Origin of the sequence: Hydrogenimonas urashimensis (assembly GCF_016593255.1) — a bacterium.
Taxonomy (GTDB): domain Bacteria; phylum Campylobacterota; class Campylobacteria; order Campylobacterales; family Hydrogenimonadaceae; genus Hydrogenimonas; species Hydrogenimonas urashimensis.
In genome coordinates, this window is sequence record NZ_AP023212.1 from 1,900,001 (window position 1) to 2,015,343 (window position 115,343).

A 115,343-nucleotide genomic window follows, 5' to 3' on the forward strand; every position below is an offset into this window, starting at 1 on the left:
GTTTCTTTTTAAATGACACTTTCTTAAAAAACATCTGCTTATCCGCAATCAGAAATAAAATCCACTACTTCTGCAAATATACGCTTTTATAATTTAATTCCCGGTACAATTTACTATTATTACGTGGAGTGCTTATGGGACAGATTATAGAAAAAATCAGAAATGAGATCAAAAAAGTTGTTGTTGGGCAGGACAAAATGATCGACGGCCTTTTGATCGGTTTGGCATGTGACGGGCATATTTTGTTGGAGGGTGTACCGGGGTTGGCAAAAACGACGACGGTCAATGCCCTATCCAAGGCTTTGGGACTTAAGTTCAAACGGGTGCAGTTCACACCGGACCTTTTGCCAAGTGACATTATCGGGGCAGAGATATACGATCCCAAGAACAACAGTTTCAAAATAAAACAGGGACCGGTCTTTACAAATCTCCTGTTGGCGGATGAAATCAACCGGGCTCCGGCGAAAGTGCAATCGGCACTGCTGGAGGTGATGCAGGAGAGACAGGTAACGATTGGTGAAGAGAGTTTCAAGATCGATCTTCCTTTTCTGGTTATGGCGACGCAAAACCCTGTGGAGCAGGAGGGCGCCTACAACCTTCCCGAAGCTCAGCTTGACCGTTTCATGATGAAACTGGTGATCGGCTACAATACGCCGGAGGAGGAGTTGGAGATTGCCAGACGGGTGGCGAACGATGCATTGGGCCAGATCGAAGAGGTGGCTTCGAAAGAGGATATTTTCAGAATCAAAGAGGAAGTGAAGAAGATCCACATTGACGAAGAGGTGGAAAAGTATATTGTCGATTTGATATTCGCGACCCGGGAACCGGAAAAGTACAATCTCGAATCGATCGAAAAATGGATTATGTATGGAGCGAGTCCCCGGGCATCGATCGACCTTTACAAAGCGAGCCGTGCCCAGGCTTATCTGCGGGGGAAAGATTTTGTCTCTCCGGTCGATATCGCCTATGTTGCCAAAGATATTCTGCGCCATCGCATTATTCTCAGCTATGAAGCGGAGGCGGAAGAGATAAGCAGCGATCTGGTGATCGACAAAGTGCTTGAAACCGTTGCGATTCCCTAAAGGTTTTCGGTGAACAAACGGCTCAAAACCCTTTTGATAAAAACAAAGCGCCAGGTTTTTTCCGAAATGATCGGGAACAACCCTTCTCTTTTTCATGGGGAGGGGTACGACTTCAGTGAGCTTCGCGAGTATCAGGTCGGCGACGATATTCGTAAAATCGACTGGACTATCACGGCGAAGCTTCAAAAACCCTACGTCAAACTCTTTCATGAAGAGAGAGAACTCCACATTGTGGCAGCCTGTATGATGGGGGGCAGTCTCTTTTTCGGAACCCATAGGATCAAGCAGGAAGTGGTGGCAGAAGTAGCGGCGATACTGGGTTACTCTGCAATCAAAAATTCGGATCTGTTTACCGGGGCGATCGTATCGCAGTCGGGAGAGATGGTCGAGAGGGCTACGAAACGGATATTCGGCGTCAATCGGTTTGTAGAGTCAATCGATGGCATGAAGGTTCTCGGGCAGAGCACCGATTACGTGAAAGGGCCTCGTCGGCTTTTCAAGCGTATCAAGCGGCGGAGTGTTCTTTTTCTGATCGGGGATTTTCTATCCGCCGTGGATTTGGGGCTTTTGAGCAAACGGCACGAAGTGATCGCCGTCATTGTCCGGGACCGTTTCGAGGAGCATCCCAAGCCTCTCGGGCAGGTGCATCTGGTCGATCCGGAGACGGGAGCGACACTGCAGACCCACTTCGGTGAAAAGAGTGTGGACCGTTACCGTGCCCAGATTCTCGCCAGTGACAAAGCGCTCTATCACCATTTGCATAAACATCGTATCCGGTTCGTCAAAATCTATACCGACGAGGATCCTTTCGGCAAACTCGTCCGACTTTTCGGAGGTCGGATGTGAATCCCAAAGATTTGCCTATTCACGATATAAAGCCTTTACTGCCCATTCCCGATATTTCGATTTATCTTTTTGGCGGGTTGGTGATTGTCGGGCTTTTGGTGCTTGCAACCGTACTCTTTTTCGCATGGCGGTGGTGGCAAAACCACAGAAGGATCGATCCCAGGATCGGTTGGTTGGAGCAGTTGGATCGAATCGATTACACCGATCCCAAAAAGGCGGCATATATAATGACAAAATATGGACGCCTTCTTGCCGAAGACAAGCGGCGCAAGGAGATTTTGGAGCAGTTGATTCCCCGTCTTGAACGATACAAATACAAAAAAACGGTACCGCCTCTGGATGAGGAGACGAAACGGTTCATGAAACTCTTTATCGAGATGTCGCACGATGCACTTTGAGCATTCATGGGTCTTTCTTTTCATTCCGCTTTTTCTCTTTTGTGAACGCAAATGCCCGTTGCGGCTGGAGCTTCTCTTCTTTCCCCACATCGGGCGCATCACGAAAAGTCTCCGAAGCGCCTCTTTGATGCAGGCGTTCAAATGGATGGCGTGGGGCGGCACAATTCTTGCCCTCGCATCGCCTGTGACGACAAAGGAATTCCATCCCTCCCATGCGATGGGACGGGACATGGTTCTTGTGATTGATGCGAGCCGTTCGATGGACGAGCCTTTTTCGATTGTGCAAAAAGAGAACAAGTTCGAAACGGTAAAGCGGGTGGTGAAAAGCTTCATCGAACAACGTAAAAACGACAGGCTCGGGTTGATTATATTTGGTGAGTATGCCTACGTGGCTTCGCCAGTCACTTTCGATCATGGTGTTCTCTCGGCGATGATTCCCTATCTGGAAGTGGGAATGGCAGGGGAGCGTACGGCAATCTACGATGCCATCGCCATGGCGGCGAAACTGCTGAAACACTCCGAAGCGAAAAGCAAAGTGGCCATCTTGCTGACCGATGGCAGGAATACCGCCGGGAGAATTCCTCTGCAGGTGGCCGAAAAGATGCTGCAGCAATACCATATCAAACTCTACACGATCGGTGTGGGAGGTATGCGCGAATACGATCCGGCGATTCTCAAGGCATTGGCGAAAAGCACGGGTGGAACTTTCTTTTCGGCATCCGATCCGAAAATGCTCGAAGAGGTGTATAGAAAAATCGATACTCTGGAACCTTCCAAAGTGGAAAAAGAACCGGTCGTCGAGACTACCTACCTCTACAGCTATCCCCTTTTCGTGGCGGCCATGTCCCTTCTTGCCTATCTTTTTTTGCTCAATCGCGGCGAGGTGGCCCGAGGATGAAGTTTCTCTTTCCCGAATTTATCTATCTGATGCTTGTGCCCGCCGGGATTCTTTTTTATCTGATTTCGACCAACAAAGATGTGGTGGAGCGCATCTTCGATGAAAAGACGCTGCAGAGGCTGCGAATCAGCGGGGATTCGCTAGGGCGTGCCGGACACAATACGCTGATGTTTTTTGCCTTTTTCATGATGACGCTGGCATTGGCGCGACCCGTCATAGACCAGGGAAAAGAGCGGGTGGAAGGCCATGGCATCGATCTGGTGATCGCACTTGATCTCTCACAGTCGATGCGGGCAGCCGATTTCTATCCGAACCGGTTTCTTTTCGCAAGGCAGAAACTGGAGGATGTTCTGCCGAGAATGCCTGCCGGACGCATTGGAATCGTCGGGTTTACATCCGCCTCCTTCATTATCACGCCTCTAACGAGCGATCGTGACACAGTGCGGTTTCTTTTGAAAAGAGTCTCGCCGGATTCTGTGACGGTACAGGGAACGGACCTCTCCGCCGCATTGAAAGGGGCGGCCAGGCTTTTGCAAAAAAGGCCGAACAAAACGGTGCTGCTGGTGACCGACGGAGGGGACGAAGAAGATATATCGACGCTCGTGAAGATTGCAAAAGAGAATGGGATGCGTGTGATGGTGTGGATGATGGCGTCGCGGCAGGGGGCACCTGTTCCGGTTGATGGTAACGGCTCTGTCATGAAACGAAATGGAGAAATTGTCATCAGTCGTGCCAACGTGGATCTTGCGCGGCTTGCGGAATCGACCGGGGGGATTTATGTGGAAGCGACGCTTTCGCAGGAGGATGAAAAGCGCGTGGGAGCCTTTCTGCAACGGTTGAGCCGGGAAGGGGAAACCTATGAAAAAACGGTGGAGAAACGCATTGAGCTCTTTTACTATCCTCTGGCACTCGCACTGCTGGGGCTTCCCTTCGCCTTCTACTCCATCGGAACAGGACGCGGGACCTTCGCATTGTTGCTTCTGGTACCGCTGATGACTTTTTCGCAGAAGATGGAAGCGGGTGTACTCGATTTTATGCTGATCGACAAAGGGGAAAAAGCGTATTGGGAGGGTGACTTCAAAAAAAGTACGAAAGCGTTTGAAGAGCTTGTCATGCATACTCCCAAAAGTGAAATCTGGTTTGATCTTGGAAACAGCTACTACCGAAGCGGCAGATACAAAATGGCGTGCAGCGCCTACGAGAAGGTCGTCACACCCGACATGAAGGTGGAGCAGGCCAAACTCTACAATCTGGGCAACTGCTACGTTAAGCTTGGAGAACTTCAAAAAGCGGCTGAGCTCTACCGCAAAGCGCTCGCCCTGGGAGAGGATGCCGATGCGCGATACAATCTGGAAATGGTGATGAAGGCCCTCAAAGAGATGAAAAGGAAAAAATCGGGATCGAACGCGAAGAGTCGTAAAAAAGGCAGAGAGAAGAACAAGCGCTCCTCTTCCGCGTCCGTTTCACAGGATGGGGGGAAACGTGGCGCAAAGAGCTCTAAACGGAGCGATCAGCGGAAACTGAGCCTCGCAGAGGAAAAAAAGTGGATGCGTCTGATAGAGAAACAGCCGATGAAACCGAAACTCTATCCGTTGATACCGCCACGGAAGGGAACCGAAATTGAACCCTGGTAGAATTTTTCTTTTGCTGCTGCTGTTTTTGCCCCTGATGGGAAAGGTGGTAATCAGTGTGGACGAGAATCCGGTGATAGCGGGCGAATCGGTGGAAGTCATGATTGAGGCGGAGGGGGAGAATGTTCGTTTTCCGGAGATCCAAAAAATTGGAAACGATAGAGTCGTTTCCGAAGGCATGCAGCGGCTAGAACGCCTGGAAGGGAACCGTACGGTCGTCAAATGGGTGAAAGTGTTGGCCTTCACTCCCCAAAAGAGCGTGACAATCCCTCCCCTGGAAGTGGAAGTGGACGGCCGAATCGAAAAGACGCAGCCCCTGAGGGTGCGGGTGAAGCCGAAAAGCAAAAGCGACGTCGACAATTTCATCATCGAGCTTATGGCAGACCGCAACGCCTCCTATGTGGGGGAGACTGTCGATGTGACGGTGCGGTTCAGGGAGAAGCGCGATGTTCCGGTCATGAATGTCGATTTCGTTCCCATCCAATACGAAAACTTCTGGGTCAAGCGGGTTGGAAAGGAGCGGCGCTATGCGCAAGGCAACTATCTCGTCCATGAAATTCACTATCTCTTCTTTCCCCAAAAAGTGGGAGATTTGACCATCGGCCCGGCGGAAGTGAAAGTGGCGATGACCAAAAAAATGCGGGACGCTTTCGGCTTCATCGTCCGCCGTCCTCAATGGATAACGGTAAGAAGCCGCTCTTTGACACTTCATGTAGAACCTCTGCCGGAGGGAGTGACGCTCGTGGGCAGGTTCAGAATAAAGGCGGAAGTCTCCACGACGCAGACGAAAAAAGGGAGACCCGTGGAACTGACAGTACGTGTGGATGCCGAGGGAAATATCGAAGATTTCGAGATGCCCAGACTTCAAATCGACGGAGTGACGGTTTACGAAGAGGAGCCGAAAATCGAACAGAAGTACCGTTACGGCTCTTACAGCGGTTCATGGGAAAAAAAGTATATTCTGATCGGGGAAAAATCCTTTACCATTCCTCCTTTCGAGATAGACTATTTCGATCCGAAAACCGAGGAAATCAGAACCGCAAAAACGAAACCGATTTCGATTGAGGTGGCCGGCAGCGTGGAAAAAGAGCGGGCAAAACGTCCGAAAAAAAGTTCGGTTTTCTCAAGAGAGGAAAAGAGAATGCAATGGATCTATATGACCTGGATCGTCGCGTTTTTGCTTGGTATGGGAGTGATGTATCTGTGGATGGATTCAAAAAGAAAACGCGGAGGAACGTACCCGGGAAGCAGAGTGCAGACAGATAGCGATTCCCGGATGCTCCAGCGGCTGATGCCATATATTTCCGAATCGAAAGAGGCGGCACAGATGGCGGAAAATCTCTATGCGTCCATGTTCGAAGGCCAGTCGGTGAAAATCGACAGGCGGGAGTTCGCGAAGCTGATGGAACGACTAAAAAAAGCAAGAAACAGGAAACAGGCAGACGGTTGATGTCTGTTTTTGAAAGGATGTTTGAGAGGCCTGTGAAAGTATGTTGACCGAAGATTGACGACTAAAGAATGTCGTGCAGCCGGTTGGCCTCCTCCATCCATCGGCGAAGATGTTCCCATTTTTCACCATTGATAAGAGCGCGGCAGACGCGCAGCTCCTCTTCAAAATGGTCCATCGCTTCCAGCAGATTGTCGCGGTTCTGTTTGAAAATCTCTTCCCACATGATGGGTGAACTCTTTGCAAGCCTGCTCATGTCCCGGAAACCGCCCGCTGCGAGAATCAGAATGTTGTTAGCATCCTCCTGCGCCATGACGGCATTGGCGAGGGCGTAACTGATGGCATGGGGAAGATGGCTGATATAGGCGGCATGACGGTCATGTTCGTGCGCATCCATCGTGACGATTTTCATGCCGATTGCTTCAAAGAGCGCTTTGGCTGTCTCCTGCTGAAGGGTACCGCTTTTATCGATGTCGCACAATACGACAATCTTATCCCTGTAAAGATTGGCAACGGCGGCGGATGGCCCGAACTTTTCCGTCCCTGTCATCGGATGGGCAGGAACGACATTTTTCCTGATTTCCGCCGGAATATTCTCGACGATTTTGGCTTTGGTACTTCCGAGATCGACAATGGTACAGCGCGGAGAGACATCGGTCATCTTCTTTAAAGATGCAATGATCCCCTCCACGGGAATTGCCAGAAAGATCACATCGCTGCGTTTGAGCTCCTCCCAGGAGACGATCGCATCAACAAGGCGGAGTCTGAGCGCTTCGTTGCAATGATCGGGATTGTGATCGAATCCGATCACCTTTTCCACCTGGGGAACGCTTCTGAGGGCCAATCCGAGTGATCCGCCCATAAGCCCCAGTCCGACGATTCCGACAACCATGAATTCTCTCCCATCTGTGACAAAGTCCGAAATTGTATCACAATACAAAATAAACGGCGTTTAATCGAAATGATGATAGACTTTAAGCCTTTTATACAAAAATTCGCATACAGACGCCCGACAATGAGGAAATAAATGAAACGTATTTTGTCTGCCATCTTGATGACGGCGGTTTTTGCAAGTGCCCAGCAGATCAAAGAGATTCGCTTTGATGGGTTGTTGCATCTTTCTGACGATATCGCTCAGGAGATAACGGGCATCCATCCCGGCGAAACGATCGATATCGAGAAAGTGGACGAGGCGATAAAAAAACTTTTCGCCCAAGGTTATTTCAAAGATATCTGGGTTACGGAAGAGCACGGGATACTGACTTTTCATTTCAGGGAAAAACCGGTCATCTCTCAAATCCTATTCAGCGGATACGGAGAGAACAAGCGAGACGAGCTGCTTTCTACGATTGGGCTGCACAAAGGGGATATCTACGATGAAGCCAAGATCGAAAAAGCGGAAGCACTGATCCGAAGCACCATTGAAGGGGAGGGCTTCTTCGACACGGTGGTGGAGACGGAAGTGACACCTCTTGAGACGGGAAGCGTCAAGGTGGAGTTCAAGATCAACAAAGGTGAGAACATCATCATCAAAAAACTCAATCTATGCGGTGCCGAACACCTTGAAAAAGAGGAGATCGAAAGTGTCATGGCAAACCGTGAACATGACTTTATGGGTTGGATGTGGGGATTTAATGACGGTAAGGTAAAGATCGACCAGCTCAAATACGAAGTGCCCAGGATTCGTGATCTCTATATGCGCCACGGATATCTCGACGCCAAAGTGGAAGATCCGCTTCTGCGGGTCGACTTCGATCAGTATTCGGCGATTCTAGACTTCAAAATCGAGGAGGGGGAGGTCTATAAAGTCAAAGATGTGCAGATTGACCTGGCCAAACCGGTGATTGATCCGGTCATTCTCAAGGATACATTGAAAGTGGAACCGGGAGATACTTTCAACATCGACGATCTGCGTCACGATATGGAGCGTATCAAGGAGTCCATTGCCAACATGGGATACGCCTACGTCCGTGTCATACCGGATTTCTCGAAGGACGAGAAGGATCATACAACGATCGTCAAGTACAAAATTTTCCCGGGAGAGAAAGTCCATATCAGAGATGTTGTTATTTCCGGCAATACGCGTACCCTCGATCGTGTCGTTCGCCGCGAAATTTTCCTGGCGCCCGGCGATCTCTACAATCTCACCGATTTGAAAGATTCAAAATCCGCTCTGATGCGGACCGGCTATTTCGAAAATGTGGTAATTGACGAACGCCGCGTCAGTGAAAACGAGATGGATCTGGTGGTCAATGTCAAGGAGGCACAGACCGGGAATATCATGGTCGGCGGTGGTTACAGCAGTTATGACGGTATTATCTTCAATGCTTCTGTCAATGACAGGAATGTATTCGGCAGCGGTTTGGCTGTCGGGCTCAGCACCGACCTTTCCCGACATCGCAACAACTTCAACTTCAATATTACCAATCCGAGAATATGGGACAGCGATTACAGCGCCGGGTTCAACATCTATCACAATGAATTCGAAAGTTACGACTATACGGAAAAAAGGTTCGGAGGTTCTGTGACTTTGGGGAGGCAGATTGCACGTTACTGGCATGCATCGGTTATGTACCAGTACTATTCCACAGAACTATCTGACATCGACCCGGATTTTCCCGACTACGATTTCTATGCCAACAACGATTTTGTAACGAGTGCCGGTACACTAAGTCTTCGTTTTAACAATACCGACGACTATTACCTGCCACGTCATGGCATGATTTTCGGCATGAGTTCGCAGTTTGCCGGTCTCGGTGGAGATGCCGAGTACAACAAAAACTATCTGACTTTTTCCATCTTCCAGGGAATGGAGGATTATATCAACTACGATTTGATTCTGCGTTACAAAGCCCGCGTCGGATTTTTCGGAAATGACAACAAACTCCCCATCAGTGCAAAATTCTATATGGGCGGAGTGCGAACAGTGCGCGGATATGAATCGGGTTCAATCTGTGACGAAATCAACGGATACAGGACAGGAGGCAAATATACTTTCTCCAATTCCGTGGAAGCGAGTGTCCCGCTTGTCCAAGCGGCCAAAATGCGGCTCGCCTTCTTTCTTGATTACGGGATGATCGGTGATGAGAACTTTGATGATTACAAAAGAGCGGGAACCGGTGCGGTCATCGAGTGGTTCTCGCCGATGGGGCCCATCAGCCTGATTTTCGCCTATCCTCTGATGAGGGAGGATGGAGACAAAATCTCCAATTTCGAATTTACAATGGGACAGCAGTTCTGACGGACGTATAAAACGACCTGTTGCCGAAGAGTAAAAAGAGAGGTGGGGCCTATTTTCTTCTGTGCAACTGCACCGCGATAGGAGCCGGTTTTTCCAACACTTTGATTCGTTCACCGGCCAGATGGTTTTCGAAGGGAGTGGCGATTTTGAGGACTTCGTTTTCATATACGCACGTGACGGTGCCCAGTGTGCGATTTTGATGAATTGCCTGGGCCAGCGAGACGATGTAACTGAGCCAGAAGAGGGTCTGTGCGTCGGGCAAGAGCTTCCGGTAGGGTTTCGTGAAACTTTCTTTGGGAAGGCGCCGTTTGTTGAAACGGATGAGAGTGGCGATGAGGATCATCTCTTCGTGTGTGAATCCGTAATCCAGGTTGTTCAAGATAAAGTAGGCGCTATGCCTGTGGTAGTTGTAGAAGTTGAGACGAATGCCGATTTGGGAGAGTTTTGCCGCAATCTGCAGATGCCGGCGCAACGAATCGGGCAGACGGTATGGCTTTTTGAGGGTATCGAAGAGGATACCCGCTGTCGAAGCGATTTGCGCAGAAAGTTTCCTATCGGTGCAGAAGCGATCCTGAAGACTTCGGACACTGGGATTGAAATTGGCCGGGAAAAGGTGATTGCTGTTGCGCAGCAGGTCACTTAGAAAGAGTCCTTCCCGAACGCCGACCCCGCTGGTGACAACCTCCTTGGCGCCGATATGCTCCAGAACTCTCAAGAAGATGAGTGCACCGGGACGGATTGTGTCGATCCGGTCTTTTTTGATGCCGTATTTTGAGAGTTTCATTACAGAGGCGTGTGCCACTTTGTCGATGAATTTTCTCTCTTCCGAGAGATCGAAGATGAAGGCGTGGACCAGGTCCACCGCATGGTGGTTTCGCTGCATGATCGCTTTGGCGATGGCGCGGATGGTTCCCCCGATGCCTACGGCGCTTCTGGCGTAAAAGGATGGGGGGAGTGCCTCCAGGGCTTCGTCGATAAAGGCAACCGCCTCTTTGATGGGGGCTTTCTTGTCGAAAAAGAGCTCTTTGAGACGAACGGTACCAAGTTTGAGAGAGCAGGTTTCGACAATTTTACGGTTGCGAATGAGCGCCAGGTCGGTGGAACCGCCGCCGATATCGATGGTTATACCGTCGGTGACCGGCAGCAGGTTGACTGCCGCGATGCCGCCGAGCCATGCTTCCCTTTCGCCCTCGATCACTTTGATCCTTAGACCCAGTTCCTTTTCGACCGACTTGACGAATTTTCTTCCATTGGGCGCGTCACGGACGGCAGAGGTTGCGACACAGAGGATTTTTCGGGTTTTGTAACTCTTGGCTATGGAGAGGAATTCTTGCAGAGCCGCTTTGGCTCGGGCCATGGCGGGAGGCTGGAGCTCACCGCTCTTTTCGTAGGCTCCTTCGCTGATTCGGACCCGGCTTCGGGTCTCGTTGAGAAGATGGAAGCCGAAACGGCTGGTCCTCTCGAATACCACCATCCGGGCGGAGTTGGAGCCTATGTCGATGATGGCGGTACGTTTGGCCATGGTTTACGGATTTATTGTTCTTTCTGCAGATGTTCGAATTTGAACTTGAGCTCTTCGACACTCTCGACGTTGTCGGGGTCGGGGACGATACAATCAACCGGGCATACAGCGATACAGGCCGGCTCGTCGTAGTGTCCAACGCACTCGGTACACCGGTCCGGATCAATGATGTAGATGGGATCCCCCTCTTCGATTGCACCGTTGGGGCATTCGTCGCGACATGCGTCGCACGCTATACATTCATCGGTAATCATCAATGCCATGTAAAACCTTCCTGAAGGGGCTGTTATTATGCCCCGAAATTAATTTCCGAGATTTATAACCTATGTAACCTTACCTAGGCCTTAAATAAAAAATATAAGTTCTCATTCGGAAGAGTGCCATTTTCGGGAGAGGGAAAGAGAGTGCTATTTTCCCGGCAATCCGGGAAAAATTCTTAACCGGCAGGAAGTTCGCATTGGGGCGTAGTCGAAAAGACAAGAGTGGCTACTGTCCCCGTCTTTCCGTCGGTTCTGTTTTTAAGGGAAATTTTGGCCCCCATGGCATCGGCGGCCGATTTTGCCAGAAAGAGACCCAGACCGGCCCCCGGTGCGTTGCCGACACGTTTGAACGGGGCGAAGAGATCGACACTTTCGTCGATTCCGGGACCTTCGTCGATCACTTCGAGCCGAATCTTGTTCTCTCCTTCCATCCGTGTACGAAGGAGGATCGATTTTCCTTTGGGAGTGAACTTGAGCGCGTTTTGCAGAAAGTTCTGAAGAATCTGGTTGAGCAGGGTCGTCTGGATGCAGCCCACAAGCCTTTCGGGCTGGAGATCGAGTTTGAGCTTTTTGTCTTCCGCATTGGCCAAAAGGACGAAATCTTCGCCTTTGCGCCGTATGAAATCGATCATGTCCACTGTCTGGGGGAGCTCGAAATGGGCACCCTCCTGCCGGCCTATTTCAAGAATGGAGGTGATCATCTGATTCATCTCCTGGATCGTTTTGTTGGCAAGCTGCAGCGCTTCGATATATTTTTCGGGTTCCCGCTTCTTGATGAGGGTGACATCGTTTTTGAGTTTCATGACATTCAGGGGTGTTTTGAGTTCGTGTGCCGCGCCGATAAAGAGCTCTTTTTGATATTTGACGAAGGTTTGGATACGGTTGATTAGCCGGTTGATCGATTCACCGAGGGGAACGAACTCCTCGGGCAGCACTTTCGTATCGATCGTTGTTAGGAAATTTTCGTTGAGAGTGGAGAGTTTCCTGGTCAATCGGGTGATCGGCATCAGCAGCATCGCCGAGAGGCCGAAGGCGTAGAGCACGATAAGGATGAGACTGATCAGGTTGATGATGACAATGGAACGCAGGATCTTTTTGAGCATGCTCCGGACATTGGTGATCTCTTTGCTCACCAGCAGGTAGGTTTGCGCTTTGAAGTTGTACGGATAGATCAGGTCGATGTAGTATTTGCCATGCTCTTTGCGTTCGCGCCACTCAAGAGAGCTGTAGAAGTGATGGGGTGCCGGGATCACCTTTGCCGTGATCTGCAGGGCGTTTTTCAGATTCTTCGCATCGATTTTCTCTCCCTCGGCATAGTCGGGGAAGGTTTGGACGATATAGCGGGCCTGTTTGACGAGCTGCTGGGAGAGTTCGTCGTAGATGGACTGTTTTATATAGGCATAGAGCATTGTCGAAAAGATGATAAGAAGAATCGAAGATGCGATGATAAGCTGTGTGAGAAACTGGTTGCGGATACTGCGGTTTCTGGCCATCATCAGCCTTTTTGTTTTGTATTGTAACGTAAATTCAACGAGGTTTTTGGCATATTAGGTTGACATTTCAGTGTCATGCCATTTCGATATTCAATCGGGTGCATGGCCCATGCTCTGAAAATCTCTCCCGGATTTCCGATTGTCCGGCACTCCGTTGGCAAAACGCAAGCTTTCAAAGACGCTTGGAACTCGATTGAATCATAAAGGTGGAGTATGTGATTGGAATACGCGGCGGCAAGACCGCGCATCGTGGAAAGGGGTGTTACTCTTCGTTGTTTTTCTGCGGATAGCAGAAGCGGTAACCGCGGCGTCGTACCGTTTCGATGGTTTGAATGCCGAGGGGTTTGTCCATCTTCTGACGGATCTGGTTGATTGCCACTTCAATGACGTTGGGAGTGACCAGCTCGGGCTCTTCCCAGATGGCATCGAGAAGCTGCTCTTTGGAGACGATTTCGTCGCGGTGGCGTGCCAGATGGGTCAGTACTTCGAAAGGCTTGCCTTTGAGTTCGATCTCCTTGCCCTTGTAGACGACCTTCTCCTCCTGGGGATTGATGCTCAGATCGTCGATTTCGATGACGTTGCTGCCTCCGAATCGCAGTCGTGCCTTGATGCGTGCAATAAGAATGTCAAAATCGAAAGGCTTTTTGATATAGTCGTCGGCTCCCGCCTCGAGCGCTTCGATTTCACTCTCTTTGTCATCGCGGGCGGAGAGGATGATGACAGCGGTTTTCGGATTGTTCGTCTTGGCTTTTTGGATCAGTTCCAGACCGTTGCCGTCGGGAAGCATCCAGTCTGCAAGAATGAGATCGTAGTTGCGGATATCGAGATAGTAATCGCCGTCTTTGAAATTTTCTGCCGAATCCGTCTGGTAGTTGAATTCGTTGAGCCCTTCGGAGAGGGTTTTGTTGACCGTGGTTTCATCTTCTACAATCAGTATACGCATAGGTTGCAATCCTTGGGTATGAAATTTAAGCGGGATTATAGCATATTTTTAGATTGTTTTAAACTATTTTTCAAAAATTTTTAAAGAAAGCTGCGAAAATCTTCGACGCAGACGCGACAGTTGGGAAGGATATCGGGTTTGCAGATTGTAATTTTTATTGTTTCGATTTTTGGAAAATTTTTTTTCAAAGTGGAAAAAAGTGTCTCCAGCGCCTCTTCAATCAGATGAAAAGCACCCTCTTGCATCACCTTTTCGATGTGCTTCGCCACCTTCGCGTAATCGATAAAACTCTCCGGTGTATAGGAGTAGTCTATCGTCGCATCCACCAGAATGCGCTGGGGCGTTGTCCGTTCATGGGCCAGGATGCCCAGGACCGCTTCGAAAGAGAGCGATTCGATCCGGATTCTCATGCGACCCGTTTCTCCTCGCCGCGTATCAGGCGGACAATGTTGGGAATATGTTTGTAGACGACGATGATCGCGATGATCCAGATTGGCGCGTGGGAGTGGATGTTCGGTACATCCGGATAGAGGATGTAGCTGGCGATGATAAAAGTGACAAGAGCCCCCAGGGAGGCGAGGGAGGAGATGCGGACGGTTTTCCCAAGCAGAAACCAGACCACCAGGGCGATCGCCGTGACCATCGGCATCATGAAGGCGAGAACACCGACACCGGTGGCGATGCCTTTGCCCCCTTCGAACATGAGATAGGGACTGAAGCAGTGGCCGGCGACGGCGAGAACCGCGATGGCCCAAAGAGTGGCATCGGGCATGCCTGCCACTTTGGCGACAAGCAGAACGAGAACACCTTTGAGCGCATCGAGCACCACTGTGGCGATGGCTAGTTTCCTGGCCAGTTTCGGATCGCGCTCCTTGACGACGCGCAGCACGTTCGTGGCACCGATGCTCTGGCTGCCGGCACTTTTGATATCGACACCCGCGAAAAGTTTCGCGAGAATGAGACCGAAAGGGATGCCGCCGATCAGATAAGCGGCAAGATAGAAAATGATATTGGGATTGGTCAAAAATTCCATGCGTATCGACTCTTTATGGTAAAATTATCGCCAATTATATGAAAATTATCGTTAGTTCGCTATTAAGGATCTTTTTTGGAACAACAGAAACTGAAAGAGAATATACAGAAACTGAAAGAGAAGTTGCCGGTTACCATCGTCGCCCACTACTATCAGCGCGACGAAGTGTTCGAACTGGCCGACATCACCGGCGACAGCCTGGAGCTGGCACGCCGCTGCAAAGCCGACGACAACGAGTGGGTGCTTTTCTGCGGCGTGGGGTTCATGGGCCAGAGCGTCAAGGTGATCGCCCCCGAAAAGCGGGTCGCCATGCCCAAGATCGCCTGTTGCGCCATGGCGCGGATGATCGACCAGAAGTGTTACGACGATTCGGTCCGGTTTCTGGAGGAACACGGCATCAAAGAGACGGATGTGCTGCCTATCACCTACATCAACTCCAGCGCCGAAGTCAAGGCGAGCGTGGGCAAGATGGGCGGGATGGTCTGCACCAGCTCCAACGCCTACAAGATTATCGAGCAAGGACTTGAGAGTGGCAAGAAGATCCTCTTCGTCCCCGACCGCTGCCTGGGACAGAACGTGGCCAACATGATGGGGCTTAGATCCTGCGTCATCGGTGATGGCACCGACCCCAACGAAGCCGACATCATCTGCTACAACGGTTTTTGCTCGGTGCACCAGCTCTTCACCGTCGACGACGTGCGCTTCTACCGAAAGAAGTATCCGGGCATCAAGATCGCCGTCCACCCCGAATGCGACCCTTCCGTGGTGGCCGAGAGCGATTTCTGCGGCTCCACGAGCCAGCTCATCAAGTATGTAGGCGAGCTGCCCGAAGAGCAGAAGGTGGCGGTGGGAACCGAATACAACCTGGTGCACCGCATGCGGGAGAAAAACACGTATGTCCTCTCTTCCACAAAGCCCGAGTGCCCCACGATGAACGAAACGACCCTGGAGGATGTCTACACGACCCTCAAAGCGATCGAAAAAGGGGCGGTGCCCACCGAAATCGACGTCGATCCCGAAACCCGTGAGTGGGCCAAAGTGGCGCTGGAGAGGATGCTGGCGCTATGATCATCCAGGAGTTCGTCAAGGAGGTGCTCCTCGAAGATATCGGCCGGGGGGATCTTTTCGGCCGGGTGGCGCCCCGCAAAGAGGCGACGGCGCAGATCATTGCCAAGAGTGAGGGGATCGTCGCGGGACAGCCCTACCTGGAGGCGCTGGCGGAGTTTTGCAACCTGCGGCTCTACTGGTTCAGGCGGGACGGCGAGCCTTTCGAAAAAGGGGAGGTGCTGCTCAAGATCGAAGGGGACGCCGCGGACCTGTTGGCGGCGGAGCGCACCCTGCTTAACATGCTGCTGCACGCCAGCTCCATCGCCACCCAGGTTCGGCCCTACGTCAAGGCGCTGGAGGGGACCGGCGTGCTTCTTCTGGATACGCGCAAAACCCGCCCCATGCTGCGCAATTTCGAAAAGTACGCCGTGCGGGTCGGGGGCGCCGTCAACCACCGGATGGGGCTTGATGATGCGTTGATGCTCAAAGATACCCATTTGAGCCTCATTGACGATCTGGAGGCTTTCATCGACAAAGCGCGGAAAAAGATTCCCTTCACGACCAAGATCGAGATCGAGTGCGAAACGGTGGAGATGGCCGCCAAGGCGATGGATGTGGGCGCCGATATCGTCATGTGCGACAACATGGCCCCCGAACAGATTCGTCAGGTGGTGCTCTACCGCAACGAGAACTACCCCGGCGTGCTGCTGGAAGCCAGTGGCAACGTGACGATCGAGAATATCCGCCAAATCGCCGAAACCGGCGTGGACGCCATCAGCTCCGGCGCCATCATCCACCAGTCGCACTGGATCGACCTTTCGATGAAGATCGTGACATGAAAAAAGAGGGAAGTAAAAAGTGGGAAGTGGGAAGCTGATATGAAAAGCGTCTCCCTCACCACTCTTCATTTACTACTCACTACCAACTACCCGCTACCCAACAATGGCTGACGATTTAGAGAAGACCGAAGAACCGACCCCCAAGAAGATCGAGGAGGCCAAGAAAGAGGGGAATGTTCCCAAAAGCATGGATACCTCGGGCTTCGTCACGCTCCTGGTCGCAGTGGTCGCTTTCGCGGCACTGACCGGCTGGATTTTCGATCGGCTCGAGACACTCTATCGGTATTATGTCAATTTTGTCGGAGTCGAGCTTACGCCCAGAGTGCTGGTTGATATCACGATCTATTCGGTGATCCAGATTTTTGTGATGGTTTTGCCCCTTGCGCTGCCGGTGGCGATCGCGGGGATGCTGGGCGCCTGGGCGCAGTTTGGTTTCATTTTCACGACCAAGCCGCTGGTGCCCGATCTGACGAAGATCGATCCCATCAAGGGAGCCAAGAACCTCTTCTCCCTGAAGAAACTGATCGAAGGATTCAAAATAACCGTCAAGGTCGCCGCGGTTTTCGCGGTTGCCTTCAGTGTCTTTCTAGGATTCATCAAAGAACTCGTTTCGGTTTCGCGGGCACCGCTTCCGGAGCAGATTACGTGGCTTTCCGAGAGGGCGATCATCCTGGCGGCCGTCATGCTTGTCCTGCTGCTCGTCCTGGCGCTTGTCGATCTTCTTTTTGTGAGGTACAACTATTTCAAAGGGCTTCGCATGTCCAAACAGGAGATCAAAGACGAGATGAAGCAGATGGAGGGAAATCCCGAAATCAAGGCGAAAATCCGGCAGATTCAAATGGAGATGGCGAGGCGGAGAATGCTGGCGGAGGTTCCGAGTGCTGATGTGGTCATCACCAACCCCACCCATTACGCCGTGGCCCTGCAGTACCGTCAGGAAGAGGGACACGCACCGAAAGTGGTGGCCAAGGGGGCCGACCTGATCGCCCTGAGAATCAAAGAAATCGCAAGAGAGCACCATATTCAGATTGTCGAAAACCCGCCCCTGGCCCGGGAACTTTACCGAAGCGTCGAAATAGACGAGGAGATTCCGGAGCGGTTCTATCAGGCGGTGGCCGAAGTATTGGCATTCGTTTACAGATCCAAAAGCGCTATGTGAGGTTGGTTTCGATAAAATCGCGCCATGGAATACAAACGAGCGAAAAGGGCGGTGGAAAAGGCGCGCCATATCACCATCGTCGGTCATCTCAATCCCGATGCCGACGCCATAGGTACAGCCCTGGGGCTCTGGTGGATCGTGAAGGGACTTGGCAAGCGTGCCGATGTGGTGTTTGCCAGCCGGCCGCTTCCGCAGCTTCTTTCGTTTCTGCCCGGTTTCGGAAAGATCAGGCATGCGCTCCATCCCGGAAGCGATCTGATCGTCAGTGTCGACTGCGGCAGTTTCGACCGCCTCGGTATCGAACGGCCGGAAGGGAGCTTGCTTGTGAATATCGACCATCACAAGAGCAATACGGCCTATGGCGATCTGAACCTGGTCGAGCCCCATTATGTATGCGCCGCCGAAGTGGCTTTCAGACTGGCCGCGACAGCGGGATGGGATATTCCGAAAAACAGCGCATCGAATTTCTACACCGCCTTGATCAGCGATACCGGTTTTTTCGGGTACGAAGGGGTCGACGAGCGTGTATTCGATTTTGCCAAGACGCTTTTGCGGCTGGGCGCCTCACCCGAATGGTCGGCGCGCATGCTTCGAGAAAATCAGCCCCTGTGCAAAATGCGCCTGCTTCCGATGGTTTTGGAGACGCTGACACTCTATATGGACGGCCGTGTCGCGGGACTGCATGTGACACGCGGGATGCTCGAAAAGAGTGGGGCGACCGTCAACGAAACGGACGATATGGTCAACTATGCCCGAGCCTTGGCGACGGTGGAGATCGGTTTCTTGGTCCGTGAAGAGGAAGATGGCGGGCTGAAAGTTTCCCTGCGCTCCAAAACCACGTCGGATGTAAGCCGCATCGCCGTGGCTTTCGGAGGGGGCGGCCACAAGCATGCCGCGGGCTTTACCCTTTACGGGGTGGAACATGATGTGCTTGTCGAAAAACTATTGAAGATGATAAAAGAGGAGAAGTTTGTATGAGACGGAAAAAGAGCGGTTTTGGCATAACCCTTTTGCTTGTCGTGTTTCTGGCAATAATCGGGGGTGTGATCTATCTGGCCAACTCTCCGATGTTTGAACGCAATCGTCCGCGGATCGAGGTGCCGGATACACTCTACTGGAACCTGAAAAAGCCGATTGCCGTCAAGCTGCAAGACGATACGGGAATACGCAGCTACAAGGTGACACTCAGTGATGGGAAAAACAGTTTCGTCGTCGCCCAGGAGAGACTCGAAACGCCGAAAAAGGCGGTCGATCTTGCGGTGACACTGCCCAGGGCGGGATGGAACCGTCGGACGACGTCGGCCACGATGATCGTGGAAACGACCGATATCAGCAACTGGAACATGCTCAAAGGCAACAGCGCATCCAAAAAGGTGGCGATTACGATCGATGCGGTCCGGCCTTCCGCCTATGTGCTGGCCAATTCCTACAAGATCACCCAGGGCGGAAGCGCGCTGGTGGTCTTCAGCGCCACCGATGCGAACCTGAAAGATGTGGCCATCCATACCAGTTTCGGAAAAGTATTCAAGCCCGAACCTTTCTACAAGGAGGGATTTTACGCGGCACTGATCGCATGGCCCGTGACGGAGAAGAAATTCCGTGCCTGGGTGGAAGCGACCGATCTTGCGGACAACGTCACCAAGGCCCATATACCGCTTTATGTCGAAAGGTATCGCTACCGGCGGTCCAATATCAAACTCAAAGACCGTTTCCTCAACGGAAAAATCGCCGATCTCGCCAGCCAGTTCGACGAAACGGCGAATGTGTCCGACCCGCTGGAACGCTTTCGGATCATCAACGAAGATATCCGTAAGAAAAACGAGGATCTCATCCACAAACTGAGCTCCAAAATATCCGATAGGTTGATCCGCCGATGGAGCATCAAACCCTTTTATCCTCTCAAAAACGGCAAAAAGGTGGCCAGTTTCGGCGATCACCGCTTCTATTATTACAACGGCAGGCGGGTGAGCGAATCGTATCATCTGGGGCTCGATCTCGCCAGTGTCAAGATGGCCGATGTCCTGGCCTCCAATCCGGGACGTGTTGTCTTCGCGGGCTATAACGGCATCTACGGCAATATGCCCCTGATCGACCACGGCCTGGGTCTTTTTACCCTCTACGGCCACTGCTCTACGCTTTCCGTTGCCGAAGGGGATGTCGTGAACAGAAAAGAGGTAATCGCCAAGACCGGAAAAACGGGACTGGCTCTGGGGGATCATCTCCATTTCGGCGTGGTGATTCAGGGGGTCGAGGTGAGGCCGGTGGAGTGGATGGATGCGCACTGGATCAAAGACAATATCACGACCGTTTTCAATACGGCGCGAAAGATGATTGATCGCCGGACGCATTGATCCATCTTGGTGAACGGATGTCAACGAGTTTTCAGATTTTATCAAGGTTGTGGTATTATTGAGAATTTGAAGAGCAATTCGGAACAGTTGAAAGCAAGCTGAATGATAGGACGGCGAAGGTCCGGCCGATCGAATGGGACCGAGTAGGATAGGATTATGATAAAACAGCGAACGATAGCCAAAGCGGTGAAGAGTGTCGGAATCGGGCTTCACAAAGGAAAGCCCGTGCATCTGGTGCTCGAACCGCTGGAGGCGGACAGCGGCATTGTGTTTTACAGGAAAGATGCCGGCGTGACCATTCCCCTGCTTCCGAAGTATGTGGTGGATACGCAGATGGCGACGGTGATCGGAAGAGAGGGTGTCAACATCTCCACGATCGAACATTTTCTCTCGGCACTCTACGCTTATGGCATCGACAATATGCGCGTCGTGCTCGACGACGGGGAGATGCCGATCATGGACGGCAGTGCCGCGAGTTTCTGCATGATGCTTGATGAAGCGGGTATCCGTGAACAGAACGCTGGCAAGAGGATCATTCGGATCAAGAAAGAGGTGCGTGTCGAGGCGGGTGAGAAATATGTGGCCCTCAAGCCCTCCGAAACGGCGGATTTCGACTTCAGGATCCGTTTCGACCATCCGGTCATCGGGGAGCAACATCGCGATTTTGTTTTCAGCAAAAGCGGATTCATCCAGGAGATCGCGCGGGCGAGAACTTTCGGGTTCCTCAAGGAGGTCCAGTACCTGCGAAGCAAAAATCTGGCTCTGGGGGGCAGTCTGGAAAATGCCATCGTTCTGGACGATACCAAAGTGCTCAATCCCGAGGGGCTTCGGTTCGAAGACGAATTCGTCCGTCACAAAATCCTCGATGCGATGGGGGATATGAAACTGCTTGGGCATCCGATTCTCGGAAAGTACGAAGCCTTTGCGGGGAGCCACGAACTGAACCACAAGCTGACACTGGCTCTGCTGGCCGATGCGAGCGCGTATGAAGTGGTGACGTTGCAGGTCAAAGAGAGTGTGGCCTTTGCCCAGAGTTTCGCATGAAGTGAAACCTTCCGCCGAACTGCTGGTGGTGGGGGTCGCTTCGCCGATACTCGTAGGTATCTACGAAAACAAAAAGCTGAGAGAAAGTTTCCGTAGCGAAGAGAAGATGTCAAAAGCGCTGCCGCCCATTCTCCACGATGTGCGCTACCGGTACGACCTTGAGGCACTCTATTACACAAAAGGCCCCGGAAGTTTCATGGCGATCAAGGTGGCTTATGTCATGCTCCAAACTTTCTCTACAGCCCTGAATATCCCCCTCTACGCCACGGACGCTTTCGCCTTCAACGACAACGCGCCGATCAAAGCGATCGGGACCAGTTGTTTTGTCAAAAAAGGGGGCGCCATCGTCATAGAGAAAGGGTGCCCAAAAACGGACAGCCGGTTCGTTTTGCCCGCCAGACTTGAGAGCGAAATGTTTTCGGACGAAACGGATCCGCTCTATATCCTGCCGGCGGTTTGACCGGAATCCGTCTCTAAGCAAAATTGCTATAAAATACCCCATTTCAATACCGATGCCTCGAGGAGATTTATTTGACAATCAGTGTGCCCGCCACCAGTGCCAATCTCGGACCAGGTTTCGACACGCTGGGACTCTCGTTGGCTCTTCGGAACAAGGTCCATATCCAGCCTTCCAGTTTTTTCAGTGTCTCCATCAAGGGTGAAGGGGCCAATAACCCCCGATTGAAGGGAAACAATCTCTTTATCAATATTTTCAACGACCACTATCGCCACCTCACCGGAAAGCAGGGAGTGTTCCGGTTCAAATTCTATAACAGAATACCGCTATCCAGGGGGCTGGGAAGCTCTTCTGCAGTGATCGTCAGCGCCATCGCATCGGCCTACAGTGCGGCGGGTGTCAATATCACAAAACGAAAACTCCTGAACCTGGCGCTCCATTACGAACACCATCCCGACAACATCACTCCCGCGGTGATGGGTGGATTCAATGTGGCGGTGGTGGAGAACAGGCGGGTCTACAGCCAGAAAAAAAGGATTCCCAACTATCTCAAAGCGGTTCTCGTCATTCCCGACAAGCCGATTTCGACCGCCCACTCCCGCACCACGCTTCCGCGAAGCTACCGGAAGGAGGATGCCATCTACAACCTGAGCCATGCTTCGCTGCTGACAGCCTGTTTTTTCAACGAGTCATGGGAGATGCTGCGCATCGCGGCACGGGACCGTTTTCACCAGATGGCACGGATGAAAAATCTGCCGGAGCTGTTCGAAGTGCAGAAAATCGCCATCGAACACAACGCTCTGATGAGCACGCTCTCCGGTAGCGGCTCCACCTTTTTCAACATGGTTTACAAAGAGGATGCGGAAGCGCTGCTTAAAAAATTCAAAGAGCGTTTCCCCACTTTCCGCAGTGCCGTCTGCGAATTCGATAACGACGGCGTTATCTTCGGCTAATTCGACAGGTTTCGGCCCAAAAAGCGGAAAAATCAGAATTATTTTGGTATAATTGCACGATTATGTCCGATCCGGTTAGAATGTGCATTCACTGCCGCGGCCGCTTCTTGCAGGCGCATCTTATACGGCTTCAGTGTCAAAACAATCAGATACGACCATTTCAGGGGTATGGAAGAAGCTTCTACCTATGCCACTCGTGTATCGATGACAAAAAGCTTGCCAAACGGCTCGCGAAGCATTGCGGGAACAAAGCCTATCTGACGGGAGATCCGGGCGAATATATCAGGGAGCTTCTGCATAACAGCAGCAGTACCGAAATTAAGGAGATGAGAACGAATGGATAAAGTACGCATCCATGAAATAGCAGCAGAGCTGGGAATCAAAAGCAAAGAAGTTGTGGAGATGGCCAAGGAGATGGGACTGGACGTCAAAGCACCTTCAAGCAGTGTCTCTCCGGAAGATGCGCAAAACCTTATGAGTTTTGTCATGACCGGAACGCTTCCCGCTTCAGCCGCCCCCAAGAAATCTCCGACATCCGAAAAAGAAGAGGTGAAGGCCAAGAAGCCAGAAAAGGCGGAAGCGAAAGCCGAAACTCCCGAAGAGGCGAAAAAACCGGAAAAGACCCCAGAAAAAAAACCCGCCGAAGAGGCCGAAGCGAAAACGGCCAAAAAGAAAAAGGCTGCAGAAGCGAAGCCGGCCGAAGCGATAAAAAAGACAGAAGAAAAAGAAGAGACAGCCCTTGCAGGCCAGGCGGTATCCGAAGAGGCCACGAAAAAAGAAACGGCGCCGACAGGCGAGAAGGAGTCGCTCGCCCAGGCATCCGTCAAGCGCCGCCGTGGAATATTCATTGTCAAGAAGAAGCGTCCGAAAGCGGAGCCGGTCACGGTCACGCCGACGATCAAAAAGAGCGAAATCGCCCAGGAGAACCGCATTATCGCCGCCGTTGACGAAACGGTTGCGGCGAAGAAGGCGAAAAAGAAGGCGAAAAAGGCGGCCCCCGCGCCTTCGGCGAAAGAGAGCGGTGTCAAACTCAATCTTCTTGAAGACAGGGATATCGGTGGCATCACAGTCGACTATACGACCGAAGAGGTGGTGCTTCCCGATTTCAGCGAAGAGCTTCGAAGCATGGAAGAACCGAAATCTCCGACGACACTCAAACCGGAACAGCCCCGGCCCAAACAGCCCGTCGGACGACGCGGACCGCAAAGCAGAGGAAAACGCAGCGTGAGCAGAACAACACCCAAAAAACGTCATCGACGAACGGAAAAAACGGAAACGGTACCGCAAATCGTCAAAATCCCCGAAGATTGCCGGGTCTACGAGTTCGCCGAAAAGGTGGGCAAGACGGCAGGGGATGTCATCAAAGTCCTCTTTTCGCTCGGCAAGATGGTAACCAAAAACGATTTCCTCGAAAAGGATGAGATCGAGATTCTCGCCGACGAGTTCGGTGTTCAGGTTGAAACAATCAATCCTCTCGACGAACTCGATTATGTCGCGGCCTACGACGCCGTCGAAGACGAATATCTTGAAGAGCGTCCGCCGGTCATCACGATCATGGGCCATGTCGATCACGGTAAAACGTCACTTCTGGACAAAATCCGCGAAACGAAAGTGGCCGAGAAAGAGGCGGGGGGCATTACCCAGCATGTGGGAGCCTACCAGGTCGAGAAAGACGGCAAGAAAATCACCTTCATCGACACACCGGGCCACGAGGCTTTTACCGAAATGCGAGCCCGCGGCGCCCAGGCGACCGATATCGTCATTATCGTCGTGGCGGCGGACGACGGAGTGAAACCCCAGACGATCGAGGCCCTCAACCACGCCAAGGCGGCGGACGTGCCGATTGTCATCGCGATCAACAAGATCGACAAGCCCGACGCCAATCCCGATATGGTCAAATCGCAGCTTGCGGAACTGGGCTATATGCCGGTCGACTGGGGCGGGGAGTATGAATTTGTGGAGGTATCCGCCAAAACGGGCCAGGGTATCGAAGACTTGCTGGATACGATACTGCTGCAGGCGGAAATCATGGAACTCAAGGCCAACCCCAAGCGCCTCGCCAAGGCGGTGGTGATCGAAAGCTCCCTCGAGAAGGGAAGGGGACCCGTCGCGACGGTCATCGTCAAAAACGGCACACTGCACGTGGGCGATCATGTTATCTGTGGGCGGACGTTCGGACGCGTCCGAACCATTCTGGATGATATGGGAAAACAGGTCAAAGAGCTTGGACCGAGCGACCCTGGTGTCGTCGTGGGTCTCAACGAGGTGCCCGATGCCGGAGAGATCATGGTCGCGATGGAGAGTGACAGACAGGTTCGCGAACTCGCCCAGAAACGTGCCGAGTACCTGCGCCAGAAAGAGCTCAGCAAATCGACCAAAGTTTCTCTGGACGAACTGAGTGCCCTGATCGCCGAGGGGCAGATCAAATCGCTTCCGGTGATCGTCAAGGCCGATGTGCAGGGATCTCTCGAAGCGATCAAGGGCAGCTTGGAGAAACTCAAGAACGAAGAGGTCAAAATCGATATCATCCACAGCGGGGTGGGCGGCATTACCGAAAGCGACGTGACGCTTGCCAATGCCGACCAGAACGCCGTGATTCTCGGTTTCAACGTCCGTCCGACGGCCGCCATCAAGAACAAGGCGAAACAGCTGGGGGTGGAGATAAGGACCTACTCGATCATCTACGACCTGATCGACGACGTCAAAGCGCTGCTCAGCGGCCTTATGAGCCCCGTCATCAGCGAAGAGGGAATCGGCCAGGCGGAAGTGCGCGAAACATTCAGTGTCGCCAAAGTGGGCACCATCGCCGGCTGTATCGTCACCGACGGTGTCATCCGCAGAAACGCCAAGGCGCGACTAATCCGCGACGGCGTGGTCATCTACGATACCCGCATCAGCTCGCTCAAGCGCTTCAAGGACGACGCGAAAGAGGTTGGCAAAGGGTACGAGTGCGGCCTGATGCTGGAGAATTTCAACGATATCAAAGTGGGTGACGTCATCCGAAGCCTATGAAGAGAAAGAGGAAAAAGCGACCCTATGACGCCCGAAGAGATCAAACGCAAACGCGCCGATTCGATTTTGCGCGAACTGATTCCCGAAGCGCTCTCACAGCTGGGTGACGAACGTCTGCGCGGGTTGACCGTGACCGAAGTGGTCTGCAGCCGCGGGCGCAGCGATGCCGATGTCTATCTCGACCCGACGGGATTGGACGAGAGTGAGCAGCGGGCGATTTTGAAACAGCTCAAAAAAGTGACACGGGGCCTGGAAGCCTACTGTCTCAAAGCAGAGGGGTGGTTCAAATCTCCGAAGTTCCATTTCAAGTTCGACAAGGAACTTGACCGGGTCAAGCGGATGGACGAACTCTTCGCGCAGATCGAGAAAGAGTTGAAATCATGAATGTCCGCGACGAGGTGAAAAAGGTCGTCGAAGCTCACGGCGCCAAACTCTACGACACGGAGATAGTGAATGAGGACGGCCATACGGTCTATCGTGTCTATATTTTGAAAGAGGGAGGCGTCGATCTTGATCTGTGCGCCGATATCAGCCGCGATCTCTCTCCGCTGCTCGATGTCTACCCTCCTGTCAGCGGCCAATATTATCTCGAAGTGAGCTCTCCGGGGGTCGAACGGACCCTAACAAAGCCGGAACACTTCGAAAAGTCGATCGGAGAAAACGTCTATTTGAAACTGAGTTCCGGCGACAAAGTGAAAGGGAAGCTGCTGGGGCTTGATGACGGAGAGGTGATTTTGGAAACAGAGCATGGCAAAGAGCGGTTTGCTTTGAGCGAAATCCGCAAAGCGCGCACCTACTATGAGTGGTAGAAGAGTCGATAGCTGTCGCAACGGGGCTTCCCACCCTTTTTGTGATGGTTGAATAGTGCGGCGGACTGTTTTTTCGGGGTGGTGAGTGGACGATCGTTTTTTTATGTCGCTTGCACTTCACGAGGCATGGAAGTATCAGCTGCTGACCTATCCCAACCCCGCTGTCGGTGCTGTCATAACGGATGGGCACGGTGCACTGCTAGCTGTCGCGGCCCACAGGGAAGCGGGCAAAGCGCATGCGGAGATCCTCGCGATCCGGGATGCCTACGGGCGTCTGACGGGTGATCGTGACCTTGCAGTGTGCGACGATGCCCTCGTTCTTCATGATGAACTCTCCAAACGTGCCGAAACTCTTTTCCGCGATGCCACACTATATGTTACGCTCGAACCCTGCAGCCACACCGGCAGGACACCGGCCTGTGCCGGCCTGATCGAACGTCTCGGTTTCAGGCGGGTCATTATCGGTGCGATGGATCCCAACCCCGAAGCGGCGGGAGGTGCGAAACGGCTGCAGAAGGCGGGCATCGATGTGGCCACGGGCGTGGAGAAAGAGGCGTGCGAAGCACTGCTGGAGCCGTTCGTGAAATGGCAGCGGGGCCGGTTCGTTTTTTTCAAACTGGCCCAGAGTCTCAACGGTGTGATCGACGGCGGAACCATCAGTTCGGAAGCTTCCCGCCGGTGGGTCCATGCCGTGCGCACGAAGATCGATCGGCTGGTTATCGGCGGCGGTACCGTCCGCATCGACAGGCCCATTCTCGACAGCCGTCTGGTCAAAGGCAAAGCCCCCGACGTGGCGATATTCACACGCCATCCTCAAAGCATAGACAGGACGATCCCTCTTTTCGACGTACCTGGCCGGCAGGTTTCATTTGGTAAGACCCTCCCTGAAAAAGGACTTGTCATGATCGAAGGGGGTCCCGGTGCCTTCGCCGCACTGAGAGATGAGATTGACTGGATGGTGCTGTTCATCGCCCCTTTCGTCAAAGAGGGGATGGGGTATAATGCCACCAGAGATTTTTGGCTGCTCCATCAGCGCCGAAGTGGAGATGACGCAATGCTTTGGCTCAAATCAAGGGATCAATGACCAACGACTTACGAGCAATAACGAGGTACTATGGAAACCAACGAAAAACAGGAAAAACAGGAAAAAATCGTCTCGATGTTCGACGAAATCGCGTCGACCTACGATGTCACCAATCGTATTCTCAGCATGGGAATCGACAAGTCGTGGCGCAAAAAGGCGTGCGACAAAACACTGCAGCTGCTTGAGCGTCACGAAGATTTGACGGTAGTGGATGTGGCGTGCGGCACCGGTGACATGCTGCAGTGGTGGCAAGACCGTGCCGAAGCGGCCGATGCAACGATTTCCGGTTTTATTGGCGTCGATCCGTCGGAGGGAATGCTGGAGGTTGCCAGAAAGAAGGTCGACTACGCCGATTTCATCGTGGCCAAGGCGCAGGAGATGCCCCTTGAAGAGAATACGGCCGATATTCTCTCCATCAGTTACGGTATCCGCAATGTCGTCGACCGTCAGGAGGCGATCGACGAGTTCTACCGCGTTCTCAAACCGGGCGGTATGGTGGTCATCCTTGAGTTCACGAAGCGGGAAGATCGCGGAGTGAAGGGGAAGATCGTCGATTTTTACATGCACAACATTCTTCCGACCCTGGGGGGACTGGTGAGCCGCAACTATGCCGCCTACAGGTATCTGCCCGACTCGATCGAAGGGTTTCTGACCACCGACATGCTCAAAAACGAGCTGGAGACCGCAGGCTTCACGATGCAGTACACCCAGGCCTTTTCCATGGGCATCTCGACACTTCTCATCGCCAAAAAATAGACGCGGTTCCATGCAGACGCTGACGGTATCGGAGATCAACGAACAGATCAAATCGCTGCTTGAATCGACATTCCTTCAGATACGGGTCGAGGGGGAGATCTCCCGTGTCACTTACCACAGCAGCGGCCATATCTATTTCACGATCAAGGACGCGAAGAGCGCGCTTTCATGCGTCATGTTCCGTTCCAACGCCCGGCATCTACGTTTTCGCCTCGAAGAGGGAGCACACGTAGTGCTGGGGGGATCCATTACGGTCTATGTGCCGCGCGGCAATTACCAAATGATGGTTCAGACGGCGGAACCCTACGGTGCCGGAGCTCTTTCGGTTGCCTTCGAGCAGCTCAAAAAACGTTTGGAAGAGGAGGGTCTTTTCGCCGTCGAGAGGAAAAAGCCGATTCCTAGAATCATCCGTCATATCGCCATCGTCACCTCCAAAACAGGCGCGGCGATCCAGGATATGATCCGGGTCGCAAAGAAGCGGTGGCCTCTGGTCAAAATCACGCTTGTCGATACACTGGTACAAGGGGGCGAAGCGGCCGAAGAGATCGCCCGCCACATCGCCTATGCCGATCGGCTCGGTGCGGACGTCATCGTCGTCGGTCGCGGCGGCGGAAGCCTGGAGGATCTTTGGGCCTTCAACGAAGAGGTTGTAGCGCGGGCCATCGCCGCCTGCGATACACCGGTCGTCTCGGCTGTCGGTCACGAGGTCGATACGCTGATATCCGATTTCGTGGCCGATATGCGCGCACCCACACCCAGCGCCGCGATGGAGCAGATTCTTCCCGATCGTACCGAAGTTTTGATGGCTCTTGACGAGATGATGGACAGAATGGGTGGAAGGATGCATCAGATTCTATCGCTCAAGAAGCAGCTTCTAACCCATATGCAGAGCCGGTTGGAGCAGTATGCGATCGGACGAAAAATCGAATTGCAGCTTGAGACGATACGCGAACTGAAGAACCGGATGCGGCAGCAGATGGCGCATCTTCTCGCACGGAAAAGGGATGAGGTGGTGCCGCTTGCCGTTCAGTTGCGGATGACGCAGCAGCATCTGCTTCAAAGCAGAGAGCAGCAGCTTCGCGCGCTGGAGGCACAGATGGCCGCACTCGATCCGCGTTCGAAGTTGCGCCCGGGATTTGTGCAGCTCGTCAAGGAAGATCGCGCCGTCACGCTTGAAAAACTCAAACCGAAAGATCGGGTGCGGCTTGAAGACGGTCGGCATGTTGCAGAGGCGACGATCGATTCGGTGCGTCCTGTTTCGTAACATTTCGCCCAAAATCTGTCGGAACTTCGACCGTTTCCTTTCGGAGGCCATCCTGTAACCAACTTTATGCTATAGTGTTGCATCCGTTTTATAAAATTTTTTGAATTTTTGAACGGAAGAGTTTTTTATTTGGAGAAGTAGAATGAATATCTACGTTGGCAACCTGTCTTACAGAATGGACGATGGTGAACTGAGAGAAGTTTTTGCACAGTATGGTGAAGTAAGCAGCGCGCGTATTATCAACGACAGAGAGACCGGCCGTTCCAAGGGTTTCGGTTTTGTCGAAATGCCTGACGACAATGCCGCCAATGAAGCGATCGAAGCCCTCAACGGCAAAGAGGTGGGCGGGCGCAACCTTCGCGTCAACGAAGCGCGACCCCGTGAACCCCGACAGCCCCGGAGTGACTTCAACCGATTTTAATCTTCAGGAAGCGGCCGGGCCGCTTCCTTTTTTTCCTCTTTTTTTCCACCCTCTTTTCATTTTTCCATGGGATTGGGTACAATGGTTCCCAAATGCCACAGGAGACTTATACGATGAAAAAAACCCGAATTCTGCTCTGCCTCTCAATCATGGCGAGCACGCTGCTTGTTGCTGCCACACCTGTTCCGCACGGGACGGCACTTCCTTCCAAGGTCCTCAAAACCCAAAGCGAAACGATCACGATGGAGGTGGAATCGGTGGATTATCCCGGCGGCACCGTCACTCTTCGCGGCCGCGGCTTCGAGCGTCGGACGATCCACGTGAACAAGAATCTGCACAACCTGCGCAAGATAGGACCGGGCGATTGGCTGATCATTACGACCCATGAAGAGGCTGTGGTAACGACGGCTACAGGCGGTGAGCCCTACACGGTGGAGTCGGAAGATATCGTAGCGGGCCCCAAGAGCAAAAAGCCTACACTCCGTTCGGTGGAGAGGACGATCCTGCAGGCGAAAATCGTCTCCATCGATCAGGCCCATCGTACCATGACGGTCGAAGGCCCAACCGGCAGGCGAAGAACGGTTCGCGTCAAAGAGGATGTGAAACATTTCGAGAATCTCAAACCGGGCGATACGGTCAAAGTCTCCATCACCCGGATAACCGATATCAAAGTCCGGCCGATGCAGTGATCAGCGAATAACCCATCCCCTCAATTGCGCGGCAAAGGTTCGGGCGGTCTGCTCGGTCAGGTTTTCGATGTACTCCTCCCACTTGCTTTTCTTTCTCCATCGGGCCTCTTTCACGCCGGCGAGGGTTTTTGTCACCTTTTTCGCATCTTCGACGGAACCGATCTGATCGATCAGACCGACACGCCGTGCCTTTTCGGCGATGAAGATTTTCGCATCGGCGAAGGTTTCGGGATGGTTGGGATCAAGATGTCTCGCCTTGGCCACATCGTTGACGAACATACGGTAGATGTCGAGGACGTGGGTTTCGATCTCTTTGCGCTCTTCGGGGGTCCACTCCCTGAAGGGAGTGCCCGCCTCTTTGTATCGTCCCGCTTTGACCACCTGGGGTTTGATGCCGATTTTGTCGATGAGCCCCTTGATATTCATCCCCTCCATGATTACGCCGATCGATCCGATGGTTGCGGCGGGATTGGCGACGATTCGGGTGGCCCATATCGAGGCGTAGTAGCTTCCGCTGGCCATGGTTCCCGCCGCATAGGCTACGATCGGTTTTTTCTCTCTGAGCCGCTTGATCGCGAGCGAGATCTCCACAGACGGTGCCACGGCACCCCCGGGAGAATCGACAAGAAAGAGGACCCCTTTGATATCTTCGTCGTCCGCGAGCGATTCGATCTCCCTGACGATCTTTTCGGTATTCATGATGGGACCGTAAAGACCGACGGTGGCGAGGTTGGGCGGTTTGACCGATTCGGTACTCGCCGGAGCAAGAATCAGCAGAAGGATCAGGATGAAAAGAAGCGACTTGAAATATTTCTGGATAAAATCAAGTGTCGCGGTGATGGGCAGAAAAAGCTTTTTGAAAAAATCAGACATGCTGTGTTCCTTGAATATAGAGTCGATCGATCTTTTCCGTATGCAGAACAAGCTGCGTTGCGACGGATTTTTCGTTATCCGGCGCATCGGGAAGCGAAACGGTGACAAGATCGGCGAAACAGCCGGGTTTGAGCCGTCCTACGGGCAGGTCCAGCGCGTCGGCGGCCCGTGAGGTGACGGCCCTGAGAAGATCGGCGGCGAAGAGGTTGAGAGGTGCCTGATGATGGAGCATGAGTGCCGCACGCATCTCGTCCCAGAGGCTCAGTGAACGGTTCGAACTCAATCCGTCGGTGCCCAGCAGCCACAGGATTTTCCTTTTTTTCACCCCCTCGATCGGCAGCCGACCGCATCCTAGCAGGCGGTTGGAGCGTGGGCAGTGGGTAATGGCATGGCCTGCTGAGGCAATGAGGTCAAACTCTCTCTCCCCGGCCTGCACGGCGTGCGTCAAAAGGGTTTTGCGTCCCTCCAGCAGATTCAGGAACGCTTCGGGGTGACAAAGAGGTGTGCTCTGTCCCAGATAACTTTCGAAAAAATACTTGAAGGGACCTCTGCCTTCCTGCAGCCACTCCTTCTCCGCAGGCGATTCCAGAAAATGGGCCGACAGCGGTTTTTGCGGGGTTTCGTGCAGAATCTTTTTTATCAGAACCGGATGTACCGAATAGGGGGCATGTAGGGCGACAGCCGGAATGAAACGGTCCGATGCCGCTTTTTCGCTCTCTTCGAGGCGCTGCATAAAATCGCTGTAGAGCGCATCGACGGCTGCCGGCTGGGACCCGATCGCTTCGTTGAAGAAGATGACCCGCTGGGGAGCCGCCCTGCAGGCGGTCAGCTCTTTTCCGTAACTGCTGACGGCTCCGAATGTCGTCGTGCCGGTCTCAAGCATCTCCTGGATCTGACGCCTGTAGCAAGCGGCGTGGCACGCGTCGATCAGTTCGTCCCGGTGGGCGATGACGCTTTGAAGCCATGTCATGAAGTCACCGTACTTCAGGTGGGTGGTGTTGGCGCCAAACTCGAGATGAACATGGGGATTGATCAGGCCGGGAAGCAGGACGCTTTTGTCGTCGAGGCGGAGTATTTCGGCATCGGGGTAGCGCGTTTCGAGGATTTCGAATGTCCCGATCTCCGCGATCTTTTCATCAAATGCAACCGCTGTGTCACGCTGTATGTTTTCACCATCAAAGAGCCATTTCGCAGCAATGATTTTCATAGCGGATCCATTTTTAGTGAAGATTATGGCAAAACAAGATAAAATCTTCCATTAAAATCCAAACTTGAAGGAAAAGATATGAAAATCATGGTGATTCAGGGACCGAACCTCAACATGCTCGGCGTCAGGGAGCAGAATATCTACGGCCCGATGAAACTGGAGCAGATTCATGAGCAGATGCGGGCATTCGCCCAGCAAAACGGCCTGGAGATCGAGTTTTTCCAGAGCAACCTCGAGGGAGAGATCGTCGACAAAATTCAGGAGTGCCTTGGAGATGCCGACGGGATCATCATCAATCCGGCAGCCTATACCCACACCTCCATCGCAATCCGTGACGCCCTGGCGGCCGTGGCGCTACCCGCCGTCGAAGTCCATATAACAAACATCTACACCCGTGAAGAGTTCAGGCACAAAAGTCTCATCGCGCCGGTGTGCGCCGGACAGATCAGCGGATTCGGCCCTTTCGGCTACCATCTTGCGATGGTGGCGATGACGCAGATTCTGAATGAAATCAAAGCGATGAAAGAGATGCAAAAACAGCAGCAGCAAAAGGCGTAATGTCGGCGATGAAAAATCGGGAAACGGAAATAGAGACAGAAAGAAAACAGACGCTTTTGCGTTCCGACGCGCTTGCGGCCACAGGATTATATATTCCATGACGAACTACATTCTGCGGGATGAAAACGCGATCTACTACGAATGCGGATACAGTAACGACAATGCGCTCTATCTTCATCTTGGCAGCGAAGCCTGGCTCATCACCGACAGCCGCTATACGGTGGAGGCGAAGGAGCAGGTGCGCGGCGCCGCCGTCGTGGAGACGGCCGATCTGCTGAAAGCGGCCAGGCAGCTGCTCAGAAGCCGCGGTGTAAAGCGGCTCGTTTTCGATCCCAAGGAGTGGAGCGTCCAGGCGATAGGGATGCTCGAAAGAAAACTTCCCCATCTGCATCTGTCGCCCCATCCCGATTTTTCGCATCTGAAACGTATGATAAAGAGCGAAGAGGAGATTGCCCTTCTAAAAAGAGCGGCAGAGCTGGGGCGGGAAGGGTTCGAAACCTTCGCCGCTTATCTCAACCTGCCCGGATCGCAGAGAAGTGAAAAACGGCTCCATTTCGAGATGAAGGCCGCCATGAGTCATTACGGCGAATACGATCTGAGTTTCGATCCGATCGTGGCGATCAATGCCAATGCCGCCAAACCCCACGCCCTGCCGACCGATGTCGTGATCAGGGAGGGGGATCTTCTACTGGTGGATGCCGGGCTCAAATACAGGCGCTACTGTTCTGATAGGACCCGAACCGCCTTCGTGAAGGAAGGATTCGATTTCGGCGATGAACAGAAATTCTCCTCCCCGACCATCCAGAAGGCGTACGATCTGGTTCGCAAGGCGCATGACACAGCTATCCGAAAGGCACGAAGCGGGATGACGGGTGCCCAGATCGACCGCTTGGCGCGTGAAGTGATCGAAAAAGGGGGGATGGGAAAATATTTCGTCCACTCGACGGGCCACGGGGTGGGTCTGGATATCCATGAAATGCCCTATATTTCGGCACGCGGAAAAACGATTGTGGAGGATGGAATGGTGTTTACGATCGAGCCGGGCCTCTACTTTCCCGGGAAATTCGGCATACGGATCGAAGATATGGTCGTGATGCGCAACGGCAGGGCGGAAATTCTGTGATTTTGCCGCTGAAGGAGGGAATGTCGCTGATGCGATCGAAGCGGTTTCCCTCCCGCTTCCCTTCCGTCGGCTTTGCCCACCGGGCACTGATTGGAATCGGGGGGAACCTGGGGGATGTCCGCCGGCGGTTCGACAAGGTGGTGGATTATCTTCGTCACGGGCGCCTGGTCAGGGTTTTGCAAACCTCTTTCATTCTGAAAAACCCTCCTTTCGGCTACAGGGAACAGCCCGACTTCTACAACGCCGTGCTCGAAGTGGAGACGGAACTTTCGCCCCATGGACTGCTGCGCTATCTGCTTTGGGTCGAAAAACGGTTCGGGAGGAAAAGAAGTTTCAAAAACGCCCCCAGGACGCTCGATTTGGATATAATATTTTATGATGGAATCAATCTGGAAACGAAGCGGCTGCAACTGCCCCATCCCCATTTTCATGAGCGAGAATCGGTGATGATTCCCCTGATGTTTCTGAAGGAAGTGCGAGTATGAAATTGATGACCTTTACGGCCCCTACGCCCGCCCAGGCCCTCAAAGCGGCACAAAAAGAGTGCGGAGAGGATGCCCTTGTCGTCAGTACCAAACAGATCAGAAAAAAAAGCCTGACGCAGCCGGCACTCTACGAGGTGGTGGTGGCGATCGAGGATGTTCCGAAAAAGGATCTGTCAAAAAAGAGCAAACCTGCCAAAAGAACCGTTGAAAAAAGCGGGGGCAAGGCGATGGAGAACCCCGAAGAAGTGCTCGTCAATATTTCGGAGGCGGCGCGGCAAATTTCACAAATCGCCAATGTTACAAGGCCGGAGGCAAACCGAAAAGCGAAATTCGAGGTCAAAGAGGAACCGCTCAGCACCGCCGATACCAAAAAGGAGATGGAGGAGCTCAAAGCGATCAAAGGCGAACTTCTCAAGCTCGCCGACAAGGTCAAGCTGATCCAGAATATGGTTTGGGAAGAAAAGAAACCGCTTTCGGGCGCCATTCCCCCGGAGTTCGCCGAAATCTACCGCATCGCCAAAACGAGCGGGATGGATGGAATGCATCTGGACGAGATCATGCGTCTGACGCTGGAGCATATGCCGCTGCAGATGCGCACATCGTCCGACACGGTCCGGCGTTATTTCCGGACCCTCCTGCGAAAAATGGTACCGATCCGACTGGAGCAGGACCTGGTCCCGCCCCAGAAAAAGATCATGATGCTGGTGGGACCCACAGGTGTGGGAAAAACGACGACACTGGCGAAACTGGCGGCCCGGTACGCCTACTTGATGGAGAAGAAGTACAAAGTGGGCATCATCACCCTCGACACCTACCGTATCGGGGCGGTGGAGCAGCTGATGCAGTATGCGAAAATGATGCGCATCGGGATCGAAGCGGTTGTCGATCCGCCGGAGTTTCTCACGGCGCTTCAGACCCTTCAGCACATGGATATCATCCTGATCGACACAGTCGGAAGCAGCCAGTACGACAAGGAGAAGATCGACAAGCTGCAGCAGTTCCTCGCCTCCAACAATGACGTGGGAATCGATGTGAATCTGGTGCTTGGCGCACCGACGAAGCTGGAGGATCTGCGCACGATCTACCGGAACTTCTCTCCTCTTGGCATCGATACATTGATCTTCACGAAACTGGACGAGACGAGCGGATTCGGCAATATCTTCTCCCTCGTGTACGAGACGGAAAAACCGGTCAGCTATCTTTCTGTGGGTCAGGAAGTGCCCGATGACCTGATGTGTGCCGACAGCGACTATCTTGTGGAGTGCCTGATGGAGGGCGAAGCGAAAAAGGGTGAAGCATGAGTACCCAGGCAAAAGGGCTTCAGGCGCTGGTGGATACGAGGCAGCCTTCCGGCGGTTCGACACAGGTTGTCGCGATTACGAGCGGCAAGGGCGGTGTGGGCAAAAGCACGCTGAGTGCCAACATTGCCTACGTATTGGCGAAGCGTGGCTACAAGGTGGGTATCATGGATGCCGATATCGGCCTCGCGAATCTCGATGTGATGTTCAACGTGCGGGCGGAGAAGAATATTCTTCACGTCCTAAAGGGGGAAGCCACGTTCGAAGAGATTATCGTGCCGTTGGAGGAGAATCTCTGGCTCATTCCCGGAGAGAGCGGTGACGAGATTCTCAAATTTTCCGATGCGACGATCGTGAGTCGTTTCATCGACGAGGCACAGATGCTGGAGAATCTCGATTTTCTGATTATCGATACCGGTGCGGGCATCGGGGATACGATCCAGATGTTCATCGAAGCGGCCGACGATGTCGTCGTCGTGACCGTACCCGACCCTGCCGCCATCACCGACGCCTACGCGATGGTCAAAGTGGTCAGCAAGATCAGACGCCGGATCAAGATGGTTGTCAATCAGGTGAAAAACGTCAAAGAGGGAGAGAAGATTTTCGATACGATCCAGAAGGTCGCCGCCGGCAATATCGGGGATGAACTCGAGCTCGAACTGCTCGGGACGGTCCGCAGCGACGCCTACGTGGCCCGCAGTGTCAAACAGCGGGTACTGGTCTGCAAAGAGCTTGCCAATATCGGGCCGGCAGGGGATATAGAAGCCGTAGCCATGCATCTTGGCGACAAAAAGGAACAAAAAATGCTTGAAGGCCAGAAAGCGAGCGGTATCGGAACCTTTTTCAGGAGACTGCTGGGACAATTTTAAGGATTTGAACAGGGACGATGTTTCTTCCGGGAGCGGTCCGTGTTTGGTATAATTTCGAGGATTATGAATGCGAGAAGAGAATTTCATCGCTTTTTGGCTGGTATTCGGTTTTTTTATCGGATTGATGGTCGGTTTTTTTACCCAAAACGATCCGTTCGACATCCTTTCGCTTGTCATGCTGGTAACACTTTTTTTCTACCTGATGGCCCATATCAGCGTCGCACTCTATATCCGGTTCATGGAATTCGGAAAAGTACATTTCGAGAAAGAGGCTTATGAAAAGAAACTTGACTATTTCTACAACCAGCTTCTGCAGCGGGAAGCGGAATTTGACCCGAGCCACGGTTATTTTGCCAAAGACGAACATCGTATGACGAAAGCAAGAAAAGAGGGCAGAAAAGCATGAGGGTGAAAGGATACGACGACCAGATTCGCCATTATCAAGACGAACTCGCGGTGCAGTATCTTCCCGCTGTCAAGGCGATGGCATACCGCCTGAAAGAGCGGTTGCCGCGATCGATCGAATTCGACGATCTGGTCAGCATCGGTGCAGAGGAGCTGATCAAACTGGCACGCCGATACGACAAGAACCAGAACGACTCTTTCTGGGGATACGGAAAAACACGGGTGTACGGGGCGATGCTCGACTATCTACGCTCACTTGACATCGTCAGCCGGGCCAACCGCAAGCTGATCAAAATGATCGATGAAATCATTTCGCAGTACATGGACGAGCACGGCGTGGAGCCGGAAAATAGCTACATCGCCGCCATTTTGAACGAAGACGAACAGAAAATCAAGGAGGCGCGGCGGGTGGCGGCCATCTACAATGTCCTCCCCCTCGATGATCAGCTCGAGAGCGAACAGAAGGATACTTTCTCCCGGATTGAACAGGAGGAGCTGATCGAAAAGATCATGGAAGTACTCGAAACGATGCCCAAACGGGATCAGATGATCATGCAGATGTACTATTTCGAGGAGCTGACCTACAAAGAGATTTCGGAGATTCTCGATATCACGCCATCGAGAATTTCCCAGGTACACAAACGGGTCATAACCAAAATCAGAGAGAGTATAGGATAGCGCCATGGCGGATATTCTCAGCCAGGAAGAGATCGACGCCCTGCTTGAAGCGGTCGAGGACGAAGGGGCACCCGAAGCGCTTGAAAACGAAGAGGAGGTCTTCGACCAGCGGCAGATCACCCTCTACGATTTCAAGCGGCCCAACCGTGTCAGCAAAGAGCAACTCCGGGCATTCCGGGGTATCCATGACAAGATGGCACGCTCCCTGGCATCCCACATCTCTTCGGTGATGCGGTCAATCGTTGAAATCCAGCTCCATTCGGTAGATCAGATGACATACGGCGAATTCCTGATGAGCCTGCCCAGCCCTACCAGCTTCAACGTCTTTTCGATGAAACCGCTTGATGGCAGCGGCATTCTCGAGATCAACCCCTCCATCGCCTTTCCGATGGTTGACCGTCTGCTGGGAGGGACGGGAGAACCCTACGAAACGACACGGGAATTCACCGATATAGAGCTCAACCTGATGGATTCGATTCTTCGCATTATCATGGGAACCCTCAAGGAGGCATGGGCGCCCGTCATCGAGATTTTTCCCAATGTCGAGTCGAAGGAGTCGAGCCCCAACGTCATACAGATCGTCGCCCAGAACGAGATCGTCGTGATGGTAGTGATGGAGATCGTCATCGGCCACTCCAGCGGGATGATGAATATCTGCTATCCGGTTATCACCCTGGAATCGATTCTGAACAAACTGGGGAGCCGAGATTTCATGCTCACCGAAACGAATGCCAAAAAGAGTCGCAACAAGGAACTCAAAGCGCTTGTGGGGGGAGCACGGGTCAATGTCCACGCCTATCTCGGTGATGCGGAATTGAGCCTCAGAGAGCTTTTGAGCCTCAAGAAAGGCGACATCATACGCCTCGACAGGCCCGCCGATGACACGGCGGTCATCAATGCCGACGGGAAGGACCGGTTCATTGGAAAAATCGGGCTGCGGCGTTTCAGAAAGTCTCTGGAGGTGACGGAACTCATCATCGATGAAAAGGATGAGGTCAAGGAGATTCTGCAGGAGATAGAGCACGAGCGGATGCTGCGGCTGGCAAGAACTTTGAGCGATGAAGAGGAGGTCGTCAATGGCTGATTGGATAGAGCTTCTGGCCAGTGAGACGGCCGCCACCATCGAAGGACTGACCGGGCAGCGTCCCACGGTCACATTCAAAAGCAAAGAGGAAGTGAGCGAATTTTCCAATATCATCGCACCGATGGCGGTGATCACGATAGAGGTCGGGGGTGAAATGACCGGCAAAATGGCCGTGGTGATCTCCCCGACACTGGGTACCGCGCTCTCGGACATGATGCTGGGCGGCGAAGGGGAGAGCAGACCGACGATGGACGCGGACGAGATGGACGCGGTCAAAGAGATCGTCTCCAATATTTTCGGTGCCCTTTCGACGGCGATGAAAGCCCAAAAGGAGATGCCGGACCTCACATTCGCCGTGGAAGATATACAGTTTTTCCAGGAAGGTGAAGATATCGATCTCACAGCGTTCGACTCCCTTCTTGCCTACGACTTTTCACTGGGTTCTGTCAATGGTATCTTCATGACGCTTCTGGATGCCAATCTCGCTTCGCTTCTGGAACATGGCCAAAATGCCAAGGAGGGAGCCGCTGCTTCTGTGTCGGTAGCCGACTCCTCCTCGCAAGAGCCCGGGGAGCTCCCGCCCGTCGATGAGACCGAGATGAAAAATATCGGTCTGATTCTCGATGTCAAACTGCCGCTTCGCGTGCGTATAGGAAGCAAGAAGATGCTGCTTAAAGATGTGCTGTCGATGGATATCGGTTCGGTGATCGAACTCGACCAGCTTGCGAACGATCCTCTCGAAATTCTGGTGGACGACAAAGTCATCGCCTACGGAGAGGTGGTGATCGTCGACGGAAACTTCGGCGTCCAGATCACCCATATCGGGACGAAACGCGACCGCCTCGAAACCCTCAAATCCTGAATTTTCTCTTCTGTTTTTCTTGCTTCGCTCTTGATTTTTTCATCGATAGACGATATATTTGGGAAAGTTTAAAATGATAATAGCTATCAAACATGGATGAAACAATGAAGAAGAAAGTTCTGGTCGGTATGAGCGGAGGGGTCGATTCGACCGTGACAGCCAAACTCCTGTTGGATGCCGGATACGAGGTGGAAGGGGTTTACATGCGGCTTCACGACAAATCGGGCTATCACGAGGAGAATTTCGAACACGTATGCGAAGTGGCCGAATATCTGGGCATAAAGGTTTCGATGATCGACCTTTCCAAAGCGTTCGAGGAGGCGGTCTACATCCCCTTTATCGAAGGGTATCGCGAAGGCAGGACACCCAACCCCTGTGCTGTCTGCAACCGTTTTATCAAATTTGGCAAAATGATCGAATATGCCGACAGCATCGGCGCGGACTATCTGGCGACGGGACACTATGTGCGACACGACGGCACCTATCTGCTCGAAGCGAGGGACAAATCGAAGGATCAGAGCTATTTTCTTTTCGATATCGACAAACGCATCGTGCCGCGGCTGCTCTTCCCCCTGGGAGAGTGGCTGAAGGAGGATGTCAAAGCCTGCGCAGCCGATATTGAGGCGCTCAGCCATTTCGCGACAAAAAAGGAGTCGAGCGAAATCTGTTTTGTCGAGACGACCTATGTCGATGTACTCAAAGAGCATATGGAGATCGATCTGCCAGGAGAGGTTCTCGATACCGAAGGCAATGTGATCGGTCACCACAAAGGCTATATGCACTACACGATCGGCAAACGTCGCGGCTTTTTTGTCAAAGGGGCGCAGGTTCCGCACTATGTCAAAGAGATTCGCCCCGAGACGAACCAGATCGTCGTAACGACCCAGGATACGCTGCTTGCTACGAAAATATTTGTCGAGAAAATCAATCTGATGGATGCCCAGCGATCTTTTTCATGCCAGGTGAAAATCCGTTACAGGACCAAACCGATTCCCTGCAGGGTAGAGGTGGACGAAAACGGCCGAGGGGTCATTTCACTGCAGGAGCCCGTCTACGGTGTCGCATCCGGTCAGGCTGCCGTCTTTTACGAAGGGGAAAAACTTCTGGGAGGGGGGTGGATTACCGGTTCTGAGTGATCTTTTTTTAAGAAAACTTTGGTAAAATTCCAATCTGCATTGCGCGGGGTGTAGCGCAGCCTGGTTAGCGCGCCTCGTTCGGGACGAGGAGGTCGGAGGTTCGAATCCTCTCACCCCGACCATTTTTCAAATTTGACTTATCCCCATCCATTTTTTCACAGTAGATTTCACAACGCACAACAGATACACCACGAACGCGGATGGCGTTTCGGGCAGTCAGAAGAAGAGGGTGCCGCCGTGGCGGCACCCGGGTGGCAAACATCAGGCGTAGACGCTCTCCTTGCCGAACTTTTTAACCAGCAGAGCATAGAAGAGTGCTCGGTATTTGTTACGGTTGGAAGTGCCCATCGCTTCGCAAACCTCTTTGATGGCTCCATCGAGCGTCGCATCGTCTTCACTCAATCCCAGTTTCTTTTTCAGAAAGTTTTCACGGACCCTCTCGAGCTCGCTCGCATCGGAACAGGAGACGCTTTCGGCATCCTTGTTGTAGATGGAGGGGCCGAGTCCGCGCGTCACTTTTTCAACCAGCTCGGCACTCACATCCAAGCCCAGTTCACCACACGCTTTCGTGTACCGTTCAATCTTTTCATCCAGCTTGCTCATTGGGTCTCCTTGTTGAAATTGAGATGAAAATATTGTACCACAAACTGTTTCAAACAGTAAATGTTCAAAAGCGAAAAGTACGATTTTCATGAGGGTTTTCCTCTGTAGCGCCATAGAAAAATAAGAGATATTTGGATATAATCGCACTAATTTTACAACAAGGCAGAGTGTATGCGCGGATACAAAATTTTTGCGGGGACCGCTTCCGAGCCGTTTGCTGCGGAGATCAGCAAATATCTGGATGCGCCCCTCAGCGGGGCCAATATCAGGCGCTTCAGCGATGGTGAGATCGGGTGTCAGATCAGTGAGAGCGTGCGGGGACGGGATGTTTTCATCGTCCAGTCCACGGGTTCTCCGGCCAATGACAACCTGATGGAGCTGCTCATCATGACCGATGCACTCAAGCGCAGTTCCGCCCGCTCTATCAATGCGGTCATTCCCTATTTCGGTTACGCCAGGCAGGACAGAAAAGCGGCTCCACGGGTTCCGATAACGGCCAAATTGGTGGCGAATCTTATTCAGACCGCCGGTATCGACCGTATCATCACGATGGATCTGCATGCCGGACAGATTCAGGGCTTTTTCGATATTCCGGTCGACAACCTTTACGGCGCAATCCTTTTCATCAACCACATCAAGTCGAAGAATTTGGAGGATCTGATCGTCGCGAGCCCCGATATCGGCGGCGTCGCGCGGGCACGCTATTTCGCCAGCCGTCTTGGTGTCGAGATGGCGATCGTCGACAAACGTCGTGAAAAGGCCAACGAGTCGGAGGTGATGAACATCATCGGCGAAGTGGAAGGCAAAAACATCGTCCTCGTCGACGACATGATCGACACGGCCGGCACCATCGTCAAGGGGGCGGCGGCCCTCAAGGAACATGGCGCCAAAAGCGTCATCGCCTGCTGTACCCATCCGGTGCTCAGCGGCCCTGCTTACGAGCGCATCCGTGAAGGGGAGTTGGATGAGCTGATCGTTTCCGATACCCTTCCTTTGAGAAAATCGTGCGAGAAGATTACCGTATTGCCTGCCGCGCCGATTTTCGCCGAAGTCATTCGACGCGTCTACCACAACGAGAGCGTCAATTCGCTCTTTATGTAAACCTGTTGCGGAAAGCGGCGATTGATGGGCACTTTTCATGCCCGGATCTTTCCTGACGTGGCAATGCAGAGCGGAGAAGGGCGTTAACGCTTTTTTTGAAACAAATCCCGACAATTAAAGGTTCAATTTGCAGGAGAACATCCGAAACTTTTCCATTATCGCCCATATCGACCACGGCAAAAGCACTCTGGCCGACCGCATCATCCAGGAGTGTGGCGCCGTCACCGAACGGGAACTGGGCAGCCAGATGATGGATACGATGGATATCGAGCAGGAGCGGGGCATCACCATCAAAGCCCAGAGCGTGCGCCTGACCTACGTCAAGGACGGCCAGCCTTATATTCTGAACCTGATCGACACCCCCGGCCATGTCGACTTCAGCTACGAAGTGAGCAAATCGCTGGCCTCCTCCGAAGGGGCGCTGCTGGTGGTGGACGCTTCCCAGGGGGTCGAAGCCCAGACCATCGCCAACGTCTATATCGCCCTCGAAAACGATCTGGAGATCATTCCGGTCATCAACAAGATCGACCTGCCCGCCGCCGACCCCGACCGGGTGGCCGAGGAGATCGAACAGACCATCGGTCTTGACTGCAGCGGCGCGATCTTCGCCAGCGCCAAGACCGGCGAAGGGATCCGAGAGCTGCTTGATGCCATCGTCGATCGGGTGCCGCCGCCAAAAGGTGACGAGGATGCACCCACCAAGGCGATCATCTACGACAGCTGGTTCGACAACTACCTGGGCGCGCTGGCGCTGGTACGGGTCTTTGACGGCGCCATCAAAAAGGGGCAGGAAGTGCTCATTATGGGCACGGGAAAGAAGCACCAGGTGCTGGACCTGAGCTACCCCCATCCGCTCAAACCGACGAAGACCGCGGAAATCAAAACCGGCGAAGTGGGCATCGTCGTTTTGGGGCTCAAAAACGTCAGCGACGTGGCCGTGGGCGATACGATCACCGACGCCAAAAACCCCGCCAAAGAGCCGGTCGGGGGGTTCAAGGAGGCCAAACCCTTCGTCTTCGCCGGCCTCTACCCGATCGATACCGACAAATTCGAAGAGTTGCGCGACGCCCTGGACAAACTGAAACTCAACGACGCCTCCATCAGCTACGAGCCCGAAACCTCCGTGGCGCTGGGGTTCGGTTTTCGGGTCGGCTTTCTGGGGATGCTCCACATGGAGGTGGTCAAGGAGCGGCTGGAGCGGGAATTCGGCCTCGACTTGATCGCCACGGCCCCGACGGTCATCTACAAAGTGGAGTTGACAGACGGCAGCGTCGTGGAGGTGCAAAACCCCAGCGAAATGCCCGACCCCGCCAAAATCGTTCGTATTCTGGAGCCCTACGTGCGCGCCACCATCATCACCCCCACGGAGTTTCTGGGCAACATCATCACGATGATGGCCGACCGCCGCGGCATCCAGGAGAAGATGGAGTACCTGAGCGAAGATAGGGTGATGCTGATTTATGCCGTGCCGATGAACGAGATCGTCGTGGACTTCTACGACAAACTCAAAAGCGCCACCAAAGGCTACGCCAGCTTCGACTACGAACCCATCGACTACCGCGAAGGGGATTTGGTGAAGCTCGATGTCCGCGTCGCCGGAGAGGTGGTGGATGCGCTCAGTATCATCGTCCCCCGCGAAAAGGCCCAGAGCCGCGGCCGGGAGCTGGTGAAGACGATGAAAGAGCTGATCCCCAGGCAGCTTTTTGAAGTGGCGGTCCAGGCGAGTATCGGCAACAAAGTGATCGCCCGCGAAACGGTCAAGTCGATGGGCAAAAACGTCACCGCCAAATGCTACGGCGGCGATATCACCCGAAAACGCAAGCTCCTCGAAAAGCAGAAAGAGGGAAAAAAACGGATGAAAGCGATAGGCAAGGTGCAACTGCCGCAGGACGCCTTCCTGGCGGTATTGAAGCTCGACTAATAGAGTGAAAAGTGAATGGAGGCGGCTGATTTTCATTTCCCATTCATGCGCATGAAAGGCACCTATGCGCTGCCATAGCTGCCGGCGTTTTTCTCTTTCGCTTATCTGTCAAACCTGCAGGCGTCTATACCTTCGGCCTGAGCCTTCCATCCGCACGCTGCCATCGGGACTGAAAGTCATAAGTCTCTTCGGCTACGACGAGATCGAACCCTTTCTTCTTACCAAGCACCATCCCCACGGCTGGTTCATCTACCGCATTCTGGCCAAAGAGGCCTTCGCCGCTTTGGAGCGGGCCGAAACTCTCTATGCCATCGCGATAGACGACGATGCCTCGGGCGGTTACAGCCATACCGCTTTGCTTGCGAAAGCTTTGGCGAAACGGGGCTATCGACCGCTGCTTGGGGTGATGCGGGCGCAAAACCGTATCTCCTACTCGGGACAGTCCAGGGAGTTCCGCCTCGCCAATCCACGCCGTTTCCGTTACCGAGGTCCCGAAAAAATAGATGCGGTCCTAATCGACGACATCGTCACGACCGGGTTGACGCTGCAGGAAGCCCAGGGCGAGCTGATGCGCCACGGCGTGAATGTCGGATGGGCCATCGTTCTGGCGGATGTGGACCGTTAGAATATCGTCACCTTCTTCTTCTCTTCCTGCGCCTGTGTCCAGAAAAAGGGCTTCTTCTCAAGCCAGTGGCGCAGGGTATATTCCAGGTCCTCCCAGTCGTCGGTCATGTTGGCGTACATCCAGACCAGCGCGCCGGGCTCTTTTGTAAACACCTCTTCGAAACTTCTACCTTTGAATTTGCCGAAGGTGATCTTTTCCAGTAGCATCGGCTCGGCGGTGAGTCGGACCAACGCTTCGACATCTCCGTCCACTCTCTCCATCAGAAGGGTAAAGAGGGCGTAGTGCCAGATGGCATCACTCAGCGCGTCGTGGGCTTCGATATCGGCTTTGCCGATCTTTTCGGCGACGGCTTCCGCGCGCACTCCCAGGCCGTAGCGTTCGATCAGGTCGCCCAGTTTGTAGCTGGGGGCGTCCGGCAGCAGGGCCCGGGCGCATTTGTCGGTGTCGACCTTTTTCATGACGATCTCCAGCCCCTCGTTGGCCAGCATCGCCAGGTCGAGCCGGTTGCCGTGGGAGAGGAAAACGCTTTCGGGCCTGTTGCCCTCCTGCAGGGCCATGAAGGCGTCGGTTTCGTCGGGCCAGTAGGCCTCTTCCAGTTTCGCGTTGGTGATGCCGGTGATTTCGGCCACAATTGGCGGAATCTCAATGTCGGTGTAGCAGAGATTGTCCCAGGCTTCCACCTCCTGCCCGTTGACCTTCAAAACCGCCAGTTGGATTATCCGGTCGTTTCTGTAATCGACCCCTGTCGCTTCGATATCGACGGAATAGACAATGGGTGACATCCTGCCTTTTGTTGGAATATTGGGGATATGATATCATTTTATGGGATGGGTGAGAAGTGGAAACGGATGTTACGCGAATACGTGGCGTCATCTCGAAATCTTTGATTAAAAAGCTTTAGGGGGTGCGGGGGAGTGTCAGCCCCCGCCAAAGCCTGGGCTTTGCTCAGGCTTTGCGTAACAGGGGGTGGAGAGTTACACCGGTTTGCTTTTCCACGCGGCCCAGGCGGCGAGAGTGCAGAGCAGGGCCGAGAGGAGTCCGAAGGCTTTTTCTGCTTCCAGATGGGGGAAGAGTTTCAGCAAAAAGCCGAAGGCGGCGCTGCCTATGGCGGAAGCTCCGAGGAGGGTGGCGCCCTGGAGCGCGGCAGCGACACCGCTGTTGGCGCGGAAAGAGGTAAGAGAAGATTTCATTCCTACCGGGGCCAGGGCGCCGAAAAGGGCGGCGAACAGGGCTACGACGCCGAAAAAGGAGACGATGCCGCTCAACAGGCCGATTCCCAATGCGATGAAAAGAAGTGCCGTGACGGCGGCGATTTGTGACCCGATACGGTAGACACCGTCGCTCCCTGACCTACGAAGGAGTTTTGCGCCGGCCCAGCGTCCCAGAAAGAGGCCGATGACGATGATGACATTGCTAAGACCAAACGCCACAGGTCCCAGTCCGTAGGTTCCCATGACGATATAGGGCGCCGCGGCTAGAAATAGCCCCTGAATGGCGAAGAAGGTGATGATGGGCAGCATCACCAGTATGAAAGAGGGGGCGGTGAGCATGGTCCCCACCAGGGAGAGTGTGTTGAAGAGATGGAGCGGTGTACGGGCATGCGCGGCATGGGTTTCGGGTATGTCGCGCCATGTCAGTGCCAGAACGAGGGTGGCGAAGAGGACAAGAAACCAGAAGTTGGCACTCCATCCCAACCACTGCGTCAGCACGCCGCCGATCATGGGAGCGGCGACCAGGAAGAGGCCGCCAAGAACCGCCAGCCATCCCATCAGCGAGACCAGCCTGAGATCGGAACATGTGTCCCGTACTGTGGCCATCAGGGTTCCTGGAATCATACTGGCACCGAAAGCCTGAACGGCCCGGCCTGTCATCAGGGTTTCGAAATCACCCGCTAAAGCACAAAGGGTAGAGCCTACGATAAAAAAGGCCATGCCTGAGAGCAGCAGGGGCCTTCTGCCATAGGCGTCGCTGAGTGCCCCGGCGATTAGAATGAAGGAAGCGAAAACGATGAAATAGATGGTCAAAGTCTGGCTCATTGTCGCCGCATCGATATGGAGTTCCTCCCCGATGATGGGCATGGCGGGCAGGTAGATGGAGGCGCCGACACGGACGATGGAGCCGATGAGGAGGACGAGTGCGCCAAACAGAAAAGTGTCGCAAAGATGGATGTTGTCGTTTATCGCTTTTTTCATATCCCACTCACTTCCATGCTTCACGGTATCGAAAATTCATTTTGGGGAATCTCGTTGTAGACCAGGGGCAGTTTGACCTGGGTTCTCGACTGATTCGGGCGAGTGTGCCTTCGGTAAAGGGCCTCCTGCCATCCCGACGCCATCAGGGTGACGGCCAAAGGTTCCAAAAGCTTCTGTTGCCGGAAAATGGGATAGATGAGGCTCTCATCCTGCAAAATAGCTTCCAGACGACGGGCGATGGTTTCGGCCAGGGTTCCATCGGCTTCGATGGCCTCGGAGAGCTCGATGCAGAAACGGTAGCGGTGCCGGTCGGACTCGGACACCACGCACCAGTGACGGGGCGGGTGGCCCGTTGTCTCTTCCACGGCGCGGGCGACCATCGGCATCAGCGATGTGGCGGCCACCTTCTCCCCGCAGAGGTTGAGCATGTCACCCACTTTCTGTTCGAAGAGAATATGGGGTGTGGAGCCGGTAAATCCCGTGACGCGCACCAGATCACCCATCGTATATCGGTAGAGGCCGGAATAGGTGGTGATGACGAGTTCGTAGCTTTCGTTCTCCTCCACTTCGTGGGCCAGCAGGCAGGTGTCGGTACCGGGAATTCTGAATTCATAGAAGGCGGCGTGGATCGCCAGAGGGCCCGACGGGGTTTCGGGAGCGAGGGGAATGTTGAATTTTCCTTCCGTGGCGCCGTATCCAACATCGAAAAAACGCACATCGGCATCGACCAGGGGGCGGAGGGAGGAGACATACCGACCCACGGAGCCCGAGAGCCAGCAGGCGATCACCCGGAGGTTCGGCCAGTAGTGGGAGGGGGCGAAAGTGCCTTCTTTTACGAGGAAACGGCGCAGCCTTTCGGCTGTTGCCGGATCGGGACGCATGACCGATTCCAGCGCCTCTCTTGCCTTAGCAGAGAGCGTTTCGATGCCGCGGAGCGTTCCGTTTTCGATATCTTCGATAATGGCTTCAGCCTCCTGTTGCGCTACTTTCAGAAGCTGGGCGATGCGCCCGGCATTGTTGCCGAAGATCGCCCGTACATCCTCCGCTACGGCAAAACGCATCAGGATGTAGTCGATTCGGTTGCTGTAGTCAATATCGAGCACAGCCATCGGAAAAGCGATCATCTTTCGGATCGTTTCCGGTGCCGTGACGAGGGTGATGCCCGAGGCGCTGCCGTAGGGGATGCCGCCCGGCGTGACCCCTTCGACAGCGTGGTTGACCAGGGGGAACAGTTTGCCTTTCATCATCTTCGGGACATGGCGGGCGATCGCTTCAATCCGCAGGCGGCCGGTCAGGGATTTGATCGATTGGCCCCGTTGGGATTCGGGGATGATCTTCACGCCTCCCGTGGTGCCGCTTGTGCAGATGAAGTAGGGCGGCCGACCGGGAAAGAGGAGATCGTTTTCGCCCTTTTCGAGTCGCTTGGCGTATGGGGCCACATCCTCCCAAGAGGAGAGAGGCACCCGCCGGCGGTAGGTTGCGATATCTTCCATCTCTCCAAAGCCCAGTTTTCGGCCGATTTCGGTCTCCTTCGAATAGGAGAGAATGTCATGCAGCACCTGCCGCTGGAGAGATTCCGCATCGTTGCAAAGTTTCAGAAAATCGTCGAGATTGTTCGGCTCCATCAAACCTCCTCCACTCTCGCGTGGGCTTTGCGCATATACTCTCTCAACGCTATCGCCCGCTCGTCGCTGAGCATGACCGCATCGAAGTCGAAACGTTGCCCCTGCAGGTGGGTATAGACCAGATCCCACTCTGCCATGGTTTTGATGACCACGCCGCTGTAGAAGAGCCGGAGGCGTGCCATTGTCTTTTCAAAATCCGGGGGAAGGGGGCGGTCGGCGGGTATATGCAGGTGAAGGGTGATGATACCGTCGTCGCTCAGCTCTTTCATCCGGCGGCGCAGTCCTTCGGCCCAGTCTTGCCCCAAATGCTCGATCGTGATGAGCGCGTAGCGGTCCCGCTCCTCCTTTTCCACGGTAAATTCCGATGTTTGCCTCTCCGGCAATCGGCTTTCGGTGTGCAAAGAGAGGGTTTCGAAGTCCTGGATGAGGGTATGGGTGATTTCCACATGCTCTTTGGGCAGGTAGAGGGTCGTCGGGTCAAGGCCGTTGGGTGCCAACAGGGCGTAGAGCAGGCTTTCACGGCGCACTTCGTCGGTTTCGATGCCCACAAATTCGGCCGGGTCGTGGACCGAAAGTTTCAAGGCGGTTGGAACGAATCGGTAGGCGCTCACGAGCTTTTGGGAGCGGGTATGGGCCGTCACCAGCTTGGCGTAGGCGGCCCGCAGGCCCCCTTTGCCCTCTTTGAGATAGTGTACCTGCATCCGCGATACTCTGAGCAGTGCCCGGTTTTTACGGTATTCCGGGCGGCTCATCAACATTCCCGCCTCGGCGATGGCGTTGCAGTGGGGAGAGCGGAAATAGGCGGAGTTGACCACCACTTCCCCCTCCCGGTTTTTGGCGACGAAGGCGATGACCCGACCCGATGCGATGGCCTCTTCCAGCTCTTTTCTGTAGTAGAAGATACGTTTGACATAAGAGTAGCGGTAAGTGAGGTAGGTGAGCTTGACGATGTCGTAGGCGTCCGCCGGTGTGGCCAACCCTGCCTCCAGCTTCTCTTTCGCGCAGGCGTCGATGGCTGCGGTTTCAAGGGGTGGACTCTTTCGCAACGGTTTGAAACGGCGAAAACGCTTCTCGAAAACGAGTACCCACCCTCTGTTTCCCTCATTTCGAAACTGCAGAGCGTCGGTGAGGCTTTCGAGAAGAAAGAAGGAGAGTCCCGCCATCGACGCCTCCGGGTGGCGGCTGTCGTAGACCGGCAGGTTCTCTTCGTCGACGGGAATCCCTTTGTTGCGAAAAAGAAAGCGAAGTCCATTGTCGATGGGCTCGGCTTCGATTTCAAAAAGTTCGTTCGGGTCGGGCCGGAACGCGTCGATAATGAAAGCCGCCGCCTCCTCCGCCGCCAGCTCCAGCTGGTGCTTTTCTGTCTCATCGGCTCCGAAATAGCGCCCCGTTTCGGCGACGAAAGCACGGACGATACCTACGGCCCCCAGGTCGTGGAAGGTGGAGAGCCGGGTGGTCATATCCTCTCCTTGCGAGCATTGGTAAAAGATGAGAACGATGTGAGAGGGGGTGTCTCAGGCATGGGCTTCTCCGGTCAAGGTGATGACGATGAGGGTCAAATCGTCGTTGGGTTCATTGTCGTCGACGAAGGTTTCGATCTTTCGGACGATACTTCGCTTGATGAGAACGGGGTCGTCTGAATGGGCTTGAACGATGGCCCGACTCAGGCGTTCGACGCCGAACATCTCCAGACGGCTGTTCTCCGCCTCGCTGACGCCGTCGGTAAAGGCAACAATGACACTCTTTTTCGAAAGAGGCAGGGCCTGGTTTTCATATTCGGCGAATTCGAAAGCGCTGATGGGAGGAGCGAAGCGGGGAAGGGGCGAGGCGAGGCGACCGCCCTCTTTGACGATGAAAGGGGGATGGCCGGCTATGGCGAAAGTCACTTTCTCTTCCGAAGCGTCCACGAGGCCTATCAGCAGCGTGGCGAACATCTGCTGTTCTCCCAGATCGCAAAGTTTCCGGTTGGTCCGCGTCATGATATAGGCCGGATCGAGACGCTCGTCCGCCGCCGCTTCGATGAGGACCTTGGCGGCCATCATGAAGAGCGATGCCGGCACTCCCTTGCCGGAGACGTCGCCGATATAGAAGAGAAGTTTGTCTTCTTCGATTCTATAACCGTAAAAGTCACCACCTACCTCCTTGGCCGGTCGCATCATGCCCGCTAGAGCGAAAGGCGGTTGGACAAGCTCCTCTTTTTTGGGCAGGAAGCTCTGCTGGATACCGCTGGCCAGGGCCAGCTCGTTGCGCACACGCTCCTGGCTGGCCGCGTTGCTCTCCAACTGTTTGGAGACCATGAGGACCACGATGAGTATCAGCATCATGCCGATGAATGTGATGAGCCCCATCCGTACCCGCATGCCGGTCAGAGGCGAAAAGAGGGCGTCACGCCGGAGCATCACCCCTACGACCCAGGTGGTTTGGGGAATGCCCATCGTATAGAGCATGTAATCGATGCCGTCGAGAGTGATATTGTAGATACCGAATTTTTTGCGGGCGATTTTGCGGGCCGCCTGGGCCAACGAGGGAGAGTGGTGTTGCCTGGCGTAGGCCTCCAATGTTTCCCTGAATCGTACTTTTGCGTCCGGATGGTAGAGCATGAATCCTCTGTAGGTGACCAGAAAAACGAAACCCTCGTCCATCTGAGCGATGCCATCCATGTAGCGTGCGAGCTTTCCCAACGCAATGTCGACGGTGGTGACGCCCAGGAAGCGACCGGTGATATCGAAAATCGGATGGCTGTAGGTGCTCATGTAGACATTGCCGCCCCCTTTGTCGAAGTAGGGGTCGCCCCAGCGGGGTTGGCCCGAGTATTTGGCGGCGGTGTACCAGGCGGCGTGGAGGTAGTCGTAGGCGGGTGGAAGCAGCTCTTTTTCGGCTACTCCGTTGGGCGTTTTGTAGAAATAGCGGCAGTAGGGCTTCGGGGACAGCCCCCCGGGTTCCAGGGCAAGAGCGGAGCCGAAGGCCGCATCTTCCAGGGCCACGCCCCTTTCAATCAGGGGAAGGACCCGTTCGTAACGGTCGGGGTCCGCTTCGACGATATAGGCCGCTTCAACGGCGTATCGGCTGGTCCGGTTTAAGAAAGACTGAATTGATTGCAGGATGTTCAGATTGGCGATGTGGGCACGCTGCATGGCCGAAATCTGCAGCTCCCCGCCGATATATTCGTCGATGATCACCAGAGATGTCAAAAAAAAGGGGATCGTGATGACGACGATATAGAAGATGATCTTTTTGCGAATCGAATCGAGCTTAAACCGTAAGATCGACAATATTCTCTCCTTCTTCATAACGGTAGTGCAATGCCTGGACCAACTGGGTGACAAGAAAGAGTCCCAGGCCGCCGTATTCGCTCTTTTCCACCGAATCGAGGGGACCTTTGTCGTCCCGGCTCGGATCGAACCGATTGCCGCCGTAACGCAGTCTCATACGCGAGACACCATCCTCTCTTTTCAATTCCATCCGGTAGCCTCCGCTGCCTCCATGCGTGAGAAGATTGACAACCAGCTCTTCGGCGACAAGTCGCAGTTTGTAGCATTGCGACGTTTCGAGTTGGTTGGCTTCGCAAAAAGCTTCGATGGCGGCCATTCCCTCCTCCAGGGTGCTGAACCGCGCCACTATATCTCCTGCATGAAGGTCAGAAACCCGGAAATTTTGAGTATCTCTTTGACATTGGGGTTTGCACCCGCGACATAGACCTTTTTCCCTGAAACCTGGGCTGTTTTGGCGCATTTGAGCAAAACCTGCAGTCCCGCGCTGCTGATGTACTCCAGGTCGTGCAGATCCAGAAGAATATCGCGATCGAGGTTCTCCACCCCCTCGGTGACCTCGTTCATAACATTGGCCGCGTTCGTCGCGTCGAGGCGTCCTTTGAAAGCGATGCGCAGCTTCTCTTCTTTGGTGATGTCGGGCATGGTTTACTCCTTTGGTCGGGTATCATGGTAGGCGCTGAGGCGCTCCTGGACGGTTTGGTCGATCGTGGCGGAGAGGGTGTCGAAGGCTTCGATACGCTCTTCGATCTCCCCTCTCTGGCGGTGGATCGCCTTCTGGGTCGACCTTGCGTAGAAGAGGAAGAAAAGCACCAGAGCCAGGGAGAGCAGCACGATACCAAGCACGATGGCGAAAATGGTGGTTTTGAGCCTTTGGTAAGAGGCCATCGCCTCCGATCGGTCGATTTCCACGATAATGGCCAGATTGAGCAGATCATCCCACATCCAGGCTCCCAGGACCGGTATGCCGCGGTAATCGGGGTATCCTTCCACGTTGAAGCCTTTTGCGTTCCGAAGTGCGTCACGGGCCGCAAGGGTCGGTTGTCTCTCATGGAGAAGTCGAATATTGAGAAAAGAGATCTCGTTGACAGGCAGCAGGCCCGCTTCTTTGAGGTCCCGTTCGAAGCGGCTGCGGGAGATCATCTGAAGCTGGGTGTTCATGAGATAGGTTTCACCCGTTTTGCCTATGCGCCCCTGGCGGACGATGTTGAAGATGGGAAGCGGATCGAGGCGCATGGCAAAGAGGGCGACAGGTTCATGGGTCGCTGGATGGGCGATGACATTGAAAATGTAGTAGTGGCGCAGATGGCCCAGTCTGTCTTTCTCCACTTTGACCGGGGGTACGTAGGCGAAACCGATTTTGAAAGCTCTGTCGATCTCTCTGATGATGGGGGCGTAGGTGATGGCCCTGCCTCTTAACGAGGGCTCCGATGCGCTGAGGATGGTGCCGTTTCGGTCGATGACGAGGTAACCGGTGGCTCCGACGATTCTGGATTTGAGCCCCAGCAGGATAGGGATAGGATCGACATGGGTAACGTCGAATTCACCTTTTTCCCAAAAAGGAGCCAGAAGAGCGCTCCGGTTGACCACATGGTTGAGGTGGTAGTGCTGGGAAAAAAACCACTCCCGCAGGGCGCTATGGGTGACATTAAGAACGGTCTGAAGCGATTCGGCCATCTCCTGTTGCCGGTCGCTTTTGGCGGTATGGAGTGCCACGGCTGTAGCCACCAAGGCGGCGGTGAAGACCATAAGGGCGGCAACAAGCAGAGGGATGCCCAACACGGAAGCCCCCCTCTGTCGATACTGGTACCATCCTCCCAGGCTCAATACCAGGACCAATCCCAGTACGATGAAGAGCAGGTCCAGAGGGAATACCTTCCAAAGAGTGAAATTTTGCTCGCCGCTCCTCTTTGCTTCATAAGCCCGGGGTCGTGTCCATTTTTCATAAATGGTTCGTAGTTGACTCTTGGGAATGGCCGCCAGGGCCTTTTCCAGAACCGAACGGATGAGGGGGCGCACATTCGACTGAAAACCGATGTGCAGATCGATGGAAAAAGGGAGCCTGGCGGCGAGGGCAAGATCTCCGTAGCCCTCTTTGTGGATGAAGTAGTCGGCGGTGGCGCTGTTGATGGCGAATAGGTCGATTTTGCCGCTTCTTAGCTGGTCAAGGCCGTCTCTGACCGTGGAAAACTCTACAAGGCGGATGCGGGGGTGGGTACGTTTCAAATACTCTTCCACGGCATACCCTCTCACGACACCTACGCTCCGACTCTCAAGGGCCTTGGCAAGATTTTTAGGCAGGGAAGGGCGGTCGAAACGGCGCAGCAGCACAGTTGGCAGGGAGAAGAGGGAGTGATGGCTGAAATCCATGAAAGCGTTGCGGGCGGGGGTTTGGGTTACCGCGCTGATGAGCTGGGCTTCACGTTTTCGAAAAAGATCCATCGATTCGGCCCAATTTTGGGTCGGTATCGGGTCGAAGCGGATCCCTGTCATTTGGGCGAGGAGTCCGTAAACGTCAGCTACCATGCCTGTGTAACGTCCCAATTCATCCCGCCACTCGAATGGGGGCCAGTCGGGGTCGTAAACGAACCGCAATGTGGGATGGGTCTGCAGCCATGCCTTCTCTTCAGGCGTGAAGAGAGGTCTGGGAGGCGTGTCGCCGCTATGCAAAGGGGAGGATACGAGAGTCCATAGAAAAAGCGATAGAAAAAAGCTTTTCATGACCACCGGGCGCCCCGAGGCCTATCCGCTGCGAGCGGACATGGCAGGGTGTTACTGGAAGAGTCCACGGGAGAATGCGAAACCGAAAGAGGTCTTGGTGACATTGCGGTTGTAGTCGATCAGACTTTCGCCATAGCCGTTGAAAAATTTGAAATACCAGAAGGTTGTTTTGGAGTTGAAGAAGGGATAACTCCAATCCAGCTGGACGGCGCCGCGGTCGTGGCCGCCTTTACCGAAGTTATAACGGAAAAGTCCGCCGAACTGGTGTTTACCCCACAGGTAGCTGAGAGTCAGGTCGCCGTAACCCATATAGTCGAGAATATCGGGATTGTCGTCTTTGCCGCTTTCGGAATTGGGGTCGATAAGTTGATCGCCCGTATCCGGCTTGCCGTTATGGTTGCGATCCACATATCCGCGATAGTAGTCATCCGACTTGTCCTCTTCGGGCAGCCGGTACCAGATACGGGGTTTGAGAAAAAGGTTGTTCCATTGGAAAAATCCTTCCACATAGAGCCGATTCCAGGAGCGTGAACGGAACCCTTCCTGTCCATTGGATTGGTGGATGAACCCCCATTTTGTCACCTTCATGCCCGTCTTTTCGTCGAAACTCTGGGAGGTGGGAACCGCCACATAAAGTTCGGGCATATAGTTGGTTTCTCTAAAAGGGCCCGATTCGGAGTAGAGCTGCCAGAAGCAGCGCTGGGTATAGGCGGCTGTAATGTATTCGTTGAAACCGAAGAGATTGTAAGTGAGGTTCTTTTTAAGGCTGAACTGAAACTCCACTTCGGCCTGCTGATCGTATTCGCCATACTCCGATTCCCGGCTGAAACCGGGAATTGGGTTGATGGCGTCTGCGATGGTGTAGTTTTTATAAGCAGACGGCTGTCGTCGATACTTTCTATTGGCGTAACCTATCGGCATGATATAGTTCGCTTTGTAGGGGGTCAGGCCGAAGAAACGTCCCTCTGCCATATCATTGAGAAGCGATTTTGTTTCGGGTGTATTGGTGTCAACTTTCGCGATGGCGGCCATGCCCGCGGCGCGAACGCTTGATTCGGTGAATTGCGCCTTCAGACGTTCCGCAAACTTTTTGGCATAGACATTGTGCCCTTTTTTCGTTTTTTCTACCGTGTAGGCGTAGGTTTTCGCCGCCTCCTTGTACCAGTGGGCCGCTTTTTTGAAATCTTGCGGGACACCCAAACCGTTTTCGTAGATATAGGCAAGACGGTACATTGCCGCTTTGTTGCCTTTTTCCGCCACCTCTTCGAGGAGGGGAATCGCTTTGAGATACTGTTTCGATTCGAAAAGCTGGATGGCTTTCTGAAAATCCGCACCGGTTTTTGCACTGGCCTGTATCGCTATGGGGGTCAACCATAAAAATACTACGAATGCAAGTTTACCGATGCAGGCAGACACCTTTCTCTCTCTTTTTTCTCCGAACATGCTGTTTCCTTGTGTTTCACGACGTTAAATTAAGAATCATCATAATAAAATTTCAATTAAAAGAGTTTGAACCCCAAGTGTTTTAAGGAAAGAAATCAATGTCGCAAAAAAGTGAAGAGAAAAAAGTAAAAATCGCCATCGAAATCGCCATCAAACTCGGTTTTCTTTTTCTCGTTCTGTATATCTCCTATCTCATCGTCAAACCTTTTCTGGCGTTGATACTCTGGGGTATTATCCTCGCTGTTGCCTTCGAGCCGCTGGTGATGCGTCTGCAGAAGCGATTTGGCGAGCGGAAGAAGGTGGTCATCGCCATGACGGCCGTGATGATTCTTGCGCTCGTGATTCCCGCCTGGTCTCTGTCGGACAATCTTGTGGCGTCGACCTCCAAACTGCTGGCGGCAGTAAACGGAAAAGAGCAGATCATTCCTCCGCCGACGGAGCAGGTGAAATCGTGGCCGCTGGTTGGAGACCAGGTCTACAATCTCTGGAACCACGCCCACAACGACTGGCGCGAAGCCCTCGCCCCCTTCAAAGAGCAGATCAAAGTGTTTATCCTCAAATTGATATCCATGCTCAAAAGCGCGGCCATGACCCTGCTGCTGACGGTCGTTTCGCTGATTGTCGCTGCGATTTTTCTTATCGGAAAGGAGGCCAACACCGTCTTCTATCATCGTATCATGCGGCGTATTCTGGGTGAGCGGGGTGACGAGTGGGCCGATATTTCGGTCCTGACGATCCGCAGTGTCGCCACCGGGGTCGTGGGGGTCGCCATTATTCAAAGCACTCTGGCACTGGTTGGGATGATAGTTATGGGTGTGCCGATGGCACCGCTTTGGGCACTCATCATCATGTTCCTGACGATCATCCAACTGCCGGCACTGATTGTCATAGGTCCCATCATTGCATATGTCTACTCCTACGTCGAAGGGTTCCCGGCGACGGTTTTCGCTCTTTATATGCTCATCGTCGGCGCCAGCGACGGAGTGCTCAAACCTCTGCTGATGGGACGTGGCGTCGATCTACCGATGCTTGTCATCCTGATCGGTGCCATCGGGGGGATGATGCTGATGGGAATGATCGGCCTCTTCCTCGGTGCCGTCATACTGGCTTTGACCTATAAACTCTTCTATCTCTGGCTTGCGGAAACGGAAACGAACGATGTCCTTGCAGCGAATCAGCAGTAAAAACAACTTTCTTTATCTCTGCCTGGCGCTGATTGGAATGCTGCTGGCCAGTGCTGTGACCAACCAGTTTCCCAATACGATTCTCGAAACGCTTTTTTCCGCTGTTCTCGTGATAACTCTGCTGATAGGGGTCAAAAGCCTTCATACGCAAACCACATGGAAACGAATCGTCTACTTTTTGGCGGTCATTTTGGGCTCTCTCGTCCTGCTGCTTCGATTCTATCCGAGCAAAACGACACTGTTTTTCGTCTATCTGATGCTTTTTCTTTTTTTCATGGGTTCGTTCAAAGTTGCCGTGCGTCAAATACTTTTCAAAGGAAAAGTTGACAGCAACAAGATCATCGGATCCCTTTCACTCTATCTGTTGATCGGGCTGATATGGACCACCATCTACCTGATGCTGCTCACCTTCGATCCCGATGCTTTCAACGGTATCGAAGTCGGAGAGTGGGAGCACCTCTTTTTCCGTGTCGCCTACTACAGTTTCGTAACGCTGACTACACTGGGTTATGGGGATGTCTCACCTGTCAGCCCACTGGCGGAGTTTTTTGCTTCTCTCGAAGCGATCACCGGTGTCTTCTATATGGCGATTTTCGTCTCCAGTCTTATTAATCTGGCCGGCAGAAAGGTGAACGAAAAAGAGTGAACGGTAAACGGAATTCCGTTTACTCTCTCCTGCTCACCGTTCATTTGTTTTTGTCGGTGAGAATTTGCACCGAAGCGGTCATGCCCACGCGGAGCTTGATCTTTTGGGGCAGCGGTTTGTCGAGTTCGATACGTATGGGCATACGCTGAGCCAGTCGGATCCACTGGAAGACGGGATTGACTTTGGGCAGGAGATTCTGTCCCGGGATACCGTCGGTTGGGGCGATGCCCCAGGCGATCGACTCGACCCTCCCGTAGAGCGGTGTATCAGGGTAGGTCATCAGTGTCACGACCGCTCTGTCCCCGACCCGTACATCGGCGATGGTATCTTCTCGGAAGAAGCCGAAAACCCAGAAACTGTTCTTGTCTACCAGTGCCATGATCGGCTTGTTGGCTGTAGCCTGAGAGCCGATCTGGAAGCTGATGTTGCTCACCCATCCCTCCACGGGGGCGGTCACTTTCGTGAAGGAGAGATTGAGCTTTGCCGCATTGAGGGCTTCGACGGCGGTATCGATATCCGCCAGGGATTTGAGGTAGTTGATTCTGTTGCGCACCAGATCTTTCTGACTCACCGCACCCGGGTCCTTGGCGTATATCGCTTTGATGCGCTCGTATTCGATTTTTCGTCCCTTGGCGGCCTCCTTTGCCCGTTTCAGGCGCGCTTCGGCCTGGCGCACTTTGAGAATAAAGGGCGAGGGATCGATGTCGAAGAGGGGATCTCCTTTTTCGACATGCTGGTTGTCCGTCACGTAGATTTTGGTCACCATCCCCGACACGCGGGGGGTAATCTGGATTACCTGAGTGCGCACCTGACCGTCCCTCGTCCAGGGATTGGCCATGTAGGTTTCGTACTTTTGCCAGCCGAACCAGCCGGCGGCTCCCAATATCACGAGAGTCAACAGAAATTTCAGAACTTTCATCTCAAAACCTTATGAAAAATCGATCGATCAAAATCAGATAGAGCACCATCATCGCCAAAAAGAGGTAGGAGTGGGCATAGAAGAAGCGCGAAAGCTTCAGGCGGTTGAGAAGCAGCGCCGTGATGAGTGCCAGCAAAAAAGCCAGGGAGAGTGCAGGCAGCCAGGGAGAGAAGTAGATATCTCCCAACTGCAGTTCGTGGGGGTAGGGGTTCACGGCCTCTCCTTGAGGAGAAAGTGGGTAGTAGGTAGTGGGTAGTATGTGGTTTTAAGTATCGTAATCGATGCATACCAACGACCAACAACCAACGACCGCTTACCCCCGATAACCAAATCTCTCATTTCCACCCCTTCGGCATCCGTGTGGCGTTCTCGTCGAGCCCGTGACCCCAGTCGACCCCTCTTTTTCTCATCCGTGCCCGACTCTTTTGAAAAAGGTAGCTGCGGCCATCAGTTGCCTGCCATCCGCCGCCCAGGGCTTTGTAGAGCAGGGCGGCGTCGACGGCCAGTTCTCCTTTGGTGCGGGCGTAGGCGTCCTGGGCGAAAGTCAGTTTTTCGACGGTGCTGAGCAGCCGCTGGTAGCTCACCAGGCCGTCATGGTACTGCGTGACGGAGATGTTGAATGCACGCACCGTCGCTTCCAGTGCTTTTTCGCGCTCCTGCAGCTGGATTTGTGTGAACCGGTAGGCATTCAGCGCATTGGAGACTTCCGCGGCGGCGGTGAGTACCCGTTTGGAATAGCGCACCAGGCTCTCTTCGAAGGCGGCGTCTTTGAGGCGGACATCGTTTTTGAGTCGGCCGTACTGAAAGATGTTCCAGGAAAAGCCCGGCCCCGCGGCGATGGTGATGTTTTCGTTCAGACTCCCCCAGCCTGTCAGGAACGGCACGACCGGATTGGGGTCGGACGCGCTGTAGCCGATGGAGCCAAGAAGCCTGAAGCTGGGGTAGAGCGCCGCTTCGGCGATGCCAATCTGTGCCGCTTCGGCGTGGGCGATATATTCGGCCGCCCGGATGTCGGGGCGGCGTATCAGCAGTGACGCGTCGACGATGCGGTCAGGGTTGAAACGGGGCTCGGGGATGTAGTGCGGCGCCAGCAGATTCTTTTCATTTTCGGCCAGCTGGATGATCCCCCGGTTGTTGGTGGCGATCGCCTCGTTGATCTGTTGAAGCAGGTCGTGGTCACGGGGCCCAAGGATCTTCCGCACCGCTTCTGGGGTCGTGCCCAGTAAAACCGCCAGGGCGTTGATGATGCGGATTTCGGCCAGGTGCATGGCGGGCAGTGCGGCGCGGGTGTTGTAAAGCTGGGTGCGGGACTGCTGCATGTCCAGTTCGCTGACATTCCCCGCTTTGTACTGCACTTCGGTCATGCGGGTCACCCGCTCCTGTATCGCCACGTTGCGCTCGGCGTAGGCGATCCGTTCTTCGGTGGTGCGGTAGTCGATGTAGCTGCGTGCCACTTCGGCCAGCAATGAGACGGCGGCGGCCCGGTAGGAGGCGACCTGGGCCATCAGCGTCGCTTCGGCGCTTTCGATGCCGCGGGCGTATTTGCCCCAGATATCCGCCTCCCATGCCAGGTCGAAAGAGAGGTTTGCGCTGTCGATATGGTACCTGTGGTAGGAGCTCATGGCATTGCCCGAGAGGGTCTGGGCCTGGGGATACTGCAGCCCGGTGGCGATCCCCAGTGCGGCCCGGGCCTGGAGAATCCGAAGGCCCGCTGTTTGAAGGTCGAGATTTTGGGAGAGGGCTTTGTCGATGAGCCTATCGAGTGTTTCGTCTTCGTAGATGTTCCACCAATCGGCCAGGTCGTCGTCGGAGACATTCCGGTCGCTTTTCAGCGACTCTGAGAGAGGGGGCGGTGTGATGCCGTGGAAGTCGGGCCCCAGTTTCGTGCACCCCGTAAGAAGCAGCAGCGCCGCCAGCCCCGTCACCGGCAACGCGATGCGTCCCGTCCACGCCATCTTAGAATCTCCCATGTGCCTGCAGCGGCTCTTTTGGCAGGGTTCGCAGCGTTTTCATGCACGCTGCCAGCTTTGTCGGGGCGGTGTCGGATGCCTGCAGGCATTCGACCGACGCTTCCAGGCACTCCGCCGCCGCCTGCTCGAAGCGCTCCTTTTTCAGGCCGAACCATTCCCAGTTGGTTTTGGCGATCCAGATCTGCAGCTTTTGGGCTGTAGGCAGCAGCATCTTTTGCGCCTCTTTTCGCCAGAATCGCTGCCAGGGGGTCGCCGCCGGCGACAGGATTCGGTTCGCGAGCCTTTCGAAACGCCCGAGGGTGCGCAAAACCATCGTTTCGGGCCTGCTCGAGAAGGGAACGTACGCGAAAAGCAGCAGCAGGAACATGAAGGCGTAAAAAAGAAAAAGAAAGTTGAGATAAAGCCCGAAGTTGTAAGTCATCTGGTTTTGGATATTCATAACCGATAGGCCCATGGCGATGAAAAGGGCCACCTCCGGCTGAAAGAGCCTAAAGGCCAACCACACATAGACAAAAAGAAAGAGAGCCAAACCGATGACTTGGTGCAGGTGGGGCAGAATAAAAATATAGGCCAGTGTCGAAAAGAGAAAGGAGAGGGTATAAACTGCGATCATCAGCGAAGGGTGGGCGATGGGGGAGAAGACCGTATAGAGCGAAATGGCTGTTGCCAATGTTACCAGATAGAAACCGCCGGGCGGGTTGAACCAGATCCATGCCAGCGTCGCCGTCCAGAAGATGAGAAAAGTCACCAGCGCTCCCAGCAGATGGTCGGGGTCGAAAAGGAGAAATTTCGCTCCTTTGGGAATGCCTGTGTCGGTCACTTCGTCTCTTACTTTTGTATGCGAACCGAAGGGCCAGAGGTAGATGCTCACAAGGGTGAAGAGTATGACGCCAAAAGCGGTCATGGTGGCACGGTTGACACCGTAGAGAAAGAGACCGTCGGTTTTGCCGCCCTGGAAGACGATCATCATCGTCATCGCCGAAAGCATGAAGATGGTTTTATCCCCCTGGTAGGCGTATCCCAGATAGAGAAACAGCGTCACCAGGCCAGAGAGTATAAGTAGATAGAGCGCCCTTTCCTGTGGCAGCCAGGCGATGAGGGCGATTCCCAGCACCGCACCGATGAGGGTTCCTGTGATGCGCAGGAACCCCTTGAAAAGCGACTCTCCCATCGAGTGGCTCGCCGCGATGACGATGACGGTGATCGCCGCGGTGGATGCCCACTGCCATCCCAACGCGAAAGGGATGAGATAGGCCAGGGTCACCGCCAGCGCCACTTTGATGGCGTAATGGGTTTGATCGCTAAGACGAAAAAGTCGTGTTATAAGCGATGGTCGTGCCGTGCTTGCCGTTTCCACACTCCCCTTTCCCGTGAATTCGTTTCGGGATAAATTATAACAAAGCAAAACAAAACTTTTGATGATAAATATCGGAGGGTACGAATGGTATAATCGTGTAAACATCTAAGCGGTAGAAAGGAGGGTGCGTGAAACATTGGGTATGGCAGACCGATCCCGTTCTTTTCCGTATCGGGCCGTTGTCGCTGCACTGGTATGGGCTCATGTTCATATCGGGGCTTCTTCTGGGCTACGGCTTGCTGCGCGGCATTTACAGGCGGGAGGGGAGAGACCCGGAGATGGTGGACATACTTTTTCTCTATGCCACCGTCGGCATTCTCGTGGGGGCCAGGCTGATGCACTGTCTCGCCTACGAACCCGATCGTTATCTGCGCCATCCTTTGGAGATTCTTTACTTCTGGAAGGGGGGGCTGGCCAGTCATGGCGGTATGCTCGGGGTCATCGCGGCCGCCTGGCTCTTCTGTCGCCGTTACAAAGAGTCGCTGCTGTGGCTGCTTTCGCGCATGAGCATACCCGGGACCCTTGTAGCTGCTTTCGTGCGCATCGGCAACTTTTTCAACTCCGAAATCCTCGGCCTTCCTTCCGACGTACCCTGGGCGGTCGTCTTCGCCAGAATCGACCGCATTCCGCGTCATCCCGTGCAGCTGTACGAGTCGGCGGCCTATTTTCTGCTTTTTTTCCTTCTATTGTTTCTCTATTTCCGGCTCGATTCGAAACGGGCTACACTGATTCTACCCGGTATTTTTCTGGTTCTGATGTTCTCTGTTCGTTTTGTACTGGAGTATTTCAAAACGGAGCAGGCCGATTACGTAACGGGCCTTCCTTTCACCGTCGGGCAGCTGTTGAGCTTTCCCGCCATACTTTTGGGGGTTGTCTGGCTTGTTGTTGCCAAAAGAGCGATGCGCAAGGGTGAGCGGGTGTGAAAAGATCGGTGCGCTACCGTCTTGGCATCGATGTCGGCTCCACGACGGTGAAGTACGTGGTCTGCGACGATGATCTCGATATCGTCGAAAAGGAGTACACTCCTCATGAAACACGGCAGGCGGCGAAACTGCTGGAGCTTTTGAGCGGGTTGGCCCGGCGGAGGCCGGAGATTTTCGAACGAATCGACAGTGCCCATATCACCGGATCCGGCGCAGCGCCGCTGACCGAACCTCTGGGCGCAGGGTTCGTTCAGGAGGTCAATGCCGTCGTGCTCGCCGTGGAGCATTTTCACCCCAATGTCCGCAGTATCGTGGAGCTGGGTGGGCAGGATGCCAAAATCATCCATTTCCGGGAAGCGGATGACGGCACCCGCTCGATTATCACATCGATGAACGACAAGTGTGCTTCGGGCACCGGTGCTACCATCGAGAAGTGTACGCTGAAGATCGGAATGCCTTCAGGGCGTCTGCACAATCTTCAATTCGATCCCGAAAAACTCCACCATGTTGCCGCCAAATGCGGGGTCTTCGCCGAAACGGATATCGTCAACCTTCTGAAAAACTCCATTCCCCCGGAAGAGATCATGAACTCCCTGGCCGACGCCATCGTGATGCAGAACCTCACCGTATTGACAAGGGGGAACACCCTTTTGCCCGATGTCCTGTTGCTGGGCGGCCCAAACACCTATCTTCCTTTTCTGCAGGCGTGTTGGCGCTATCGGATCGCGGAACTTTGGCGCGAAAGAGGCATTCCCTGCGACCCGGAAGAGCTTGAAGAGCGGATTATCGTGCCCGAAAATGCCCAGTATTATGCCGCCTTCGGGGCGATTCTCCACGGTTTTCGTCAAAAAGCCCCGGCATTCCGGGGACTTGGGATGTTGGAAACGGCGGTGCGCCGCTACACTTCGGTCCGCCGTCCGGGAAGTGGTGCGCCGCTGGCAGAGAGCGCCGAAGAGCTTGAAGCTTTCAGGAAAAAATACGAGTTGCCGCAGCCATCTTTCACGGCACCCGGAGAGAAAAAGGCATGCTGGCTGGGCATCGACGGCGGTTCCACGAGCTCCAAAGCGGTGGTGTGCGACCAAAGGGGCGAGATTCTTTTCAAGGCCTATCGCCTCTCCGGGGGCAACCCCATCGAAGACATCCTCTTTTTGCTGCGGCAGATTCGCGACTTCGACAGCCACGGCAGACTGGAGATTCGCGGCTTCGGCGTCACGGGATACGCCGCCGACGTTCTGGAAAGTGCACTGGGAGCCGATGTCAATATCATCGAAACGGTGGCGCATATGCGAAGCGCCCAGTCGATCTTCGGGGAGGATGTCGATGTCATCTGCGACGTGGGAGGGCAGGATATCAAAGTGCTCTTCCTCGAAAACGGAATGCTCAAAAACTTCCGACTCTCCAATCAGTGCAGCGCGGGCAACGGGATGCTGCTGCAGAGTATGGCGAAGCAGTTCGGCGTGCCGATGGAACGGTTCGCCGACGTGGCGTTCAAAGCGACTCAGACACCCCGTTTCAACTACGGCTGCGCCGTCTTTCTCGATACCGACCGTGTCAATTTTCAAAAAGAGGGCTACACCAAAGAGGAGCTTTTCGCGGGAATCGCGAAAGTTCTTCCCAAAAACATCTGGCAGTACGTGGTGCAAAGCTCCAACCTGGCGCGGCTGGGCCGACGATTTGTCCTGCAGGGGGGCACCCAGCGCAACCTGGCGGCCCTGAAGGCACAGGTGGATTACATTGAACGCAAGGTGCCGGGGGCGGAGGTGCTGCTGCATCCCCACTGTGCCGAAGCCGGCGCCCACGGTGCGGCCATCGAAGCAATACGCCGCACCCTGGAGAGAGGGCACAGCCTTTTCGTGGGTCTCGAAAAGGCCCTGAAGCTCACCTACACCACCCGGACCGACGAAGAGACTCGCTGTCGCTTCTGCCCCAACCACTGCGCCCGCACTTTTGTCGATACCAGGATTCCCGGCAGCGATCCGGTCCGGTACATTGCCGGTTTCGCCTGCGAAAAGGGGACCGTCGAATCGCCCGAAGCCCTCAAAGCGTTGGAAACGAAGCGCAAAGCGTTGCAGCGCTTTGTTCCCAACCTGGTTCGCACCGATGCGACACGGCTTTTTGAGACGGCTTTTTCGAAGGCTTCCGGTGAGTCACAGATGCCCCCAGAGGGTGAACGGATATCGTCCCGACTCTGCCTTCCTCTCTTCGGGACCTCCTGGTCCCCGGTGCTCCATTTGTCTCTGTCTAGGCGATTTCGACGTGCCGCGCCCGAAGCCCGTCGCCGACGCAGGAAGGTTGTCGTGGGGATTCCCCGCGTCCTTAACCTCTACAACGCGGCGCCGCTGCTCGTGTCGTACCTGACGGCGCTCGGCGTACCGCCAAGGCAGATTCTCTTCTCTGATTTCACCAGCGAGAAACGCTACCTCGAGGGAGCCAGACAGGGATCGGTGGATGCCTGTTTCCCAGCCAAGGCGGCACTGGCCCATCTGCATTCGCTGCTTTTCGCTCCGAAATTCCGTACGAAAGGGATCACCCATATCTGGTTCCCCTCCATCGTGTCGCTGCCCTCGCGCATCTCCCATGCGATGGGCCATGCGGCCTGCCCGGTGGTGACGGGCACGCCAAAAGTGGTTTACAGCGCCCTGGTCAAAGAGCGCGACATATTCGAAGAAAAAAAGATCCGATACCTCGACGTCGCCCTGGATCTGGCGGAACCCGAACTCGTGGCCCGGCAGCTTTATAAACTCTGGAAAGAGCCGCTGGGAATCACTCGGGACGAGAACGACTGGGCAGTGCGCCATGCCTACGAACGGCTGGAAGCGTTCGAGAAACAGATGCAGGAGGAGGGGAAACGGATTCTGGAGAGTGCCGAAAGAGAGGGCCGTGTGGTCCTACTGATACTGGGTCGCCCCTACCATGCCGACCCGGGACTCAACCACGACATTCCGGAGATGTTCCAGTCGCTCGGGTATCCGGTGCTTTCGATGCGCTCCATTCCCAAAGACCCTCTCTGGCTTCACCGCTGGTTCGCCGAAGAGATCGCGGCCGGGCTTGTAGCCGACTGCTTCGATATCCGGGATGTCTGGCCCGAGAACTTTTCCGCCAATTCGGCGCAGAAAGTCTGGGCGGCCAAATTCGCTGCCCGTCACCCCAACGTGGCCGTCGTGGACCTGAGCAGTTTCAAATGTGGCCACGATGCACCGATCTACGCCATAATCGACAAGATTCTGGGCGCCAGCCGTACACCCCACCTGGCGCTGCACGACATCGACGCCAACAAGCCGGGAGGATCCATCAACATCCGCATCAAAACCTTCGCTTACACGCTGGAGGAGTACCGGCGGCAACTGGTAAAAGCCCATGTGACATTTCATGAAAAGGCCGAAGCGTGAGCCGGTGCCCCAACGAACGCCAAAGCGGCCAAAACGGTTCACTGACCTATCTTCATCGCGATATCTCGCAGTGGAGGGAGCGTATCGTCAACACGTTCTTGGACGACGAACGGGGAAAAACGACCATCCTGTTCGGCGGCCTTTCGCTGATGCGCGACTCTCTCATCGCCGCCGCCCTCCGCTCGCTGGGGGAGCGTTTCGTTCCTCTTCCCGAGCCCGGTTTCGAAGCCTTCCGCACCGGCAAGGCGTTCGGCAACAAGGGACAATGCAACCCGACCTATTTCAACGTGGGGAATCTGGTCAACTATCTTGTTCGCCTGCGGGATGAAGAGGGCATTCCCACCGAACGGATCATCAGGGAATACTGCTATGTCACGGCCGGCGGGTGCGGCCCCTGCCGCTTCGGTATGTATATCACGGAATACCGAAAGGCGTTGCGCGATGCCGGTTTCGAAGGGTTCCGGATTTTTGGTTTCGAGCATACCCGGGGCATTTTCCAGTCGGTGGGCGAGACGGAGGGATTCGGCTTCTCCCCCCGCTTTTTTGTGACTCTGCTGCGTGCGGTGATGATAGGCGACATGCTTGCCCTGCTGGGATACAGAATGCGTCCCTATGAAAAAGAGAAAGGCAGTGTGGATGCGGCGCTCGCTCGCTGCAGAAAGCTGGTGGAAGAGGCTTTTGAAAACCGCCGCTCTTTGGTTTTCGCGCTGCGCCGGTGCCGAAAAACGCTCGATGCCGTGCCTTTGGACAACACCCTCAACAAACCGAAAGTACTGGTGATCGGGGAGTTTTGGGCGGCACTGACGGAGGGTGAGGGCAATTACCGCCTTTTCAGGTTTCTGGAAGAGGAAGGCGCGGAGGTGATGGCCCAGCCCGCCACGGCCCGGCTGCTGCTCAATATTTGGGAAGCGAAGTACGAAGCCACCAAACGTGCCGGGCTTTGGAAAAGCACCATGTCTCTCTTGGACGTTTCAGCCACGAAATTCTGGGTTTTCAACCGCCTGGCGAAAATCGGTCTTCTCGCCCAGTGGAAACTCTATGCCAAAGCCGTGGGGCTTGACTTCTACAGGCTTCCTGACGTCGACCGCCTGGCGCGGCTCGCCGAACCCTACTACACACTTGATGCCACCGGCGGAGAGGGTCACATGGAAGTGGCGCATTTCATCGAATGCGCCCAACAGGGGTGTGCCGACCTGGTCATCAGCGTCAAACCCTTCGGGTGCATGCCATCCTCCGCCGTCTCCGACGGCATTCAGACCCTTGTTGCCTCGAAATTTCCCCAGCTTCCCTTTCTCTCCGTCGAAACATCCGGTGAAGGAGCCGTCAATTTCTACTCCCGCGTGCAGATGGCACTGCATCGGGCAAAAGGGTAGATACATGAATGCCGCACAGGAAACGGCTTTCGCTTCGGTTTATGTTCTGTATTAGGAAAAACCCTCTTTCGAAAAATTACTTTTACGAGCGCCTTCAAGGTTCTGGATGGTTAATATGCTATAATGCGCCATCCTGATCGACCGGTTGTACCGGTCGCCAATCTCCATCTACCGCAAATATACTCTCCAAGGTATATTTACCGGATGGGCACCGAAGGCACTTGCTTGGGAAGCGTTTGCGTGCCGTCGGTAAATAGACTGGACGATCGACATTTCATCTGATGTGTCGAGAGAAAAGCTATATATCACTACAAAGAGAAGTTATCCATGAGTCAAAAGGTCGTCGAGCACGAACACGAACAGCCATCCACCATGCGTTTTTCCGATTTCGGATTCAAACAGCCGATCATGCGCGCCATTCAGCGCATGGGGTTCCAGGTACCCAGCCCGATCCAGGAGAAGGTGATTCCTTTGATTCTGGAGGGCAAAGATGTCGTTGGGCAGGCCCATACGGGTACGGGAAAAACCGCCGCTTTCGGGCTGCCGGCGCTCAACAACATCGAATGGCGCAACGGGGTACAGTTGCTGGTCATCACTCCGACCCGCGAGCTGGCGACCCAGGTGAGCGACGAGCTTTTCAGCCTGGGGCGTTTCGCGGGCATCCGCACCGTCAGCGTCTATGGCGGCCAGAGCTACCGCCGCCAGCTCGATCTGATCGGCCGCGGGGCGCAGGTGGTCGTGGCGACGCCGGGCCGGCTTCTGGATATGCTCAGCTCCGGCAAGCTCGAGGATTTCAACCCGGCCATCGTCGTTCTGGACGAAGCGGACGAGATGCTCGATATGGGCTTTCTGGACGACATCAAAGAGATTTTCAGTTACCTGCCCCAGCAGCGCCAGACACTGCTCTTTTCGGCGACGATGCCCGAACCGATCAAAGATCTGGCCCGCCATATTCTCTACCATCCGGAGTTTGTTTCAGTCACCAAAAAGGAGACCACCAACAAGGACATACGCCAGCTTTACTACGTCATTGAGGAGAAAGACCGTGACGAAGCGATCGTGCGGCTGCTGGACAAGGAGGAGCCGACGAAAGCGATCGTCTTTTGCCGGATGAAGCGGGAGGTGGACCGGGTCGCCGAGCTGCTGCAGGCTCGGGGCATCAACGCCCGCGGACTGCACGGCGACATGGAGATGCGTGAACGCATGGAGGTCATCAAAGGTTTCCGCGGCCGGGACATCGACATTCTGGTCGCCACCGACGTGGCGGCGCGGGGGCTCAATATCGAAAACGTCAGCCATGTCTTCAACTACCATATTCCTTTCGATCCGGAAAGCTACGTCCACCGCATCGGCCGCACGGGCCGTGCGGGTAAGAAAGGTACGGCGATAACGCTGGTAACGCCCCTGGAGTTCAAAGAGCTGGAGCGCATCCGTCAGAAAGTGGGAACGAAGATGGAGTACGGTTTCGTCGACGAAGCCGGAGAGAGCGCCGAAGGCATGAGTGAACGATTTCTCGATGCCCTGCGTGAACAGGACATCGACCAGGAGGCGGTGAAGATTTACGAAAGACTCGTCGGGGATATGGCGCCTCAGAAGGTCGCTTACAAACTCATCTCCATGATTCTTAAAAAGGGCGTTCTCGCCGCAGGCGATGGCATCGGTCTGAGTAAAGAAGAGGTCGAGCGTCTGATGGCGATGCACGACATCGAAGAGAAACCCAAAAAGAAAAGCGGCGGACGTCGGCGCAGCGGCGGAAACCGGCGGAGACGATGAGTTCGGTGAAAAGTTAAAAACTAAAAACTAAAAGTTTTGAATGGTCGCTTCGCGACCTTCTATATTTTTTAATGAAATCATCACCGGTTACTGACTACCAAATTATTATTCTGGGGGCTGGGGCGGCGGGGCTGATGGCGGCGGCTTTTCTGCCTCGTCGCAGAGTCCTGGTCATCGACCACAACGAAGGGCCGGGCCGCAAAATCGCCATCTCCGGCGGGGGCAGGTGCAATGTCACCAACGCGGAGGTGACGCCGGCGTACTATCTGGGCGACGCCGCTTTCATCGAACAGGTTTTTTCCCGCTTCGACCATCACGATCTGCTGGCTTTTCTGCGTTCGGGTGGCTGCCAACCGGTGCTTCGCAAAGGGTCGCAATACTTCTGTCCCGAAAGCGCCAGACAATTGATCGACTTTTTTCAAAAGAGAACCGTCCATGCCGATTTTGCCTACGGTACCGAAATAGTAAGCGTTAAAAAGAGGGGAGAGCGTTTTGTCGTCGATACCTCCGCCGGCCGGTTCGAGGCTCCTACTCTGCTGGTGACCACCGGCGGGCTCAGTTATGCCAGCGTGGGGGCGTCCGGGATAGGTTTTTTCATCGCGGAGAGGTTCGGACATACGGTCGTACCTCCCCGGCCGGCGCTGGTGGGGTTGACGCTGCAGCGGGGCGAAGCGTGGATGAAACGCCTCAGCGGCCTCTCCTTTCTGGTGGAAGTTTCCGTGGGTCGCAGAAAGATGGCGGGCGATATGCTTTTTGCCCACCGTGGCCTCAGCGGCCCGGTGATCCTCGATGCCTCGCTCTTTTGGAACAGCCGCAAACTGACGGTCGATTTTCTGCCGGGAATCCGGCTCAGGAGATTGTTTAAAAACCCGAAAAAATCGGCCATCACGCAAATCCCCCTGCCCAAACGCTTCGTTCACGCCTTTTTCGAAGCCCTTGGACTCCCGAACATCCCTTATCACGCAATGGATAATGCCCAAAAACAGAACCTCTCAACCCTGAAGTCCTACGCCTTCGCACCGGCCGGAACGTTCGGGTATGCCAAAGCCGAAGCGACCAAGGGAGGTGTCTGTACCGATGAGATCGATCCTTCAACGATGCAGAGCCGTCTCATACCCGGACTCCATTTTGCGGGGGAAGTAATCGATGTGACGGGGCGTCTCGGCGGGTACAACTTTCAGTGGGCCTTCTCTTCCGCCGTGGTCGCGGCAAAAAGTGTATAATCTCCTTTATGAATATGAAAGATGCACGATTCCATCAGCCTCCCATTTTGACCAACGCCAACGGCGAACCCAGGAAGGTCGGCTTCGAACTGGAATACGCGGGACTGACACTGGTCAAAAGCGCCGCGATAGTGATGAAAAAAGTGGGCGGGAGAATCGATGTGATCAATCCGTACCATATCAAAATCCGAGATACCGAATACGGTACCTTCACCCTTGTGCTCGACTTCCAGTTTCTGGTGGAATCGGGGCTTGAAAAATGGCTCCATACGATCGGACTCGACCAGGCGCTGGAGAAAGAGACGGTCGAAGCGATCGAACGGTTCATCGCGGATCTTTCCGAAACGGTGGTTCCCTACGAAATTTCGACGTCGCCTCTGCCGCTGGAGAGGATCGGCATCATCGAATCGGTCAAGGAAGAGTTGCGAAAGCACGGCGCCATGGGCACGAAAGCCGATCCGCTCTACGCCTTCGGATTTCACATCAATCCCGAAGCCGCGCGAATCACCGTGGAAAACATTCTCAATACGCTGCGCGCCTTTTTCCTTCTCTACGACTATCTGGTCGAACGGATCAAACCCGACATGACGCGCCGCCTGACACCCTACATCGATCCTTTCGACAGGGAGTATGTGGAACTGGTGCTCGATCCCTCCTACGATCCGACGATGATCGGACTCATTGACGACTATCTCGAATACAACCCGACCCGCAACCGCGCTCTGGATCTTCTGCCCCTCTTTGCGTGGATCGATGTCGACCGGGTCATGGCGCAGATGGAGGGGGAGAAGATTGCCGCGCGTCCGACCTACCACTACCGCCTCCCAAATTCCCGGGTCGACGAGGCGGAGTGGTGTACCTGCGAAGCGTGGAACAGCTGGGTTCTGGTGGAGAGGCTGGCCAACGACGAAGAGGCGTTGAAAAAGCTCGCCAACGAATGTTTGCAATACCTCGATTCCCCCCTAGCTTTTTTCAAAAAAGAGGCGTGGATCGACAGGGTACGGCAATGGGTCGAAAAGTCGTAATCGTTACTGGCTCGCCGCGGGGAAGCCGTACCGCCTGGTACATGAGCCGGTTTCTTTTGGCCTTCGGCGGTCTTGAGAGCCGTTTTATGCACCCGAAATCGTGGGAGGGACGGCACAGATTGCAGATGGATGGTTTGTTGATCACCGGAGGCATCGACATCGATCCCGAAACCTACGGGGGAAGCGAGCACCCCTCCATCGTCCGAAGCGATCCGAAGCGGGATGCGATGGAGCTGGCATTGATGAAGCGGGCGAAAGAGCAGAAGGTTCCAATCATGGGAATCTGCCGGGGAATGCAGCTGATCAACCTTTTTTACGGCGGCACGCTGCACCCCCATATCCACGACCTTGAGCTCGATTATCCCCATCCCAATACGCCACTGCCGCTTCGAACCGTCACGATCGAGCAGCAGTCGCGGCTTTACGGTATTGTCGGGACATCGGTTCTGCGGGTCAATGCGCTGCATCATCAGGCGGTGGACATCATCGGAGCGGGATTGCAAAAAGCGGCGCACGACCGAAACGGCATCGTTCAGGCGATCGAATCGAAAGAGGATCCTTTCGTGCTGGGACTTCAATGGCACCCCGAGTTCATGCCCTATGCCTGGCACAGTCGCAAAATCTTTTCGGCATTCGCCGAAGCGGTCAAGGGAGCGCAATGAAAAAGAGCCTTTATATTCTTCTGACGGTTTTGCTGTTCTTTGGCGGAGGATATGTCTGGTATGCCCATGAAAAACCCGAGGATTTCTCCGGCTACAGGGAGATCAGGGTCGAGAAAGGCGATATCGTCAAAAGCGTCCAGGCGACCGGTGTCATCAAACCGAGTGTCGGCGCGGAAGTGACGATCGGGGCACGGATGAGCGGCATTGTCGTAGAAGAACCTGTCGAGGTGGGAGACCATGTAAAACGAGGAGATCTGATCGCCCGAATCGACGACAGGGATGTCCGTGCGTCACTGAAAATCGCCCGTGAGCAGTTCGCCAAACTCAAAGAGAGCGGTCCCAAAGAGATCCATCGTCTCGAATCGGCCGTTCGTCGCAAGGAGATAGCCCTCGAAGAGGCCAATGTGACACGCGAAGCGGCGCTTGCCGACAAAAAAACGGCACAATGGCTCTGCATGAACAAGCGCCGCCTCTTCGAACACAAGAGCGGTCCCGAACGGGAATTCAGAGTGGCCTGTAACGACTACACGCTGAAAAAAGCGGCCTGGCGCAAGGCACAAGCGGCGTATGAAAGGGCAAAACAGTCGCTGGCGGAAGCGCGACTGTCGCTGCAAAAGGCACGGAGCGATTATCGGCACGATCTGAAAATTGCCGAAGAGAGAATCGAACAGGCGAAGATACGCCTGAGTTATTCGGTCATCGAAGCGCCGTTTGAGGGCATCATCACCTATGTTTCGACCCAGAAGGGCGAGACGGTCGTCGCGGGTCTCAACGCGCCGAAGTTCGTCAAAATACTCGATCCCGGCGCGATCGAAAACAGGATTTACGTGGATGAGACGGAGATTGGAAAAGTGCGTACGGGCATGAAGGTGCAATTCCGTGTCGATAGCTATCCCGACAAAGAGTTCACCGGCAAAATTGCACAGATCTATCCGCAGCCGGAGATTCAAAACGGCATCGTCTATTACATTGCCGTTGTCAAAGGGTTCGAAAATCCGGAGAGACTCCGGCCCGAAATGACCACGCACGACAAGGTCATATTGGAGATTCTGAAAAACGTCGTGCGTGTACCCAACGGTGCTGTCAAATTCAAAAACGGTCGTTTTTACGTCTATCTCAAGTCGGGGAACAGAATCCGGGAGATTCCCGTCAAAACCGGCGTATCCGACAGCCGCTACACCCGGATACTCGAAGGAGTTTCAGCCGGCGATACAATTTTGATGGCGTCCGCACATGCTGATTGAGTGTCGTCGACTCGTCAAGAGTTTCCGTACGGGCGATATCGAAACGGATGTGCTCAAAGGGATCGACCTGCGGATCGAAGAGGGAGAGTTCGTGGCGGTGATGGGGAGCAGCGGAAGCGGAAAATCGACGCTCCTGTATCTGCTGGGGTGCCTCGACCGGCCCACTTCGGGCACCTATCTGCTCAACGGGGAAGATGTTTCGCGCTTCGATGACGACAGACTCTCCCATATCCGGAACGAAATGTTCGGCTTCATTTTCCAGTCGTTTTACCTGATTCCCTATCTGAATGTGGCAGACAACGTGATGATCCCCACTCTCTATGCACGCAGGCCCCGCAAAAAGTCGGACGCGATGGCACTGTTGAAGAAACTGCAGCTTCAGGAGCGTGCCTCTTACATGCCCGATCAGCTTTCGGGCGGCCAGAAACAGCGGGCAGCCATCGCTAGGGCGCTGATCAACGATCCGAAAATCATCTTCGCGGACGAGCCGACGGGGCAGCTTGACAGCGAAAACGCCAGGATCGTCATGGAGACACTGAAAAAACTCAATGCGGAGGGAAAGACGATCGTGCTCGTAACCCACGACGCCACGATGGCCGCCTACGCCAAACGGACGGTACGGATTCGGGATGGTCGGATTCTATCTGCATGATCTGACCGCCTTTCTGCGTTTCTACTGGGGACGCACGCTTTTCGCTCTGGCGGGTATCGTATTGGGCATCGCATCGCTTGTTTTCATCGTCGCCGCGATCGAAGGAAGTCAGCTCAAAGCGGAACGGATCATTGCAATGCTCGGATCCGATACGATCCTGATACGTTCCAGTTTCGGCAGCAAAATCTCCTTTCGACGAATACCGATGAAGCTGACGATGGAGCAGTACAGGCAGATCGCCGCGATCGAGGGCATTCGCAGCGTCGACTACTTCTATGTCAAAAAAGTCACGGTGGCCCATGGAGGGATTTCGAAATCCCTGATGGTCGAGGGAGAGACGCTCGGGACGCTGAAAAATTTCGGCTATGAAGCGGATTGGGGACGTTTTTTTCTGCCGGTGGACTATACGGCGTTCAAAAAAGTCATCGTTATCGGTCACGATATCGTGGACGAGTTTTTCGATGGGAAAAATCCCGTCGGAAATCTTCTGATGATCGGGAAGATTCCCTATCGCATTGTAGGTGTCTACAAACGAAAGGGCAAGAGCCCCCATGGCACGAGTATGGATGAGAGGATCATGATGCCGGTTTCTACGTACCGGAAGTTCGTTCAACCCGAATATCGAAAACTTTTCGCCATCGTCGCCAAAGTCGGATCCGGTGCCGATTACGAGCTGGTTCTGGCGGATGTCAAGAGGGTGCTGAACCGGACAGTGAAGCCCGAGGACTATTTTCTCATCACGCCGGAGGTTATCAAGAAATTTCTTTCGATGCTGAGCGCCTCTTTGGGGATCTTTCTTGGAGTCGCTTCCTTTACCGCGCTGTTTGTGAGCGGTTTTGTCCTCTCGAACATCTTTCTCATCAACAACCGAATCCGCGCCTGGGAGATCGGTCTGCGCCGTGCCCTCGGTGCGACAAGACGCCAGATTCTGCTGCGAATTCTTCTGGAAGCCTCCGTGATCGCGGTTACGGGTGCGTTACTTGGTGTCGTGGCGGGTTTTCTCGGTGTGCGCTATATTCTGCCGATCATCGACATTCCCCGGGTCTATCCTTCCATCTCTTTTTTCATCGGGGTGTTTTTCGCACTCATCGTCGCTTTGGTCGCCGCCTGGTCTCCGGCGAAAGAGGCGGCAGGGATGGACCCGATGGAAGCGCTGAGGAGACGGCTGTGAAGTGGCTCTATACCGAGGAACTTTTCCGGTATCTGCAGCGAAACAGGAAGCGCACCTTCATCTCCATTGCGGGAATTGCACTGGGTGTCTTCTCCCTTGTGGTCATGAGCGGTATCAGCGGTGCCATGACAAAAAAGACGCTCGAGGAGCTGGGAAAGTTCGGCAGCCGCCTTGTCATCGCCGCCCCGGGAGATCTGGTGGTGTTCGGTCACAAAAGGGCGCAGATCGGGACGGTCCACACGCTGAATCTCGCGGATGCCGATGCGATCGCGGAGAAGATTCCCCATGTCGGCGACGTTTCGCCTCTTCGGGCCGTCACCCTCCCAACAGAGAGCGAAAAGCATGCGCAGCCGGAGAGTGTCATGGGGGTTTCACCGAGCTTTACGAGGCTGCTGGATCTCGAACCAGCGTGCGGCAGGGGGCTGATACCCCAAGATCTCCGATCGCTTCGGAAAGTCGCCGTGATCGGCAGCCGTATCGCCGCCGATTTTTTCGAGGACTCCTGTCCGATCGGGAAGATGCTGACAATCTCCGACATTCCCTTCCGCGTCATTGGCGTACTGGCACCCAGAGGGAGCGTGGGCATGGAGGATTACGATAGCACGATACTGGTACCCGTGAGCGTCGCACAGCGTCTTTTGAGCCGAAGCGACTGGCTGGATGGCATCTATATCCTCACCGACTCGGAAGCTTTCAACGAAGAGGTAATCGCCCAGACCGAAGCTCTGCTTCGGGTACGTCACGGAAAAAAGGATTTCACAGTCATGGCCTACGAGGCAGCAGCGGGCACGACGGCGGATATGGAACATCTCTTTTCGGTGCTCAGTATCATCGTTGCCGCCATCGCCTACAGCGTCGGGGCTCTTGGCATCGTTGCCATCATGGCCCTCTCGATGTATGAACGGCTCATCGAAATCGCCGTCAAGCGGGTCGTCGGAGCCACACGCCGAGATCTTTTCTTCCAGTTCTTTTTCGAATCGACGATGCTGGCACTTTCCGGGGCCATGATGGGTGCCATTGCCGCCACGGTCGTCGTTTTCGGCGTAGAAGCGGCAGCGGGCTGGCCTTTTTACCTTCCTGTCGGAACACTGTTTCTTTCGATGGCCCTTTCGGTGGGCATCGGCATTCTCGCGAGCCTCTACCCGGCCAGACGCGCCATGCATTTTGAACCGGTGACTATTTTGAAACTCTATGAAGAGGTTTAGGAGGATTTTTCTCTTTTTCTCAAATGTCTGAGAATTTCCCGAACGAACGCATCGAGGTCGGCGGGGTGTCTTGAAGTGATCAGGTTGCCATCCACCACCACCTCCTTGTCTTCGTATCGGACACCGGCTTTTTTCAGCTTTTCCGCGACCTTGTGGTAACAGGTCGCATGCTTGCCGTGCAACACTCCCGCCGATAGCAGAATCAGCGGTCCGTGGCAGATGGCCGCGACCGGTTTGTCCTGTTCGAAGAATCGCTGGACGATCCTAAGAACCCTGGGCTCTTTCCGCAGCACTTCCGGCGCTTTGCCTCCCGGCAGTATCAGTACGTCGTACGCATCGGTGTCGACTTCATCCAGACTTTTGTCTGCCTGCGCTTCGCCCCCGTGCTTTCCCACGATGCGGCCTTTTTCGAAAGAGGCGATGTGCACTTCGATACCCTCTTGACGCAGCCTTTCGTACGGCACCTGCAATTCGGACTCTTCGAAGCCGTCGGCTGTGATAATAAGCGCTCTCATTTTTCAACCTCCCGGCCGAAGATCAGATTGTCGAGTTTTTCCGCCGCTACCGTCGCCTTCTCCTGCAGAAAAATATCGGTCAGCGCATGGGTGTAGTTGGATGGTTCGATGTTGATTTCGATGATACGGCACGTTTCAGGCACACTGTAGGGGAGTTGGCTGGCCGGCATGATCTCGCCCGTCGTGCCGATGATCAGCAGCAGGTCGGCCTCCAGGCAGAGCCGGGACGACTCTTCGAAGGCCTCCTTGGGAATCGGCTCTTTGAAAAAGACGAAGTCGGGCTTGAGGAGCCCGCCGCACGCTTCACATTTTGGCGGAAGTTTTTTAAGAGATAGTTCCGAGATATCGTAATGTTTGCCGCATCCAAGACAGGTCAACCGGCCGGCTGTCCCGTGGAACTCTATGACGTTTCGGCTGCCCGCTTTCTGGTGCAGGCTGTCGATATTTTGGGTGATGACGCCGCGCAGAAGGTGCCGCGTTTCGAGTTTCGCGAGAAACCTGTGGGCGGCATTGAGTTCGATATTTTGCATGAAATCGTAGAAGATCTCCCTGATCGTCCGCCACGAGGATTCAGGATGACGCATGAAATAGTCGATATCGAGAATCTTCGGATCGTAACGGCTCCATAGTCCCGAAGGTCCCCTGAATGTGGGAATGCCGCTCTCGACGGAAATGCCCGCCCCCGTAAAGGCGACAGCAGATTTCGACGATTGGATGATACCGGCCGCTTTTTCGTAGTCGTTCGTTGTTGTCCCTTTCATGGGTAGATTATGCCATGAATTTCCTATCCATTCCAGTCTCTCGTGTTATAATGAATAGATGAAATCGATGGATGAATTGAAGAAGTTTCCGACAGCGACATTTCCGAAGAGCCGAATCCGTCTTTTCGGGTCGGGGCGAGGGAGGAGGCTTCCACGGGTTCCGATGGAAGGATCACTCGCGGAAACATCCAAACACAAAGAGAACGAAAGAAAATTTTTTCTTCTGCCCGCTCGATGAAGCGTTTCGGGAACAAAACAAGATGTACGACGCAAAGGTTCCAAGCGGGCAGTTCTCTCTCGCCGGCGGCGTCGCCGATGCCCAAAGGTGTCGGTGCATTGACGACCGCTATACCCATGGAAGAAACAGTACGGGGAGAGCGATCGACTCACTGCGCAAAGAGACCAAACGGCTTGAAACACCAAAATGACACGCCTTTTTTATAGACGCTTTCAAAGCGTTTACGAAGAGAAAAAGATCTTCGGAAATGATTGGGATTCCAAAAGGTTGAAACCATGAACGAACAATTCCTCGGCGAATTTCTGTTGCTGCTTGCGCTCCTTTTCGGCCTGACCTACTTTCTCTCAGGCTTTCTGGAAAAACTCAAAATTCCAGGGATTCTTGGTGCGCTTTTCGTGGCGATGGGTATCCACTACACATCGATCGGCCAGCGGCTGAGCGAAGGCCTGGCCGGAAACATCTTTTCGGTACTCGCCGATCTGGGCGTGCTCTTTCTGCTCTTTTTCATCGGCCTTCAGATCGATATGAAAGAGATGAAACGCCAAAGCGGAGATATCGTGTTGGCGACCGTGCTCAATACCGTCATGCCCTTTTTGATGGGGGTGGGCGTGATGCTCTGGCTCGGATACGGCTGGATGCTCGCTTTCGTGATCGGCGTGACGCGGATGCCGACCGCCGAAGCGGTGATCGTCCCCATTCTCGACGAATTCGACCTGCTGCGTACCAAAATCGGAAACTACATCGTCGGTGCCGGCGTGCTCGATGATGTGATCGAAGTCTTTCTGGTCGCCTTCGTCTCCGTCTGGATCGGCATGAAGACGGGACTGGTCACCAGTGACACGAAAGAGATTACCGATATTCTCGTCAACGTCGCGATATTCGTGGCGGTCGCCTGGTTTGCCCGACGTTATGTGCTGGTGCCGCTTTCGCACTGGGTACAGCTCAAGGTCGCCAATCTGATCGTTTTGATGATATTGACACTTTTCGTTTTCGGAGGATTCGCCGAATATGCCGATCTGGGGCTGGTGGTCGGTGCCATCGTCGCGGGGATACTGATGCGGCCGGTATTCGACAAGGCGGGCCTGCCCGGTGAGCGGGCGACACGCGCCACACGGGCGGTGGCCTACGGATTTTTCGGCATCATCTTCTTTCTTTGGGTCGGCATGAGCGTCGATCTTAGGGGAATGATCGAAGCGCCGGAACTTGCCGTTTTGCTCTTTCTGGCCGCTTTCGTGGGCAAACTTCTCGGCATCTTTTTGATGGTACCGATGAAAAAGCTGACCGTCAAGGAGGCGTGGGCGGTCGGTATCGGCCTCAATGCCAGGTTGACGACGGAGATCATCGTCGCCAAACTTCTGCTCGATGCCCAACTGATCGATACGCAGCTCTTCACGGCACTGGTGGCGGCTTCGTCGGTTTCGACGATCATCGTGCCGCTCACCTTTTCGGTACTGGTGGCCAGATGGCGGGGCGATCTGGTCAAAAGCCTCCCCGCCGCCACCGTGGCCAAAGAGGAGGAGGCCCAGATCACGGAGGCCGCCGTGCCGTGGCATGCCAAACCCGTCCAGGCGGTTCTGCAGATACTCCGGAGCGATCCGAAAAAAGGCCTTTCGGAAATCGATGCGTCACAGCGTCTCAGGCAGTACGGCCCCAACCGGATCGAGGCGGTCCACAAAGAGAAGTGGTACTGGATATTTCTGCGTCAGTTCACCGATGTGTTGATCATCATTCTGCTGGTGGCGGCCGCCATATCGTTCGCGATCGGCGAGATGGGGGATGCCGTCACGATCATGGCGATCGTCGTACTCAACGGCATCCTCGGGTTCGTGCAGGAGTTCAAAGCCGAAAAGGCGATCGAAGCGCTGCAGAAGATGCTCTCTCCCCGATGCAAAGTGGTGCGTGAGGGCAAAGAGACCGAAATAGACGCCGCACGGCTGGTGCCCGGCGATATCGTGCTGCTTGAAATCGGCGACAGGGTGCCGGCGGACCTCCGGCTGATCCAGGCGGTCAATCTCAAGATCGACGAATCGGCGCTGACGGGTGAATCGGTTTCGGTATCCAAAAATGTCAAACCGGTTCCTGAAGCCGCACCCCTGGCCGAACGGCACGACATGGCGTGGATGGGTACCAGCGTCACCAACGGCTACGCCCGCGGCGTCGTCGTCGCGACGGGGATGGCGACCGAGTTCGGAAAGATCGCTAAGCTCACCAGCGAAGTGAAGCAGACGAAAACGCCGCTGCAGAAGAAACTGGCGCTGTTGGGAAAGAAACTGGGCATTCTATCCGTCGCCATATCGGCGCTCGTGGCGATCGTCGGGTATCTGTTCGGCAAGGATCTGATGCAGATGTTCCTTACCGGCGTCTCTCTGGCCGTGGCGGTGGTGCCCGAGGGGCTTCCCGCCGTCGTGACGATCACGCTGGCCCTCGGGGTCAAGGCGATGGTCCGCCAGCATGCGCTGCTGCGGCGCCTGCAGGCGGCCGAAAACCTCGGCAGCGCCAATGTCATCTGTACCGACAAGACAGGAACGCTGACACAGAACCAGATGACGGTCAAAAAGATCTGGACCTTCGCCGGGTCGGTGGATGTCACCGGAAGCGGCTACGATCCGGCGGGCCATTTCGAAATGAACGGCGAGAGGGTCAACTACAAAAAACGGCCCGATCTGCTTCTTCTGCTGAAGACCGGACTGCTCTGCAACCACGCATCGCTGCGCAAAGAGCAGGAGGGGTGGAAGATTTCGGGCGAACCGACCGAAGCCGCACTCATCGTCGCGGCCTACAAGGCGTGGCTGAGCCCGGCCGAACCCAAAGTGGTCAGCGAATTCTCTTTCAACTCCGAGCGCAAACGCATGACCGTCGTGGTCGAGGAGAAGGGACAGAAGGTCGCCTACGTCAAAGGGGCACCCGAAGTGCTGATCGAGCGTGCCACCCACTATTTCGACGGAACCGACAGAAAACCGCTCGACGAGAAGATGCGCCGGGCCTTCGAAGAGGCCTATGTGGATCTGGCCAAAAAAGGGCTTCGTACCCTGGCGCTGGCCAAACGGGTGCTGCCGCCCGACACGAAGCTCGATCCCGAAGATGTCGAGAAGGAGCTGACGCTGCTGGGTGTCGTGGGCATCATCGACCCGCCCCGTCCCGAAGTGCCCGAAGCGATCGCGACGGCACAGCGTGCGGGCATACAGGTCGTGATGATCACGGGCGATGCGCCGCTGACGGCCCTGGCGATCGCCAGGGAGGTGGGGCTCGCGGCGACACGGGCCATCACGGGGAACGAACTGAAGGGGATGGAGGACGACGCGCTCAAAACGGCCCTCAAGGAGGGGGTCATCTTCGCACGTACGACGCCGCAGGACAAGCTGCGTATCGTCAAGCTGCTGCAGAGTGAAGGGCTCGTGACGGCGATGACGGGTGACGGCGTCAACGACGCGCCGGCCCTCAAGCGGGCCGATATCGGCATCGCGATGGGGCTGCGCGGCACCGATGTCGCCAAAGGGGCGGCGGACATGATTCTGCTGGATGACAATTTCGCATCCATCGTAGGCGCCGTGCGCGAAGGGCGGCGGCAGTACGACAATATCAAGAAGTTCGTCACCTACCTGCTCTCCTCCAACACGGGGGAAGTGATCGCGATTTTCGTCAATATTCTCATCGGCGGCCCGCTGATCCTGCTGCCGGTTCAGATTTTGTGGATGAACCTCGTCACCGACGGCATGACGGCGGTGGCACTGGGGCTCGAACCTGCGGAAAAGGGGATCATGGAGCGGCCGCCCAGAGCGGTGAACGCCCCCTTCCTGCAGCTGCGGGGCGTGATCATGATCGTACTGCTTGGAAGCTACATCGGCGCCGGAACGCTCTGGCTCTTCCACCATTACCTGGCCTCCGGGCTGCCCGAGAGCCAGGCGGTGGCACTGGCGCAGACGGTCGCCTTCACCGGCATCATCATCCTCGAAAAGATGAATGTCTTCAACTACCGCAGCCTCCATGCCCCGATGCCGGTGATCGGCTTCTTCTCCAACCCCTGGGTGCTGGGTGCCTGGACGCTCACGGTCTCTGCCCAGGTGGCGGCGGTCTATGTGCCTTTTTTGCAGGATGCCCTGCATACCGTGCCGCTGCGTCTTGAAGACTGGCTGCTGATCTTCGAAGCTGCGGTGCCCATCTTCATCGTGGTGGAGCTTTACAAAGCCTTCGAGTGGTGGGTCTTGAAACGGAGGGGATAAGATGGATTACACGATTCTCAAACTCCTTCTGACGGCGGTCGTGCTGGGATTTCTGATCGGTATGCAGCGCTCCATGACCTATTTCCACAAACAGGAGCCGTTTTTCGCCGGCAGCCGCACCTTCGCGCTGATCGCGCTCGCCGGTTTTCTCTCGGGATGGATCGGAACCTACGTGAAAGGGTTTCTTCTCGTTTCCACCGGTGTCTTCGCCGTGATGGTGGCCCTCTCCTACATTCTGAAAGTGAGGGAACAGAAACGGTGGGGCATGACGACCCAGATGGCCGCCATCGTCACCTTTTTTCTGGGTGTCATGATCTGGTACCGGCTCGAAAACTACGCCATTTTCATCGGTGTCATGATGATCGTACTTCTGGAGCTCAAACCCAGGCTTCGGCAGATCGAAACCCATATCGGCCCAACCGACATCCATGCCGTGACGCTGCTGCTGATCATGAGTTTCATTGTACTGCCGGTGCTGCCGGACAGAATGATCGGTCCCTACCACCTTTTCAATCCCTACAAAACCTGGCTGATGGCTGTCATCATCGCAGGAATCTCCTTTGTCGGATACGTGGCGATCAAAGTGCTGGGGCAGAAGCACGGTGTCTTTCTCACCGGTGCGGCAGGCGGGCTCATCTCCTCCACGGCGGTCTCCATCTCCCTCTCCAAAATGTTTCAGAAACAGTACGGGCTGATCAACAATTATGCCGGGGGCATCGCCATCGCCTGTACCTTCATGTATCTGCGGGTTCTTTTCGAGGCGTTCGTCATCCATCCCGAGCTGGCATGGCGTCTCACGCCGGCCTATCTGGGGGCTGCAGGTTCCGGGCTTCTTTTCAGCTGGTGGCTCTACAGCCATGCCAAAACAGCCGAAATCTCCATCGAGAACAGTGCCATCATGAAAAATCCTCTGCAACTGAGCGAAGCGATCAAATTCGGTCTGCTTTTCGGCATCATCTACGGTGCCATCGCTTTTGTCCAGACCCGCTACGGCAATGTAGGAGTCTATCTCGTGTCGTTTTTTTCCGGTATTACGGATGTGGATGCCATCACCCTTTCGCTCAGCGAACTGGCAAAAGACGGCAAGCTGGCGCAAACCGCTTCGATGAACGGTATCGTCATCGCTTCCGTGACCAATTCGCTGGTGAAACTGGGCATCGTCTATTGGCTGGGCGGCGTGAAGCTAGGGTGGCGGGTGACACTCTTTTTCATTCTGACGCTGGGGTGTATGGCCCTGGGGCTTTTCGGAAGCGAGTGGTGGATGGCATGAAACCGTCTGCGGAAGGGCATAGGAGAGATCCTTGACAAGGGCAGGTCAACGATCTATAATCGGAAAAAATGTGGCGGGGTAGGAATGGTAAGGAAAATTTTCAAAAACAAAAAAGACAAACCAAGACACCCGAAGATCGAAGAGTTCATTCAAAAATATCATATCCCCAGGGAATTTCTTTCGATCAATCGTAAATCGGTGACCAAAGCGCTGCTGGTGGGGCTGTTCATCGCTTTCATTCCGATGCCGTTCCAGATGCTGGCCGTTCTGGCGGTTTCGCCTTTCATCCGCTTCAATATACCGATCGCGCTGGCAATGTGCTGGCTTTCGAATCCCTTTACGATGCCGCCCATGTATTATATGGAGTATCTCACCGGCTGCAAACTGCTTGGCATCGAACCTCTTCACAATGTGGAGATGACAGTGGAGTGGTTCAAAGAGAATCTGGGCGACATTTTCATTCCGCTGTATGCGGGAACCTTTTTCTACTCCTTCACGGTTTCGCCTCTGGTCTACTTTGCCGTCAACTGGCTCTGGATCCGTTCGGTCAGAAAAGAGCGCCGGTCGAAAAAAAGAGTTTGAAACCCGCTCTTCGATCTCAAAGAGGAACAGCAGGGAGAAAATACTGCATAAAGGGCGCCTCTAAATGCAATGTATCAGAGAGATGAGTGAGAGACAGTGCTATAATCGGGACAATTGCACAAGTGAAAGGAGAGTGGCGAGTGATGGACGCACAGCACAAAGAGTACGAGAAGATGAAAAACGAGATTCACAAAGAGATTGAGCTGCTGTTCAAGGCCAATATGAAGATTTTCGACTGGGACATTCCCGAAAACGACGACAGGGAGTCGGCACGGCTCATCATCACCGCCATCGAAGAGGCGGTGGACAAGCTGAAACGGGATGTGGAAGCGGGCAAGTACGACAATTACTGACAAAATTTCCGATTCCAAAGGAGGGGCATGAAGCAGGAGCACTGGATCAAAGGGGTGGAAGCCTTTCGGAACGTGACGTTCAAAAAGCATGAAAAGGAGTACCGCGAACTGGTGAAGAAGGGGCAGAGCCCCAAAGCGCTCTTCATCGGATGCAGCGATTCGCGGGTGCTTCCCAATCTCATCACCTCCACGGGGCCGGGGGACCTTTTCGTTTTTCGCAACGTGGGCAATTTCGTACCCCCCTACAAACCGGACAACGACTACCACGCCACGGCCGCGGCCATCGAGTACGCCGCTTACGAGCTTTCGGTGGAGGAGATCATCGTCTGCGGTCACAGCGACTGCGGGGCCTGCAAAGCCCTTTACGAAGACCACAGCGCCCACCGACACGAAATGATCCACACGATCAAATGGCTGGAGCTGGGAATGCCGGCCAAGGAGTTGGCGTTGCGCAGCGTGGGCGAGGATGACCGGTCTGAATTGCTGGAGGCGACGGAGAAGTTTTCGGTGATATTCCAGCTTCAGAATCTTCTGACCTACCCCAATGTCCGCAAGCGGGTCATGGAAGGGTCGCTCTACCTGCACGGCTGGTACTACCGCCTGGACAGGGGAGAGATAGAGTATTTCGACCCCGAAGCCCAGGCGTTTTTGCCGCTTGAGAGGGAGGATGTATGAAAATCGGAATCGTGGGTGCCGGCGGTGTTGGCGGCTATCTGGCCCATCGGCTGGCGGAAGCGGGAGAGTTGGTCTATCTTGTGGCCCGAGGAGCCCATCTGGAGGCTATTCGTGAACGGGGTATCTGCCTCAAAACGAAAGAGGGGCTCTCCTGTGCCCGTCCCGCCGCCGTTTCGGACAACCCGGCCGATTTCGGGGAGACGATGGATGCGGTTCTTTTTTGCGTCAAAGGGTACGACCTCAAAGAGGCGGCCCGAAAAGCGGCCCCGATGGTCGGCTCCGATACCCTCCTGGTTCCTCTGGGAAACGGCGTGGGCAACGCCGAGGTGATCGCAAAGGTCTATCCCGGCCACGCGGTGGCCAACGGCGCCGTCTACATCGTCAGCCATGTCGCCGAACCGGGTGTCGTGGCCCTGGTGGGACGGGGCGCGCTGGTTGTTATGGGAATGGCGAAAAGCGACGCGTCGCCAAAACCGAAGGCCCTGGCCGAGGCGCTGAAAAAGGCCGGCGTCAAGGTCGTGGTGAGTGAGGATATCACGACCGATGTCTGGAAAAAGTATCTGCTCATCGCCGCCATGGGGACGTTGACCTCCTGTTACGATGTGCCGATGGGCGTGATTTTGCAAAAGCACCGCGGGGAGTTGGAGGAAGCCTTTCGTGAGATTATCGCCGTGGGTGCCGCCGAGGGGGCGGCTTTGGGAGAGGAGGATCTGGAGATGGTGCGAAGGCAGCTTGAAAGGGTGCCCCATGACGCCCCCACTTCCATGTGGCTCGACTTCAAAGCCGGCAGAAAGACGGAACTGGAGCAGCTGACGGGCTATATCGTCCGTAAAGGAGCCGAACACGGCATCGACGTGCCGACGATGCATCGGTGTTACGAAATATTGAAAGCACACCACAGTTGATTTCAAACTATATCGTCCTCTTCACCACACTGCTTGTCACGGCCCTGCTTTTTTCCAGGCCCGTCGAGAAGAGCGGGTGGTGGTCGGCCACGGTCATTCCGCTCGCTTCGATCATCGGGAGCGGATTTCTCGTGATCGCGCCGATTCTTCAGATGTCGGTGGGAAACTATGCGGTGGTCGCGATGGGGCTTCTTGTGGTCACGGCCTATCTGATCGGTGGGGCCATTCGTTTCAATATCCGCTATGTCGAACCGAAAATCGCCGCAGGCACCCTGCACGCTTCGGCCGCTCTTTTCGAAAACCTCTCGAACTGGGCCCTGGGTTTTGCGTATGTGGTTTCGGTCGCCTACTATCTGACTCTCTTTGGCGACTTTCTTCTTCGCGGTGCCGGCATGGTGGATGAAACCCTTTCGCGCGGGGTCACGACCGCCGTGCTTCTTTTCATCGCCTTTTACGGCAAGCACCGCGGTTTCAATTTTCTGGACAAATTCGAGGCGTTGAAACTGGGGATCATCGCGGGTCTGCTGGCAGGTCTGGCCTACGGAAATTTCGTGGCGTGGGGCCAGGGAGTCTGGCACCTGCCCGAAACGGCCCGTCAACCCAGCCTGCACGAGTGGCGGATGATTTTGGGGATGCTGATCGTCGTACAGGGATTCGAAACGTCCCGCTATCTGGGCGAGAGGTTTCCGCCGACACTCAGAATCCGTTCGATGCGCTATGCACAGCTCATATCGGGCGGTATCTATCTACTCTATATCGCTTCGATGCTCTACTACTTCAACTACCCGCTGCCTGAAACCGGGCAGGATACGGCCATCATCCTGCTCGCCAAACATGTGGCGACGATACTGCCGATCCTGCTCATCACTCTGGCACTGGTGGCACAGTTCGACGCGGCCGTGGCGGATGCGCAGGGGGGCAGCGGCCTCATTTATGAAGTGAGCGGACACAAAATTCCGATCGGGACCGGCTATCTGCTGATCGTCGCCGGCGGCCTTTTGATCATCTGGAGTTCCAATATCTTCGAAGTGATCACCTATGCTTCGAAGGCGTTCGCACTCTATTACGCCCTGCAGTGTGCCGTCGCGGCACTGACGGCTTTGAAACATGAAGAGATCGCCCACGGCGGTTTGAAATTCGTCGGCTTCACGCTTCTTGCCTCCATCGTGGCGGCGGTCGTGATATTCGGCATCCCCGCCGAAGCGTAACGCTTTTATGGGCGCTCTTATGGGAGATGTCTGTATCGTGTCGTTCTAAAAAGCGTGAAAGCGAGCGCGACAAGAAGGTAGATGAAGCCGATGTCGGCCAGTGTCTGGGGCTCGTGGAGGAAGAGATAGTAGACCATCAGAACCACGGCGATTCCCATCAGAAGCAGCGACAGCACCACGACGATGGGATGGGCGCCGGTCTGTGCGTGAAGGACCAGATTGGCGACACCCACCGCCATCGAGACGAGCAGAAAGGTCATGCTCGAAAAGGCTATGATCCCTTCGAGGTGGCCGTAGAGCACGAAGAGAGAGGCCAGCACGAACATCGCCAAAAGGGCGTAGTAGGGGATCATCCGGCTGTTGCGCCGGGAGAGGATGGAGGGGAAGATACCGTCTTTGGCGATATCGGCCATCATGCGGCTGGCGCCGAACATCGTGCCGTTGATGGCGCTGCTCGTGGCCAGCAGCGCGGCGATGGAGGCGAGTACGAATCCCCATTCGCCGAAGATCGGCTTGAGCGCCTCGGCGATCGCGTACTCTTTGGCCGCCTGGATCTCTTCGAACGTCAAGATTCCCATCACCGAGAGTGCCAACGTGATGTAGATGAGTGTCACGATGATAATGGAGAGGTAGATCGAAAGTGGGGTGTTTCGTTCGGGGTTCTCGGTCTCGACGACCGAATTGGTGATGAGCTGGAACCCTTCGAAGGCGACGAAAACGATGGCCCCGCTCAAAAGCACGGCGCTGTAGCCTTTGTCGAAAAATGGAACGAAGTGTTCGCTGTGAAGAAAGAAGAGCCCCACGATACCCAATGAGAGCATGATCGCCACTTTGAAAAAGACGATGACATCCTCGCTTTCGCCGACGTCTCTGACCCCTTTGAGATTGATGAAAAGAAAGATGGAGAGGATGAGAAAAGCCAATGCGGTGCGGACGAAGTAGTTGTCGGCGAAGCCGGCCATCGCCGCCCCGTAGGAGCCGAACGTGTAGGCATAGAGAGCGAGCGTGCCGATATAGCCGACGATGACGCTCCATCCGACGAAGGCGGCGATGACGGGCCTTTTGGGAAAGGCGTGCCGCAGGTAGGTGTAGCTCGCCCCGTCTTCGCGGTAGGCCAGTGCCAGTTTGGCGTAGTTGTAGCCGGCGAGAAGGGCGATGAGACCGCCCATCACGAAGACCAGTACCGTCGCGTTGCCCGCGATGGCGTTGGCTTCCCCCATGACCGAAAAGATACCCCCGCCGATCATGCTTCCGATGCCGATGGCGGTCAGCTCTTTGAGCCCGAGTCTATCTTTCATGATGCTCTATCGCTCCTTTGAGCCGTCCCATCGCTTTTTCAAGCACGGGCCGGGGTGTTGCGATATTCATTCGCATGAAGCCGCTCCCCTCTTTTCCGAAACTTGCCCCGGTGTTGAGCCCAAGTTTCGCTTTTTCGACGAAAAACTTTTCCAGCGCGGTATCGTCCATGCCGAGTTTTCGGCAGTCAAACCACATCAGGTAGGTGGCTTCCGGCGACAGGGGTCTGATTTGGGGAAGGTGACGTTTCAAAAAATCGCTGACGAAGGCGATGTTGCCCCGCAGATAGTTCAGGAGGGCTTCCAGCCACGCTTCGCCCCCTTTGTAGGCGGCGATCAGCGCTTCGATGCCAAACACGTTGCCCATGGTCAGGTCGCAGCGCCTCATTTCCCTTTCGAACCTGCGCCGCAGCGAATCGTTGGAGACAATGGCATAGGCGGTATTCAGTCCGGCGACATTGAAGGTTTTGGAAGGGGCGTTCAGTGTCACCGTGATGTCGGCGACCTGTGGCGAAAGGGAGGCGACGGGTATATGTTTGTGGGGTGCGTAGACAATGTCGGCGTGGACTTCGTCACTGACGATGTGGCACTCCTCTTCGAGGCATATTTGCGCCATTTTCGCCAGCTCTTCTTCTTGCCAGACCCGCCCCACGGGATTGTGGGGAGAACAGAGAACGAAGAGCTTCGCTTCTTTCGCTTTGGCCCGGAAATCGTCGTAATCGATGCGGTAGCCCTCGCCGTCGTAACGCAGCGGATTTTCCAGCAGCCGCCTGCCGTGGTTTTTCCCCAGTCGGAAAAAAGGGTGGTAGACCGGCGTCTGGATCAAAACGGCGTCTTTCGGCTCCGTCAGAGCGGTGACGAGGAAGTGGAGTGCCGGCACGACACCGGGAATCGGGAGAATCGTGTTGTGTCCGATTTGCCAGCCGTGGCGTTTTGCCATCCATGCCGCGATGGCACGGAAAAAAATTTCGGGATAGATCGTGTATCCGTAGATAGGGTGGGCCGCTCGGCGCTGCAGGGCGTCCGTGACGCATCGGGGAGCGGGAAGGTCCATGTCGGCCACCCAGAGGGGCAGCACCGCATCGGTGCCGAATTTCGCTTTCCTTTCCTCGTATTTGACGCTCCACGTACCGCTTCTGTCGACCGGAGTGTCGAAATTCATCGCTTCTCCCAGATCGTCATTTGGGCGACGGTATGCTGAAATTTGCGTGCCGTCTCTCGAAGGATAAAGGGTATATCCCGGGTTTCAAGGAGCCTGAAGGCCGGCTCAAGATGCTCTTTGAGCCCCTGCAGTGTGGTGACCGGTTCGCCGTCGCGTTTGAAGCCGCCCAGCCACTTCTCTTTGGGAGTGTGGGCTTCGTTCCAGGTATAGGGGGATGTAAGAATAAGCAGCCCCTCTTTTTCGATGCGTCCGGTGATGTCCCGCAGGAATTTGGCGGGGTCATAGAGGCGGTCGATCAGGTTGAAAGCGGTGACAAGGTCATAACCCGTGTAGATCGGTTTCAGGTTGCAGGCGTCGGCTTGCCAGAAATCGACGCGATCGACAATATCCGCCAGATATTGGGGCAGTACGACCTCTTTGTACTCCACCAACTCCCCTTCGGTGGGAAGGGTGTAGCGAATGCGTCCTTCGCTGCGCATTTTTTCGGCCATGCCGATGAAACGGGCCGAAAAATCGAGGCCGGTGGCTTTTTCGAAACTCTTGGCCAGCTCCAGGGTGCTGCGGCCAATGGCACAGCCGATGTCGAGGGCGCTGCGCCGCTTGCGGCCCGAAGTGGCTTCGATGGCAAGGTTCGCGCAGGTTGCAGGATAGTTGGGAATGCCGAAATAGGTATCGCCCCACCCGAATTCGCAGTACTGGCTCACCTGCCTGTCGTTTTCGTAATAGTGCGTGCCTATCTTCTCTTCGTAGTCGCTTTCGACGTAGCGGAATCCGGCATGCTGGAAGAAGTGGCGACGGAAGGCGTATCTGGCGGAAGCGAGGGCTTCGTTGCCTGTGCTGATGAAGGAGCCTCCTTTGATGAGGTTGTGCTTTCCGTCGAAAGTGGGAGTGGTGAAATCGTCGTAGACGGGATGGACCTCGAATCCTGCGAAGGGGTAGATGGGGGTTTCGCTCCACTGCCAGACATTGCCGATGACATCGTGGAACTCCCCGTGGGGGAATTCGGTAACGGGGGAGGTGGAGGCGTAGTGTTCCAGGTTGATGTTGGCCGGGGCTTTTTCGCCCCAGTCGGGAAGATCGGGAACACGGCAGTGTTCGTGCAGACGATACCATTCGTCCTCCGTAGGGAGCCGAAGTTTTCTACCGGTTTTTTCGCCCAGCCACCTGCAGAAGGCTTTGGCTTCGTGGTAGTTGACATCCACGGGCCAGTCCATCGGCATATCGATGATTTCCGCCAGTGCGCGGTAGCGGAAACCGCCCTTTCCGTCGGGCATCCAGAAAGGGGGATGTTCCGCCGCTTTGTAGGTGCGCCAGGCCCACCCCTCTTCGCTCCACCATGTTTTTTGCCGGTAGCCTCCCGCTTCGACGAAAGCCATGAACTCTCCGTTGCTCACCAGGAACTTGGAAGCTTTGAAATCGGGGACCTCTGCCTCGTGGTGGCCGTATTCGTTGTCCCAGCCGTAGTAGGCGTCCTGTCGGTTTTTTCCGAGGGTGACGCTGCCGCCGGGAACGGGCAGCAGCACGTTTTGTGGGGCATGGCCGCTTCGCCGGCATATTTCCCAATCCGGCCGGGGCGATACCAGTGAGAGGTCGGTCTGACGAATCAGTACGGAGGAAGTCTCCACATGGATGCGTTCATGCTCGATACCCATCAGGATCACCCACCAGGGGGAATCCCAGCCAATCGGAAGCTCAAGGGGCAGTGTCGTGATGAGTTCGTCCACCAGCGCCCTCACATTGTCCCGATAGGCACGGGTGGCTGCGACAGTAGGCCAGTCGTAGTGCGCTTCGTTGAGGTCGTCCCAGCTCATCTCGTCCACTCCGACAGCGAAAATCGATTCCAGTTTCGGGTCGATCCGCCGATCGATGACCTTCGCCAGAACCAGTTTGTTGATGAAAAAGACGGCGGTATGGCCGAAATAGAAGATATGGGGATGACGCAGCGGTTCGGGCCGGTGGTAGAATGCCTCGTCGCTCTTTAGATGCGAATAGAGCGATTCGAAAAGGTCGAAGGTGGTGTGGAAATAGCGACGGATCTCTTCCCGTTTCGCTTCGGGGTCGGTTCCCTGCAGAGAGGGAGGCCGAAGGCGTTCGATCATGATGTCTCCTCACGCGGTTTTGCCTATTTTATCGAAACAGGTTAAAATCACGGCTAAAAAGGGATCGCTTGGAAGAGATACTCAACAATCTGACGACCTACGGCTATATCATCCTCTTTTTCTACTCCCTGGGCGGCGGATTTTTCGCCCTGGCCGCTGCCGGGGTTCTCGCGTCGATAGGGAAAATGGACCTGGCTACCAGCATCGCCGTGGCGTTCGCGGCCAACTTTATCGGGGATCAGGCGCTGCTGCTATTTACCCGTGCCAACAGACACCAGATGATGGAGTATCTGAAAAAACACCGCCGTAAGCTCGCCTACAGCCATCTATTGATGAAAAAGTACGGCACCTGGGTCATTTTTCTGCAGAAGTACATCTACGGGGTCAAGACGCTGGTGCCCATCGCCATAGGCCTGACCCGCTACGATGCCGTGAAGTTCGGTATTCTCAACTTTCTCGCGGCGGCGCTATGGGCGGTGACGATAGGAGTGGTCAGCTATTTGGGCGGCAAAACGGTGCTGTCGATGCTGGAGAAAGCGAAAGAGAACCCGTGGGTCCTTCCTCTTGTCGGAGGTGCGATTATCGTTGCGATGGGACTCTTCATCGCACGCGCGGTCAGAAAATGATTCATCTCTCTTTGGGCTCGAACGCAAGAGAGACAGAGTTGATGCAGTACCGCAAACCTGTCGGCGGCGGGCCGTCCGGGAAGACGTGCCCCAGGTGGGCGCCACAGCGGGCGCAGGTGACCTCGGTGCGAATCATGCCGTAGCTGAGGTCTTCGTGTTTATCCACGGCGTCGGGCGAGACGGGGCGGGTGAAGCTGGGCCATCCGGTGCCCGAATCGAATTTGTCGCTTGAATCGAAAAGGGGCGCTCCGCAGCAGACGCAACGGTAGGTGCCGTCGCCTTTGAAATCCCAGTATTCACCACTAAAAGCCGGTTCCGTCACTTTTTTTCGGCACACCTCGTATTGCAAGGGGGTGAGCGCCTTTCGCCACTCACCGTCGCTTTTGACAATCTTTTTCATGAATCTGTCTCTCCTGTTTTTGGGGTGGCGTCTATTCTTTCACATAAGATCGGAAAAAGTGGTGGAATTTTTGGAATAGTCTGGCAATTTTTGTTTCATCAAAGAATATAAGAGTAAAATTACGGTATAAAAGCTCCGATATATTCGATATGGCATTACGTCTACAAAACGGAGCTTGAATTCATCTACACGGGGAAAAGGTACAATGACACCTAAGGGACTCGACAAACTGGGACTTGAAAATATTGGCAAGGTTTATTACAACCTCGATTATGACGAAGTGATCCGTCATACACTAGAACGTGGTGAAGCGCAACTCACGAAGAGTGGAGCGACCGCTGTCGATACCGGCATCTTCACCGGGCGCAGCCCGAAAGACAAATATTTCGTGAAGCAGCCGCCGAGTGAGAAGTATATCGCATGGGGCGATATCAACCAGCCGATCTCCAAAGAGGTTTTCGAGGATCTCTACAAAATCGCGACCAAAGAGCTTTCGGGCAAAGATATCTACGTGACCGATGTCTATGTCGGCGCCAGCCCGAGCAGCCGCCGTTCCATCCGTGTCGTCAGCGAAATCGCCTGGCAGGCGCATTTCGTCAAGAACATGTTCATCGAACCGAGCCCGGAGGAACTGGAGAATTTCGAGCCCGATTTCGTGCTCTATGACGCCTGCAAAGCGAAAAACACGAAATGGAAAGAGCACGGACTCAACTCCGAAGTGTTCGTCGCTTTCAACATCGAGGAGAATGTCGCCGTCATCGGCGGAACATGGTATGGCGGAGAGATCAAGAAGGGCATCTTCACGATGATGAACTACTGGCTGCCGCTGGAAGGAAAGCTGCCGATGCACTGTTCGGCCAATATCGGAAAAGAGGATGATGTGGCACTCTTTTTCGGACTGAGCGGAACCGGCAAGACGACACTCTCGACCGATCCGAACCGCAGGCTCATCGGTGACGACGAGCATGGATGGGATGACAATGGTGTCTTCAATTTCGAGGGGGGATGTTATGCGAAAGTGATCAACCTGGACGCTGAAAGCGAACCGGAGATCTACAACGCCATCCGTAAGGGGGCCTTGCTGGAAAATGTTGTCATCGACGAAGAAGGCAATGTCGATTTCGGCGATGCAAGCAAAACAGAGAACACCCGTGTGAGTTATCCGATCGAGCACATCGAAAATTATGAATGCACATTGATGGGAGGCCATCCGAAAAACATCATCTTCCTTTCCGCCGACGCTTTCGGCGTGCTGCCCCCTGTCAGCAAACTGACAAAAGAGCAGGCGATGTACTACTTCCTCAGCGGGTATACGGCAAAAGTAGCCGGTACCGAACGGGGCATCACCGAACCGGTGGCTACCTTCAGCGCCTGCTTCGGAGAGGCTTTCCTGCCGCTGCATCCGACCGTGTATGCAGAACTGCTCGGCAAGAAGATAGATGAGCACGGCGTCAATGTCTATCTGGTCAATACGGGATGGACAGGCGGCCCCTACGGTGTGGGGCATCGCATGAGCATCAAGGATACCCGCGGCTGCATCAACGGCATTCTCAGCGGTGCCATCAACCAGAGCGAATTCGAAACACTTCCGATTTTCGGTCTGCAGATCCCAAAAACCCTCGAGGGCGTCAATACCCAGGTCCTTAATCCCATCAATACATGGGAGGACAAAGAGGCCTATATGGAAAGCCTGAAGAAGCTGGCGGGCATGTTCCAGAAAAACTTCCATCGATACGATGACGCCGAAGGGGCGGCGGAGATCGCGGCCGCCGGCCCGAAAATCTGATCCTCTCCTTCTGTGCCGCCCACGACGGGCGGCATTTTCCTGCAGTATCCAAAAAGATGTCACCTTCCAAAACCGTTTTGATTACCGGATGTTCCAGCGGTATAGGGTATCATGCGGCCCATGCACTCCGTGATCATGGATACCATGTTCTGGCGACCGCGAGAAAACAAAGAGATGTCCTGCGTCTGAAAGAGGAGGCATTTGCGGCGTATCCTCTTGATCTGGACGATTCGGCTTCGATCGCCAGGGCGGTGATGTGGGCGCAGGAGAAGAGCGGAGGGAGGCTCTATGCACTTTTCAACAACGGTGCCTACGGACAGCCGGGCGCCGTCGAGGATCTGAGTCGTGAGGTTCTTCGGGCACAGTTTGAAACCAATCTTTTCGGTACCCATGAATTGACCGTCAAGCTTCTACCGATGATGATTGCGGCGGGAGAGGGAAGAATCATTCAGAACTCCTCGCTCCTCGGTTTCGCGGCGATGCCTTATCGGGGCGCCTACAATGCCAGCAAATTCGCCCTTGAAGGGCTCAGCGACACCCTTCGGCTCGAACTCGAGGGGACGGGTGTTTATGTAAGCATTATCGAGCCCGGTCCGATACGCAGCCGTTTCAGAAGCAACGCTTTGAAAAAGTTTCTCGAAAATATAGACCGAAACGGTAGCCGGTTTTCAAAATTCTACGAAAAGAAGCTGGCTCAGCTGCGAAGTTCCGAAGATGTTCTCTTTACACTGGGACCCGAAGCCGTTACGGCGGCACTTCTGGATGCCCTGGAGCGTCCGAAACCGAAAGTACGCTACCGGGTGACGCTTCCTACACATCTTTTTTACTGGTTGAAGAAATGTCTGCCTGAGAGGGTGCTAGATGGAGTGCTGCGCAGGGTGGGGTGAAAAAATTCTCGATGCCGATATGATTTTCCAAAATGGCAAATGCGAAACGCGAAAGTTTGATATGAATTCCCCTCTTTGAAACAAAGCGGGGACGGCCATTCTGTTTCGAAACTCCCCGGCCCCAAAACAGGCTTAGGCTCTATTCCTCCCAGAGGCCAAGATGTTCGAGGACCGCTTTGATATCGAAGTTGAAAAAGAGCATTTTGTTTTCATGTTCTTCGTATAGCAGAACGTAGATCTTTCCGGAGGTTTCATTGTAGTAGGGATCGCTCAGGAAAAACTTGTCGCGTTTGGTCGTAATGTAGCGCAGAAAAGAGCGGCGGTTCATCCCCTCTTTTTGTGCATTGATATGGTCTTTGTAGATGTTCGGGGACTCCTGGATGCAGTCGTCGTTGACGATGTAGGCCACCATCAGAAAGGGGGTTTCCCTGACAATCTTTTTCAGACCGTCAAGCGAGTAGTCGTCTTTTTCATGTGATTTCAGCAGATCGATCAGGAAATTTCGTAATTTTTCACGATTCTGGCAATAGATCTCTTCGATTTTTTCCATCTCTTCTTTGTTCAACGTCCGTTCCTCCGGGAGCCCTGCGATACGGCTCCAAAATTATTATTATCTGACGGTACGCACTATCCACTGCCATTCGCGTCGGCGATGCCGCTTCTTCGGGATCAAAGGATGACGCGCACGCTAACGTCGGCAAAAAGAGCCGGATGCGGCTTTGGCTGCACCCGAACCTTTTTGCCTCGCTTCGTTCACGTTCTCTTTTGACGGATGGGGGTGACCGGTGCGTAACATCGGTGATTGTCAAAATTGTTTCACCATTATAGCGAGATTTCGCCGCAGGAGAGAGTCGGTAGTTGGCGGAAAAGGATTTCAAAAGCCGTATCGGATACCCATCTCTATCACCTGGTTGGATGTATGGTCGATCTCCCCGGCCTGCGAATTGGTGGAGATGGAGGTGGTGTGGTCCAGAAAAATGTAACGGTAGAGGGTGAATAGGCGGAGATTTTCAAAAATCGGTGCATCGGCACCGATCTGTCCGCCTCCGATGAATCCTTCGCTGGAAGTGTCTGCCCGGGAAGCGTCGAAAGGGTTTTTCCGCCACTCCATGAAGCTGTATCCTCCCAACACTCCCACGAAGGGCGAGAGAGTGTAGAGGGTGTCGAAACGGTAGTTGATCGTGGCGAAAAAATCATCCAGGTCGATGTCATCAAGTCGTGTATGCTGATAATTGAGTGTCGTGAAAAAGTTCCCATCGATTTCGTAGCCCACCACCGCGCCGTACACGATGCCGGTGTCATCGCAATCGTAATGAAGTACGGGCCTCTCTTTTTTTTCGATGTCCAGGTGGCCGAATCCTGCGGAGATTCCGGCGAATAGGGATTTTTGTCCTTCGGTTTTTGCCTCTTTTGTTATAGGAAGAGATGTTTCGTTTTCCTCTGAAAAAACGACGATGAAAGCATCGGGGGCGATCGTTTTGCGGATTCTTCCCAGAGCCCTGCGGGAAACTTCCAGGGAAAAGAAGGGACCGGTATAAATCACCGTATGGAGGTTTTCGTCGCTGCCGAAGGCGCTGTAACCAAGTTTTTCCAGCGCCGACGCCACACGCCATACCATCGCGTCACGCTCGACATATCCGAGTTTGATGTAATAGGATTTCTCGGCATGTCCAAAAGAGGGAAAAAGAGCCAGAAAAATCAGCAGCGCGGAGATTTTCATAAGAGCGTCTGGTATGCGAAACAAAAATCGATCTCCTTCTTTACGGGACAGTTTCTGATAGGATGTCCATGGAACGGGTCTTTTCATAGTATCGGTCGGAAAGAGAAAACTTTTATATCCGTCTCTTATGACGTTTGTCAATAAAATGGTGATATGATTTAAGCCGATACGGTGGCTCTTTTATGAGGGAGATCAGACTTTTTTCAAAGAGGGGATGGGCGCAGTGGATTTTCAAAACCGGGGCCTTTTAGTGCGCACCGTCGTGTGTCAAAAGGGCGATATTGCCATCGCATTCGGAGGGAACAAGTTTGTCATATTATGAATCTTTGAGAGAGGAAGCCTCTATCGCCGTCATCGGCATAGGGAATATCCTGTTCAAAGATGAGGGGGTGGGCATCTATGCCGCGAAATATCTTGGGGAGAATTACGGGTTTTCTCCTCATGTTGATATTATCGACGGCGGTACGCTGGGATTCAAACTGATGAACTATTGCCAAAGCTACGACAAAGTGATCATACTCGATACCGTCTCCGTCAAAGACGAGCCCGGATCGGTCTACAACCTTCCTTCCGATGCATTGATTGGCCTGGGGAGTTATCGTCGGACAGCCCATGAAGTGGAGGTGGTACAGATACTGGAGGTCTGTTTCATGCTGGAGAGGAGGGCGGATGTCAATGTCATCGGCATCGTACCGGAAGATATCGAGAGTGTCGATATCGCCTTGACGGGAAATTTGACAGAGCGCTTCGGAGCTCTCATCGACGAAACGGTGCGGGAGCTGGAGCGCGGCGGTATCGAAGTGACTCCCAAAGAGGGGCGGTCCCTCGATGAAATTATCAAAGCGTACAACACTCCGAGGATGGAAGCGCCCAATCCATAAGCCGCGGACCGAGATGATCTCGCATTGCCAACGAAGGACGAGTGGATGACCCGATGTTTCAAAGCGTTGGGCGTATCACTGTGATGGGCGCCGCACAATGGCTGAGCCGATGGCCGGATATCTGATTCAAACATCGAGTGACCCTGTTCCGGTTCTTTCCGGTCGGGCTTGGAGGAGAATTCCGCAACAGCTTCATCAGCCACCACCTAGAGTTGCGGCATCGCATAGCGCTCCATCAGGTAGCAAAGGCAGTCCTGGCGAATGATTTTCAGGTCACGGGTGATCATGGCCGGCATCATCCGTTTGGCAAGGCGTATTTCGTTCTTTTCCATCGTGAAGAAATCGTCGAAACACTCCCTGCCCGCATCGTCGAAAACTTCAAAGCGTGCTCCCGAACCCGGGCGTACCCATCCGAAGGGTGTGCCGGCGGGCAATTCTTTGAAGTTGTCCTCTTCCAGCTCTTCCGGAAGACGGATGTCGGTGTCGGCATCCGCAAATCCGAAAGAGAAGCGTTCGGGTATCGTGACGCGGGCGACGGTATGGAAAACTTCCACCTCTTTGGTATGCGGGCCGCGGTGGGGGAAGGCCGAGAGGTGCAGAAGCGAATCGACGAATTCGGCGGCGTGTTCGATGCCACGGGAGACGTGAGGTTTGCCGCATTCGATCGTGATGGCGGGGCAGTACTTGGCCAAAGCCATCGACTGGACCCCTTTGGGTGTCTCGAAATAGACGATGATGCGTGAAAAGAGCGACGCCAGATAGAGAAAGTCGGATTCGAGTCGGTTGATGCACCCGTAATGGGGGTTTTTGCCCGTATTGTTGTGAATGTCGATGCTGGCGAAAAGCGGTTTTCCCGTCACCCGGCGCACCACTCTCTCGATGAGGTGCGCTTCGTCGCTCTGGGGCTCTTCGCCTTCCGGCCAGACACGGTTGTAGTCAGGCTGCCCGTCGAGCCGCCGCAATCCCTCTTTGGCTGCATAGACGTTTCCGAAAAAGACAACGAGGGAGCGGGGCAGGGGACGGTTTCGATATTTTTTCAGAATTTTCTGGATGGCGAAAAGCCCTGTGTCTTCGTTGCCGTGCAACAAGACGGTGACAAAAAGCGCCTCCTTGTGATGCCCCTCCAGAGTCAGCAGCGTGGGATGAGGCAGTACTGTGTGCAGATTGCGGGCCTCCTTTATTTCCAGCAATCCTTCGGGGACGCTGGTGAGTTCGATCAGGGGAATCATCGTACGCTCCATGTGTGTACCGGTTCTCCGATACGCTGATGGTGCCAATAGGCTTCGGTCATTTTCTGCATATCCTTTCCAAATTTTTCGACATAGGCGAGCTGCCATACCGCGCCGTTTTGTCCTTTGGCGACGCGTGTTTCGACGATACCGAGGTTTCTTTCAATATCTTTTTCGTCGATTTTCATCGACTCGAGACCCTCCCTTGCCAAGGGCAGGAGAGTGTTCAAAACGAGATCGCGGATCTTCTCCTTTCTGTCGTTCCATTCGATTCGGGCGTCCAGCCCGTCGCGGCAGGCGGCGTAGAAGTTCGATCTCGCGGCGGAAAAATCGGCAGGGTAACGGTTTTGGGCACACTGTGGGGCCAGACTTGCCGCAAGGCCATAGTAGAAAGCGGCGTTGGCCAGCATGTCGACCAGCGTCGGGCCCGAAGGCATCACCCGGTGTTCGATACGGAAATGGGGCGTTCCGTCTTCGTCGAAACCTATCAGCGGCCTGTTCCACCGCCATATGGTGCCGTTGTGCAGGCGCAGGTGCGCGAACGCTTCGGGCTCCGCGTCGAAGAGTATCGGCAGCAGAATGTCGTAGGCATCGACATTTTCGTCGAAGCACTCCAGAATGCTCTCTTTCGCGAAGCCGCTCCCGAAAGAGACACGTTGCAGCCCTTCTCCCGTGTCCACCGACTGTTCGAAAAGGGGAATGCGCGTTTCGTGCCACAGCGTTTTGCCGAAAAGAAAAGGGGAATTCGCCGAAACGGCCACGCTCGCGGCAGAGGCGAGAATGGCGGCATTGTAATAATGGTGGGCACTTTCGAAAGGGACCTGGGTATGAATCTGGAAGGATGTGGCCGCCGCTTCGAGCATGACCGAATCGTGCCGCATCGTCAGACGCTCGTTTTTCCCGGCAATATCGAGCTCTACGGGCCGACCGCCCCGCTCTTTGAGCACCTGCTCGTTCAATGCCCGGTACCGTTTGAGGCCCGACATGTTTTCCAGGCAGAAATCGGAGGGTTTCAGTGTGGGGAGTATGCCGATGCTCAATGCCCGCAGCCTCATATTTTCCGCCGTTTCGTTCGCCGTTTTGCAGGTATGGTGCATCTCCGCGGCAAATTGCCCGAACGCATCGGCGCACAACGGTCGGGGAGTGTTGTTGAGTTCGAAATTGAATTTGGCAAGCTCCATCGATGCCATATCGTCGTGAAGCCGACGTAAAAACTCTTCGTTCCGCGGGGCGGGACGCATCTTTTCGTCCACGAGCCATCCTTCGATTTCAAAACCTCCCACATAGGCGTTGCGCGAACATTTTTCATTTTTGTAAAGCTCTTTGAGGTGTTCCGTTTCGTTTCGAAGACGTTCCGAAAATTCGGGCCACGCATCGGAGCGGAAACGGTCCTGTTCGATTTCTGTTCCCATGGTGTTATTGTATCCTGAGTCGGCTTTCGAAACGATGGGTGGGAAGAAGATATTTCGATTTGGTGAGGAATGTTTGATGCATTCGGTCCCGGTCATTTGAGGGCGATCGCCGCTATTTTTGGCGAACATGACTACGACTGCCCCAAATGCCGAGGAAATATGCTCCAGATCCTTGAGGGGGAAGATATGCGGCTGATACGGCTCGAGACGGCGTGAACTTTTTTCTTTAAACAGCGTTCTACCAGGATTAAGGCGGATGGAATTTTGAGCGTGATAGTATAAAAACAGATGAGCTGTCTTCTTAAAATGCAAGAGCGTTCCTACCGGTAAATAAAACGATAGTTGCCTGTCGTATGCATAACATCCGTCAGTGAATTCTCTTCTTTTCGACGACAAGGAGCTTTCCGATGGAAATCGTCAAAAAAGCCATTCTGTGGACTCTCCAGATATTCATAGCGATAGGATTGACAGGGAGCCTGATGTGGGGGAAGGACGTCATGGATTCGCGTGATTCCAAGCTCTCCCACCGTGTCAAAACACTCTTTGACGGGAAGTTCGCCGGTAACTGGGAGCCGTATGAAAGCGCCGGCGGCAATTTCAAAAAATTTGCCAAAATCGATCATGGATTTTTAAAAGTCGACGTGCCGGAAGGAAACAACTGGGGCAAGACCGGAATTTCCACAAAAAATGCGCCGCTGAAAAATTGCGGTGCCAAACCTGAGAAAATTCAGAAACTGACGTTTGTGTTTCGGCCATCAGTCAACAATCGGTTTGTCATCGCTCTCATACCCGCTTCGGCTAAACTTTTCGACGAATGGAATGCCCATGAAGCACGAATAGCGCTCCTCAAGGAAAAGGACAAACCACATCAGTTGGCATTGTGGATAAGAAGAGAAGAGGTGGGTCGTGTGTCGGTCGATGCCAAATCGCTCGATAAGCTTCAAATTTTCCTCTATCCGGATGGAGAAATCGATGTGCGCGGCCCCGCCGGCCAACTTTTGCTGCAGGGAAAGTTAAAGGACGAAGCCCTCGATGATGCTTTCAAACTCTGTGTCCTGGCTCATCCGACCCATGCCAACGAACCGGCTTGGATGATGCTAAAAAGCATTCAACTCGAAGATATACTCTGGAAACGGCCAATCAGCCCTGATAGTGTGTTGACCGAAGAGCAGGAACTGGATCTGTTCAAAGAGGGACGTTTGGGAGAATATTGGGAGCGTTACGCCAGTGCCGGCGGCAATTTCGCCAAACATGCCGGACTCTCCGGTGACGGACTGGTCGTAAATGTACCGAAAAGATCCTCCTGGGGACATGTGGGATTGAAATCCATTCAACCCCTCGTATGGCTGGACCGCTTTGGCAAAGGGGCGGAGGAGGAGTTGGCATTTATATTTGATCCCGAACGTACGACAGGATTCGTTATCGCCCTCAATCTGAATCCAATTTTGGATGGAAATGCTCCCGGGTGGCCGAGACTTATCTTTCATTGGCGCAAAACTGCCGATGGCAAGGCCCGCGCTACTTTGATTCGGGATGCAGAGCGCAAACCGGTTTTTGATGTGACCGTTTCTGCTGTCGCACCGAAAAGGGTTGATGTTTTACTGACCCCGGATGGCGCCCGCTTCAAGGCGAAAGGACTTCCTGACAAAGTGGTGCCCTGGAAGGAGCTGATGGAGGGAACAGGCATACGCCTGACAGTCTATTCCGCACCGGACAAAGCCGATGAAGCGGTAATGATGGCTCTGACTGCCATCAAATTGAGGCGCAAGCCGGGACTATCCATAAAAGAGCCGCGGCCGGCACCCGGTGTCAAACCCCTGCCGGTCAAGCTCTTTTTTGATGGCAAACCCGGTAACTGGTTCGAACGGGCGGCTGTCAGGCTGGATGCCAGGCAATGCGCCCGATACGAAGGGGGTAAGCTGATGGCGGATGTGGAAGCAAAAAAGACCTGGTGGGGAAAATGCGGCCTGATCTCCTCCCGCCCGCTTCAGACGTTCAATCTGGATCGGCGGATCCACAGAACCCCCTACCGTCTGACATGGACCTTCGATCCCAAGGCTACCAGTGGCATACAGGTCATGTTCGCCAGTGGTAAATATTCGGAGATGTGGCCTGAAAAATTTCTCTATTTCAGTTTCATTCGGATGCAGAACGGTCCGCATAAAGGCGATTATGTGCTGGATTTGGGTGGAAGCGGAGAGTATAGGCGATGGGTGAGTGGCGATTGGGTGAAACGTCACTGGGACGGGCGCATCATCATGGAACTTTTCAGTGACCGCTGGCTGCGCCTGCGCATTCCGGATGGCCCGGTTATTCGGGATTACCGCAACCCCCTTTTGTATGGTGGTTACATGACCGTATATGCCCATCCTCCTTTTGAGCGAGGTGGGGCGCACATGGAACTGAAAAAGATTACCGGAGAGTGGGTGATGCCGGAGGGAATGACAAAAGTTCAACGATGGTTTTTCACGGATGATGAAAATTTCGATCCGGATACGTTTTTACGGGAGGTTGTGGAAGAATGAAGAGAAGATATTTGCAACTGATTCCAACGATTCTGTCGGTTTTGTTTCTAACTGCATCCGAAATGTTCGGTGCCAAAGTGCCTTCCGACACTGACAAATTGAAAGAGCGGATTGCAAAACGGCTTCCCCAATTGAGTTATCATAAAATGGAAGCGCTGATGGCACGTATTGGCAAAAAGACACCCAATGGATTTTACGATTGTCTGTGCAAGCAGTCAAGAGGCGATGCCTCGATGGGTGTCAATGTCTTTTATCATCCGCAAAAACTCGAAGGCTCTCCCGCATGCAAAAACACTGCAGCCGGTCCCTGTGTGGCCAGCGGATTGGGTTGCTGGCGTTTTCAACTTCCCTCCGATTCGAATATGTGGCGCTATTGTATAGAGAACAACAAATATGACGATGGCAAATCAATCATCGATCTTATCGCCGACTCCGTTGTGGGTCTGCGTCAGGAACAAAGATGGAAGAAAGCGAAAAAGAATCGCCCCCATTGGATGAAATATCCATCTTCGGTCGACAACTACGCGGTCAAGCTTTCCCACTATTTTACAAGACTGCAGTTAAAAGGCTTTCCTACGAAAAAGCTGAGAAAGCTCAATGCCATGATTCGTGCCCATATCATGCGTTTGAAAACACCCGGAAAACTACCGACATTCTGGCACTCTCTTGGACTTCCCTCCCCTGGCGAGCTTTTGAATGGGAAAGTGCCGCCCGGGGAGAACCGTGAGCAGTTGGAAGCCTGGAGAAAAGGGCTTCTTGAAAAATACGACCGCTATTTTCTCAAGCTTATGAAATCGGAAAATCCTCTGACCATTGCGGAAGGAATGCGAAAATATACCAAAGCGATGCAAAGATACGATGAGGCGGCTCACCTGATGGCTGATGGCATATTGGATGAGATTTCTGCCAACCAGGATTTTGTGACGAATATTGTCGAATCTGTTCCCGGTGTCGGCGATGTCTTGGATGGTTTTGCACTGGTGGGATATTTGGGAGAGAAGATCGGTCTGACGGAGAGTCGCAACTGGACCCTAAACGGCAAACAGGTGACAGCGCTTGACGCCTTTTTGCGTTTTGCCGGACAGGCCGCCCCCAAGGCATTCGAATCTCTGCTAAAAAGGTCCGCTCTCGCCCGCGACATCGTCAAGGGGATTGGCGAGATGTCGGGAAATTTCGGACGACGATCGAAAGAGGTTATGAACAAGATTCTGGATGGTTTCGGCACTACGTCACGAAAGGGGTACGACAGAATCGGAAAGTATCTGATCCATCAGAGGAAAAGGATCATGAAATCCTTCGAAGAGAAGATCAAAGTAGCCAAAAAAATATTCAAGCGAACACCGGAGTATGCCGAAGCGGCAGCCCGACGGGCCAAAGATGTAGGAGATGCCCGGAAGCTGCTGAAGCGGCTTCAAAAGACAGCGAAAGGGAGTTCCGAATACGAAAAGCTGGTGATTGAGCTTCAGAAGAACAAGACCGCCCAGTGGCTTGTAAATACTGACGAGTTTTCCGATGCGTTTCGAAAAGATATCAATGACCATATTGCCAAATGGTATAAAAAAGCGGATGCGGGTACGGCACATGATATCAAACGAATTCTCATGGCGAATGAAAAGGATGTGGAACGGATCGCGAAAGAGATGAACATCGATCCCGAAGTGGCGAAAAAGTTTAGGGAAAAAGCGAAAAACTTAGCGAAAAAACATGGAAAAAATCTGGAAGAGATAGAGATCGATACACTCAAAATTACCAACCGAAGGCCCAACAAAAAAGGTATCGGTGTCGGAAGAGACCGGGATTTGACAGACCAACTTGTTTTCAAGGTGAAAGGGGAAGAGGGCAAGGTGACCAGGTTAACGATGGATGTGGACCATAAATTGAGCGAACATATCTATGAGAGGAATTTCTACAAAAATCTGCATAATGGGAAATTGCCCGACGATCCGAAAAAGATTCATGATTGGGTTCATAATCATATGGATCAGACCGTCACGTCAAAGTGGCATCCCGAGGCCTATAATGTTGGTGAAGTCTCCCTGGATGATTTTCTCGACAAGGGCATTACCCCCACGATTGCCCGGCCTGCGGATGTGGCCGATACTATTGTCTTCAAATCGACCGTATGGTTCGATAGAGCCGGTAAAAGTGCCGACCCGGTTATGAAAGCCAGGAACGTGGCCGAAGGAATGCGACAGGCCACGAAACAGTGGAAAGATCTTATCATGAGTCGTGCCAAGCAGTATGGTCTGCCTCCCAATGCCATACCGGAGCAGCTTGAAAAAGCGATGAATATTTTTAAAAAGGTCGCAACGGGTAAAATGATGCCGGAAGAGGGTGAGTATATTCTGAAAGAGGTACTTCATACAGACAAAGAATCTGTTGTCAGACAGATGGGCGCTTTTTTTGAGGGAATGGAAAAAACCAGTGGCAGGGTATACAGAGCAGGCAAGGCAGAGTATTACGAAAAAATGATTCGTTCCATAGCGGGTTCAGGAAAAGATGAAGCCGAGAGAATCCAGGGAATGAAAGCCTTGTACAATGCTCTTCAACAGGGCTATATCTCCGCAAGTAAGTTCCGGGCGCTTCAGGGTGAAATATTATCGGAAAAGATGCGATCGTTTCATACCGCGTTTGAGGCGAGAAAATGGGCGAGGGTAGCCAAAAAAGCGGGTGTTATCAGTGGTGGACAGTATTCGGTTATTATGAGAAAGGCGAAAGAATTGGAAAACGGTGAAAGCGATGATAAGGCATCGAAATGAGATGGAGTGACTATTGCCAGTGGACCCCACCCATCATCTTTTTCTCTCTTTCCCTGTTCGTTTTACCGCAAACGGCTTCGTCGCCGAGATGATCAACGACTCGAAAGGGAAGTTTTTCGGTTTTCGCCGATTCAAGCGCCACTTCGGCTTTTTTGATCAGGTCCCCGATGGAAGCCTGGCGCCCATATTGGGTACAGGCACCGTACGACAGATGCACCTCCACGGTCTGATGTTTGTGGCTGAAAGCCCTGGAAGCGATACGTTTGTCGATGCGCTCTATGAAAGTGCGAACGCCGCATTCGTCGCAGTGGGGCAGAAGCACGAGAAGTCCCGGGCCGTTCCAGCGCCCGATGATGTCGGATGGGCGATTCTCTTCATTTTTGCTGCGTGACTCTTCTTTGATGAGATCGGCTATTCCTTTCATCACCATGTCACCCGTTTTCACCGTATAGCGCATATTGATCGAATCGAGATTGGTGAGCTCGACGACAACGAGGGAGATTGGCTTGCGTTCGTGGGCGACACGTTTGGCCGCTGTCGATCCTTTGCGCGCAAACATGGGGTAATTCCATGCTCTGGTGATTGCGTCTTTGTATTGCGCATCCGACAAATCCTTTTCCAGACCTGCAATGATTTCATCTTTTTGCACGCACCTTTTTTTGCATGAAGATTTGCAAAGAAGATAAGGAACCGATGCGACCAGAACCAAGAAACCCAAACAGCCAAGCAGCAGTGATGCTTCCAAAATCTCTCCAATATCGACATTCGTTTTCTGTAAAATCCAATTTTGCTATAGGAATATCGGTCGAATCTCATAATTTTACAGTGATCGAATGTGATTTTCAATGAAAATAAGAGAAAACGACAGAAATTTTCTATTGTCAATGCGCCACTGACAGACTTTGCCGATTCAAATATAAAGCGCAATGAAACGAAGAGTGCGAAAGTTCAAAAGATAGGGAGTTGGAGAAGTTGAAATGGCTCCGGATGCTGGATTCGAACCAGCGACCAAGTGGTTAACAGCCACCTACTCTACCGCTGAGCTAATCCGGAACCTGAGAGGGTGTGATTAGGTCAATCACGGCGAGAATTATAGAGCAAAATCCCCCGTTTGTCAAGAGAAATTTCACATTTTTTTCTCATTATGTTTCGAAAAACCGGTCCCGTAAAATGTCAGGTTGCCGACTTTTTTGGTTTTTATTTTTCCCGTTTTCAGCAGTTTTTCAAAGCGTCGGATCGTATCCTCATCGAAGAGTGTCCCGATGTCCTCCATCGTAAGGGGACGTTTGTGGAGTGTCGAGAGGATTTCATCTTCACTGAAACTGCTTTTGGCCTCTTTGGCCCGGTATCGGCCCGCGATACGGATGGGCAGCGAGGGGTCGAACTTCTCCACGATGGCGTGAAGCTCCCTGTAGCTGAGCGGTTCGATGGGGTAGGCGGGCGGCCTGTCGACTGTGCCGATGTCGATGCGGTCGGCACCAAGCGTGGGAAGGATACGGTTGAAAGCCTCGATCTCGTTATCGGTCGTGTTGATCCCTTTGACCATCAGGATTTCCAAAACCAGCTCTCCCTTGTATATTTTGCGAAACTGCCGGATGCCTTCGATGATCTTCTCCAAATCGACCGATTTGACGGGACGGTCGAGTTTTTTGAAGCATTCGGGAGTGGCGCAGTCGAGGGAGAGCTTGACCGTGTCGAGTTTCGCAAGTGCTTTTTGGATACGCGACAGGTGGATTGTCGAAGCGTTGGTGAGAATGAGCGTTTTGTAACCGTTTTTAACGGAGTTGATACGGTCGATCAATTCATCCAGAAAGGGATAGAGGGTCGGTTCGCCGTTGGCTGTAATCGTGATGACATCGATGTCGGGGTGCTCTTTGAGGGCCGCCTCGAGTTCACTCATGATTTCATCCACCGTGGGAGGGTTTTCGATGGTTTCCACTGCTTTGGCGGCGGCCAGCTCGCAGTAGAGGCAGTCGTAATTGCACTGTTTTTCGCCGGGGCTCAGGTCGATGCCCAGGGAGGTGCCGAAGCGTCTGGAGGGGATGGGCCCGAAGATGGTGCGGTAGCGTGTCACTTCTGGGCGGTGATTTCGTGAACCAGGTCCACGAAGTATTTGGCGTTTTCGACGGGTACGTCGGGGAGTATGCCGTGTCCGAGGTTGAAGATGTGCCCATCGCCCTGCATGATTTCATGCAGGGCCGTGACGCACTCCTTCGTCGCCTCTTTGGAGTAGAGGCGGCAGGGTTCCATGTTGCCCTGCAGGACATAGCGGCTTCCCAGTTTCTCTTTGGCCAGAGCCATCGGAGTGCCCCAGTCGACCCCGAAGACATCGAAGTCGCCATCGATGTCGTCGAGATAGGCGCCGATGCCTTTGGGGAACATGATGACCGGAATGTCGGGAAATTTACTTTTGATATGGGAGGCGATCTCTTTCATATAGGACCAGCTGAATTCGAAATACATGGGCTTCTCGAGCGCCGCGGCCCAACTGTCGAAAATCTGTACCGCATCCACGCCCGCTTCGATCTGTTTTTCAAGATAGAGTTTGACCACATCGGTCACTTCCCGCAGCAGGGCGTGGATGAGGTCGGGCTGGGTGTAGATCAGTTTTTTGACGATATTGTAGGTCTTGGTGCCGCGCCCTTCGATCATGTAGGTAATCAGTGTCCAGGGAGCGCCGGTGAAGCCGATGAGTGCCTTGTCGTCGGCCAGGCGGTCCCGGACGATTTTGATCGTGTCGTAGACGTAGGTGAGGCGGTCGGCGGCATTCGGTTGCAGGCGCTTTAGGTCTTCCATGGTGTGGATCGGATCACCGAATACCGGGCCTTCTCCCTTTTCGAAGCGCAGGTCCATCCCCATCTCCAGGGGAATCACCAGAATGTCGCTGAAAAGAATCGCCGCGTCGACGCCGACGATGTCGACCGGCTGCAGCGTCACTTCCGCCGCCATTTCGGGGTTTTTGCACAGATTCAGAAAATCGCCCGCCTTTTCACGGACGGCCATGTATTCGGGAAGGTAACGTCCCGCCTGGCGCATCATCCAGACCGGAGTGTAGGGTGTGGGTTTGCGAAAGCATGCATCTTTGAAAATCATTGGTGGTTACCGCCTTTGTGTAGGAAATAGAGCCCGAGGGCGAGAGCCAGGATGGCCCCGGCGAAGTAAAGCAGTTCCAGCGGGGAGTCGTAGGTTGTGTGAAGTACCCGCTTGAAAAAGCTGACGACCAGGACCATGACAATAACCTTCGCCAGTTTGTCCTTCAGCTGGTCGAGTGAGTGGATCTGCAGAATTTTGGAGCTTTCCGAATTTTCAGCCGCATCGATATTGGAGATGAAGAGTTCGTAGAGGCCGAAACTGAAGAGCAGCATCACGACAGCGATCAGGTAGAGGTCGACGGCGCCGATGATGTCACCGACCACTTTTTCGTGAAAATCGGCCGGATGAAGATGATGAATATAGACATCCACCGTATAGACGGCGATCTGATAGATGTCTACACTGGCTATGACAAAGAGGGCGATGGCGCCGATCATCGAAAAGATGACAGGCAAAAGAATGAAAAATCGGGTGTTCCACAATGTGCTTTCAAATATTTTTTCGAGCAGGTTCATTCCGACTCCAACTCGATCCATTTGAGGGCGATACGCACGGCGTTGGTCGCGGCACCGACGCGCAGGTTGTCCGCCACGACGAACATGTGGACGACATTGGGCCGGTAAAGGTCGCTGCGTATACGCCCGACGAAAGTTTCGTCGCGATCGACGCAGACGATGGGCATGGGGTAGACGCCGTTGGCGGGATCGTCCATCACGACCAGGTTTTCGCCCCGCTGCAGGGCTTCACGCACGGCGTCGGCATCGGCGTCGCGCTTGAGTGTGACGGTGACGCTTTCGCTGTGGCCACGCAGCACGGGTACGCGTACGCAGGTGGCAGCCACTTCGATGGTGTCGTGCAAGATCTTGCAGGTTTCGTTGACCATCTTCATCTCTTCTTTGGTGAAACCGTTGTCCATGAAGACGTCGATCTGGGGAATGACATTGAGTGCGATCTGGTGGGGGAAGCGCTCGTGTGGGCTTTCGTCAAGTTTGAAGGCAAAGAAGGCCTGCATCTGGTTGACCATCTCCTCCATGGCGCTTTTTCCGGCACCGGAGGTGGCCTGGTAGGTGCTTACGTCGATGCGTTCGATGCCGTAGGCGTCCTGGAGGGGTTTGAGAGCCTGGACCATCTGGATCGTCGAGCAGTTGGGGTTGGCGATGATCCCTTTGTTTCGCCACTGCGCGATATCTTCCGGATTAACTTCCGGTACCACCAGAGGAACTTCGGGGTCCATGCGGAAGTGGCTGGTGTTGTCGACGACCACGGCACCCGCTTCCGCCGCGAAAGGAGCGTAGTGGGCCGAAACGGAACCGCCTGCGCTAAAAAGCGCGATGTCGATCTCCTCTTTTTCGAAAATGGTTTCTGTCAACTCTTTGACGACCACCTCTTCGCCTTTGTATTCGATTTTGCCGCCTGCGCTTCTGGCGCTCGCCATCGGCACAAGTTTGGCGACGGGGAAATCGACCGACTCGAGGACTCTAAGCATCTCTTCACCAACCGCACCCGTGGCGCCGATGACAGCTACATTGAACTTTCTCATATGTTATTGACCTTCGAAAGATTTATGGTTTTGAAAAATTACGCGATTATAGCGTATTGGGGATTAGGGAATGGTGAACGGTGAAGTGAGTTTTGAGGGTAAAAGTATGACTCCAAGAAAAAATTTCATACAAAATTGAGCGAATCGATTAACCAGGCGCCATGAATCAGCTTCACTGTGACTTGGCGATTCCGTGCTAACTTCTCGCATCCAAAAACAGATCCTCCGGCGCGATTGTTTCCTCGTCGGAGAGGATGGCGGCACGTTCGACGACGGCGATCAGTTCACGGATATTTCCGGGCCAGGGATAGGATAGAAGTTTCTCTTTCGCCTCTTCGCTGAAACTTTTGGGTTCGAGTCCGTACTTTTCAACGATTTCGGCAAGGCTCTTTTCGGCGATGGGAATAATCTCTTCAACACGCTCTCTTAAAGGTGGAATCTGGATGGGAATGGTGGCGATACGGTAGTAGAGATCCTCACGGAAGGTCTGTTCGTTCATTTTCTTTTTGATATCGGCATTGGTGGCGGCGACAATACGTACGTCGATCGGAATATCTTTGGTGCTGCCGAGTCTGTGAATGATCTTTTCCTGCAGGGCTCGCAAAAGTTTGGCCTGAAGGTGATAGGGCATTTCGGCGATTTCATCCAAAAAGAGGGTGCCGCCGTTGGCCGCTTCGAATTTGCCAATTTTTGACTCGACGGCATCGGTAAAAGCCCCCTTTTCGAACCCGAAGAGCTCACTCTCGATCAGGTTTTCGGGGATCGCCGCCATGTTGACGGCAATGAAAGGTCTGCCTTTGCGGGGGGAGTGTTCATGGATCGTTTTGGCAAAAAGCTCCTTGCCCACGCCGCTCTCGCCCAGCAGCAGCACAGCGGCGTCGCTTCTTGCCGCCTTTTTCGCCAGATTGAGCGATTTTTCCAGTGCTTCCGACATGCCGTAGAAGAGGGAATCGCCTGGAGCGGTTGAGCGGTTCGCTTTTTTTCCTCCGATACGCTTTTGGGCCTTCTGGCTGCGCCGGATGGCCTCGACCAGGGTCTCCACTTCGAAAGGTTTGGTCAGAAAATCGCTGACACCCAGACGTATCGACTCAATGGCCCGGTTCAATGTGGCATTGCCGGTAATGATGATGGCATCGTATCTGCCGTTCAGTGTTTCGAGAAACTCGATACCGTCCATCCCCCGCATATTGATATCGGTGATGACAAGATCGTAGCTTTCATCCAGTTTTTTGAGTGCCTCTTTGGCGTTGCGGAACGTCTTGACCTCGAACTCATTCTCGTAATCGCCCAGTGCGATTTCGAGCGATTTGCGCATATTGATATCGTCTTCGACAATGGCGATTTTCATTTTCTCTCCTGCCTGAGCAGAGTGCGAACGCCAAACACTAAATAGTGATCATGGAACAGCGAAATGATGGATATCAACTTCTCTCCTACCCACGTAATGGCCGCAAAGCAGCTACCTGGCAATCGACAATCAATGGCCAACAACCTTTTTAATAATAACCAATCCGTCGTTAAAATCGACTTGCAGCGGAGTGGGGGGAAGAATGAGCTCCAGTTTCTCCTTTTTGGCGACGAAATTCAGGATGTTTTCGTAGGATTTGACAAAGACGCCATGCTCGAAAAGGCATTCAAGAAGCTTCTGTTCCTCCTCTTTGGCGAAATCTTCGAAACTCTCTTTTTCGGTAACGAAGGTGCAGACGGGCAGGCTGTTGGATGGGAACGGAACCATCGCTTTGGAGAGATAGACATGCTCATCGATGATGATGAAATTTCGGCTGTAGAGATGGTACGAGATGTAATAGTCCCCGGCGAAAAGCGCCGGAACCGGGAGTAGAAAGAGTAAAAGACGAATCAGTTTGCCAGCCGTGGATACCACTCGCTGCCGTTCACGGTCACTTCCATTTCGACTTCGCAGAGTCCATCGCTGAACTTGGTGTCGAGAATGCGCGCGTTGCGGATCATCGCATCAATCTGCGTACGAACGGTTGAACGACTGATCATCATGTTGCGGATCAGATCCCGTCCTTCGACCCTGACACCGCATATCTTTTCGCCCAGCTGGCGGTAGGCGTCGGCGATGGCGGCCCGTTTGGCGAGGGCTCTCGCCTGGGCCGGAGAGACGGTGTTTACCGGTGCGACTCCCTGGCCGACGACCTGGAAGTGGATCGTATTGCGCGCGGTGAGGGTACACGCACTCTTTTTGGGAATCTCGATCTTTTTCAGTTGCGGTTTTGGCTGAACGACGACCGGCGGCTGAGGGGATGGCGTCTGTTCCACTTTGGGAGTCGGACAGCTTTCCGCCATCAAGGCCGCTGCAAGTGCCGTTACAAGCAGTATCCATCGTTTCATAGGTTGGCTCCTGGATGAGTTTCCGTATTGCCAAGCAAAAACCGTTCCCATAGAAGCTTTCCGATGGAAGAGAATCAGGATTCCCCTTCCGGCTGGTCGATGATCTCCTCCTCCGCTTTCTCTTTGGGGCAGCTGGCGATGGAGTTCACTTTGTCGCCGGCATCGAGTCGGACGATCTTCACACCACTGGTGGCACGACCCGCTTTGCGGATACTCTGCATGTCGACCCGTATCATCTTGCCGCTTTGGGTCAGAACCATCAGATCTTTGTTTTCGTCGACGATCACCACTCCGACGGCATCGCCTGTTTTGGGTGTGAGTTTCATCGCCACGACCCCTTTGCCGCCACGGCTCTGTAGGCGGTATTCGCCCGCTTCGGTCCGCTTGCCGATCCCTTTTTCGGCTACCGTGAGCAGTTCCTGTTCGTCACTGACGATCGTGGCGGCACCAACTACATGGTCACCTTCGACTTTGAAACGGATACCGGTGACACCCCTGGCGGTGCGGCCGATTTCGCGGACATCTTCAACCGGGAACCGGATGCACATCCCTTTTTTGGTCAGAATGAAAAGGTTGCTGGTTTCGGGCAGGACAATCCTGCAGGTAACCAGCTCGTCATCTTCATCGAGAGTAATGGCGCGTACACCCACGCTTCTGATGTTTTTGAACTCGTTCAGGTTGGTGCGTTTGACGACACCGTTTTTGGTGAAGAAAGCGAGCGACTTGTTCTGGTCGAAGTCGGTAGTCGGGATGATGGCCATGATGTTCTCTTCCGGCTGCAGCTGGATGAGGTTGACGACCGCTTTGCCTTTGGCGGTACGGGAACCTTCCGGAATCTTGTAGACTTTGAGCCAGTAGAGCTGACCCCGATCGGTGATGAACATCAGGGTATCGTGGGTATGCGAGATGAAGAAACTCTCGATGAAGTCATCTTCGTGGGTGGTCACGGCGGTTTTTCCCTTGCCGCCGCGATGCTGGCGCTCGTACTGTTTCACCGGCACACGTTTGATGTAGCCGCGGTGGGTGATCGTGACCACCATCGGTTCGTTGGGGATCAGGTCTTCGATGTCGATGTCTTCGTAGTCGTCGACGATCTCCGTCAGGCGCGGCGTCGAAAACTGCTCTTTGATCTCCAGCAGCTCCTCTTTGATGATCTGGTTGAGCAGGTCCTCGCTCTTGAGGATATTGCTGAGCCGTTCGATCTCCGCCATCAGCTCCTGGTACTCTTTTTCGATCTTGTCGCGTTCCAGACCAGTGAGGCGCTGAAGGCGCATGTCGAGGATCGCCTGGGCCTGTTTTTCGCTGAGGCTGAAGCGGGTCATCAGTCCTTCGCGGGCTTCGTTGGCGTCGGCACTGGCGCGAATGAGTGCCACG

Annotated in this window: 105 protein-coding genes, 2 tRNA genes and 1 pseudogene (1 of these 108 cut by a window edge); 65 read left to right on the top strand and 43 right to left on the bottom strand. The window is 54.2% G+C overall.

Going from position 1 to position 115,343, the window contains the following annotated elements; all coding sequences use genetic code 11:
• The first annotated feature begins 134 nt into the window (after positions 1-134).
• From JMG82_RS09785 to JMG82_RS09810, 6 genes are all read left to right on the top strand, one after another.
• A complete protein-coding gene (locus tag JMG82_RS09785; protein ID WP_201352555.1) occupies positions 135-1,082 on the top strand; it encodes an AAA family ATPase in 948 nt (315 codons plus the stop codon).
• 9 nt (positions 1,083-1,091) lie between these two features.
• On the top strand, positions 1,092-1,928 hold the full coding sequence (locus tag JMG82_RS09790) for a DUF58 domain-containing protein (RefSeq protein ID WP_236579130.1): 837 nt from the start codon (positions 1,092-1,094) through the stop codon (positions 1,926-1,928).
• A gap of 227 nt (positions 1,929-2,155) precedes the next feature.
• Complete coding sequence (locus tag JMG82_RS11740; RefSeq protein WP_236579131.1) at positions 2,156-2,326, top strand: hypothetical protein; 171 nt, start codon at positions 2,156-2,158, stop codon at positions 2,324-2,326.
• Entirely contained in the window at positions 2,316-3,224 is a 909-nt protein-coding gene (locus tag JMG82_RS09800) for a vWA domain-containing protein (RefSeq protein WP_201352557.1), read from the top strand. Before JMG82_RS11740 ends, JMG82_RS09800 begins: the two co-directional genes overlap by 11 nt.
• Positions 3,221-4,858 carry a VWA domain-containing protein gene (locus JMG82_RS09805; RefSeq protein ID WP_201352558.1) on the top strand — a complete coding sequence of 546 codons (1,638 nt, stop codon included), beginning with the start codon at positions 3,221-3,223 and terminating at the stop codon, positions 4,856-4,858. Before JMG82_RS09800 ends, JMG82_RS09805 begins: the two co-directional genes overlap by 4 nt.
• Complete coding sequence (locus JMG82_RS09810) at positions 4,845-6,305, top strand: BatD family protein (RefSeq protein ID WP_201352559.1); 1,461 nt, start codon at positions 4,845-4,847, stop codon at positions 6,303-6,305. Before JMG82_RS09805 ends, JMG82_RS09810 begins: the two co-directional genes overlap by 14 nt.
• Before the next feature lie 61 nt (positions 6,306-6,366).
• Here JMG82_RS09810 and JMG82_RS09815 read toward each other — a convergent pair whose 3' ends face one another.
• On the bottom strand, positions 6,367-7,194 hold the full coding sequence (locus tag JMG82_RS09815) for a prephenate dehydrogenase (protein WP_201352560.1): 828 nt from the start codon (positions 7,192-7,194) through the stop codon (positions 6,367-6,369).
• A 135-nt stretch (positions 7,195-7,329) separates the two neighbouring features.
• Here JMG82_RS09815 and bamA point away from each other — a divergent pair, with 135 nt between their 5' ends.
• Positions 7,330-9,543: an outer membrane protein assembly factor BamA gene (gene bamA / locus JMG82_RS09820; RefSeq protein ID WP_201352561.1), complete on the top strand. Its 2,214-nt coding sequence runs from the start codon at positions 7,330-7,332 to the stop codon at positions 9,541-9,543.
• Positions 9,544-9,592: 49 nt separating this feature from the next.
• Here the strand turns inward: bamA and JMG82_RS09825 are convergent, their stop codons facing one another.
• The 6 genes from JMG82_RS09825 to plsY all read right to left on the bottom strand — a co-directional run bounded on the left by JMG82_RS09825 (position 9,593) and on the right by plsY (position 14,794).
• The gene (locus JMG82_RS09825) at positions 9,593-11,065 is read right to left on the bottom strand and encodes a Ppx/GppA phosphatase family protein (protein ID WP_201352562.1); all 1,473 of its coding nucleotides are present in this window, start codon (positions 11,063-11,065) and stop codon (positions 9,593-9,595) included.
• Between the two features lie 11 nt (positions 11,066-11,076).
• On the bottom strand, positions 11,077-11,328 hold the full coding sequence (locus tag JMG82_RS09830) for a YfhL family 4Fe-4S dicluster ferredoxin (protein ID WP_201352563.1): 252 nt from the start codon (positions 11,326-11,328) through the stop codon (positions 11,077-11,079).
• 173 nt (positions 11,329-11,501) lie between these two features.
• Positions 11,502-12,821 (bottom strand): sensor histidine kinase, encoded by a 1,320-nt coding sequence (locus JMG82_RS09835; protein ID WP_346727040.1) that lies wholly within the window; start codon positions 12,819-12,821, stop codon positions 11,502-11,504.
• Between the two features lie 259 nt (positions 12,822-13,080).
• Complete coding sequence (hsrA, locus tag JMG82_RS09840; RefSeq protein ID WP_201352564.1) at positions 13,081-13,761, bottom strand: homeostatic response regulator transcription factor HsrA; 681 nt, start codon at positions 13,759-13,761, stop codon at positions 13,081-13,083.
• 80 nt (positions 13,762-13,841) lie between these two features.
• Positions 13,842-14,171, bottom strand: a complete 330-nt coding sequence (locus JMG82_RS09845; RefSeq protein WP_201352565.1) for a dihydroneopterin aldolase — start codon at positions 14,169-14,171, stop codon at positions 13,842-13,844.
• Positions 14,168-14,794: a glycerol-3-phosphate 1-O-acyltransferase PlsY gene (plsY, locus tag JMG82_RS09850; RefSeq protein ID WP_201352566.1), complete on the bottom strand. Its 627-nt coding sequence runs from the start codon at positions 14,792-14,794 to the stop codon at positions 14,168-14,170. The genes JMG82_RS09845 and plsY overlap by 4 nt, the downstream gene beginning before the upstream one ends.
• Positions 14,795-14,869: 75 nt before the next feature.
• On the opposite strand from plsY, the gene nadA reads away from it, so the two are divergent.
• The 16 genes and pseudogenes from nadA to JMG82_RS09935 all read left to right on the top strand — a co-directional run bounded on the left by nadA (position 14,870) and on the right by JMG82_RS09935 (position 30,679).
• Positions 14,870-15,862: a quinolinate synthase NadA gene (gene nadA / locus JMG82_RS09855; RefSeq protein WP_201352567.1), complete on the top strand. Its 993-nt coding sequence runs from the start codon at positions 14,870-14,872 to the stop codon at positions 15,860-15,862.
• Complete coding sequence (gene nadC / locus JMG82_RS09860; protein ID WP_201352568.1) at positions 15,859-16,680, top strand: carboxylating nicotinate-nucleotide diphosphorylase; 822 nt, start codon at positions 15,859-15,861, stop codon at positions 16,678-16,680. The genes nadA and nadC overlap by 4 nt, the downstream gene beginning before the upstream one ends.
• 103 nt (positions 16,681-16,783) lie before the next feature.
• A complete protein-coding gene (gene flhB / locus JMG82_RS09865; protein ID WP_201352569.1) occupies positions 16,784-17,839 on the top strand; it encodes a flagellar biosynthesis protein FlhB in 1,056 nt (351 codons plus the stop codon).
• A gap of 24 nt (positions 17,840-17,863) precedes the next feature.
• Entirely contained in the window at positions 17,864-18,817 is a 954-nt protein-coding gene (locus tag JMG82_RS09870) for a DHH family phosphoesterase (RefSeq protein WP_201352570.1), read from the top strand.
• Complete coding sequence (gene pgp6 / locus JMG82_RS09875) at positions 18,814-20,190, top strand: peptidoglycan metallopeptidase Pgp6 (protein ID WP_201352571.1); 1,377 nt, start codon at positions 18,814-18,816, stop codon at positions 20,188-20,190. Before JMG82_RS09870 ends, pgp6 begins: the two co-directional genes overlap by 4 nt.
• 159 nt (positions 20,191-20,349) lie before the next feature.
• Positions 20,350-21,234, top strand: a complete 885-nt coding sequence (gene lpxC / locus JMG82_RS09880) for a UDP-3-O-acyl-N-acetylglucosamine deacetylase (RefSeq protein ID WP_201354407.1) — start codon at positions 20,350-20,352, stop codon at positions 21,232-21,234.
• Position 21,235: 1 nt separating this feature from the next.
• Positions 21,236-21,694 carry a hypothetical protein gene (locus tag JMG82_RS09885; RefSeq protein ID WP_201352572.1) on the top strand — a complete coding sequence of 153 codons (459 nt, stop codon included), beginning with the start codon at positions 21,236-21,238 and terminating at the stop codon, positions 21,692-21,694.
• Between the two features lie 71 nt (positions 21,695-21,765).
• Positions 21,766-22,644, top strand: coding sequence for a homoserine kinase (gene thrB, locus JMG82_RS09890; protein ID WP_201352573.1), 879 nt, complete (start codon positions 21,766-21,768; stop codon positions 22,642-22,644).
• A 336-nt stretch (positions 22,645-22,980) separates the two neighbouring features.
• Positions 22,981-25,684: pseudogene (gene infB / locus JMG82_RS09900) on the top strand (translation initiation factor IF-2).
• Positions 25,681-26,040, top strand: a complete 360-nt coding sequence (gene rbfA, locus JMG82_RS09905; protein WP_201352576.1) for a 30S ribosome-binding factor RbfA — start codon at positions 25,681-25,683, stop codon at positions 26,038-26,040. The pseudogene infB and the gene rbfA overlap by 4 nt, the downstream one beginning before the upstream one ends.
• Positions 26,037-26,465, top strand: coding sequence for an LSm family protein (locus tag JMG82_RS09910; RefSeq protein WP_201352577.1), 429 nt, complete (start codon positions 26,037-26,039; stop codon positions 26,463-26,465). The genes rbfA and JMG82_RS09910 overlap by 4 nt, the downstream gene beginning before the upstream one ends.
• 103 nt (positions 26,466-26,568) lie before the next feature.
• Complete coding sequence (ribD, locus tag JMG82_RS09915; protein WP_201352578.1) at positions 26,569-27,549, top strand: bifunctional diaminohydroxyphosphoribosylaminopyrimidine deaminase/5-amino-6-(5-phosphoribosylamino)uracil reductase RibD; 981 nt, start codon at positions 26,569-26,571, stop codon at positions 27,547-27,549.
• 30 nt (positions 27,550-27,579) lie between these two features.
• Entirely contained in the window at positions 27,580-28,305 is a 726-nt protein-coding gene (gene ubiE / locus JMG82_RS09920) for a bifunctional demethylmenaquinone methyltransferase/2-methoxy-6-polyprenyl-1,4-benzoquinol methylase UbiE (RefSeq protein WP_201352579.1), read from the top strand.
• A gap of 10 nt (positions 28,306-28,315) precedes the next feature.
• Complete coding sequence (xseA, locus tag JMG82_RS09925; RefSeq protein WP_201352580.1) at positions 28,316-29,569, top strand: exodeoxyribonuclease VII large subunit; 1,254 nt, start codon at positions 28,316-28,318, stop codon at positions 29,567-29,569.
• Positions 29,570-29,711: 142 nt separating this feature from the next.
• Positions 29,712-29,990: an RNA-binding regulator gene (gene rbp, locus JMG82_RS09930; protein WP_201352581.1), complete on the top strand. Its 279-nt coding sequence runs from the start codon at positions 29,712-29,714 to the stop codon at positions 29,988-29,990.
• A 113-nt stretch (positions 29,991-30,103) separates the two neighbouring features.
• A complete protein-coding gene (locus tag JMG82_RS09935) occupies positions 30,104-30,679 on the top strand; it encodes a hypothetical protein (RefSeq protein ID WP_201352582.1) in 576 nt (191 codons plus the stop codon).
• On the opposite strand, the gene sppA is transcribed toward JMG82_RS09935, so the two are convergent.
• A complete protein-coding gene (gene sppA / locus JMG82_RS09940; RefSeq protein ID WP_201352583.1) occupies positions 30,680-31,552 on the bottom strand; it encodes a signal peptide peptidase SppA in 873 nt (290 codons plus the stop codon).
• Entirely contained in the window at positions 31,545-32,759 is a 1,215-nt protein-coding gene (gene mqnF / locus JMG82_RS09945; RefSeq protein WP_201352584.1) for an aminofutalosine deaminase family hydrolase, read from the bottom strand. Before mqnF ends, sppA begins: the two co-directional genes overlap by 8 nt.
• 78 nt (positions 32,760-32,837) lie before the next feature.
• On the opposite strand from mqnF, the gene aroQ reads away from it, so the two are divergent.
• The 11 genes from aroQ to JMG82_RS10000 all read left to right on the top strand — a co-directional run bounded on the left by aroQ (position 32,838) and on the right by JMG82_RS10000 (position 41,379).
• Positions 32,838-33,317 carry a type II 3-dehydroquinate dehydratase gene (gene aroQ, locus JMG82_RS09950; protein ID WP_201352585.1) on the top strand — a complete coding sequence of 160 codons (480 nt, stop codon included), beginning with the start codon at positions 32,838-32,840 and terminating at the stop codon, positions 33,315-33,317.
• Between the two features lie 97 nt (positions 33,318-33,414).
• Positions 33,415-34,440 (top strand): M24 family metallopeptidase, encoded by a 1,026-nt coding sequence (locus tag JMG82_RS09955; protein ID WP_201352586.1) that lies wholly within the window; start codon positions 33,415-33,417, stop codon positions 34,438-34,440.
• 20 nt (positions 34,441-34,460) lie between these two features.
• The gene (gene folK, locus JMG82_RS09960) at positions 34,461-34,925 is read left to right on the top strand and encodes a 2-amino-4-hydroxy-6-hydroxymethyldihydropteridine diphosphokinase (protein WP_201352587.1); all 465 of its coding nucleotides are present in this window, start codon (positions 34,461-34,463) and stop codon (positions 34,923-34,925) included.
• Positions 34,922-36,226, top strand: a complete 1,305-nt coding sequence (flhF, locus tag JMG82_RS09965) for a flagellar biosynthesis GTPase FlhF (RefSeq protein ID WP_201352588.1) — start codon at positions 34,922-34,924, stop codon at positions 36,224-36,226. Before folK ends, flhF begins: the two co-directional genes overlap by 4 nt.
• Positions 36,223-37,092, top strand: a complete 870-nt coding sequence (locus tag JMG82_RS09970; protein ID WP_201352589.1) for a P-loop NTPase — start codon at positions 36,223-36,225, stop codon at positions 37,090-37,092. Before flhF ends, JMG82_RS09970 begins: the two co-directional genes overlap by 4 nt.
• Before the next feature lie 67 nt (positions 37,093-37,159).
• The gene (locus tag JMG82_RS09975) at positions 37,160-37,498 is read left to right on the top strand and encodes a hypothetical protein (protein ID WP_201352590.1); all 339 of its coding nucleotides are present in this window, start codon (positions 37,160-37,162) and stop codon (positions 37,496-37,498) included.
• Positions 37,495-38,175, top strand: coding sequence for an RNA polymerase sigma factor FliA (locus tag JMG82_RS09980; protein ID WP_201352591.1), 681 nt, complete (start codon positions 37,495-37,497; stop codon positions 38,173-38,175). The genes JMG82_RS09975 and JMG82_RS09980 overlap by 4 nt, the downstream gene beginning before the upstream one ends.
• Positions 38,176-38,179: 4 nt before the next feature.
• Entirely contained in the window at positions 38,180-39,259 is a 1,080-nt protein-coding gene (gene fliM / locus JMG82_RS09985) for a flagellar motor switch protein FliM (RefSeq protein WP_201352592.1), read from the top strand.
• Positions 39,252-40,121, top strand: coding sequence for a flagellar motor switch protein FliY (gene fliY, locus JMG82_RS09990; RefSeq protein ID WP_201352593.1), 870 nt, complete (start codon positions 39,252-39,254; stop codon positions 40,119-40,121). Before fliM ends, fliY begins: the two co-directional genes overlap by 8 nt.
• A gap of 104 nt (positions 40,122-40,225) precedes the next feature.
• A complete protein-coding gene (gene mnmA / locus JMG82_RS09995) occupies positions 40,226-41,257 on the top strand; it encodes a tRNA 2-thiouridine(34) synthase MnmA (protein WP_201352594.1) in 1,032 nt (343 codons plus the stop codon).
• 44 nt (positions 41,258-41,301) lie between these two features.
• A tRNA-Pro gene (locus JMG82_RS10000) sits at positions 41,302-41,379 on the top strand.
• 139 nt (positions 41,380-41,518) lie between these two features.
• Here JMG82_RS10000 and JMG82_RS10005 read toward each other — a convergent pair.
• Positions 41,519-41,860, bottom strand: coding sequence for a DUF2853 family protein (locus tag JMG82_RS10005; RefSeq protein WP_201352595.1), 342 nt, complete (start codon positions 41,858-41,860; stop codon positions 41,519-41,521).
• 171 nt (positions 41,861-42,031) lie between these two features.
• Between JMG82_RS10005 and JMG82_RS10010 the strand changes: the two genes are divergently transcribed.
• From JMG82_RS10010 to JMG82_RS10020, 3 genes are all read left to right on the top strand, one after another.
• Positions 42,032-42,961 carry a ribose-phosphate pyrophosphokinase gene (locus JMG82_RS10010; RefSeq protein WP_201352596.1) on the top strand — a complete coding sequence of 310 codons (930 nt, stop codon included), beginning with the start codon at positions 42,032-42,034 and terminating at the stop codon, positions 42,959-42,961.
• Between the two features lie 127 nt (positions 42,962-43,088).
• Positions 43,089-44,882 carry a translation elongation factor 4 gene (lepA, locus tag JMG82_RS10015; RefSeq protein ID WP_201352597.1) on the top strand — a complete coding sequence of 598 codons (1,794 nt, stop codon included), beginning with the start codon at positions 43,089-43,091 and terminating at the stop codon, positions 44,880-44,882.
• Positions 44,883-44,946: 64 nt separating this feature from the next.
• On the top strand, positions 44,947-45,507 hold the full coding sequence (locus JMG82_RS10020) for a ComF family protein (RefSeq protein WP_201352598.1): 561 nt from the start codon (positions 44,947-44,949) through the stop codon (positions 45,505-45,507).
• On the opposite strand, the gene JMG82_RS10025 is transcribed toward JMG82_RS10020, so the two are convergent.
• From JMG82_RS10025 to JMG82_RS10065, 9 genes are all read right to left on the bottom strand, one after another.
• Entirely contained in the window at positions 45,504-46,289 is a 786-nt protein-coding gene (locus JMG82_RS10025) for a 3'-5' exonuclease (protein WP_201352599.1), read from the bottom strand. The genes JMG82_RS10020 and JMG82_RS10025 overlap by 4 nt on opposite strands.
• Before the next feature lie 192 nt (positions 46,290-46,481).
• Positions 46,482-47,699: an MFS transporter gene (locus JMG82_RS10030; protein WP_201352600.1), complete on the bottom strand. Its 1,218-nt coding sequence runs from the start codon at positions 47,697-47,699 to the stop codon at positions 46,482-46,484.
• Between the two features lie 20 nt (positions 47,700-47,719).
• Positions 47,720-49,324: a GH3 auxin-responsive promoter family protein gene (locus tag JMG82_RS10035; protein ID WP_201352601.1), complete on the bottom strand. Its 1,605-nt coding sequence runs from the start codon at positions 49,322-49,324 to the stop codon at positions 47,720-47,722.
• Complete coding sequence (locus tag JMG82_RS10040; protein WP_201352602.1) at positions 49,324-50,784, bottom strand: ATP-binding protein; 1,461 nt, start codon at positions 50,782-50,784, stop codon at positions 49,324-49,326. The genes JMG82_RS10035 and JMG82_RS10040 overlap by 1 nt, the downstream gene beginning before the upstream one ends.
• Before the next feature lie 54 nt (positions 50,785-50,838).
• Entirely contained in the window at positions 50,839-52,596 is a 1,758-nt protein-coding gene (locus JMG82_RS10045; protein WP_201352603.1) for a SpoIIE family protein phosphatase, read from the bottom strand.
• Positions 52,577-52,942 carry an ATP-binding protein gene (locus tag JMG82_RS10050; RefSeq protein WP_201352604.1) on the bottom strand — a complete coding sequence of 122 codons (366 nt, stop codon included), beginning with the start codon at positions 52,940-52,942 and terminating at the stop codon, positions 52,577-52,579. Before JMG82_RS10050 ends, JMG82_RS10045 begins: the two co-directional genes overlap by 20 nt.
• Entirely contained in the window at positions 52,942-53,238 is a 297-nt protein-coding gene (locus JMG82_RS10055) for an STAS domain-containing protein (protein ID WP_201352605.1), read from the bottom strand. Before JMG82_RS10055 ends, JMG82_RS10050 begins: the two co-directional genes overlap by 1 nt.
• A 3-nt stretch (positions 53,239-53,241) precedes the next feature.
• The gene (locus JMG82_RS10060) at positions 53,242-55,314 is read right to left on the bottom strand and encodes a transporter substrate-binding domain-containing protein (protein ID WP_201352606.1); all 2,073 of its coding nucleotides are present in this window, start codon (positions 55,312-55,314) and stop codon (positions 53,242-53,244) included.
• Between the two features lie 51 nt (positions 55,315-55,365).
• Positions 55,366-56,757, bottom strand: a complete 1,392-nt coding sequence (locus tag JMG82_RS10065) for a phospholipase A (RefSeq protein ID WP_201352607.1) — start codon at positions 56,755-56,757, stop codon at positions 55,366-55,368.
• 98 nt (positions 56,758-56,855) lie between these two features.
• Between JMG82_RS10065 and JMG82_RS10070 the strand changes: the two genes are divergently transcribed.
• Positions 56,856-57,941: an AI-2E family transporter gene (locus tag JMG82_RS10070; protein ID WP_201352608.1), complete on the top strand. Its 1,086-nt coding sequence runs from the start codon at positions 56,856-56,858 to the stop codon at positions 57,939-57,941.
• Entirely contained in the window at positions 57,916-58,587 is a 672-nt protein-coding gene (locus JMG82_RS10075) for a potassium channel family protein (protein WP_201352609.1), read from the top strand. Before JMG82_RS10070 ends, JMG82_RS10075 begins: the two co-directional genes overlap by 26 nt.
• Before the next feature lie 40 nt (positions 58,588-58,627).
• Here the strand turns inward: JMG82_RS10075 and JMG82_RS10080 are convergent, their stop codons facing one another.
• The 4 genes from JMG82_RS10080 to JMG82_RS10095 form a co-directional block, all read right to left on the bottom strand.
• Positions 58,628-59,506, bottom strand: a complete 879-nt coding sequence (locus JMG82_RS10080) for an HlyD family secretion protein (RefSeq protein ID WP_201352610.1) — start codon at positions 59,504-59,506, stop codon at positions 58,628-58,630.
• 1 nt (position 59,507) lies between these two features.
• The gene (locus tag JMG82_RS10085) at positions 59,508-59,720 is read right to left on the bottom strand and encodes a DUF1656 domain-containing protein (protein ID WP_201352611.1); all 213 of its coding nucleotides are present in this window, start codon (positions 59,718-59,720) and stop codon (positions 59,508-59,510) included.
• Positions 59,721-59,841: 121 nt separating this feature from the next.
• Positions 59,842-61,461, bottom strand: a complete 1,620-nt coding sequence (locus JMG82_RS10090) for a TolC family protein (RefSeq protein WP_201352612.1) — start codon at positions 61,459-61,461, stop codon at positions 59,842-59,844.
• A 1-nt stretch (position 61,462) separates the two neighbouring features.
• Entirely contained in the window at positions 61,463-62,833 is a 1,371-nt protein-coding gene (locus JMG82_RS10095) for an FUSC family protein (RefSeq protein ID WP_201352613.1), read from the bottom strand.
• 128 nt (positions 62,834-62,961) lie between these two features.
• On the opposite strand from JMG82_RS10095, the gene lgt reads away from it, so the two are divergent.
• From lgt to JMG82_RS10150, 11 genes are all read left to right on the top strand, one after another.
• Entirely contained in the window at positions 62,962-63,756 is a 795-nt protein-coding gene (lgt, locus tag JMG82_RS10100) for a prolipoprotein diacylglyceryl transferase (RefSeq protein WP_201352614.1), read from the top strand.
• The gene (locus tag JMG82_RS10105; protein ID WP_201352615.1) at positions 63,753-67,145 is read left to right on the top strand and encodes a BadF/BadG/BcrA/BcrD ATPase family protein; all 3,393 of its coding nucleotides are present in this window, start codon (positions 63,753-63,755) and stop codon (positions 67,143-67,145) included. Before lgt ends, JMG82_RS10105 begins: the two co-directional genes overlap by 4 nt.
• Positions 67,142-68,518: a hypothetical protein gene (locus tag JMG82_RS10110; RefSeq protein WP_201352616.1), complete on the top strand. Its 1,377-nt coding sequence runs from the start codon at positions 67,142-67,144 to the stop codon at positions 68,516-68,518. Before JMG82_RS10105 ends, JMG82_RS10110 begins: the two co-directional genes overlap by 4 nt.
• A gap of 327 nt (positions 68,519-68,845) precedes the next feature.
• Positions 68,846-70,291, top strand: coding sequence for a DEAD/DEAH box helicase (locus JMG82_RS10115; protein WP_236579132.1), 1,446 nt, complete (start codon positions 68,846-68,848; stop codon positions 70,289-70,291).
• A gap of 71 nt (positions 70,292-70,362) precedes the next feature.
• Complete coding sequence (locus tag JMG82_RS10120; RefSeq protein WP_269089346.1) at positions 70,363-71,514, top strand: BaiN/RdsA family NAD(P)/FAD-dependent oxidoreductase; 1,152 nt, start codon at positions 70,363-70,365, stop codon at positions 71,512-71,514.
• A gap of 8 nt (positions 71,515-71,522) precedes the next feature.
• Entirely contained in the window at positions 71,523-72,539 is a 1,017-nt protein-coding gene (locus JMG82_RS10125; RefSeq protein ID WP_201352618.1) for an amidoligase family protein, read from the top strand.
• A gap of 41 nt (positions 72,540-72,580) precedes the next feature.
• The gene (locus JMG82_RS10130) at positions 72,581-73,201 is read left to right on the top strand and encodes a gamma-glutamyl-gamma-aminobutyrate hydrolase family protein (RefSeq protein ID WP_201352619.1); all 621 of its coding nucleotides are present in this window, start codon (positions 72,581-72,583) and stop codon (positions 73,199-73,201) included.
• Entirely contained in the window at positions 73,198-74,445 is a 1,248-nt protein-coding gene (locus JMG82_RS10135; RefSeq protein WP_201352620.1) for an efflux RND transporter periplasmic adaptor subunit, read from the top strand. The genes JMG82_RS10130 and JMG82_RS10135 overlap by 4 nt, the downstream gene beginning before the upstream one ends.
• Complete coding sequence (locus JMG82_RS10140; protein WP_236579133.1) at positions 74,435-75,097, top strand: ABC transporter ATP-binding protein; 663 nt, start codon at positions 74,435-74,437, stop codon at positions 75,095-75,097. The genes JMG82_RS10135 and JMG82_RS10140 overlap by 11 nt, the downstream gene beginning before the upstream one ends.
• On the top strand, positions 75,075-76,268 hold the full coding sequence (locus JMG82_RS10145; RefSeq protein WP_201352621.1) for an ABC transporter permease: 1,194 nt from the start codon (positions 75,075-75,077) through the stop codon (positions 76,266-76,268). Before JMG82_RS10140 ends, JMG82_RS10145 begins: the two co-directional genes overlap by 23 nt.
• The gene (locus JMG82_RS10150; protein ID WP_201352622.1) at positions 76,265-77,473 is read left to right on the top strand and encodes an ABC transporter permease; all 1,209 of its coding nucleotides are present in this window, start codon (positions 76,265-76,267) and stop codon (positions 77,471-77,473) included. Before JMG82_RS10145 ends, JMG82_RS10150 begins: the two co-directional genes overlap by 4 nt.
• On the opposite strand, the gene JMG82_RS10155 is transcribed toward JMG82_RS10150, so the two are convergent.
• On the bottom strand, positions 77,470-77,988 hold the full coding sequence (locus tag JMG82_RS10155; RefSeq protein WP_201352623.1) for a DJ-1/PfpI/YhbO family deglycase/protease: 519 nt from the start codon (positions 77,986-77,988) through the stop codon (positions 77,470-77,472). The two genes, JMG82_RS10150 and JMG82_RS10155, sit on opposite strands and share 4 nt — an antisense overlap.
• Positions 77,985-78,749, bottom strand: coding sequence for an SIR2 family NAD-dependent protein deacylase (locus tag JMG82_RS10160; protein WP_201352624.1), 765 nt, complete (start codon positions 78,747-78,749; stop codon positions 77,985-77,987). The genes JMG82_RS10155 and JMG82_RS10160 overlap by 4 nt, the downstream gene beginning before the upstream one ends.
• A 260-nt stretch (positions 78,750-79,009) precedes the next feature.
• On the opposite strand from JMG82_RS10160, the gene JMG82_RS10165 reads away from it, so the two are divergent.
• The 8 genes from JMG82_RS10165 (at position 79,010) to JMG82_RS10200 (ending at position 88,200) form a co-directional block, all read left to right on the top strand.
• Positions 79,010-79,177, top strand: coding sequence for a hypothetical protein (locus JMG82_RS10165; RefSeq protein WP_201352625.1), 168 nt, complete (start codon positions 79,010-79,012; stop codon positions 79,175-79,177).
• 85 nt (positions 79,178-79,262) lie between these two features.
• Complete coding sequence (locus JMG82_RS10170) at positions 79,263-83,207, top strand: HAD-IC family P-type ATPase (RefSeq protein WP_201352626.1); 3,945 nt, start codon at positions 79,263-79,265, stop codon at positions 83,205-83,207.
• Position 83,208: 1 nt separating this feature from the next.
• Positions 83,209-84,477: an MgtC/SapB family protein gene (locus tag JMG82_RS10175; protein ID WP_201352627.1), complete on the top strand. Its 1,269-nt coding sequence runs from the start codon at positions 83,209-83,211 to the stop codon at positions 84,475-84,477.
• An 84-nt stretch (positions 84,478-84,561) separates the two neighbouring features.
• Complete coding sequence (locus JMG82_RS10180; RefSeq protein ID WP_201352628.1) at positions 84,562-85,059, top strand: DUF2062 domain-containing protein; 498 nt, start codon at positions 84,562-84,564, stop codon at positions 85,057-85,059.
• A 143-nt stretch (positions 85,060-85,202) separates the two neighbouring features.
• A complete protein-coding gene (locus JMG82_RS10185) occupies positions 85,203-85,412 on the top strand; it encodes a hypothetical protein (RefSeq protein ID WP_201354412.1) in 210 nt (69 codons plus the stop codon).
• A 27-nt stretch (positions 85,413-85,439) separates the two neighbouring features.
• Positions 85,440-86,087 carry a carbonic anhydrase gene (locus tag JMG82_RS10190; RefSeq protein WP_201352629.1) on the top strand — a complete coding sequence of 216 codons (648 nt, stop codon included), beginning with the start codon at positions 85,440-85,442 and terminating at the stop codon, positions 86,085-86,087.
• Complete coding sequence (locus JMG82_RS10195; RefSeq protein ID WP_201352630.1) at positions 86,084-86,992, top strand: ketopantoate reductase family protein; 909 nt, start codon at positions 86,084-86,086, stop codon at positions 86,990-86,992. Before JMG82_RS10190 ends, JMG82_RS10195 begins: the two co-directional genes overlap by 4 nt.
• Positions 86,959-88,200 (top strand): APC family permease, encoded by a 1,242-nt coding sequence (locus JMG82_RS10200; RefSeq protein ID WP_201352631.1) that lies wholly within the window; start codon positions 86,959-86,961, stop codon positions 88,198-88,200. The genes JMG82_RS10195 and JMG82_RS10200 overlap by 34 nt, the downstream gene beginning before the upstream one ends.
• Before the next feature lie 17 nt (positions 88,201-88,217).
• Here the strand turns inward: JMG82_RS10200 and JMG82_RS10205 are convergent, their stop codons facing one another.
• From JMG82_RS10205 to ovoA, 3 genes are read right to left on the bottom strand one after another with little or no spacing between them, the layout of a single operon-like run.
• Positions 88,218-89,498 (bottom strand): APC family permease, encoded by a 1,281-nt coding sequence (locus tag JMG82_RS10205; RefSeq protein ID WP_201352632.1) that lies wholly within the window; start codon positions 89,496-89,498, stop codon positions 88,218-88,220.
• A complete protein-coding gene (locus tag JMG82_RS10210; protein WP_201352633.1) occupies positions 89,488-90,657 on the bottom strand; it encodes a MalY/PatB family protein in 1,170 nt (389 codons plus the stop codon). The genes JMG82_RS10205 and JMG82_RS10210 overlap by 11 nt, the downstream gene beginning before the upstream one ends.
• On the bottom strand, positions 90,654-92,756 hold the full coding sequence (gene ovoA / locus JMG82_RS10215; protein ID WP_201352634.1) for a 5-histidylcysteine sulfoxide synthase: 2,103 nt from the start codon (positions 92,754-92,756) through the stop codon (positions 90,654-90,656). Before ovoA ends, JMG82_RS10210 begins: the two co-directional genes overlap by 4 nt.
• Positions 92,757-92,824: 68 nt before the next feature.
• On the opposite strand from ovoA, the gene JMG82_RS10220 reads away from it, so the two are divergent.
• A complete protein-coding gene (locus JMG82_RS10220) occupies positions 92,825-93,382 on the top strand; it encodes a DedA family protein (RefSeq protein ID WP_201352635.1) in 558 nt (185 codons plus the stop codon).
• Between the two features lies 1 nt (position 93,383).
• Here the strand turns inward: JMG82_RS10220 and msrB are convergent, their stop codons facing one another.
• Entirely contained in the window at positions 93,384-93,782 is a 399-nt protein-coding gene (gene msrB / locus JMG82_RS10225; RefSeq protein ID WP_201352636.1) for a peptide-methionine (R)-S-oxide reductase MsrB, read from the bottom strand.
• A 205-nt stretch (positions 93,783-93,987) separates the two neighbouring features.
• Here msrB and pckA point away from each other — a divergent pair, with 205 nt between their 5' ends.
• Both pckA and JMG82_RS10235 read left to right on the top strand, forming a co-directional pair.
• A complete protein-coding gene (gene pckA / locus JMG82_RS10230; RefSeq protein ID WP_201352637.1) occupies positions 93,988-95,568 on the top strand; it encodes a phosphoenolpyruvate carboxykinase (ATP) in 1,581 nt (526 codons plus the stop codon).
• Positions 95,569-95,624: 56 nt separating this feature from the next.
• Entirely contained in the window at positions 95,625-96,455 is an 831-nt protein-coding gene (locus JMG82_RS10235) for an SDR family NAD(P)-dependent oxidoreductase (protein ID WP_201352638.1), read from the top strand.
• 139 nt (positions 96,456-96,594) lie between these two features.
• On the opposite strand, the gene JMG82_RS10240 is transcribed toward JMG82_RS10235, so the two are convergent.
• Both JMG82_RS10240 and JMG82_RS10245 read right to left on the bottom strand, forming a co-directional pair.
• Entirely contained in the window at positions 96,595-97,020 is a 426-nt protein-coding gene (locus JMG82_RS10240) for a hypothetical protein (RefSeq protein WP_201352639.1), read from the bottom strand.
• Positions 97,021-97,329: 309 nt separating this feature from the next.
• On the bottom strand, positions 97,330-98,199 hold the full coding sequence (locus tag JMG82_RS10245; RefSeq protein WP_201352640.1) for a porin family protein: 870 nt from the start codon (positions 98,197-98,199) through the stop codon (positions 97,330-97,332).
• Positions 98,200-98,483: 284 nt separating this feature from the next.
• Between JMG82_RS10245 and JMG82_RS10250 the strand changes: the two genes are divergently transcribed.
• Positions 98,484-99,056 carry a HyaD/HybD family hydrogenase maturation endopeptidase gene (locus tag JMG82_RS10250; protein ID WP_236579134.1) on the top strand — a complete coding sequence of 191 codons (573 nt, stop codon included), beginning with the start codon at positions 98,484-98,486 and terminating at the stop codon, positions 99,054-99,056.
• A 206-nt stretch (positions 99,057-99,262) separates the two neighbouring features.
• On the opposite strand, the gene JMG82_RS10255 is transcribed toward JMG82_RS10250, so the two are convergent.
• Both JMG82_RS10255 and JMG82_RS10260 read right to left on the bottom strand, forming a co-directional pair.
• Positions 99,263-100,285: a M14 family metallopeptidase gene (locus JMG82_RS10255; RefSeq protein ID WP_201352641.1), complete on the bottom strand. Its 1,023-nt coding sequence runs from the start codon at positions 100,283-100,285 to the stop codon at positions 99,263-99,265.
• Entirely contained in the window at positions 100,282-101,697 is a 1,416-nt protein-coding gene (locus tag JMG82_RS10260) for a glutamate-cysteine ligase family protein (RefSeq protein ID WP_201352642.1), read from the bottom strand. The genes JMG82_RS10255 and JMG82_RS10260 overlap by 4 nt, the downstream gene beginning before the upstream one ends.
• A 69-nt stretch (positions 101,698-101,766) precedes the next feature.
• Between JMG82_RS10260 and JMG82_RS10265 the strand changes: the two genes are divergently transcribed.
• The 3 genes from JMG82_RS10265 (at position 101,767) to JMG82_RS10275 (ending at position 106,981) form a co-directional block, all read left to right on the top strand.
• On the top strand, positions 101,767-101,913 hold the full coding sequence (locus tag JMG82_RS10265) for a hypothetical protein (protein WP_201352643.1): 147 nt from the start codon (positions 101,767-101,769) through the stop codon (positions 101,911-101,913).
• Positions 101,914-102,104: 191 nt separating this feature from the next.
• Positions 102,105-104,222 (top strand): hypothetical protein, encoded by a 2,118-nt coding sequence (locus tag JMG82_RS10270; protein WP_201352644.1) that lies wholly within the window; start codon positions 102,105-102,107, stop codon positions 104,220-104,222.
• On the top strand, positions 104,219-106,981 hold the full coding sequence (locus JMG82_RS10275; RefSeq protein WP_201352645.1) for a hypothetical protein: 2,763 nt from the start codon (positions 104,219-104,221) through the stop codon (positions 106,979-106,981). The genes JMG82_RS10270 and JMG82_RS10275 overlap by 4 nt, the downstream gene beginning before the upstream one ends.
• Positions 106,982-106,991: 10 nt before the next feature.
• Here JMG82_RS10275 and JMG82_RS10280 read toward each other — a convergent pair whose 3' ends face one another.
• From JMG82_RS10280 to gyrA, 10 genes are all read right to left on the bottom strand, one after another.
• Positions 106,992-107,630 (bottom strand): GGDEF domain-containing protein, encoded by a 639-nt coding sequence (locus JMG82_RS10280; protein ID WP_269089347.1) that lies wholly within the window; start codon positions 107,628-107,630, stop codon positions 106,992-106,994.
• A 329-nt stretch (positions 107,631-107,959) separates the two neighbouring features.
• Positions 107,960-108,034 (bottom strand) — tRNA-Asn (locus JMG82_RS10285).
• A 73-nt stretch (positions 108,035-108,107) separates the two neighbouring features.
• Complete coding sequence (locus JMG82_RS10290; RefSeq protein WP_201352647.1) at positions 108,108-109,055, bottom strand: radical SAM protein; 948 nt, start codon at positions 109,053-109,055, stop codon at positions 108,108-108,110.
• The gene (gene hemE, locus JMG82_RS10295; protein WP_201352648.1) at positions 109,052-110,074 is read right to left on the bottom strand and encodes a uroporphyrinogen decarboxylase; all 1,023 of its coding nucleotides are present in this window, start codon (positions 110,072-110,074) and stop codon (positions 109,052-109,054) included. Before hemE ends, JMG82_RS10290 begins: the two co-directional genes overlap by 4 nt.
• On the bottom strand, positions 110,071-110,583 hold the full coding sequence (locus tag JMG82_RS10300; RefSeq protein WP_236579220.1) for a YqhA family protein: 513 nt from the start codon (positions 110,581-110,583) through the stop codon (positions 110,071-110,073). The genes hemE and JMG82_RS10300 overlap by 4 nt, the downstream gene beginning before the upstream one ends.
• A gap of 2 nt (positions 110,584-110,585) precedes the next feature.
• The gene (locus tag JMG82_RS10305) at positions 110,586-111,614 is read right to left on the bottom strand and encodes an aspartate-semialdehyde dehydrogenase (protein WP_201352650.1); all 1,029 of its coding nucleotides are present in this window, start codon (positions 111,612-111,614) and stop codon (positions 110,586-110,588) included.
• Positions 111,615-111,810: 196 nt separating this feature from the next.
• The gene (locus tag JMG82_RS10310) at positions 111,811-112,962 is read right to left on the bottom strand and encodes a sigma-54-dependent transcriptional regulator (protein WP_201352651.1); all 1,152 of its coding nucleotides are present in this window, start codon (positions 112,960-112,962) and stop codon (positions 111,811-111,813) included.
• A gap of 129 nt (positions 112,963-113,091) precedes the next feature.
• Positions 113,092-113,496, bottom strand: coding sequence for a hypothetical protein (locus JMG82_RS10315; protein WP_201352652.1), 405 nt, complete (start codon positions 113,494-113,496; stop codon positions 113,092-113,094).
• Positions 113,472-113,969: an LPP20 family lipoprotein gene (locus tag JMG82_RS10320; RefSeq protein ID WP_201352653.1), complete on the bottom strand. Its 498-nt coding sequence runs from the start codon at positions 113,967-113,969 to the stop codon at positions 113,472-113,474. The genes JMG82_RS10315 and JMG82_RS10320 overlap by 25 nt, the downstream gene beginning before the upstream one ends.
• 74 nt (positions 113,970-114,043) lie before the next feature.
• A protein-coding gene (gyrA, locus tag JMG82_RS10325) for a DNA gyrase subunit A (RefSeq protein WP_201352654.1) crosses the window boundary here: on the bottom strand, positions 114,044-115,343 show its 3' portion. The gene runs 1,181 nt beyond the window's last position; 1,300 of the gene's 2,481 nt are visible here — the last part of the coding sequence; its start codon lies beyond the right edge, outside the window — the gene reads right to left on this strand; its stop codon occupies positions 114,044-114,046.

Excerpts from the sequence above, each read along its gene's own strand:
- JMG82_RS09785 (WP_201352555.1), top strand. The coding sequence starts at position 135 with ATGGGACAGATTATAGAAAAAATCAGAAATGAGATCAAAAAAGTTGTT.
- JMG82_RS11740 (WP_236579131.1), top strand. The coding sequence starts at position 2,156 with ATGACAAAATATGGACGCCTTCTTGCCGAAGACAAGCGGCGCAAGGAG.
- JMG82_RS09800 (WP_201352557.1), top strand. The coding sequence starts at position 2,316 with ATGCACTTTGAGCATTCATGGGTCTTTCTTTTCATTCCGCTTTTTCTC.
- JMG82_RS09805 (WP_201352558.1), top strand. The coding sequence starts at position 3,221 with ATGAAGTTTCTCTTTCCCGAATTTATCTATCTGATGCTTGTGCCCGCC.
- JMG82_RS09815 (WP_201352560.1), bottom strand. The coding sequence starts at position 7,194 with ATGGTTGTCGGAATCGTCGGACTGGGGCTTATGGGCGGATCACTCGGA.
- bamA (WP_201352561.1), top strand. The coding sequence starts at position 7,330 with ATGAAACGTATTTTGTCTGCCATCTTGATGACGGCGGTTTTTGCAAGT.
- JMG82_RS09825 (WP_201352562.1), bottom strand. The coding sequence starts at position 11,065 with ATGGCCAAACGTACCGCCATCATCGACATAGGCTCCAACTCCGCCCGG.
- JMG82_RS09830 (WP_201352563.1), bottom strand. The coding sequence starts at position 11,328 with ATGGCATTGATGATTACCGATGAATGTATAGCGTGCGACGCATGTCGC.
- JMG82_RS09835 (WP_346727040.1), bottom strand. The coding sequence starts at position 12,821 with ATGATGGCCAGAAACCGCAGTATCCGCAACCAGTTTCTCACACAGCTT.
- hsrA (WP_201352564.1), bottom strand. The coding sequence starts at position 13,761 with ATGCGTATACTGATTGTAGAAGATGAAACCACGGTCAACAAAACCCTC.
- JMG82_RS09845 (WP_201352565.1), bottom strand. The coding sequence starts at position 14,171 with ATGAGAATCCGGATCGAATCGCTCTCTTTCGAAGCGGTCCTGGGCATC.
- plsY (WP_201352566.1), bottom strand. The coding sequence starts at position 14,794 with ATGGAATTTTTGACCAATCCCAATATCATTTTCTATCTTGCCGCTTAT.
- nadC (WP_201352568.1), top strand. The coding sequence starts at position 15,859 with ATGATCATCCAGGAGTTCGTCAAGGAGGTGCTCCTCGAAGATATCGGC.
- flhB (WP_201352569.1), top strand. The coding sequence starts at position 16,784 with ATGGCTGACGATTTAGAGAAGACCGAAGAACCGACCCCCAAGAAGATC.
- JMG82_RS09870 (WP_201352570.1), top strand. The coding sequence starts at position 17,864 with ATGGAATACAAACGAGCGAAAAGGGCGGTGGAAAAGGCGCGCCATATC.
- pgp6 (WP_201352571.1), top strand. The coding sequence starts at position 18,814 with ATGAGACGGAAAAAGAGCGGTTTTGGCATAACCCTTTTGCTTGTCGTG.
- rbfA (WP_201352576.1), top strand. The coding sequence starts at position 25,681 with ATGACGCCCGAAGAGATCAAACGCAAACGCGCCGATTCGATTTTGCGC.
- JMG82_RS09910 (WP_201352577.1), top strand. The coding sequence starts at position 26,037 with ATGAATGTCCGCGACGAGGTGAAAAAGGTCGTCGAAGCTCACGGCGCC.
- ribD (WP_201352578.1), top strand. The coding sequence starts at position 26,569 with ATGTCGCTTGCACTTCACGAGGCATGGAAGTATCAGCTGCTGACCTAT.
- ubiE (WP_201352579.1), top strand. The coding sequence starts at position 27,580 with ATGGAAACCAACGAAAAACAGGAAAAACAGGAAAAAATCGTCTCGATG.
- xseA (WP_201352580.1), top strand. The coding sequence starts at position 28,316 with ATGCAGACGCTGACGGTATCGGAGATCAACGAACAGATCAAATCGCTG.
- rbp (WP_201352581.1), top strand. The coding sequence starts at position 29,712 with ATGAATATCTACGTTGGCAACCTGTCTTACAGAATGGACGATGGTGAA.
- JMG82_RS09935 (WP_201352582.1), top strand. The coding sequence starts at position 30,104 with ATGAAAAAAACCCGAATTCTGCTCTGCCTCTCAATCATGGCGAGCACG.
- sppA (WP_201352583.1), bottom strand. The coding sequence starts at position 31,552 with ATGTCTGATTTTTTCAAAAAGCTTTTTCTGCCCATCACCGCGACACTT.
- mqnF (WP_201352584.1), bottom strand. The coding sequence starts at position 32,759 with ATGAAAATCATTGCTGCGAAATGGCTCTTTGATGGTGAAAACATACAG.
- aroQ (WP_201352585.1), top strand. The coding sequence starts at position 32,838 with ATGAAAATCATGGTGATTCAGGGACCGAACCTCAACATGCTCGGCGTC.
- JMG82_RS09955 (WP_201352586.1), top strand. The coding sequence starts at position 33,415 with ATGACGAACTACATTCTGCGGGATGAAAACGCGATCTACTACGAATGC.
- folK (WP_201352587.1), top strand. The coding sequence starts at position 34,461 with ATGTCGCTGATGCGATCGAAGCGGTTTCCCTCCCGCTTCCCTTCCGTC.
- flhF (WP_201352588.1), top strand. The coding sequence starts at position 34,922 with ATGAAATTGATGACCTTTACGGCCCCTACGCCCGCCCAGGCCCTCAAA.
- JMG82_RS09970 (WP_201352589.1), top strand. The coding sequence starts at position 36,223 with ATGAGTACCCAGGCAAAAGGGCTTCAGGCGCTGGTGGATACGAGGCAG.
- JMG82_RS09975 (WP_201352590.1), top strand. The coding sequence starts at position 37,160 with ATGCGAGAAGAGAATTTCATCGCTTTTTGGCTGGTATTCGGTTTTTTT.
- JMG82_RS09980 (WP_201352591.1), top strand. The coding sequence starts at position 37,495 with ATGAGGGTGAAAGGATACGACGACCAGATTCGCCATTATCAAGACGAA.
- fliM (WP_201352592.1), top strand. The coding sequence starts at position 38,180 with ATGGCGGATATTCTCAGCCAGGAAGAGATCGACGCCCTGCTTGAAGCG.
- fliY (WP_201352593.1), top strand. The coding sequence starts at position 39,252 with ATGGCTGATTGGATAGAGCTTCTGGCCAGTGAGACGGCCGCCACCATC.
- mnmA (WP_201352594.1), top strand. The coding sequence starts at position 40,226 with ATGAAGAAGAAAGTTCTGGTCGGTATGAGCGGAGGGGTCGATTCGACC.
- JMG82_RS10005 (WP_201352595.1), bottom strand. The coding sequence starts at position 41,860 with ATGAGCAAGCTGGATGAAAAGATTGAACGGTACACGAAAGCGTGTGGT.
- JMG82_RS10010 (WP_201352596.1), top strand. The coding sequence starts at position 42,032 with ATGCGCGGATACAAAATTTTTGCGGGGACCGCTTCCGAGCCGTTTGCT.
- JMG82_RS10020 (WP_201352598.1), top strand. The coding sequence starts at position 44,947 with ATGCGCTGCCATAGCTGCCGGCGTTTTTCTCTTTCGCTTATCTGTCAA.
- JMG82_RS10025 (WP_201352599.1), bottom strand. The coding sequence starts at position 46,289 with ATGTCACCCATTGTCTATTCCGTCGATATCGAAGCGACAGGGGTCGAT.
- JMG82_RS10030 (WP_201352600.1), bottom strand. The coding sequence starts at position 47,699 with ATGAAAAAAGCGATAAACGACAACATCCATCTTTGCGACACTTTTCTG.
- JMG82_RS10035 (WP_201352601.1), bottom strand. The coding sequence starts at position 49,324 with ATGGAGCCGAACAATCTCGACGATTTTCTGAAACTTTGCAACGATGCG.
- JMG82_RS10040 (WP_201352602.1), bottom strand. The coding sequence starts at position 50,784 with ATGACCACCCGGCTCTCCACCTTCCACGACCTGGGGGCCGTAGGTATC.
- JMG82_RS10055 (WP_201352605.1), bottom strand. The coding sequence starts at position 53,238 with ATGCCCGACATCACCAAAGAAGAGAAGCTGCGCATCGCTTTCAAAGGA.
- JMG82_RS10060 (WP_201352606.1), bottom strand. The coding sequence starts at position 55,314 with ATGAAAAGCTTTTTTCTATCGCTTTTTCTATGGACTCTCGTATCCTCC.
- JMG82_RS10065 (WP_201352607.1), bottom strand. The coding sequence starts at position 56,757 with ATGTTCGGAGAAAAAAGAGAGAGAAAGGTGTCTGCCTGCATCGGTAAA.
- JMG82_RS10070 (WP_201352608.1), top strand. The coding sequence starts at position 56,856 with ATGTCGCAAAAAAGTGAAGAGAAAAAAGTAAAAATCGCCATCGAAATC.
- JMG82_RS10075 (WP_201352609.1), top strand. The coding sequence starts at position 57,916 with ATGTCCTTGCAGCGAATCAGCAGTAAAAACAACTTTCTTTATCTCTGC.
- JMG82_RS10080 (WP_201352610.1), bottom strand. The coding sequence starts at position 59,506 with ATGAAAGTTCTGAAATTTCTGTTGACTCTCGTGATATTGGGAGCCGCC.
- JMG82_RS10090 (WP_201352612.1), bottom strand. The coding sequence starts at position 61,461 with ATGGCGTGGACGGGACGCATCGCGTTGCCGGTGACGGGGCTGGCGGCG.
- JMG82_RS10115 (WP_236579132.1), top strand. The coding sequence starts at position 68,846 with ATGAGTCAAAAGGTCGTCGAGCACGAACACGAACAGCCATCCACCATG.
- JMG82_RS10120 (WP_269089346.1), top strand. The coding sequence starts at position 70,363 with ATGAAATCATCACCGGTTACTGACTACCAAATTATTATTCTGGGGGCT.
- JMG82_RS10125 (WP_201352618.1), top strand. The coding sequence starts at position 71,523 with ATGAATATGAAAGATGCACGATTCCATCAGCCTCCCATTTTGACCAAC.
- JMG82_RS10130 (WP_201352619.1), top strand. The coding sequence starts at position 72,581 with ATGAGCCGGTTTCTTTTGGCCTTCGGCGGTCTTGAGAGCCGTTTTATG.
- JMG82_RS10135 (WP_201352620.1), top strand. The coding sequence starts at position 73,198 with ATGAAAAAGAGCCTTTATATTCTTCTGACGGTTTTGCTGTTCTTTGGC.
- JMG82_RS10140 (WP_236579133.1), top strand. The coding sequence starts at position 74,435 with ATGCTGATTGAGTGTCGTCGACTCGTCAAGAGTTTCCGTACGGGCGAT.
- JMG82_RS10145 (WP_201352621.1), top strand. The coding sequence starts at position 75,075 with ATGGTCGGATTCTATCTGCATGATCTGACCGCCTTTCTGCGTTTCTAC.
- JMG82_RS10155 (WP_201352623.1), bottom strand. The coding sequence starts at position 77,988 with ATGAGAGCGCTTATTATCACAGCCGACGGCTTCGAAGAGTCCGAATTG.
- JMG82_RS10160 (WP_201352624.1), bottom strand. The coding sequence starts at position 78,749 with ATGAAAGGGACAACAACGAACGACTACGAAAAAGCGGCCGGTATCATC.
- JMG82_RS10165 (WP_201352625.1), top strand. The coding sequence starts at position 79,010 with ATGTACGACGCAAAGGTTCCAAGCGGGCAGTTCTCTCTCGCCGGCGGC.
- JMG82_RS10170 (WP_201352626.1), top strand. The coding sequence starts at position 79,263 with ATGAACGAACAATTCCTCGGCGAATTTCTGTTGCTGCTTGCGCTCCTT.
- JMG82_RS10175 (WP_201352627.1), top strand. The coding sequence starts at position 83,209 with ATGGATTACACGATTCTCAAACTCCTTCTGACGGCGGTCGTGCTGGGA.
- JMG82_RS10180 (WP_201352628.1), top strand. The coding sequence starts at position 84,562 with ATGGTAAGGAAAATTTTCAAAAACAAAAAAGACAAACCAAGACACCCG.
- JMG82_RS10185 (WP_201354412.1), top strand. The coding sequence starts at position 85,203 with ATGGACGCACAGCACAAAGAGTACGAGAAGATGAAAAACGAGATTCAC.
- JMG82_RS10190 (WP_201352629.1), top strand. The coding sequence starts at position 85,440 with ATGAAGCAGGAGCACTGGATCAAAGGGGTGGAAGCCTTTCGGAACGTG.
- JMG82_RS10195 (WP_201352630.1), top strand. The coding sequence starts at position 86,084 with ATGAAAATCGGAATCGTGGGTGCCGGCGGTGTTGGCGGCTATCTGGCC.
- JMG82_RS10205 (WP_201352632.1), bottom strand. The coding sequence starts at position 89,498 with ATGAAAGATAGACTCGGGCTCAAAGAGCTGACCGCCATCGGCATCGGA.
- JMG82_RS10210 (WP_201352633.1), bottom strand. The coding sequence starts at position 90,657 with ATGAATTTCGACACTCCGGTCGACAGAAGCGGTACGTGGAGCGTCAAA.
- ovoA (WP_201352634.1), bottom strand. The coding sequence starts at position 92,756 with ATGATCGAACGCCTTCGGCCTCCCTCTCTGCAGGGAACCGACCCCGAA.
- msrB (WP_201352636.1), bottom strand. The coding sequence starts at position 93,782 with ATGAAAAAGATTGTCAAAAGCGACGGTGAGTGGCGAAAGGCGCTCACC.
- pckA (WP_201352637.1), top strand. The coding sequence starts at position 93,988 with ATGACACCTAAGGGACTCGACAAACTGGGACTTGAAAATATTGGCAAG.
- JMG82_RS10235 (WP_201352638.1), top strand. The coding sequence starts at position 95,625 with ATGTCACCTTCCAAAACCGTTTTGATTACCGGATGTTCCAGCGGTATA.
- JMG82_RS10255 (WP_201352641.1), bottom strand. The coding sequence starts at position 100,285 with ATGATTCCCCTGATCGAACTCACCAGCGTCCCCGAAGGATTGCTGGAA.
- JMG82_RS10260 (WP_201352642.1), bottom strand. The coding sequence starts at position 101,697 with ATGGGAACAGAAATCGAACAGGACCGTTTCCGCTCCGATGCGTGGCCC.
- JMG82_RS10265 (WP_201352643.1), top strand. The coding sequence starts at position 101,767 with ATGTTTGATGCATTCGGTCCCGGTCATTTGAGGGCGATCGCCGCTATT.
- JMG82_RS10270 (WP_201352644.1), top strand. The coding sequence starts at position 102,105 with ATGGAAATCGTCAAAAAAGCCATTCTGTGGACTCTCCAGATATTCATA.
- JMG82_RS10275 (WP_201352645.1), top strand. The coding sequence starts at position 104,219 with ATGAAGAGAAGATATTTGCAACTGATTCCAACGATTCTGTCGGTTTTG.
- hemE (WP_201352648.1), bottom strand. The coding sequence starts at position 110,074 with ATGATTTTCAAAGATGCATGCTTTCGCAAACCCACACCCTACACTCCG.
- JMG82_RS10305 (WP_201352650.1), bottom strand. The coding sequence starts at position 111,614 with ATGAGAAAGTTCAATGTAGCTGTCATCGGCGCCACGGGTGCGGTTGGT.
- JMG82_RS10310 (WP_201352651.1), bottom strand. The coding sequence starts at position 112,962 with ATGAAAATCGCCATTGTCGAAGACGATATCAATATGCGCAAATCGCTC.
- JMG82_RS10320 (WP_201352653.1), bottom strand. The coding sequence starts at position 113,969 with ATGAAACGATGGATACTGCTTGTAACGGCACTTGCAGCGGCCTTGATG.